Below are 112,607 nucleotides of genomic sequence, written 5' to 3'. Positions count from 1 at the left end.
TCGAGATCGAGTTCGTTCGGTCCGGCGTAGAACACGCCCAGCGGAGCGATCAGGTTCCAGGCCCAGAAGCTGATCGCGAAGGCGACGGTGGCGAGAACGAGATTGCGGGTCTGGGCCGATTTGTCGATTGTCACGGGCGCAGTCATTCAGTCACGGTCCTTCACACCGATGGGAGCCCAGCCGCGGCGGCTCGGCGCGTTGCCCGGGGCCGGGCGCGTGTCTTTGCTGCGGTAGACGATGTACGGGCGGAACAGGTAGTGGATGGGAGCGGTGAAGATGTGGACCAGCCGCGTGAACGGCACCAGCATGAACATGACCATGCCGATCACGACGTGGATGTGGAAGCGCAGCGGGGCCGCCTCCATCGAGGAGATGTCGGGCTGGAAGTAGAAGACCGAGCGGAACCACGGGGAGACGGTCTCGCGGTAGTTCACGCCCTCGCCGTGGGGATCGATCATGCCGACGAGGGTGATGTAGCTGCCAGCGACCAGCGCCGCGACCAGGACCGCGTACATCAGCTTGTCGTTGCGCGTCGTCGCCATGAACACCGGACCGGTGGTGCGCCTGCGGTAGATGAGGATGCCCACGCCGAGCAGGGTCGCGGCGGCGGCGATGATGCCGCCGACCGCCGCCACCCAGTGGTACATCGTCTCGGTGATCCCGACCGCGTCGGTCCACGACTGCGGGATCACCAGACCGATGGCGTGGCCGGCGATCACCGCGAGGATCCCGTAGTGGAACAGCGGCGAACCGAACCGCAGCAGCCGGGACTCGTAGAGCTCCGACGAGCGGGTGGTCCAGCCGAACTTGTCGTACCGGTACCGCCAGATGGTTCCGCCGATCACGCTGATCAGCGCGATGTACGGTAGGACGCCCCACAGAAAGATGTTCATCGGTATGCCTCTTCGCCGGAGTCGGTGAAACCGTTGCTGGTGAAGTCGTCGGTGGTGAACAGGGGAAGCAGTCGCGCGTCGTACGGCTCGAGGCCGACGGTCTCGACGGCGCGCTCGGGACCGGCCATCGCGAGTGCGGATGCACGGTCGGGCGGCGACTGTCCGGGAAGCGTCGCGCAGACGGCGGCCAGAACACCCGCGTACGGGGAGCCCGCGTCGACCAGCGACAGCCGGATCAGTTCGAGGGACGGACGGTTCTCGGTCAGGACCTGAACGCCGCGTTCGGGGTCCGCGAGCGCCGCGAACTCCAGGACCACCGGCAGGTGGTCGGGCAGTTCGCCGTGCAGATCCACCACGAATCCGCTGTCGCGGTAGAGCTGTTTGAAGTCGGTGAGGACAGATCCGCGACGCCGTGTGTCGCCGGCCGACCAGTAGGACAGGTACAGCGTCTGCTTGCGCGACAGGTCGAAGACGTCGGTGTAGTGCTGCGCGAGTTGCGAGGGGTCGGCCGATGCGGCGTGATCGAGGAACCCGCGCAGGGCGTCGGCGGACTCACCCGCGGCCGTCTCGTCGAGCGCCGACCTCATCAGGTCGATGCGGCCGAAGAACTCGGCGTCGGGGTAGCCGAGACTCCACGCGGCGATCTGATGCACCACGCGGGCATCGGTGCGCGCGGCGGCACGTCGGCGGGGCAGCAGCCTCATGATCCGGACCCGTGCTCGGCGGACTGCTGCGGGAACATGCCCTCCGGGACGCCGTTTCCGTCCCAGTTCAACAGGTTGGTCCGACCGCGCAGAGTCGCGTCCCCGGCGGGCATGTCCGTGGTCTGCCGCTGCTTGAGCGCCTGGAAGGTCTCCACCGACACCGGGATCGGCCGGCCGCTGGCCTCGCCGAAGGAACCGGACTCGTACATGCCGGGTCCGCCCTCCTGATCGAGGGAGCAGGCCATCTCGTCGAGCTTGACGGCCTGCTCGTGATGGGCGGTCGGAATCACGTAGCGCTCGTCGTACTTGGCGATCGCCAGAAGCCGGTACATCTCGTAGACCGATTCCTCGGTCATGCCGACCGAGCCCGGGATGAGCGGGTTGGTCTCACGGCCGAGGTTGACGTCGCGCATGTACGCGCGCATGGCGGCCAGTTTCCGGAGCACGTCCTCGACGACGCCGGTGTCGCCCGCGGTGAACAGTTCCGCGAGATACTCCACGGGGATGCGCAGAGAGTCGATGGCGCCGAAGAGATTGCGGTGATCCTCGCCGTCGTGTCCCTGCTCCGACAGCAGGTCGACGATCGGCGACAGCGGCGGGATGTACCAGACCATCGGCATCGTCCGGTACTCCGGATGCAGGGGCAGTGCCACCCGGTACTTCTTCGCGAGCGCGTACACCGGCGACCGGCGCGCGGCGTCCATCCAGTCGTCGGGGATCCCCGCGGCGCGGGCCTGCGCGATCACCTCCGGATCGTCGGGGTCGAGCATCAGATCGAGTTGGGCCTCGTAGAGGTCCTTGTCGTCGGGAACCGACGCCGCCGCGGTCACGGCGTCGGCGTCGTAGAGGAAGATGCCGAGGTACCGGAGCCGTCCGACACAGGTCTCCGAGCACACCGTGGGCTGACCCACCTCGATGCGCGGATAGCACAGCGTGCACTTCTCCGCCTTGCCCGAGCGGTGGTTGAAATAGATCTTCTTGTACGGGCAGCCGGTGATGCACTGGCGCCAGCCGCGGCAGCGGTCCTGGTCCACCAGGACGATGCCGTCCTCCTCGCGTTTATAGATCGCACCGGACGGGCACGACGCCATGCACGCCGGATTGAGGCAGTGCTCGCAGATGCGCGGAAGGTAGAACATGAAGGTCTGCTCGAAGGAGAACTGGATCTTCGCCTCCGACTCCTTGCGGATCTTCTCGACGATCGGGTCCAGATCGCCGTACTCCGCCGACCCGCCCAGGTTGTCGTCCCAGTTGGCCGACCACGTGACCTTGGTGTCCTCACCGGTGATCAGCGACTTCGGCCGTGCGACCGGGAAGTCGTCGCCCAGCGGGGCGTTCACCAGCGTCTCGTAGTCGTAGGTCCACGGCTCGTAGTAGTCGCTCAGCGTGGGCTGGACCGGGCTGTGGAAGATGGTGAAGAGCTTCTGCAGGCGCCCGCCGGTGCGGAGCCGCAGATCGCCCTTCTTATTGAGGTGCCATCCGCCCTTCCACTGCTCCTGGTCCTCGTACCGCCGCGGATATCCCTGGCCGGGACGGGTCTCGACGTTGTTGAACCACACGTACTCGGTGCCCGCACGGTTGGTCCACGCCTGCTTGCACGTGACCGAGCACGTGTGACAGCCGATGCACTTGTCGAGATTCATCACCATCCCGACCTGAGCCATGACTCGCATCAGTAGGTCACCTCCTGGCTGCGCTTGCGGATGGTCGAGACGATGTCGCGTTGATTGCCCGTCGGCCCGAGGTAGTTGAATGCGTACGTCAGCTGCGCATAGCCGCCGATCAGATGTGAGGGCTTCACCAGCAGACGGGTCGCGGAGTTGTGGATGCCGCCGCGGCGGCCCGTGGCCTCCGACTTCGGGACGTCGATGGTCCGCTCCTGGGCGTGGTGGACGTAGCAGACCCCGACCGGCATGCGGTGGCTGACGATGGCGCGTGCGACGTAGACGCCGTTGGCGTTGACGCACTCGATCCAGTCGTTGTCGTGCACATCGATCGACGCCGCGTCCTCCGGCGACAGCCACGCGGTGGGACCGCCGCGCGAGAGCGAGAGCATGAACAGGTTGTCCTGGTACTCGGAGTGGATCGACCACTTGTTGTGCGGCGTGAGGTAGCGGACGGTGATCTGCTTGCTGCCGTCGGGGCCGAGCTTCGGTTCGCCGAACAACCGATGCATGTCGAGGGGCGGCCGGTAGATCGGCAGCGCCTCCCCGATGTCGAGCATCCAGTCGTGGTCGAGGTAGAAGTGCAGACGCCCGGTGAGCGTGTGGAAGGGTTTGTCGCGCTCGATGTTCACGGTGAACGGCGCGTACCGTCGTCCGCCGCTCTCCGAACCCGACCACTCGGGTGAGGTGATGACCGGCACCGGTGCCGACTGCGTGTCGGCGAAGGTGATGCGCTTCTCCTCCGAACCCTCCGCGAGATCGGCGAGGCGCTTGCCGACGCGGCGTTCGAGCTTGGTGAAGCCGTCCACGGCCAGTTCGCCGTTGGTGGTACCGGAGAAGGTCAAGATCGCTTCGGCGAGCTTGGCGTCGGTGTCGATGGCGGGACGCCCGACGCCCGGTCGGTCGAAGTCCGGCCCGCTCGCGCCGTCGCCGGGCCGGGGCGGCATCACTCCGTTGGACGCCGCCAGTTTGGGGATCTGCGAGGCGATGTCGTAGTTGACGTCCTTGACGGTGAAGCCCAGCTTGTCGGCGAGCGGCCCCACGGTGGCCAGCTTGTCGGCGATGGCCGTGTAGTCGCGTTCCACCACCTGGAACGAGGGCATGTTCGCGCCGGGCATCGCCGGTGCGCCGTCGCGCCAGTCCACCACCCGGCCGTGCGGCTGCGCGGTCTCGCCGGGGGTGTCGTGCTGGGCGGCGGTGGCGACAAGGTCGTAGCGGGTGCCCAGGTGGGTCCGCGCCTGCCGGGACAACTCCGCGGCCAGCAGGTGGAACAGGTCGAAGTCGCTCTTGGCCTCCCACGGCGGATCGATCGCCGGACTGAAGGCGTGGACGAACGGGTGCATGTCGGTGGAGCTGAGGTCGTGCTTCTCGTACCAGGTCGCTGCGGGCAGCACGATGTCGCTCAACAGCGTCGTCGACGTCATGCGGAAATCAGCCGACAGCAGCAGGTCGAGCTTGCCCTCGGGCGCCTGCTCGTGCCACTTCACCTCCCGGGGCCTCGGGGCCTCGGGATTCTCGCTGCCGAGCACGTTGTGATGGGTGCCGAGCAGGTGGCGCAGGAAGTACTCGTCGCCCTTGGCCGACGAGCCGAGCAGATTCGACCGCCACAGCACCAGCGTGCGCGGCCAGTTCTCGGGTGCGTCGACGTCGCTGATCGCCGGCGTCAGCCCGCCGTCGACCAGCTTCCCGGCCACGTACGACGCGGGATCGGTCGCGTCGCCCGACTCGACCGCCGAGCGGGCGGCGTCGGCCACGTCGAGCGGGTTGTCGGAGAACTGCGGATAGAAGGGCATCCATCCCAGCCGCGCCGACTGCGCGATGGCGTCGGCGGTGTGCATTCCGTCGAGCGTGCCCGATGACAGCGGTGAGGTCAGGGCCGACGTGGAGTAGCCGTCGTTGCGCCACTGGTCGGTGTGCATGTACCAGTACGAGGTGCCCGGCTGGGTACGCGGGGGACGGGTCCAGTCGAGGGCGTTGGCGAGTGAGATCCAGCCGGTGATCGGACGGCACTTCTCCTGGCCCACGTAGTGGGCCCACCCGCCGCCGTTGCGGCCCATGCAGCCGGTGAGGATGAGCATGGCCAGGATCGCCCGGTAGGTGGCGTCACCGTGGAACCACTGACAGATGCCCGCACCCATGATGATCATCGACCGGCCGCCGGACTCCTCGGCGTTGGTGGCGAACTCCCGGGCGATACGGATTGCGGATTCGGCTGGGACGCTGGTGATCTCGGCCTGCCACGCGGGCGTGTAGGGACTGGAGGCGTCGTCGTAGCCGGTGGGCCACTGGCCCGGGAGGCCATCGCGGCCCACCCCGTACTGGGCCAGCAGCAGATCGTAGACGGTGGTGACCAGACCCCCGCCGAATCGCCGTGCGGGCACTCCGCGGGTGATCACCGAGCCGCTGCCGTCGGGGGCGTCGAAGGAGGGGAACGAGACCTCGACGGCCTCCGCGCCGGTTTCACCGAGCAGGGTGAGCCGTGGGGTGACACCGTCCAGATCGAGGTTCCACCGGCCTTCGCCGGACGGTGAGTACCGGTCGCCCAGGGTGCCGTTCGGGACCATCGGCTCGCCCGTCGCGTCGTCGATCAGGACCGTCTTCCAGACGTCCTCGGTGGGGCCGCTCGCCGGGTCCGGTCGCAACTCCTCGGAGGTCACGAACTTGCCGGGGACCAGCGTGCCGTCGCGCTCGTCGAGATGGATGAGGAAGGGGAGGTCGGTGTACTTGCGGGTGAAGTCGGCGAAGAACGGGGTCGGTCCGCCTTCTCGGCCGACGTAGAACTCCTTGAGGATCACGTGACCCATCGCCATCGCGAGCGCCGCGTCGGTGCCGGCCTGGGCGGGCAGCCACTCGTCGGCGAACTTGGAGTTGTCGGCGTAGTCGGGCGAGACGCTGACCACCTTGGTCCCGCGATAGCGGACCTCGGTCATCCAGTGGGCGTCGGGCGTCCTGGTCACCGGGACGTTGGATCCCCACATCATCAGGTACGACGCGTCCCACCAGTCGCCCGACTCGGGCACATCGGTCTGGTCGCCGAACACCTGCGGGCTGGCCACCGGGAGGTCGGCGTACCAGTCGTAGAACGAGGTCATCACGCCGCCGATTAGCTGTATGAACCGCGTTCCCACGCAGTGGCTCACGATCGACATCGCAGGGATCGGGGAGAAGCCCGCGCAGCGGTCGGGGCCGTAGGTCTTGATGGTGTGGACGTGCGCCGCGGCGGCCATCTCGATCGCCTCGTCCCACGTGACGCGGACCAGTCCGCCCTTGCCGCGAGCCTGCTGGTAGGAGCGCCGGCGCAGCGGGTCGCCGACCACGTCGGCCCACGCGAGCACGGGATCGCCGGTGCGGCGCTTGGCCTCCCGGTACATCTCCAGGAGCACTCCGCGCGCATAGGGGTGGCGGACCCGGGTGGGCGAGTAGGTGTACCAGGAGAACGAGGCGCCGCGCGGGCAGCCGCGCGGCTCGTACTCCGGCCGGTCGGGGCCCACCGACGGGTAGTCGGTCTCCTGTGTCTCCCAGGTGATGATGCCGTCTTTGACGTACACCTTCCACGAACACGAGCCCGTGCAGTTCACCCCGTGGGTGGACCGGACGATCTTGTCGTGACTCCAGCGGTCGCGGTAGAAGATGTCGCCCGCACGACCGCCGTCGCGGAAGACCGCGCGTCTGTCGTCGGTCTCATCCCATTTGGTGAAGAAGCGGCCGACGTCCAACAATGCTTGTGCTGCCGGGCCCTGAACCGAGTCAGACGCTGTCATACGGCTCACTGTAAAACGGGATGTGATGCCGCGCCGGGTGAATTCGGAGGGCGCCGAATTCTCGCGACGCACGGCCGGACGATCCGGGTACGACGGCCATGTGATATGAGGACCAAAGTCTCTAGCCGGACATGCGCGCGCCGCGGGCCAGAGATGAGCTCTCGGCCCGCCGCGGTCGATTTGGGTTCTGCCAGCGCGTTCACTACACTGTTTCAGGTTGCCTGGGTGAAGTGTGCCCCCAGGGCCCACAACTTCATACAGCTTGACGGTGCCGGTGAAAAGCCAATGGCATCTTCAGGCGTTGAACAATGCACAACTATCCACTTCGTGGAAGGCCCACCAGTGCTGATCGGCAGCGATGCCGGTGACACCGCTGTATGGGAACCGCTACGAGAAAGGTTGACGGTCAACCATGACCATGACTGACCCGATCGCAGACTTTCTGACGCGTCTGCGTAACGCCAATTCGGCGTACCACGACGAGGTTTCGCTGCCTTCGTCGAAGATCAAGGTGAACATCGCCGAGATCCTCAAGCGCGAGGGCTACATCACCGACTACCGCGTCGAAGACGCCGAGGTCGGCAAGAAGCTCACCGTGACCCTGAAGTACGGCCCCAGCCGCGAGCGCAGCATCGCCGGCCTCCGCCGCGTTTCGAAGCCGGGTCTGCGTGTGTACGCAAAGTCCACCAACCTGCCCAAGGTTCTGGGCGGCCTCGGCGTGGCCATCATCTCCACGTCGTCCGGTCTGCTCACCGACCGCCAGGCAGCAAACCAGGGCGTGGGCGGCGAAGTCCTCGCTTACGTCTGGTAGGGGAGCGTAGAGAATGTCGCGTATTGGTAAGAATCCCATTGAAATCCCCGCCGGCGTCGATGTCGCGATCGACGGCCAGGACGTCAAGGTCAAGGGCCCGAAGGGCGAACTGAGCCTGACGGTCACCTCGCCGATCGCGGTGGCGAAGGAAGACAACGCCATCGTCGTCACCCGGCCGAACGACGACCGCGAGAACCGTGCCCTGCACGGTCTGAACCGTTCGCTGCTGAACAACCTCGTCGTCGGTGTGACCCAGGGTTACACCACGAAGATGGAGATCTTCGGTGTCGGTTACCGCGTCCAGGCCAAGGGCAAGGACCTCGAGTTCGCCCTCGGCTACAGCCACCCCGTGCCGATCGCGGCTCCGGAGGGCATCACCTTCGCGGTGGAGTCCCCGACCAAGTTCTCGGTCTCGGGAATCGACAAGCAGCTAGTCGGCCAGATCTCGGCGAACATCCGCCGCCTGCGTCGTCCGGACCCCTACAAGGGCAAGGGCATTCGCTACGAGGGTGAGCAGATCCGCCGCAAGGTCGGAAAGACGGGTAAGTAAGCCATGAGTGAAACAGCAACCGTTCGCAAGCCCATCGGCAAGGACGTCTCGACTCGCCGTCGCACCGCGACCAACCGTCGTCACTTCCGCCTGCGCAAGAAGATCAACGGCACCGCCGAGCGTCCGCGCATGGCCGTCAAGCGCAGCAGCCGTCACATCCACGTCCAGGTCATCGACGACCTGACCGGTCGTACCCTGGCCGCCGCCAGCAGCATCGAGGCTGACGTGCGCGCCGCCGGTGGCGACAAGTCGGCTCAGGCCGCCAAGGTCGGCGAGCTCGTCGCAGCCCGCGCCAAGGCTGCAGGCATCGAGGCCGTCGTCTTCGATCGCGGAGGCAAGGCGTACCACGGCCGCATCGCGGCTCTGGCCGACGCCGCCCGCGAGGGAGGACTGCAGTTCTGATGATGACCACCAAGATGATTAACGGAGGCGACCTCTGATGCCCGGACGTCAGCGTGATGGCGGCAACGGACCCGCCGGAAACAACAACAACGACAACCGCGGTGAGCGCCGCGGCCGCGGCGATCGTCGCGACAACCGCAACCGCGAGCGCGAGGAGAAGAACCACCTCGAGCGCGTGGTGACCATCAACCGCGTGTCGAAGGTCGTCAAGGGCGGTCGTCGCTTCAGCTTCACCGCTCTCGTGGTGGTCGGCGACGGCCAGGGCATGGTCGGCGTCGGCTACGGCAAGGCCAAGGAAGTCCCGGCGGCGATCCAGAAGGGCGTCGAAGAGGCTCGCAAGAACTTCTTCCGCGTCCCGCTGATCGCGGGCACCGTGACCCACCCGGTTCAGGGTGAGGCCGCAGCCGGTGTCGTGATGCTCCGCCCGGCCAGCTCGGGTACCGGTGTCATCGCGGGCGGCGCCGTGCGTGCCGTCCTGGAATGTGCCGGTGTCACCGACGTTCTCGCGAAGAGCCTCGGCTCGGACAACGCGATCAACGTCGTCCACGCCACGGTCGCCGCACTCAAGATGCTGCAGCAGCCTGAAGAGGTCGCTGCTCGTCGCGGGCTGACCGTCGAAGAGGTCACCCCCGCCGGCATGCTGCGCGCACGCGCGGCCGCCGCAGCGAACAAGGGAGCATAAGCCATGGCTGAGCTGAAGATCACCCAGATCAAGGGCACCATCGGTACCAAGAAGAACCAGCGTGACAGCCTGCGCACCCTTGGGCTCAAGGGCATCCGCCAGACGGTCACCCGCGAGGACACCCCGATCAACCGCGGCCTCATCAACGTGGTTCGTCACCTCGTGACAGTCGAAGAGGTTTAGTCATGACCATCAAGCTGCACCACCTTCGCCCCGCTCCGGGCGCGAAGACCGAGAAGACCCGCGTGGGTCGCGGTGAGGGCTCCAAGGGTAAGACCGCCGGTCGCGGCACCAAGGGCACCAAGGCGCGCAAGAACGTTCCGGCCCGCTTCGAGGGCGGCCAGATGCCGATTCACATGCGCCTGCCGAAGCTGAAGGGCTTCACCAACCGCAACCGCGTGGAGTACCAGGTCGTCAACGTCGGCGACATCTCGCGGCTGTTCCCGGAGGGCGGCACCATCGGCGTCGCCGATCTGGTCGCCGCGGGCGCCGTCCGCAAGAACCAGCTCGTGAAGGTTCTGGGCGACGGTGAGCTCACCGTGAAGGTCGACATCACCGCCGACAAGTTCACGGGCTCCGCCAAGGAGAAGATCGCCGCTGCCGGCGGCACCGCGACGCAGGCCTGAGCCTTCGCCGCATGCAGAACTGCCGAACCGGTCAGGTGTTGCGACGCACGACTATTGAGTCGTTGCGCCGCTCACCTGACCGGTGGCGGTTCTGGGGCTGTTAAAGTTTCACCGAGGGCGTCCGGCTGAGGACGCCCCGGTCATTTCCGAGTCGACCGCCAATGCACGATGAGGCGCACGTGCCCACCGAGTCTGCGGTGCTATAGGAGGAGTTAGTGCTTTCCCCCCTCGTGGCGACCTTCAGGACGCCCGACCTGAGGAAGAAGATCTTCTATGTCCTCGGCATCCTCATCCTGTACCGTCTCGGCACGACGCTCCCGTCGCCCGGCGTGGACTTCAAAGAGATCGAAAGCTGCGTCGATGCGGCCAGCCGCGGCGACTCGGGCCAGATCTACTCACTGATCAACATGTTCTCCGGCGGCGCACTGCTGCAGCTGTCGGTGTTCGCGATCGGCATCATGCCGTACATCACGGCCAGCATCATCGTTCAGCTGCTCACCGTCGTCATCCCTCGGTTCGAGCAGCTGCGAAAAGAAGGCCAGTCCGGCCAGACCAAGATGACGCAGTACACCCGCTACCTCACGGTGGCGCTGGCACTGCTCCAGTCGACGGGCATCGTCGCGCTGGCGGCCACCGGCAACCTCCTGCCGTCGAACGGGGCCGACTGCAACGCAGACGCAATCCTCAACGACACCAGCGTCTTCGGCCTGTCGATCATCGTCCTGGTGATGACCGCGGGCGCCTGTCTGGTGATGTGGTTCGGCGAGCTCATCACCGAGCGCGGTGTCGGCAACGGCATGTCGCTGCTGATCTTCACCGGCATCGCCGCCCGCATCCCGGCTGAGGGCCGGACCATCCTGCAGCAGCGCGGCGGCCTGGCCTTCGGCCTCGTCTGCGTGGCGATCGTGCTCATCCTGGTGGCCGTGGTGTTCATCGAGCAGGGCACCCGCCGCGTGCCGGTTCAGTACGCCAAGCGCATGGTGGGCCGCAAGATGTACGGCGGTTCGTCGACGTACATGCCGATCAAGGTCAACACCGCGGGCGTCATCCCGGTGATCTTCGCGTCCTCGTTGCTGTACATCCCGCAGTTGATCATTCAGCTGACGAACAGCAACGACGGCGAGGCCGCCGGCTGGAAGCTGTGGCTTCAGGACAACCTGATCAACCCGTCCAGCTGGTTCCACATCGTCACGTACTTCCTGCTGATCATCTTCTTCACGTACTTCTACGTCGCCGTCACGTTCAACCCCGAAGAACGAGCCGACGACATGAAGCGGTACGGCGGCTTCATCCCGGGCATCCGCCCCGGCCAGCCGACCGCTGACTACCTGAGCTACGTGCTCAGCCGGATCACGCTGCCCGGCTCGCTGTACCTGGGCATCATCTCGATCCTCCCGAACCTGTTCATGGACATCGGCGGCGGCAGCGCCTCGAACATCCCGTTCGGCGGTACCGCGCTCCTGATCATCGTGGCCGTCGGCCTCGACACGATCAAGCAAGTGAACAGCCAGTTGATGCAACGCAAGTACGAAGGGTTCCTGAAGTGAGACTCGTCATCCTCGGACCGCCCGGAGCGGGCAAAGGCACACAGGCCGAACTGATGTCGGAGGCCCTCGGCATTCCGCACATCTCGACCGGCGACCTGTTCCGCGCGAACATCTCGCAGGGCACCCCGATCGGCGTGGAGGCCAAGAAGTACCTGGATGCGGGCAATCTGGTCCCGCCGGAGATCACCATCAACATGGTCCGCGAGCGGGTCGCGGAGCCGGACGCGGCCAAGGGCTTCATCCTCGACGGCTTCCCGCGCTCCACCGAGCAGGCGGTCGCGCTCGAGGGCATTCTCGACGATCTGTCGACCAAGCTCGACGGCGTGCTGTCGTTCAAAGTCGATACCGACGTGGTGGTGGAGCGGATGCTCGCCCGCGGTCGCGCCGACGACACCGAAGAGGTCATCCGCAACCGCATGGCCGTGTACGACGCGGAGACCGCGCCGCTGCTCGACCACTACGCCGGTCAGGTCACGGAGATCGACGCCGTGGGCTCGGTCGACGAGGTCCACCAGCGCGTGCTCGCGGCTCTCGGCAAGGCCTGATCCACCGGTGGGTTTCCGCAAGCCGAAGGCCGTTCCGTTTCGGAGCGCGGGCGAGCTGGACGCGATGGAGGCGGCGGGCGCCGTGGTCGGCGCCGCCCTCGTCGCTGTCCGGGCCGCGGCCACCGCGGGGATGAGCACCCTGGATCTGGACGAGATCGCCGAATCGGTGATCCGCGAAGCCGGTGCGGTGCCGTCCTTCAAGGGCTATCACGGCTTTCCCGGCTCCATCTGCAGCTCGGTCAACGAGGTTGTCGTGCATGGCATTCCGTCCAAGGACGTGGTGCTGGAGCAGGGTGATCTGGTATCGATCGACTGCGGCGCCATCCTCGACGGCTGGCACGGCGACTCCGCGTGGACGTTCGGCATCGGCGAACTCTCCGTCGCCGACGCCGAACTGAGCGAGGCGACCCGACTCTCGATGGAGGCGGGGATCGCTGCGATGGTCCCCGGCAACCGCCTCACCGACGTCTCACACGCGATCGAGAACGGGACGTACGCGGCGGCCGCGAAGTTCGGCCGCGAGTTCGGGATCGTCGCGGGATACGGGGGACACGGCATCGGTCGGGAGATGCACATGGACCCGTTCCTGCCCAATGAGGGCAAGCCGAATCGCGGGCCGCGGCTCGTGGTCGGATCGACTCTGGCGATCGAACCGATGCTCACCCTCGGCACGGCGGACACCACGGTGCTCGAGGACGACTGGACCGTCGTCACCGACGACGGCTCGCGGTCGGCCCACTGGGAGCACACGGTCGCCGTCACCGAGGACGGTCCGCGAATCCTCACTCCGCGCCCCGCCTGACGCGTAGTCACCTCTGACAGTGCCGCCGACCGTTCGGGTCGGCGGCACAGTCGTCTGGTCAGTGGTTTCGACACGCTCGGCGCCAGGGCGCCTCGCGGCTCAACCAGCGGGCGGGTGGGCACAGGCTCCGGTCTTTATCGCTGGTTGGGCGAGCGGTCCTGTCGCTGGTTGAGCGAGCGGTCCTATTGCTGGTTGAGCGAGCGCAGCGAGTCGAAACCCCCGTCACACCCGCTGCGACCGGCGTCGGCATCGCAGACCTCCACCGATGCGGTCGACCGCCAGCGCGCCGCACCGACGGCGAGCACGACGAAGGTGAACCACACGTACGCGTCGCCGACGATGCTCTGCCACCAACTCCAGCCGAGTTCGGTGTCGTGACCGCTCGGCAGGAGCCAGTGCGGGCCCACTGCGAAGATCACCGCCGCCAGAACGGTGGCGGCCACGAGCATCCCTCCGAAGCGTCTGGTCCAGATCGCGTAGACCGCGATCAGAAGCGCCGGCGCCACCCAGGTCCAGTGATGCGACCAGCTCACCGGGGACACGAGCAGTACCGCTGCGGCGTTGACCAGCAGCGCGGTGGCCTGCTGCCCGGCCGCCAGGAGGCGGCTCATCCAGACCGCGGCGAGCACGACGGCGACGACCGACAGGACGAGCCACGCGGCGGTCGAGACACTGTCGCTCATGCCGAACCGGAACACTGCGCCCTTGATCGACTGATTACCCGCGTAATAGGCCGCGCCGATGCGTTCGGTCTCGCCGAGAGTGTGAAACCAGTACTTCGCCGAATCGGCGGGCATCACGAGCCAGGCGACGGCGACGGCGCCGACCGTCCCCGCGACCATCGTCGCCGCCCCGCGCCAGTCGCGGCGAAGGAGGAAGTAGAGCAGGAAGCCTGCCGGCGTGAGTTTGATCGACACCGCGATGCCGATGAGGAGCCCGCGGGGCCACTTCGGATTCCGGCAGAGGACGTCGAAGGCGATCAGCGCCATCAGGACGGCGTTGATCTGTCCGTAGCTCAAGGTCTGCCTGACCGGTTCGACGAACTCGGCGATCGCGGTTGCGCCGATCACCAGTGTGGCGCGGTCGATTCGGTCCAGCTTCGGTGCGAGCCGAGCCAGGACCAACCAGAGCGTCAGTGCGACCGCCGTGAGGGTCAGCGCGAACATCACGGCGTCCGCGGCGAACGTCGGCAGCATCGCGAGCGGACTGAAGACGATCGCCGCCAGCGGGGGATAGGTGAACGGCAGGGCGTGCCCGTCCACCAGAGGCGTGGGGCCGTACAACGACTGACCGTCGAGCCACAGCCGTGCGCCCATCCGGTACACGTGCAGATCCAGGTAGCTCTGCCAGCGAATGCCGATGACCGTGCTCAGCGCGAGAAGCGCCACTGCCAGGCCGAGAAGGCGACCGTGCCGGGCGGTGATCGTTCGGCTCAGCGGGTTCGGCACCGCGTCAGCGTATCAGCGCCGCGGGGGAGTGGATCGAGCCGAGGCGGCGGGCGGTGTCGCCGATCTAGACGTCGAGGATCAGCGTCACCGGGCCGTCGTTGACCAGATCGACGTGCATGTGCGCGCCGAAGCGTCCGGTCTCGACGGTCGCGCCGAGCGCGCGCAGGGCGTCGACCACCTCGTCGACCAGTGGTTCGGCGACCGGACCCGGGGCGGCCGCACTCCACGACGGTCGCCGGCCCTTGTCGGTGTTCCCGTACAGCGTGAACTGGCTGATCACCAGGATCGGGGCGTTCAGATCCGCCGCCGAGGCCTCGCGGCGGTCGTCACCTCCGTCGAGGATCCGCAGACGCCAGATCTTGTCGGCGAGCTTGGCCGCGGCGGCCCGGTCGTCGTCGTGGGTGACGCCGACCAGTGCGACCAGACCGAGTGCCCCGCCGGACAGGTCGAGGGCGCCGACGGTCTCACCGTCGACGGTGACGGACGCGGAACTGACGCGCTGGATCACGGCCCGCATGTCAGAGCAACTCGTACACGCCGGACACCGATGCGCCGACCCGCCGTTGGCCCCCGGCGCCTGCCGAGGCTCCCATCGCCGCGACACCGAGGTCGATCCGCAGTCCATGGCAGCGCGCGGACGTCTCACCGAGGCCGCAGACTGCCACGGTGCGGCGCTCACTCACAGATTCTCGACGCTGTCGCGCATCACCATGGCCGTCAGCCATCCGACCACCGAGACGACGATCGCGCCGAAGATCGCCGCCCAGAAGAAGCTGTCCACCACGAGACCGTGGTGGAAGACGTTGTGGGTCAGCCAGCTCGTGATCTCCAGCATCAACGCGTTGATGATGATGTGGATGAGGCCGAGCGTGAGGATGTACAGCGGAATCGAGAGGATCTGGATGATCGGCTTGATGAAACCGTTCACGAGCCCGAAGACCACCGCGACGAAGAAGACGATGCCGACCTTCGCCCACCACGACTCGATGTCGCCGAACTCGAAGTGGACGCCGGGGACGATGACGGTGGCGATCCACAGGGCCACGCCGGTCAGGGCGCTGCGGATGAGGAATGCACGCATGCCTCCAGTGTGGCACGCCGTTTGGAACGAACGCCGCAACTGGCGTAGACTCGATCGTCGGTGCGTCGTGCGGTCACGCATGCCCACGCCCGGTGCCTCACAGCACCGGACCGGGGTGACCGTTCGATAACGCCACCGTAGCGGATAGACGAAGCTGGAGTCGGCGGACACGGTAAGGCCGGTCGCCGGAGAATCGCGGAGGATATGGCGAAGAAAGATGGGGCCATTGAGGTCGAGGGACGCGTAGTCGAGCCCCTGCCCAATGCGATGTTCCGCATTGAGCTGGAGAACGGACACAAGGTCCTCGCCCACATCAGTGGCAAGATGCGGCAGCATTACATCCGCATCCTGCCTGAGGATCGAGTCGTCGTGGAGCTCTCGCCCTACGACCTCGGCCGCGGACGCATCGTCTACCGGTACAAGTAACCCTCGTACGGGCGGTGCCGGAGCGATGCGTCGCTTCGTGGTGCCCGGACACCGTGCTGCCGAGTCCTACGGCGGCACGCCACAGGAGAACAAAGGGAGAAGCTGACGTGAAGGTCAAGCCGAGCGTCAAGCCGATCTGCGAGAAGTGCAAGGTGATCCGCCGTAACGGTCGGGTCATGGTGATCTGCGACAACCTGCGTCACAAGCAGCGTCAGGGCTGATCAGCTTCTTCAGGTCGCTTGAAGACACATAACTGAACATCGTTATCGAAGAACTCCCAGAACCAGCATTCGCAGACGCGCGGATGCCGACCCCCGGTGCAGAGGCCGGGGCCCGGCGCAGAGTCCGGGGCGGGCTGGGAGCAGACCTCTGAATATGTAAGGAATCGCCACATGGCACGTGTTGCAGGTGTGGATCTCCCCCGCGAGAAGCGGCTGGAGATCGCGCTCACCTACATCTACGGGGTGGGTCGCACCACCTCGAAGGAAATCCTCGCCGCCACCGGCCTCTCGGCCGATCTGCGCGCCAAGGACCTGACCGACGCAGACGTCGCGAAGCTCCGCGAGTACATCGAGTCCTCGGTCAAGGTCGAGGGTGACCTGCGCCGCGAGGTGCAGGCCGACATCCGTCGCAAGATCGAGATCGGCTGCTACCAGGGTCTGCGCCACCGTCGCGGCCTGCCGGTCCACGGTCAGCGCACCAAGACCAATGCCCGTACTCGTAAGGGCCCGAAGAAGACCATCGCCGGGAAGAAGAAGTAATGCCCCCCAAGTCACGTAGCGCAGGCCCGAAGAAGGGCACCCGTCGTCGCGACAAGAAGAACGTTCCGCTGGGCCACGCCCACATCAAGTCGACGTTCAACAACACCATCGTCTCGATCACCGACCCCGAGGGCAACGTGATCAGCTGGGCCAGCTCCGGCCACGTCGGCTTCAAGGGCTCGCGTAAGAGCACCCCGTTCGCCGCGCAGCTCGCTGCCGAGAACGCTGCCCGCAAAGCGCAGGAGAACGGTGTCAAGAAGGTCGATGTGTTCGTCAAGGGACCGGGTTCGGGTCGCGAGACCGCCATCCGGTCGCTGCAGGCCGCCGGCCTCGAGGTCGGCACCATTTCCGATGTGACCCCGCAGCCGCACAACGGCTGCCGTCCGCCCAAGCGGCGCCGGGTCTAGCGGGACCCGGAATAGAGACAGAAGGAAGTAGAACATGGCTCGCTATACCGGCCCCGCAACCAAGAAGTCCCGTCGTCTTCGCGTCGATCTGATCGGCGGAGACCAGGCGTACGAGCGTCGCCCGTACCCGCCCGGCCAGCACGGTCGCGCGCGGATCAAGGAGACCGAGTACCTGCTCCAGCTGCAGGAGAAGCAGAAGGCCCGCTTCACCTACGGCGTCATGGAGAAGCAGTTCCGCCGCTACTACGAGGAAGCCAACCGTCGCTCGGGCAAGACCGGCGACGTGCTGCTGCAGATCCTCGAGTCGCGTCTGGACAACGTCGTGTACCGCGCCGGACTGGCCCGGACTCGTCGTCAGGCCCGCCAGATGGTCAGCCACGGCCACTTCACCGTGAACGGTGTTCGCGTGGACGTGCCCAGCTACCGCGTCAGCCAGTACGACATCATCGACGTCCGTCCGAAGTCGCTGCAGACCACGCCGTTCCAGATCGCCAAGGAGACCCTGGGCGATCGTCCGACCCCGGCCTGGCTGCAGGTGGTTCCGTCGACTCTGCGCATCCTCGTGCACTCGCTGCCCGAGCGCGCACAGATCGAGGTTCCGCTCACCGAGCAGCTCATCGTCGAGTACTACTCCAAGTAGTCTCACCCGAGCTTTCGCGAAACCTACTGAGCAGCATCAGCTGCCCGGTCCACCTCGACGCCGTCAAATAGTGGGCGGCCGAAGGAGAATCCCACCACATGCTCATCTCACAGCGACCCACTCTGTCCGAAGAGGTCATCGCCGAGAACCGCTCGAAGTTCACCATCGAACCCCTCGAGCCGGGCTTCGGCTACACCTTGGGCAACTCGCTGCGGCGCACGCTGCTGTCGTCCATCCCGGGCGCGGCGGTCACCAGCATCCGCATCGACGGTGTCCTGCACGAGTTCACCACCGTTCCCGGCGTGAAGGAGGATGTCACCAACATCATCCTGAACCTCAAGGGACTGGTCGTGAGCTCCGAAGAGGACGAGCCGGTCACCATGTACGTCCGTAAGCAGGGCCCGGGCACCGTGACCGGTGCGGACATCGTTCCGCCCGCCGGCGTCACCGTGCACAACCCGGACCTGCACATCGCGACCCTCAACGACAAGGGCAAGCTCGAGATCGAGCTGGTCGTCGAGCGGGGCCGCGGTTACGTGCCGGCCGTGCAGAACAAGGCCACCGGCGCCGAGATCGGCCGCATCCCGGTCGACTCGATCTACTCGCCGGTCCTGAAGGTGACCTACAAGGTCGAGGCCACCCGTGTCGAGCAGCGCACCGACTTCGATCGGCTGGTGCTCGACGTGGAGACCAAGAACTCCATGACCGCGCGTGACGCCCTGGCGTCGGCCGGCAAGACCCTGGTCGAGCTCTTCGGCCTGGCTCGGGAGCTCAACGTCGAGGCCGAGGGCATCGAGATCGGCCCGTCGCCGCAGGAGGCGGATCACATCGCCGCGTTCAGCCTGCCGATCGAGGATCTCGAGCTGACCGTCCGTTCGTACAACTGCCTCAAGCGCGAGGGTGTCCACACCGTCGGCGAGCTGGTTGCGCGCACCGAGTCGGATCTGCTCGACATCCGTAACTTCGGCCAGAAGTCGATCGACGAGGTCAAGGTGAAGCTGCACAGCCTGGGTCTGGCCCTCAAGGACAGCCCGGCGAGCTTCGACCCGTCGCAGGTCGCCGGCTACGACCCGGCCACCGGCACCTGGTCCGATGATGCGTCGTTCGGCGACGACGGTGGCGAGGATTACGCCGAGACCGAGCAGCTGTAGGGCTCGCAAAGAACCACCTGGTTTTTCCAGACCAACGGACTTCCGGTCGCGAGATCGTGAGTCGCTCCTAGGAGAAAGACATGCCCAAGCCCACCAAGGGTGCCCGCCTCGGCGGGTCGGCCAGCCACCAGAAGGCGATCCTGGCGAACCTCGCCACGGCTCTCTTCGAGCACGGCCGAATCACCACCACCGAAGCCAAGGCGAAGCGGCTGCGTCCGTACGCCGAGAAGCTGATCACCCACGCGAAGGCCGGCCAGCTGGCCAACCGTCGCGAGGTCATGAAGGACATCCGCGACAAGGATGTCGTTCACACCCTGTTCGCCGAGATCGGCCCGCACTTCGCGGAGCGCAACGGCGGATACACCCGCATCATCAAGACGCTGCCGCGCAAGGGTGACAACGCCCCGATGGCCGTGATCGAGCTGGTGCAGGAGAAGACGGCGTCGTCGGAGGCCAACCGTGCCACCCGCGCCGCCGCGTCCAAGGCCAAGGCGGCCGAGGAGGCTGCTCCGGCAGAAGCCGCTGACGAGGCTCCGGCCGACGAGGCCGCTGCCGACGAGGCACAGGACCAGTAGCCGCTTCGCTCGCCGGTGACCTGACGGTCGCCGCCGAGCGAGAGGTGACACTCCATGACGACACAGCCCGTCCCCATCATCGATGGGGACGGGCTGTGTCGTCTTCGGCTGCTGATCGGCTACGACGGCACCGACTTCTCCGGCTGGGCCACGCAGCCCGGTCGACGGACGGTCTGCGAGAGTCTCGAGCAGATGCTGAGCACCGTGCTCCGCGCGCCGATTCGGCTGACTGTCGCGGGCCGGACCGACGCCGGTGTCCACGCCGCCGGGCAGGTGGCGCACTGCGACGTCCCCGTCGCGTCGTTGCAGACCAGGTCCATCGACGGGGACCCGTCGCGACTGGTTCGCAGGCTCGCCAAGATGCTCCCGGACGATGTACGGGTGAAGCGGATCGAGACCGTTTCCGCAGACTTCGATGCGCGTTTCTCCGCACTGGCGCGCACGTACGAATACCGGCTCACCGACGCCGCGTGGGGCGCCGAGCCGACCCTCGCCCGCACCACCGCCGATTGGACCCGGCCCCTGGACGTCGAGGCCATGAACGCGGCCTCGGCGGCTTTGGTCGGGCTCAATGACTTCGCGGCCTTCTGCCGCTACCGGCCGGGCTCCACCACCATCCGCGAACTCCAGCGCTTCAGTTGGCGGCGAGACGGCGACGTGCTGGTCGGCACCGTGGTGGCCGACGCCTTCTGCTGGTCGATGGTCCGGTCCCTCGTGGGCGCGGTGGCCTCGGTCGGCGACGGTCGCCGCGGCGTCGACTGGTGTGCCGGGCTGTTGTCTGAGCGCGCACGCTCCGCGCAGGTGCCCGTGGCGCAGGCCCGTGGCCTGTGCCTGATGAGCGTGAGCTACCCGCCGCCCGAGGAGTGGGCGGCGCGCAACGAACGGACGCGGGACGTCCGCGACGCCGGTGATCTCGGGTGTGCGGGTCCGGTCGTGGAGTAGTCCGCCGCGCCCTCGGTCACCCGCCGGTTCTGCGCCGCGGGGGATTGGCGAAGTCGTCGGCGATGGTGGCGGCCAGTTCGACGAACGACCGGCGGGTGGACTTGCTGAGGAGTTCCAGATCGATGTCGGCGCCTTCGGCGAGGTGATCGTCGAATCCGATGGTGTGTACCGCCCGGCAGCGGGTCAGGAAGTGTTGTGCGAGCTGGTCGACGTCGATGGTCGACGAACCCGGTCGGGATGAGCTGAGCACCACCACGCTGTGCGGGATGAGGTGGCCGTAGCCGTGTCCGGCCAGCCAGTCCAGCGTGGAACCGGCGCTGCGTGCTCCGTCGAGTGCGGGAGAGGAGACCAGGACCAGAGCGTCGGCGGTGTCGAGGACGCCGCGCATGGCGTCGGCGCTCATTCCGGTGCCGCAATCGGTGAGGATCACGTTGTAGAAGCGCTGGAGAATGTCGACGACGCCGCGGTACTCCCGTTCGCTGAACGCCTCGGCGGCAGCGGGGTCGCGTTCTGAGGCCAGCACTTCGAGCCGGCTGGGGGCTTGCGAGGTGTGCGCCCGGACATCGGAGTACCGGTGCACCGCGGTGTCGGCGAGCAGGTCGCGGACGGTGCAGGCGGTCTGCTGCGGAATGCGCTGCGCGAGGGTTCCGAGATCCGGATTGGCGTCCACCGCGATCACCCGGTCGCCGCGGAGCGATGCGAACGTGGAACCGAGTCCGATCGTCGTGGTGGTCTTGCCCACGCCGCCCTTCAACGACAGCACCGCGATGCGGTAGTCGCCGCGAATCGGGCGCCGGAGTCGTTCCAGCAGCTGCTGGTACTCGATTTCGGCGGGCGACTCGCCGGGGTTCACCAACCCGGCGGTCACCGCGTGCACGGCGCGCCGCCATCCGCGCACGGGGGCACGCCGTGCCTTGCGCAGGATCGCGACTTGATCCAGGGCTGGACCGGCGGGCGGGAGCGGTGCGGCCGGGACGAACGCGCTGACGGGCGGCGCGAGCGGCGCGGGTGCCGGTGGCACCGGATACGGCATCGGTGCGGGATGGACCGTCGCGTCGATCTCCGGTGCGGCGCGCAGCGGTGCAGCCTCATCGGGCTCTGCGGAGGCGTGCTCTGCGGAGACGGGCGGCGAGAGACCGATGATCGCGGACAGATCGATGTCCGGCCGCGGTTCGTGCGGCTGATGGTCGAGCCAGGGCGGAGTGTCGCTCATCTGGACTTCTGATGGTGTCATGTGTCCCCCTCGGGTCGCTCGCAGCGACGATGCTGCGGTCGGGGTGGAACGTTAGACGTCGCCGACCCAGACACGCCCGCGTTCGAATCGATGGAACCGAAAACGAGTCACGCGCGTCTAAGTCACATGGCAGAAGAGAATCGACATCAGGGTTCCGACACGGAACCGGCGGGGCTGACCACTGTCGCATCGAGATCCGGGGCCATCTCCGTCACGTGCACGGCCGCGGGACTGCCGGTGGGGATGACTATTTCGTCTCGGGCGATGCGGCGGTCTCCGGCGGCACTGGCGCGCGAGATCATGGCGCTGTGCACCCTCGCGAGCACGACCGCGGGAGTGCAGGCCAGGCACCGGTTGCGGGGGCGCGGTGTCGATGAGGAGGCACTCGATCTGCTCGGGCTGCCGTCACGCAAGGAGCTGGTGAACGCCGAGGCGGCAGCGGATGCCTCGAGTGCAGGACGGAATCGGTGAACCCCGAGATGGACGCCGTCGCCGATCGGGCGCAGCGGCAGCTGGGGGCGCTGGAGGACGTGCACCGGAGACTGCAGCAACTGCGCGCGACCGGAGTCGGCGACGACGGTCGCGTGCGCGTGACGGTGAACGGCAACGGAGCCCTCATCGAGTTGGAGATCGCCGCCGGCGCCGGCGGCGGAAAGGGCGCACGACTGTCGGAGGAGATCGTGGGTGCGGCAGTGCGCGCGGCGACGGATGCCTTCGCCGAGCGCAGCGAGATCATGCAGTCGTTCTGCGGCGAGTTCGCCGCACTGACCGGAGTCGACGACTCCGGCGCGGCGGTGGAACCGAACCGGGATCCGGTGCGTCCAATTACATGAGGGCTCGATTCTTCAAGCATCAGGGGGAGACGTGAACGAGACGATGGTGCACCCGGAAGCGGTGCAGACGTTCGGCGCCACATCGGCGGCGCTGGGAACGGCGACGGCCACTGCCGGAGCGTTCGACGCGGCGGCGGTGGGGGCCGCAGTGACGGCGGTATTCGGTCTGATCGGGCAGGAGTTCGCCGCCGCCTACTCGGTGGCACAGGCCAATCACCTCCGCGGAGTCGGGCTTCTCGCCGCCGCGCATGCGGCGACCGCAGCCGCGGTGTCGGCCGGAATCGCCTCGTTCTCCGACGCCGACGGCACCGGTGCCTGCGGGGTCCGAGTGTGAGCCGGCACCGAACCTCCGACGATGCGGGGCCGGCGTCCGGACCGGCTGCCCACACGTGCGGGAGCCCCGAGGTGGCCACCGCGGCGGACTGCGGGGCGGGGGACGTGCTCGCGAGATTCGGGATCGCGCCGGTTCAGGCACCGTTGAACGTGCACCTGCCGGCGAGCCTTCCCGAGTTGCCGGTGCTGCCCGCGATCGATCCGGCGATGTTGCTGAAGCCGATCACCGATCTGCTCGCGACATTCGGTACCGGAAGGCTCGGCGGAATCGGGGACCCCGCAGCCGCCCACAGCGATCTCGCCGGCCTGCTCGACGGCGGCGTGACGCTGCTGCTCAACGCTGCCCGTTCGGTGGATGGCGGATGGGTGGGACAGGCTGCGACATCGGCGGTCACGGCTGCGTCGCGGGCGGCGTCGGAGTCCGGCATGCTGGCGACGCAGGGAGCGGCGATCTCTGCCGATCTGCAGGCCGCGGCAGCGGTGGTGGCCGCCGGTCTGACTCAACTGCAGGGAGTAGTGGTGAAGACGGCAGGGGCGCTCGCCGCCGCACTGCCGACGCTGGCGACCCCGCCCGGGCAGCTCGCGGCGCTCGGGATCGCGGCGGAGGGGCTGGCAGAGGGGCTCTCGGTGGTCGCGGCCACTCGCACTCAGCTGGCCGGTCCCACGGCGCACATGGCGGCGAACGGCAGGCCGATACCGGTCACCGCGGTGCCGGGGCCGGGCGGCGACGGATTCGCGGTGGCGGCGAAACTGCTGGAGTCGGCGCTCCCGATGGTCCAGGCGGGAACGACGCTCGCTACGAAGCTCTTGGCGGGTACGGGGTCGGACGGCGCACCGGAGGTCCCGGCTCCGAACCCGAACCACCGGGATGCGCTCGGAACCCCCGCTGCCGTGCCCGCACCCTGTCCGTCGGCCTGCGACCGCGGACCGACGACGCCCGGGGCAGCGTCGGCCGGATCATCCGGTGCTGGAGCGCCGGCGGTCGGAGGCGCGGGTGCCGGTGGACCGGCGGTCAGACCGGCAGCCTCCGTTCCCGGCGCCGCTCCGAGTGCGATGACCGCCTCGGTCGCCGCGGAACCGGTGTCGCTGGCCGATCGGCCCATGACCACCAACGCCGCGGTGGTCGGGGCAGCACAGGCGACTGTGTCAACGGACTCGGCGGCGGCGCCCGCCGTGCCGCTGGCACCGGTCGTGCCGGCCACGGCACGTCAGTCCGCGGACGGACCGCGGATCGTGCCCGCCGCCGTAGCGCCTGAGCCCGCTAGCAGCGAGGCGGTGGACCGGGACTGGCTCACGGCCATGACCGCGGAGTCGCTTGACTTCGACGTGGCGCTGGAGTTGGGACTGGGCGGCCAGAAGCTCGCCGGATCGGTGTGATCCGGGGATCGAGAAGAACACCAAGGAAAGGACTGCGACATGCAGGCTCTCAAACTCGACGTCGCCGCCGGACAGGCCTCGGCGGCGTCGATCAAAGGAGTGGTGGACGAGATGCAGCGCATCGTCGGCCAGATCCAGAAGTCGGCGGTGAACGGCAAGTCGGGCTGGGACGGCAAGGCGTCCACCGCGTTCGAGACCACGCATACCGATTGGCACGGGGTCGCGACCAAACTGCAGGGCGCGCTGGACGAGATCGAGTCGAAGCTGACCGCCGGCTTCCGCGGTTACGACGACGAAGACGTGACGGTGGCGGGCCAGCTCACCGGCCTGCAGGGACATCTGTCGTTGTAGCGGGGCCGCCGCGGGGGAGCGGTGGCGCGGCTCGCTCGTCGCAGACGCACGAGCTCGACGCGCATATCTTCGACTGACACATCCGATTCAACACACTCACAGGGGGATGACATGAGCAACGGACTCATTCGGTACGACTTCGCAAGTCTCGGAACGCTTTCGGGCGACCTGCGTGGACAGTTTCAGCGGTTGGAAGAGCTGTCGGGTCAGCTCAAGCGCCAGGTGACGGCGCTCGCCGCGCACTGGGACTCGGGAGGCGCCGCGTCGTACCAGCAGGCGCAGGGCAACTGGGATCGGATCTTCGCCGACGCGCGCGCTCGGCTCGACTCGCTCGGCACGGGAGTCGCGAAGGCCGCCACGCATATGCGGGAGACCGACGTCCGGGTGGGCAAGACCTTCGCGGTGTGAGACACGGTCGCCCCGGGCGGCAGCCGCATCGGCTGCCACCCGGGGCGGACACCGAGCGAGGACGGTGCCTGATCGGTCAGTCTCCGGTGTGGCCTCGCAACAGCTCGGCGAAGGGAGTCACCTCGCCGAGGTCGTTCGCCCCCGCCGATCGACGCGGCCGGGTCTCGAGGTCGGTGGGGCCGCCGAATCCGGCGACCGCGGACGCACCGACGAGCCGCTGTGCCAGCTCGCCGGCGGCGCGGTGGACTCGGTCGCCGAGCTCGCTGCTGCCGAAGTCCTCGGTGGCGGCGAAGACCGCGGTCGGCACCGTGTCGGCCCGCAGGTAGCTCATCAGCGGGCGCACGGCGTGATCGAGGACCAGACTGTGCCGCGGAGTGCCCGCCGTTGCTGCCACCAGCACCGGGACGCCGGTCATCGCGTCGGGGTCGAGCAGGTCGAAGAACATCTTGAACAGTCCGCTGTAGGAGGCGGTGAAGACCGGGGTCACGGCGACGATGCCGTCGGCGGCGGCTACCTCGTCACGGGCGGCGCTAACCTCCGCTGTCGCGACACCGGTGGTCACCGTGGTGGCCAGACCGGCGGCGAGCGGCGCCAGCTCCAGAACCCGCACGTCGACGCTCTCGCCCCGGGCGGTCACTCCCGCGGTGACGGCGTCGGCGATCTGGTCGGCCAGGAGCCGCGTGGACGACGGCGTCGAGACGCCGGCGCTGATCACGAGGAGACGTCGCGCCATCTCAGTTCTCTCCCTTCGCCGCCGCGGTCGCGACGGATGCGGCCGGAGCGACCCGGCGGTGCGGTGAGCCCGGGCCGGCGGCCACCAAAGACTCGTGGGTGGGCGGATCGGAGGGCACGTGGGCGGGTCGGCGGCGGTCGAATTCCGCACGCAGGACCGGCACCACCTGAGTGCCCAGGATCTCGATCTGCTCGAGCACCTGCGGCAGGGGAAGTCCGGCGTGGTCGACGAGGAACAGCTGCCGCTGGTAGTCGCCCGCGTAGTCGGCGAATGAGAGGGTCTTGTCGATCACCATCTCCGGCGTGCCGACGGTCAGCGGGGTCATGTCGGTGAAGTCTTCGAGCGACGGACCGTGGCCGTACACGGGCGCGTTGTCGAAGTAGGGACGGAACCGGCGTTTGGCCTCGTTCTCGGTGTCCGCCATGAAGACCTGACCGCCGAGACCGACGATGGCCTGATCGGCGGAACCGTGGCCGTAGTGCTCGAAACGGCGACGGTACAGGTTCACCATCTGCTCGGTGTGCTCCTTGTTCCAGAAGATGTTGTTGTGGAAGAAGCCGTCGCCGTAGAACGCGGCCTGCTCGGCGATCTCCGGGGAGCGGATGGAGCCGTGCCATACGAACGGCGGAGTGTCGTCGAGGGGAGCGGGTGTGGAGGTGTAGCCCTGCAGCGGCGTCCGGAACCGGCCCTCCCAGTCGATGTTCTTCTCCCGCCACAGGCGCCGGAGGAGGTGATAGTTCTCGACGGCGAGGGGGATGCCCTGCCGGATGTCCTTGCCGAACCACGGGTACACCGGACCGGTGTTGCCGCGACCGAGTGTCAGGTCCGCCCGGCCCCCGGACAGGTGCTGAAGCATCGCGAAGTCCTCGGCGATCTTGACCGGGTCGTTCGTGGTGATGAGCGTGGTCGCGGTCGACAGCCGCAGTTTCTCGGTGCGAGCCGCTATCCAGCCGAGCATGGTGGTCGGCGAACTGGGGACGAACGGCGGGTTGTGGTGCTCACCCGTGGCGAACACGTCCAGACCGACCTCCTCGGCCTTCAGGGCGATAGCGGTCATCGCCTGAATCCGCTCGTGTTCGCTGACCGTGGTGCCGGTGGTGGGGTCGGTGGTCACGTCACCGACGCTGAAGATTCCGAACTGCATCGAACGCTTCCTTCCTGGTGGGTCCGCTCGCCGCGGCTTTCACACAGAGTAACCGGACCGTGGTCCGGTTAATTCCCGGCCCTCGTTCCGCGTGCCGCTGGACGGTCGGGTCCGCCGCCACCGATTAGTCTTCCTTTGCGGCCGCCCGGCCGACACCACGTGCACAGACGGAAGGTCCTCCATGTCCGCAGAAGGGTCGACACGCGCGATCGTCGCCGCCCTGGCCGCCAATGCGGGAATCGCCGCGGCCAAGTTCGTCGGCTTCGCGATCACCGGTTCCTCATCGATGCTCGCCGAAGGCGTCCACTCCGTCGCCGACACGTCGAACCAGGGCCTGCTTCTGCTCGGCCAGAAGAGCGCGGCGCGCAAGGCCGACGAACTGCATCCGTTCGGGTACGGCCGCAGCAGGTACTTCTACTCGTTCATCGTCGCGCTCGTGATCTTCACCCTCGGCTCGATGTTCGCGCTCTACGAAGGCGTCGAGAAGATCCGCCACGCGGGCGATCACGGGCTCGACTCACCACTGGTCGCGGTGGTGATCCTCCTGGTCGCGATCTGCCTCGAGGGCTACAGCTTCCACACCGCCCGGAAGGAGTCCAGGCCACTCAAGGGCGGGGCGTCCTGGTGGCAGTTCATCCGCACCTCGCGCAATCCCGAATTGCCGGTGGTCCTGCTCGAGGACAGCGGCGCGCTGATCGGTCTGGTGCTGGCGCTCGCGGGTGTCGGGCTGACGATGATCACCGGTGATGCGATCTGGGACGGCATCGGCACCCTCTCGATCGGCGTACTGCTCGGCCTGATCGCGATCGTCCTGATCGTCGAGATGAAGAGCCTGCTGATCGGCGAGGGCGCGACCGAGGCCGAGTCGGAGACGCTGCGTTCGGTGATCCCGGGGCAGGACGTCGATCGCGTCATCCATATGAAGACGCAGTACCTCGGACCCGAGGAACTCCTGGTGGCGGCGAAGATCGCGATCGCGCCGGGTCTGGGGGCCGTCGAGATCGCTCGGGCGATCGACGGGGCGGAGGCCCGGGTGCGGGCCGCGGTGCCGCAGGCCCGGGTGATTTACCTCGAACCGGACATCGACAGGGGTGAGAACGCTTCGTGACCAACTCCTGACCTGGATGCGGCCTACGGGAACGCGTCGATGCGCTAGCCTCTGAAACCGCAATGAATGTGGAGGGGATCACATCGATGGTGTCAGCTCGGGCGAGGCCACAGGGCTACTCGACGAGGGCGCACACCCTGGCGCAGGCACCACGCCCCGACCGTTCATCCCGCAGCGGAAACCCCGCGAATCAGCAAGGAGAACGTACGTGACCACTTTCTTCGGTCGTGTGAAATCGGTCGAGCAATCGATGGCCGACACCGACGAGCCCGAAACCAAGCTCCGGAAGGACCTGACGGCCTGGGACCTGACAGTCTTCGGCGTCGCCGTGGTCGTCGGCGCCGGCATCTTCACCCTCACCGCGCGGACGGCCGGCAACGTCGCGGGCCCCTCGGTGTCTCTGGCCTTCGTCCTCGCCGCGATCGCCTGCGGTCTGGCAGCTCTCTGCTACGCGGAGTTCGCCTCCACGGTCCCGGTGGCGGGATCGGCCTACACGTTCTCCTATGCGACCTTCGGTGAATTCGTCGCCTGGATCATCGGTTGGGACCTCATCCTGGAATTCGCGCTCGCCGCCTCCGTCGTGGCGAAGGGCTGGTCGTCGTACCTCGGCAACGTGATCGGCGCGGGCAACAACGTCTTCGTCATCGGCGGGCACACCTACGACTGGGGTGCGGCGGTGCTGATCGCGGTGCTCATCACCCTGCTGGTGCTCGGTACCAAGCTGTCGTCCCGGGTCTCGGTGATCATCACCGCGATCAAGGTGGCCGTGGTGCTGCTCGTGATCATCGTGGGCGCCTTCTACATCACCGGCAAGAACTACTCGCCGTACGTGCCGCCGGCCAAGCCGGGCGAGTCGACCGGGACGGGAATCCATCAGACGCTCTTCTCGTGGGCCACCGGTGCCACCGGCAGCCAGTACGGCTGGTACGGACTGCTCGCCGCCGCGTCGCTCGTGTTCTTCGCGTTCATCGGCTTCGACGTCGTCGCGACCACCGCGGAGGAGACCAAGGACCCGCAGAAGTCGCTGCCGCGCGGCATCCTGGGATCGCTGGCCATCGTCACGATCCTTTACGTCGGCGTTTCGCTGGTGCTCACCGGAATGGTTCCGTACACCGACCTCGCGGATAAGAAGCTGCCGAACGGGACGGTGGAATCGTCGACGCTCGCCACGGCCTTCGAGGCGCACGGCATCACCTGGGCGCAGTGGGCGATCAACATCGGTGCGCTGGCGGGTCTGACGACAGTCGTGATGGTGATGCTCCTCGGACAGACCCGAGTCGGTTTCGCCATGGCCCGCGACGGACTGCTCCCGCGCGGACTGGCCAAGACCGGCAGCCGCGGCACGCCGGTGCGCATCACCCTGATCGTCGGCGTGGTCTCCGGCGCGCTCGCCTTCTTCTTCCCGATGGGCACGCTCGAAGAGATGGTCAACATCGGTACCCTGTTCGCGTTCGTCCTGGTGTGCGTCGGTGTCGTGGTGCTGCGTCGCACCCGGCCGGATCTCAAGCGCGGCTTCTCCGTGCCGTTCGTACCGCTGGTGCCGATCCTGGCGGTCATCGCCTGCTTCTGGCTGATGATCAACCTGTCGATCGAGACCTGGCTGCGATTCCTGGTCTGGATGATGATCGGCATCGTCGTATACCTGACCTACGGTGCAAAGCACTCCGTGCTCGGTATGCGTGAGCGCAAAGAACTGCCCTCCTACGACACCGTCACCCCTGATTCGGCCGACCGGCCGGACGGTGGTCCGACCGGCAGTGCGTGAGCGCGATAGCGTAGAAGGACCTAGGGCACTGGTACCGGCCGCCGAATCGGCGGCCGGTACCGTCTTCACGATCAAAGATGTCAATCGAGAGGGACCAGATGACCGCGCCTTCCAGCGCTCTGACCACCGAAACCCGCAACGGCGTCGAGTTCAGGGTCGCCGACCTCTCCGAGGCCGAGTACGGCCGCAAGGAGATCCGCCTCGCCGAGCACGAGATGCCGGGTCTGATGGAGTTGCGCCGCGAATACGCCGACGTCAAGCCCCTCAAGGGCGCTCGCATCTCGGGGTCGCTGCACATGACCGTGCAGACCGCAGTCCTGATCGAGACGCTCGTCGATCTGGGCGCCGAGGTCCGCTGGGCCTCGTGCAACATCTTCTCCACCCAGGACCACGCGGCCGCGGCCGTCGTCGTCGGCCCGTACGGAACCGTCGAGGAGCCCAAGGGCGTGCCGGTCTTCGCCTGGAAGGGCGAGACCCTGGAGGAGTACTGGTGGGCGGCCGAGCAGATGCTGACCTGGCCGGACGTCGACGGCGAGCCGCGGCGCGCCAACATGATCCTCGACGACGGCGGCGACGCGACCATGCTGGTCCTGCGTGGCGCGGAGTTCGAGAAGGCCGGCGTCGTTCCGCCCGCCGACGACAATCACCCCGCCGAGTACAAGGTGTTCCTGGAACTGCTGCGCCGCTCGCTGGCCGCAGACCCGGGCAAGTGGACGGCGATCGCCGAGTCGGTGCAGGGCGTCACCGAGGAGACCACCACCGGTGTGCTCCGTCTGTACCAGTTCGCCGCCGCCGGTGAACTCGACTTCCCGGCGATCAACGTCAACGACTCGGTCACCAAGAGCAAGTTCGACAACAAGTACGGCACCCGCCACTCGCTGATCGACGGCATCAACCGCGGCACCGACGTCCTCATCGGCGGCAAGAAGGTGCTGATCTGCGGCTACGGCGACGTCGGCAAGGGCTGCGCGGAGTCGCTGGCGGGGCAGGGCGCCCGTGTCCAGGTCACCGAGATCGACCCGATCAACGCACTGCAGGCGATGATGGACGGCTACGACGTCGTCACCGTCGATGAGGCGATCGGCAACGCGGACATCGTCGTCACGGCCACCGGCAACCTGGGCATCATCACCTTCGAGCACATGAAGAAGATGAAGAATCAGGCGGTGCTGGGCAACATCGGTCACTTCGACAACGAGATCGACATGGCCGGACTCGAGTCCGCCGAGGGAATGACGCGGATCAACATCAAGCCGCAGGTGGACCAGTGGGTGTTCCCCGACGGCCACAGCATCATCGTGCTGTCCGAAGGGCGACTGCTGAACCTGGGCAACGCCACCGGCCACCCGTCGTTCGTGATGAGCAACAGCTTCGCCAACCAGGTGATCGCTCAGATCGAGCTGTGGACCAAGGGCGACGAGTACGACAACGAGGTGTACCGCCTGCCCAAGCATCTCGACGAGAAGGTCGCGCGCATCCACGTCGAAGCGCTCGGCGGCAGCCTGACCAAGCTCACCAAGGAGCAGGCCGAGTACATCGGCGTCGACGTCGAGGGCCCCTACAAGCCCGAGCACTACCGCTACTGACGCACCGAACCGGCTGGATGCACCGCACCGCCGCCGGTCGGGGAGCCGAGCTCTCCCGACCGGCGGCGGTCGTTCGTTGCGGCCGGCTCCCTGCGGCCGGCTCCGGACTACCCGAGCTGTGCGAGAACGGCGCCGACGGCCGCGTCGCCGTCGGCCCACGACCAGGTCGACATCCACTGTGCTTGCACGAGTTCGCCGTAGACGCGGTAGACGGCGTGTTGCAGGTCGGCGTCGCGCTCGTAGGTGTCCACGGGTCGGTCGGCCTCGGTCTCCGCGCGACCGCTGGCGCGGCCCATCGCGACTTCCGGCGGCACTCCGAGCAGCAACTGGTGGTCGGGAACCGGGAGTTGAAACCGTCGGAACTCCAGGTCGGCGACCCAGTCGACGACCTCGGACGCGGCGCCCGCACCCAGGCGCGCAGCGCTGTAGGCCGCATTCGACGCGGTGTAGCGGTCGCAGATGACGAGGTCGTTCCCGGCGAGGGCGTCGTGCAGTTGACGCCGTGCCGCGGCCCGGTCGAGGGCGAAGAGCAGGGCCATCGCGTAGACGCTGTCCCGGAGATCACCGTGCCGTCCGTGCAGCGCCTCCGAGGCGAGGTCCGCGGTGATCGATTCGCCGTAGCGGGGGAACGCGAGCGTCCGGACCGACGCGCCACGGTCGATCGCAGCGGCTTCGAGGCGTCCGACGATGGTGCGTTTGCCCGCACCGTCGAGACCTTCGACAGCAACCAGAATGCCCACGCGGACAGTCTAGGCAGTCGCCTGCGCCACGTGGATGCGGCGCGCCGCACGCCGTCCGGACCTGCGCGGCAAGGCGTGTCGCACCGCGCTATCCGCGGCAGAAGTGACACCATGGCAGGCATGAAGCCACGCATCCTGGTCGTTGACGATGACGCCGCTCTCGCCGAGATGCTCACGATCGTTCTGAAGAACGAAGGCTTCGAGCCGTTCGTCGTCGGAGACGGGACGCAGGCGCTGACCGCGGTGCGCGAGGTTCGACCCGACCTCGTCCTGCTCGACCTGATGCTGCCGGGAATGAACGGCATCGATGTCTGTCGGGTGCTCCGCGCCGACTCCGGTGTGCCGATCGTGATGCTGACCGCCAAGTCCGACACCGTCGACGTGGTGCTCGGCCTGGAATCCGGTGCCGACGACTACATGGTGAAGCCGTTCAAGCCGAAGGAACTCGTCGCGCGCATCCGAGCCCGGCTGCGGCGCACGGAGGACGATCCGGCCGAACTCCTGGCGATCGGTCCGGTGGAGATCGACGTCCCGGCGCACAAGGTCACCCGCGACGGGGTGCCGATCTCGCTGACTCCGCTGGAGTTCGACCTTCTGGTGGCGCTGGCGCGCAAGCCCCGTCAGGTGTTCACCCGTGACGTCCTCCTCGAACAGGTGTGGGGCTACCGGCATCCCGCCGACACTCGTCTGGTGAACGTCCACGTCCAGCGGCTGCGCGCCAAGGTCGAGATCGATCCGGAGAACCCCGAGATCGTGCTCACCGTGAGAGGGGTCGGTTACAAGGCCGGTCCGCCGTGATCGGTGGCCGCCGGATTCACCGGGGGCCGATCGAACGCCTCATCACAGCGGTCCGGCGCGCCGCGGCGACCGTCGGACGGGTGGCCGGACAGATCTGGCGCCGCTCGGTTCAGACGCGAGTCATCGTCTCGACGCTGGTTCTGTCCTTCGTGGTCTTGCTGATTCTCGGTTTCGTCCTGATCAGTCAGATCACCGGGCGCCTGTTGGATGCCAAGGAGGAAGTCGCCACCGACGAGATCGCGCGGATGCGCGCGGTGGTGGAACGGGTGCTGAGCAGCGGGGAATCGAACACCGCTGTGCAGAATCGGCTGGCCCGAGCGCGATCGTTGCTCACCGACCAGGACACCGAGTCGCCGCAAACGTCGTCGGTCGCCGGCTCGTTCGACTCCGTGCTCGTGGTTCCCGGCGAGCCGAACGAGCAGGAGATCGCGGTGGGGCCGGTGCGCGACGTGCCGACCGCCCTGCGCAAGATGGTGGCCGGGGGCCAGGTCGCCTTCCAGTACACATCCATCGATCAGGCCGGGGACACCGTCCCCGCGCTGGTGATCGGTTCCCCGGTGGAGAGCCCGATCCAGGGGCTGGAGATCTACCTCGTATTCCCCCTGGGCACCGAGGAGAACACGGTGTCGCTGGTGCGCGGAACGCTGCTGACCGGTGCGGTGGTGCTGCTCGGTCTGCTCGCGGCGATCGCTTGGCTGGTGACCCGACAGGTGATCGCACCGCTGCGGTCGGCGACCCGGATCGCCGTGCGTTTCGCCGACGGCCGTCTCTCCGAGCGGATGCCGGTGCACGGCGAGGACGAGTTCGCGCGGCTGGCGGTCTCGTTCAACGACATGGCCGAGAGCCTCTCCCGTCAGATCAACCACCTCGAGGAGTTCGGCGGGCTGCAGCGGCAGTTCACCTCCGACGTCAGCCACGAACTGCGCACGCCGCTCACCACGGTCCGGATGGCCGCCGACCTTCTCTACGACAACCGCGAGGGACTCGACCCGGTGCAGCGCCGTTCGGTGGAACTGCTCGACAAGGAACTGAACCGGTTCGAGACGCTGCTGACCGAGCTCCTGGAGATCTCGCGTCACGACGCGGGGATGGCGGAGCTGGCGGCACAGAAGCTCGACATCGCGGTGCCCATCGACGCGGCCGTCTCCACGGTGGCTCCACTGGCCGCCGAGACGGGCAGCGACCTGATCATCGACATGCCGACGGAGCCGGTGATGGCCGAGATCGATCCGCGCCGGGTGGAGCGGATCCTGCGTAACCTGCTCGCCAACGCCATCGATCACGGCGAGCACAAGCCGGTCACGCTCACCATGCGCTCCGACGGCGACGCGGTGGCGATCACCGTCCGCGACCACGGGATAGGCCTGCGTCCGGGAGAGGAGAAACTCGTCTTCAACAGATTCTGGCGATCGGATCCGTCGCGTGTGCGGCGCTCGGGCGGCACGGGCCTCGGCCTGGCGATCAGCATCGAGGACGCCCGTCTGCACCAGGGCCGACTGGAGGCCTGGGGAGCACCGGGGGAGGGCTCCTGCTTCCGCCTCACGCTGCCACTGGTTCGTGGCCACAAGCTCCTCGGCAGCCCGCTGCCGTTGAAGCCGATCGGGGAGACGCCCCGATGAGGCGGGTCGCGGTGCTGGTCGCGCTGCTGCTGTCCGCGACGATGGTTCTCACCGGATGCGTCGACATTCCGGACTCCTCGTCTCCGCAGCCCATCCAGGCGTTCGACCGCAAACGGCCGACCAACATCGTGCCCTCGCCCCGACGGGGCGACGACCCGGAGACCGTCGCGCGCAACTTCGTGAAGGCGATGTCCGACCCCACCGCCGGGCATCGGGCGGCGCGCAAGTTCCTGACCGCGGGCGCCAGCCAACGATGGGACGACCAGGGAGACATGACCGTGGTCCGCGACGTCGGCGTCACCGTCGACGAGCGCACCGACGACGCGGTCCGACTCCGGGTCACCGGCGAGAAGACGGGAGTGCTGTCGCCCGGCGGTACGCTCCGGCCCGTCACGGGCGACTGGGTGATGGCGCTGTCGCTTGAGCAGAGCGGCGGGACGTGGCGGATCAGCGGCGACCCGCCCGTGGGATCGGTCACCGACTCGTCGCAGTTCCTCACGGCGTATCGGCAGGCCGACCTGTTCTTCCCCGATCGCACGCTGAGCCGGCTGGTGGCCGACCCGCGCTGGCTGTTCGGTCCCGAACTCGATGCGAGCGTCCTGGTCAACCGGCTGCTGGCGGGTCCGGCGCCCGACCTCGCCGGTGCGGTGAGCCAGGGGGCGGCGCGCGGCAGCGCCGCCGCCGGGCCGGTCACCACCAAGGGCGACGTCGTGACGGTTCCGCTCGGCAACGTCGCCGACGGCGACCAGAAGGCGCGAACCACTCTCGCGGCGCAGATCGTCTGGACCCTCGATTACGCCGGGTTCTCGGGCACGTACCGGATCACCGCAGACGGCGCTCCGCTGGTTCCCGGCCGCGACGAGGGCTGGCACACCGCCGATGTCAGCACCTTCGAACCCGAGCCGGAGAAGCGCGCCGTCGACCCGGTGCACCTGGTGCGCGACGGGGGCCTGGCCAGGCTCACCGGGAACCGGGCGGTACCCGTCGACGGCGCACTCGGCGCCGCCCACGACCTCCAGTCGGCGGCCATCTCCGCGGATATGAGCCGAAGTGCCGCCGTCGCCGACCGCGGCGGCCGCCGGGTGCTGCTGGTGGGGCCGTACGGCGGCGATGCCGTGGAGGTGGCCGCGGGCGCCTCGGTGACGACGCCGTCCTTCGGGCCGGATCCCGCCACCGGATACGCGGTGGTCGACGGCCGTCCGATCCATTGGATGTCGGACGGCGACGGCACGCGGATCGAGTCCATCGACACCGCGGAGGTCCGCGCGGTGGCGCCGGGGCCGATCACCGGTCTGCAGGTCTCACCGGACGGCGTGCGCGTGGCCCTGGTGGTCGGCGGCCGGCTCCTGCTCGCCGTGCTGTCCGTGAACGATGTCGGCGTGCCGGCACTGACCGGCGTCTACCTGCTCGCGCCGGAGGTGGCGGGCACCGGCATCGGTATCGCCTGGTCGTCGTCGAAGACGATGTACTTCGCGGTGAACGGCGGCGACAGCCCGGTGTGGAAGGCGTCGATCGTCGGCACGCAGCCGGTCGCGATGGTCAGCGGCAACCTCAAGCCGCCGCTGGTGGACGTCGCGGCATCGTCGACCACGGTGTACGTCTCGGACAATCGCGGTATCCAGCAGATCGGCACCGGCCAGATCCGGCCGGATCAGTACTGGACCGCGCTGGGCCCCGATGCCCGACCGGGAACGAGGCCGGTGATCCCCGGCGGCTGACCGGCGGTCGCTGTGGAACAACCGGGTGACAGTCCGGCATCGCAGGAGGACGATGCTCGGGCATGGCGGGTGATCGGGCACGCTCCCGAGCCGTGTTGGCGGCCTTGGCGGACCTCGCGGTGCCGCGGGAGTGCGGAGGGTGCGGGCGCCCGGGAACGCCGTGGTGCGACGCTTGCCGGGCTCGACTCGACGATGTGCCGCGGCAGCTGTCTCCGCGTGTGGATCCGGGTGTGCCTGTATGGGCGATGGCCCGGTACGGCGGACCGATGGCGTCAGCCGTCGTGAACCTCAAGGAGCATCGCCGACGCGATCTCGCGCCCGTTCTGGGCCGCGTTCTGGCCGACGGGATCCTCTCGCTCGCACAGTGGGGTGACTTGCCCGCCTCCGATCGACTCGCACTCGTCCCCGCACCCACGCGGGCGTGGGCGGCCCGGAGCAGGGGAGGCGACACCGTGACCGCGCTCGCCCGCGAGGCCGCGGACGTCCTCGGCGGCCGCGTCCGAGTGGTGCCGGCGCTGGTGACCGCGGCCTGGACGCGAGACTCGGCGGGGCTGGGGGCCGGGGCGCGCGGCGCGAACCTCGCGGGAGCGGTGCGATTGCGCCGCCCACTGCCGTCTGCGCTGGTCGGCGCCGGTGCCGGGCCCGCCGTACCGGTGGTGGTGGTCGACGACGTCCTCACCACCGGCGCGACCGTCGCGCAAGCGGTGAGACGCCTTCGGCGTTCCGGTGCCGCTGTGACCGGAGCGGTGGTTCTGGCGGGTGCATGATCGGCAAAACGTGGCCGGAACCGGAGTTTGCGGATACCTTCGGAAGTGGCAGTGATGAACATCGAGTGCCGGGAGGTGAGGAAGCCTTTTCCACCGCGCCGATGTGTTCACGAGCGCGGTAGATCCTCCGCTTCAGCTCAGCGGGTCACTGCCCATCGCGCCAAACCGCTACCTGAATGTGGTTGCGCGACTAGCGAATTGGTACCCCGATCCGGTCTCGATTCCGGACGGGAGCAACCTGAGGAGGATGTCGATATGACGGTCGTTCACCGCAAGGGACAGCGCGAGTCGAAAGCCGCACCCGCTGAACGCGTCGACCTCAAAGCCGCTTTCGAGCTGCCGTCCACCGTCGACACGTCGGACGCGGGCGAGTTGAAGGCGGAGCTCGTCATGAGTGGCCGGAACGTGGAGATACCGGATCACTTCCGGGTCTACATGAGCAGCAAGCTCTCCCGGCTCGAGCACTTCGACCCCACGATCTTCCGCTTCGAAGTGGTCCTGTACCACGAACCGAATCCACGGCAGTCCAAGAGCGCCGAGATCGTCGAGATCACCGGCCGTGGCCGCGGTCCGGTGATCCGCGCACAGGCCGCCGGCGAGAACTTCTACGCCGCCAGTGAGCTGGCCTTCGACAAGCTGCACAAGCGGCTGCGCCGCGCCAAGAGCCGGAAGCGGATCCGCAAGGACGGGATGCACCGTCCCACCTCGCTCGCCGAGGCGGCGGCCGACGCGCCGCACCTGCTTCCCGAGACGCCTGCGCCGTCCCCGGATCCGTTCGAGGACAGTGTCGAGGACCACTCGCCCGGTCAGGTGGTGCGCGTGAAGGATCACCCGTCGTCGCCGATGTCGGTGGACGAGGCGCTCTACGAGATGGAACTCGTCGGTCACGACTTCTACCTGTTCCATGACTGCGAGACCGACAAGCCGTCGGTGGTCTATCGCCGTCACGCATTCGACTACGGACTCATCAGGCTCGCCTGAGGTCTCGTCGCAGCAGCGGTGGCCGTCGCCCTGACCGGGCGGCGGCCACCGTCGCGTTCACCACGCGTCGCCGAGCGCGTCAACAATCGTTGACGTCATGTGCGATGCAGTGCCGGTCGGACATGCCTGCATACGGCGTCGTCGACGACGGACCCGTACCATGGACCGAGGTCTGTCCGCCACGTCGACGGTTCGGCGGGGCGCGACGGTGAATCGAAACGTGAACCCAGAGGATTGCCGGTGCTCAACAAGCTGCTCAGACTGGGCGAAGGCCGCATGGTCAAGCGCCTGGACGCTATCGCGACGAGCGTCGAGGCGCTCTCCGACGAGATGGAAGCGCTCTCAGACGACGAACTGCGGGGCAAGACCGTCGAGTTCCGCGAGCGGCTCGAGGGCGATGAGACACTCGACGATCTGCTGCTCGAGGCCTTCGCGGTGGCTCGTGAGGCCGCGTGGCGCGTCCTCGACCAGAAGCACTTCCACGTGCAGATCATGGGTGGCGCGGCGCTGCACTTCGGCAACATCGCGGAGATGAAGACCGGTGAGGGCAAGACGCTCACCTGTGTTCTCCCGGCGTACCTGAACGCGCTGAACGGCAAGGGCGTGCACGTCGTCACCGTGAACGACTACCTCGCCAAGCGCGACGCGGAGTGGATGGGCCGCGTGCATCGCTTCCTCGGTCTCGAGACCGCGGTGATCCTGACCGGCATGTCGCCCGATCAGCGTCGTGAGGCGTACGCGGCCGACATCACCTACGGCACCAACAACGAGTTCGGCTTCGACTACCTGCGCGACAACATGGCGCATTCACTCGAAGACCTGGTGCAGCGGGAACACGCTTACGCCATCGTCGACGAGGTCGACTCGATTCTCATCGACGAGGCCCGCACCCCGCTGATCATCTCGGGCCCGGCCGACTCGTCGAGCAAGTGGTATGCCGAGTTCGCGCGCATCGCGCCGCTGCTGGAGAAGGACGTCCACTACGAGGTCGACATCAAGAAGAAGACCGTCGGCGTCCACGAGGCCGGCGTCTCCTTCGTCGAGGACCGGCTCGGCATCGACAACCTCTACGAGCCGGAGAACTCACAGCTCGTCGGCTACTTGAACAACGCGATCAAGGTCAAGGAGCTCTTCCACAAGGACAAGGACTACATCGTCCGCAAGGGCGAGGTGATGATCGTCGACGAGTTCACCGGGCGTGTGCTCGACGGCCGGCGCTTCAACGAGGGCCTGCACCAGGCGATCGAGGCCAAGGAAGGCGTCGAGATCAAGGCCGAGAACCAGACTCTCGCCACGATCACCCTCCAGAACTACTTCCGCCTGTACAAGAAGCTCGCAGGCATGACCGGTACGGCCGAGACCGAGGCCGCCGAGTTCCAGCAGATCTACAAGCTGGGCGTGGTGCCGATCCCGACCAACCGTCCGCTGATCCGCAAGGACCAGACCGACCTGATCTACAAGACCGAAGAGGCCAAGTTCTACGCGGTGGTCGACGACATCGCCGAGCGCAACGCCAAGGGCCAGCCGGTCCTGATCGGTACCACGAGCGTCGAGCGCTCGGAGTACCTGTCGCGGCTGCTGACCGAGCGGGAGATCAAGCACACCGTCCTCAACGCGAAGTACCACGAGCAGGAGGCACAGATCGTCGCCGAGGCCGGTCGGCTCGGGGCGGTCACGGTGGCCACCAACATGGCCGGCCGAGGCACCGACGTCGTATTGGGCGGCAACCCGGACGTCATCGCCGACACCCGGCTGCGCAAGGCGGGACTCGACCCCGTCAACACTCCCGAGGAGTACGAGGCGGCGTGGGACGAGGCGATCGAGATCGCCCGCACCGAGGCCGCCAAGGAGGCCGACGACGTCCGTGAGGTGGGCGGACTCTACGTCCTCGGCACCGAGCGTCACGAATCGCGCCGCATCGACAATCAGCTGCGTGGCCGGTCCGGCCGCCAGGGCGACCCCGGAGAGTCCCGGTTCTACCTCTCCCTGGGCGACGAACTGATGCGGCGGTTCAACGGCGCCGCGCTCGAGACCATCATGGCCCGCCTCAACCTGCCCGACGACGTCCCGATCGACGCCAAGATGGTCACCCGCGCCATCCGCAGTGCGCAGACGCAGGTGGAGGAGCAGAACTTCGAGATCCGCAAGAACGTCCTCAAGTACGACGAGGTGATGAACGAGCAGCGCAAGGTCATCTACGGCGAGCGCCGCGAGATCCTCGAGGGCGAGGATCATCGGGATCAGGTGCGCGAGATGGTGCGCGACGTGGTCGGTGCCTACGTCGACGGTGCCACGGAGGTCGGATACGCCGAGGACTGGGACCTCGAGACGCTGTGGGAGGCGTTGTCGAAGCTGTACCCGATCGCGCTCGATCCCAAGCGGGTCGTCGGCGAGAACGAGTACGGCGAACGCGACGACATCTCCCGCGAGCAACTGCGCGAGGTGCTGGTCGACGACGCGCTCGCCGCCTACGACCGCCGCGAGAAGGAACTGGCGGAGATCGCCGGCGACGGCGCGATGCGTCAACTGGAACGGTCGATCCTGCTCACGGTCATGGACCGCAAGTGGCGCGATCATCTCTACGAGATGGATTACCTCCGCGAGGGGATCCACCTGCGGTCGGTCGCTCAGCGCGACCCGGTGGTGGAGTACCAGCGCGAGGGCTACGACATGTTCCAGGGCATGTTGGAGGGCATGAAGGAAGAGGCCGTCACCTACATCTTCAACGCACAGGTGGAGACGCAGGCCCCGGCTCCGGCGCTGGGCACGTCGGTCAGCGACATGCTGGCCGGAGCGGCCTTCGGCGGCGACGAGGCCGCCGACGGCGCCGAACCGGCGATGACCTACAGCGGGCCGTCGGAGACCGGCGACGCGGAGGTGCTCTCCGAGGTCGAGGAGCACGCCTCGGGAACTCCGTCGGAGGTGCTCGGCAGCCGTCGCGAACGGCGCGCCGCCGCCCGTTCGGGCGCCAAGCCGTCGAACAAGCCTCCGAAGTCGCGCAAGAAGCGCTGACGGTCACACTCCCGCGCCGGACGGCGAGACCAGGATCTTCACGGCGGTCTCGTTGCGGTGCAGCAGGGTGTCGTAGCCTTCGGTGACCAGATCGGCGAGGTCGATCTTGCCCGTGATGAACGGGGCGAGATCGATCTCGCCGCTCTCCACCAGCGCGATCGTCTCGGGATGAGAGTTCACGTAGGCGATGGTGCCGCGCAGGTCGATCTCCTTCAGCACCAGCTTCTGCATGTCCAGTCCGGCGGGGCTGCCCCAGATCGACACCACCACGACGACCCCGGTCGGCTTCACGGCATCGAGCAGGGTGTCGAACGCGGGCTGAACCGATGTGCATTCGAAACCGACGTCCGCGCCGCGTCCGGAGGTGAGCTCCGATACCCGAGCGACCACGTCCTGCGCCGCGGGATCCAGCACGTGATCGGCGACTCCGGTGTCCGCGGCCTTGGCTCGGCGCAGCGGGCTCGGCTCGCTGATGATCACCGAGATGCCTCGCGCCCGGCAGATGGCCGCGGTGAGCAGTCCGATCGGTCCGGCGCCGGTGATGAGCGCGATCGCACCCGACTGCGCGCCGCTGCGCTGTACGGCGTGGAAACCGACCGCCAGCGGCTCGATCAGCGCGGCCTGGTCGAGCGGTACCGATGCGTCGATCCGATGCACCCACCTCCGTTTCACCGCGATCTTCTCTGCGAGTCCGCCACCGCAGCCGCCCAGTCCGATGAAGTTCATGTCTCGCGACAGGTGGTAGTCGTGGCTGTGCGGACCGGTATCGACGTCGTCGGCGAGGATGTAGGGCTCCACGACCACGTGATCGCCGACCGCCAGATCGGTCACGCCGTCGCCCACCTCCGAGACGACGCCCGACATCTCGTGTCCGATCGTGACCGGAGCGCTCTCGCCGCTGATCGGCTGCGGATGTCCGGCCGGCGGGATGAAGATCGGGCCGTCGGCGTACTCGTGCAGGTCGGTGCCGCAGATGCCGCACCAGGCGATGTCGATGCCGACCATGCCGGGCCCGACCTCCGGCGGGTCGATCTCTTCGATGCGGACGTCTCCGCGGTCGTAGTAGCGTGCGGCTCTCATCGGTGCTCCTTCTGAGCGTCGGAACGGGAAGTGTGGACTGTGATGTGAGTCACCTGCCCGGAAACGAGCGTGCGCCCACCGCCGGCGGGGCGCAACGGTTGCAGGGGGTTGCAGCGGACGGGGGTCGGCCGTGCTCTCGGCGCGTCGCGGAACCGAACCCGCCCCGGGTGCGTCCGATAGATATGACGGTGAACACACTCGGGGGTAATGGGATCGTCGACCGGCCGGCGCCGCCGGTTCGGAACGGCGCTGAGCGGACGGATGCGGACCGTGCCGGTGCAGCGCGGTCGGCGACGGTGTACGCGTTGCAGCAGATGCTGGAGGTGCTCGACGGTCGCCGACCGGTGGACCATCTGCTGCGCACGGTCTCGGCCGAGGTGCAATCGCAGGTGGGCTCACTGCTCCAGCATCGGGCCGGGCCGTCGGGGAGTGCTGAGACGGCGCGGCTGCTGCGAGTCCACCTGCAGATCGGTGGACTGCGCCAGGCCGCCTACTTCGGCACCTTCGTGCGGGGACGCCGAGTGCGTGCGGTGGCCGGCCGCATCGAGATCCGGTCGGTGCCGTTGCCGTCGCGGGGCGGACCGCGCCGGATCGCGGAACGCTGGGTGATCGTCGAGTTCGCGATCGTCTGAGGCCGTGGTGTGAGGCCGCGCCGGCGATGATTCCGCGGACGCCCGCGATCGGCATAAACTCGACGCATCATGGTGAATCGGCTGTCGCCGGACGAGGCGATGTTCTACTTCCTGGACGGGGCGGGGACGACCGCCCACCTCGGAGCGCTGTTGATCCTCGACCCGAGCAAGCTTCGGAAGGACGACGCGACCGGGATCGACTACCACTCGCTCGTCTCGCTGGTGGAGAACCGACTGCAGGCGGCACCCCGGTACCGCCAGGTGATCACCGAGGTGACGCTCGGGCTGGCGCGTCCGGTGTGGGTGGACGACCGTGAGTTCGACATCAACTACCACATCAGATTGTCCGCGCTGCCGCAGCCGGGTGACTCCGAACAACTGCAGGAGTTGGTCTCGCGGCTCATGTCGCGCCCACTCGACCGGACCCGGCCGCTGTGGGAGATGTACCTGATCGAGGGACTCAGCCGCGGCCGGTCGGTGATCCTGACCAAGACGCACCGCTGTCTGCTGGGCGGCACCGGCAACCCGGAATTGAGCGAGGTGATCTGCGACGACGTCGCGGACGCCGCCCCGATGGCGGAGGATCTGTGGATGCCGCGGCGGCCGCCCGGAGCGGCCTCGTTGACCGTCGGAGCGCTGGCCGAGGCGATGGCCCGGCCCGGTGAGATGGTCGACACCCTGCTGCGCGGCAACGGCCCGGTCGCCGATCTCTGGTCGGTGGCCGACAAATCGGTCCGTCTGGTCGGCGACGCCGTCTCTCAGATGGTCAACTCCGCCCCCGACAGCCCGCTGAACGCGGTCACCACGTCGTCGCGGCTGTTCGCCTTCTCGTCGGTGTCCCGCCGCGATCTCGAGGCGGTGGCGAACCGTTTCGAGTGCTCGTTCAACGACGTGGTGCTGGCCATCATCACCGGCGTGCTGCGCCGGTGGTCGCTGTCGATCAAGGACACCGTCGGCCACGGCGAGACGATGCGGGCCACCATGCCGCTCGCGGCTCGCGATCCGGACACCGTCGAAGGAGAGCCGAGCGGCTCGTGGATCGTGGTCGGCGGGACGGAGTTCGTCACCGACCTGCCGGTGGGGGAGGACGCACCCGCCGTCCGGCTGATGCAGGTGGCCGGTCTCGCGAATCGCTACTCCCAGTCCACACGGCGGATGTCGCAGGGGCTGCGCCCCCTGCTTCCGGAGTTCGGGCTGGTGCCCTTCGCCGACCGGTCCACGCGGGCGTTCGCGGGCCTGTTCCAGCGGTCGTACAACGTGCCGATCTCGATGAGCGCCAAGCGGATCGGCCGCAAGTTCGTCGGCGGGATCCCCATCACCGGAATCTTCACCATTCCGACGCTCGCCGCGCAGAGAGCTCTGGGCATCAGTGTCAACGAGTACGCGAACCAGGTGCAGTTCGCCTTCATCGCCGACCGGGCCGTGGTGGTCGACCTCCCCGCCATGGCCGAATACGTCACCGAGTCGCTGGACGAACTGCTTGCGAGCGGGCAGTCGTACGACGGTTCCCCGGACCCCGGCAACCGGTGACGACAGGGCCCGCCGACCCTCCCGACCCCGATCGAAAGGCATCTCATGCGCGTCTATCTGCCGGCCACCCTGGCGATGATCGAACGGCTGGTGGCCGAACCCGGCCGGGCCTTCGAACCGGTCGGAGGCACCGGTTTCGCGCTGACACCGGCGCTGCGCGAGGCGTATGTGGCCGGTGACGACGAGGAACTGTCGGAGGTGGCGCTCCGGGAGGCCGCCCGGGCGTCGCTGCGACTGCTGGCCGTCGACGACTCGGAGCTTCCGGTGCGCCGGGTGGTGGTGGTCGCGGACGCCGAGGCGACGCCGCGTCCGGATCTCGACGACGCGGTGGTCAGGGTCGCCGGAACGATCCCGCACGGCGACATCGTCGCCGTCCACGTCGACGGTTCAGACGCCGAGAACGCAGTGCGGGCGGCGGTCGAGGTGATCGACCGCGCCGACCTCGGCGATGAGGACGGCGAGCTGGCGGTCGGAGACGTGGAGGACCACGACCTCGGCTGGTACGCCACGCAGGAACTGCCGTTCCTCCTGGAACTTCTCTGAAGTCCCCGAAGACTTCTCCAGAGAACTTTTCAGTACCGGACGAGAACTGTCCGGAATGCTTGTGAGTCTGAATGGGCGAGGAACACCGACCCCAGGAGGACACCATGTACGCACCGGCCCGAGACGACGAACTCACCGGCCTCATCAACTACGCCGATCAACAGCTCGGAGCGCTGCGGGCCGCGGCGTTCGGACTCACGGAGGCTCAGGCCCGACAGACGCCGTGTCGCAGCGTGCTCTCGATCGGCGGACTCATCAAACACATCGAACGCGGTCTACGCGGGGCCGCAGCGCAGTTGAACGGCACCGCCGGCGAACTGGTGCTCGACGAGGCGGCGTTGGCCGAGTACATGGGGAGCTTCGCGCTCACCGACGACGAGACTGCGGCCGGGATCATCGAGCGGTTCGACGCCGCGCGCGCCGAGTTCCTCGAAGCGATGCGGAGCAGCGATCCCGACGGGGAGGCGATGGCGCCGCCCGCGCCGTGGGCGGGTGTCTACGAGTCGCGGCCGATGAAGAATCGGTACTACATGTGCCACCAGGTGGAGGAGTACGCCCGGCATGCCGGGCACGCCGACATCATCCGCGAGCAGATCGACGGAATGTCGGTGGCCGCGCTGGAGATGACGCTGGCCGGTGCGCCGGCCAATCAGTTCTTCACGCCGTACACACCGGCCCCGGGGACGCTGCTGGCCTGATCCGCGACGCGACTGACGTGCGCTCCATTCGCCCTCGGCGCCCCGAAACGCTAACCTACGGAATCGTAAGTTAGGTGTTCCGGGGCGGCCCGGAACCGGGCGGAGGAGGCGCGCGATGGCGTGGCGTGAACGATTCGAGGCACCGGCGGCCGACGTGGCGGCCAGGCACAAGCGTGCCCGGCTGCTTCGAGCGGCCTTCGCTCGCGTGACCACCCCGCTGTTGCCGGACGACTACCTGCACCTGGCCAATCCGCTGTGGTCGGCGAGGGAATTGCGCGGCAAGGTGGTCTCGGTGACCGAGGAGACCGCGGACAGCGCGACCATCGTCATCCGGCCGGGCTGGGGCTTCTCGTTCGACTACCACCCGGGCCAGTACATCGGCATCGGCGTCCTGGTCGACGGACGCTGGACGTGGCGTTCCTACTCACTGACCTCCGAGCCGGAGTCGTCGCGCGCGCAGCGGACGGTATCGATCACGGTGAAGGCGATGCCGGAGGGATTCCTCTCGTCGCATCTGGTGAAGGGGCTGGCACCCGGCACCGTGGTGCGCCTGGCGGCGCCCGCCGGTGAATTCGTCCTGCCCGACCCGCTGCCGGAGAAGATCCTGTTCGCGACCGCGGGCAGCGGTCTGACGCCCATCATCTCGATGCTGCGCACGATGCGCCGACGCGCTCAGCGCGCCGACGTCCGGCTGATCCACTCGGTTCCCACGGAGGACGATCTGCTCTTCGGCGACGAACTCCGGCGGATGGCCGACGAGGGCCTGATCGACCTGCACCTGCAGTTCACCCGCACCGACGGCAAGGTGACGCCGGCGCAGCTGCGAGCGCTGTGTCCGGATTGGGCCGAGCGCGCCACCTGGGCCTGTGGTCCGGGCGGGTTCCTGGACATGCTCAGCGAACAGTTCGACGAAGCGGGTATTCAGGAGAATCTGCACATCGAGCGGTTCGCGCTGGAACGCGGTGCTCACGGTGCCGAGGGCGGCGTCGTCACGTTCGGCACGCCGGATCGGCAGATCGAGGTCGACGGTGCCACGACGCTTCTCGAGGCCGGCGAACAGGCGGGCGTGCTGATGCCCTTCGGCTGCCGCATGGGGATCTGCCAGAGCTGCGTCGTGATGCTCGACAAGGGGTGCGTGCGTGATCTGCGGACGGGCGTGGAGCACGTGGAGGGTGAGCGCATCCAGACCTGCGTGAGCGCCGCGGCGGGAGACTGCACGCTCGACGTGTGAATCGGTGCCTATGACGTGGACCACGTCGTCGCGGGGTGGACAGCCTACGGAACCGTAACCTACGCTTACGTAAGTTACGAAGTCGTAGGCAACGAGGAGTGGCATGGCGATCTCCGACATCCCCGAATACGCCCATCTGACCGACGCGGACGTCGAAGAACTGGGTGCGAAGCTCGACCAGATCCGCGCGGACATCGAAGCCGATCGCGGTGAACGCGACGCGCGGTACATCCGCAACACGATCGCATTCCAGCGGACGCTCGAGGCCGCCGGTCGCGCGCTGACCTTCGGTGCGCGCAATCGGGCTCTGTGGTGGGCCGGGGCGTCGGCTCTCGGAGTCGCGAAGATTGTCGAGAACATGGAGCTCGGGCACAACGTGATGCACGGGCAGTGGGATTGGATGAACGATCCCGAGGTGCATTCCACTTCGTGGGAATGGGACAACACCGGACCCAGTGCTCACTGGAAGCACACGCACAACTTCATCCATCACAAGTACACCAACGTGCTCGGCATGGACGACGATGTGGGCTACGGCCTGCTCCGCGTGACGCGCGACCAGCGCTGGCGGCCGTTCAACCTCGGCAACATCGCCTACAACACGGTCCTGGCGCTCGCTTTCCAGTACGGTGTCGCCGCGCAACATCTCGAGTTGGGACGCAAGCGCCGGACGCAGGAGGAGAAGGACCAGTTCCGGAAGGACCTGCGCGACGTGGGCGTCAAGATCGGGCGCCAGGCGGGTAAGGACTACGTGGTGTACCCGGCGCTCGTCGGGGCCGTCACCCGCTCGCGCTCCGGGGCCCGCAAGGCCTTCACCGCGAATGTGATGGCCAACGTGATCCGCAATGTGTGGTCGAACGCGGTCATCTTCTGCGGGCACTTCCCGGACGGTGCGGAGAAGTTCACCAAGCAGGACGTCGACAGCGAGACTCGCGGTGAGTGGTACCTGCGCCAGATGCTCGGAAGCGCCAACTTCCGGTCGGGCCCGGTCCTGGCCTTCATGAGCGGGAACCTCTCGTACCAGATCGAGCACCACATCTTCCCCGATCTGCCCAGCAATCGGCTCGCGGAGATCGCGGTGCGGGTGCAGGCGCTGTGCGCGGAGTACGACCTGCCGTACACGACGGGTTCGTTCCCCGTGCAGTACGCGAAGTCGTGGCGCACCATCGCCAAGCTGTCGTTGCCGAACAAGTACCTCTCGGGCACGGTGGACGACGCTCCGGAGACCGCCTCGGAGAGGCGGTTCAAGGAGTCCGAACAGGTGCGTCTGGTGTCGACGGTCGATCCCGCGACCGGACGTCGCCGGGGCCTCAAGACTGCGATCGTGAGCCTGAATGAGCGCCGGAGGAGCCGCCGCGCACCCGCGCGGGCATAATGTGATCGATGGCGATTTCAGATATCAATGAGTACGCGCACCTGACGGACGCCGATGTCGAGGCACTGGGTGCGGAACTCGATATGCTGCGCCGCGAGATCGAGTCGAGTCTGGGCGAGCAGGACCGCCGCTACCTGCGGCGGACCATCTACGCCCAGCGCGGACTCGAGGTCCTGGGCCGGCTCGCACTGCTCGGCAGCCACCGCCGGTCGCTGTGGCTGCTCGGCACCGGCGCACTGTCGGTCGCCAAGATCATCGAGAACATGGAACTCGGCCACAATGTGATGCACGGCCAGTGGGACTGGATGAACGATCCCGAGGTGCACTCCACGACGTGGGAGTGGGACATGGTCTGCGCCTCACCTCACTGGAAGCACTCCCACAACTACATCCATCACAAGTACACCAACGTGATCGGCATGGATCACGATGTGGGTTACAAGATCCTCCGGGTGACGCGCGACGAGCCGTGGGAACCCCGCCGCGCGTTCCAGCCGCTGTTCAATCTCATGCTCGCCGCCACCTTCGAGTGGGGCATCGGCCTGCACGACCTCGACCTCAAAGAGGTCATCGCCGGCCGCAAACCGATGGAGCAGGCGCGTCCGGAGATCGAATTGTTCGCGCGCAAGATCGTCCGGCAGATCGGCAAGGACTACGTCCTGTTCCCGGCGCTGTCGGGCCCCAACTTCACGCGCACGCTGACAGCGAATCTGACGGCCAACCTCATCCGGAATCTCTGGGCCTACGTGGTCATCTTCTGCGGGCACTTCCCCGACGGTGCGGAGAAGTTCACCGTCGAGACACTCGAGGACGAGACGTCCGGCCAGTGGTACCTGCGCCAGATGCTGGGGACGGCCAACTTCGAGGCCGGGCCCGCGCTGGCCTTCCTCAGCGGCAACCTCTGCTACCAGATCGAGCATCATCTGTACCCCGATCTGCCGAGCAACCGGATGGCCGAGATCTCGGTGCGGGTGCGCGAATTGTGCGAGAAGTACGACCTGCCGTACAACACCGGTTCGCTCACCATGCAGTACCTCCGTACGCTGCGGACCATCAACAAACTCGCGCTGCCGGACCGCTTCCTCATCGCGACCAGCGACGACGCGCCCGAGACCGCCTCTGAGCGCCGGTTCGACGGACTGCCGAAGCTCGGCGGCGGGCTCAAGACCGCGCTGGCGCAAGTGCGCGCCAGGCGACGGAGCCGCCGGCGCACCGAACGGCGCCGCTGATGCCGCACGGCTGGCCGCCGTCCGCGGTCAGCCCTCCGGCTGCTGAACCGGTGTCTCGTCCGCAGCGGTGGACGTCGCGGACCTGAGCAGTTCCCGCACGGCCATCGCCCGCCGATGGGAGCTGCCGGTGAGTGCGTCGAGCGCACATTCGGGATCGGCCGGCGGGCCGAGGTGGGTGCAGCCGCGCGGGCAGTCGTCGATCGCGTCGCGCAGATCGTCGAAGGCGTCGACGATCTGATCCGGCGTCACGTGCGCGAGGCCGAACGAGCGGATGCCCGGGGTGTCGACCACCCAGCCGCGCGGCGGCGCCCCGGGGGATTCTCCGGGCAGCGGCAGTGCCACCGATTGTGTCGACGTGTGGCGGCCCTTGCCGACGCCGGACACTTCGCCGGTGGCCCGGTCCGCATCGGGGACGAGCCGGTTGACGAGAGTCGACTTGCCGACGCCGGAGTGTCCGATGAGGGCGGTGAGGTGACCGTCGAGGGTGTCCCACAGGGGACCGAGGTCGTCGTCGCGACCCGCCGTCACCACCGGCAGTTCGAGGTCGGCGAAGTGTGCGGCGAACTCCTCTGGCTCGGCGAGATCTGACTTGGTCAGACACAGGATCGGCGACAGTCCGCCGGCGTACGCCGCGGCCAGGGCGCGTTCGACGAAACCGGTCCGGGGCGGCGGGTCGGCCAGCGCGGTGACGATCAGCAATCGGTCGGCGTTGGCGACCACGATCCGCTCGTACGGATCGTTGTCGTCCGCGGTGCGGCGGAGCACCGTGCTGCGGTCGTCGACCCGGACGATGCGGGCGAGCGTGTCGGGGCGGCCGGAGAGGTCGCCGACGACACCCACGCGGTCGCCGACCACGATCGGCGTCCGGCCGAGTTCGCGGGCGCGCATGGTGACGAGCGGGCGGGAGGGATCGCCGTCCAGAACGCAACCCCAGCGGCCGCGATCCACCGAGACCACCATGGCCGTCTCGGCGTCGTCGTGCGCCGGACGGTTCTTGGTGCGCGGCCGACTGCCCTTGCCGGGCCGGATCCGTACGTCGGACTCGTCGTAGGTGCGGCCGCGAACCGTTCCCGCCCGGGTGCTCACGATGCGGTCCCCGCCATCGCCTCCCACATCTTCACGAAATCGGGCAGGGTCTTCGCGGTGGTCTCGACGTTCTCGACGGTGAGACCGTCGACGCGGAGGCCGATGAGGGCGCCCGCCGTGGCCATGCGGTGGTCGGCGTAACTGTGCCAGAGTGCGGGTTCCAGGTCGGCTGCCTCGCGCCCGGTGATGACGAGGCCGTCGTCAGTCTCCCGGCACTGCCCGCCGATGCGGTTGATCTCGGTGCTCAACGCGGAGAGCCGATCGGTCTCGTGGCCTCGGAGGTGGGCGATGCCGCGCAGTACGGAGGTGCCGTCGGCGAGCGCGCACAGGGCGGCGACCGTCGGAGTCAACTCGCCCACCTCGTGCAGATCCACCTCGATCGCCCTCGGGCGGCCGTTGCCGCGGACCGTGAGGAGGCCGTCGGGCGCGTGGACGACCGAAGCGCCCATCCGTTCCAGAATGCCGACGATCGCGGACCCCGGCTGGGTGGTGGTGGCGGGCCAGCGCGGCACGCTGACCCGCCCGCCGGTGGCCGGTGCGGCCGCGAGGAAGGCGGCAGCGTTCGACAGGTCCGGCTCCACTGTCCAGTCGACGGCTGTGACGGCCGTCGGCGCCACCCGCCAGCGGGTGGCCGTCGCATCGAACTCCACTCGGACGCCGGCCTTTTCGAGCATTTCCACGGTCATGTCGATGTGCGGCATGGACGGCACCGGTGCCCCGGAGTGGGTGATCGAGATGCCGGATTCGAAACGGGCGGCCGACAGCAGAAGACCGGAGACGAACTGGGACGAGGCCGATGCGTCGATGGTGACCGGTCCGCCCGGCACCCCGCCCCGGCCGTGAACGGTGAACGGCAGCCCGTCGCCGTCGATCTCGGCGCCGAGCGCACGGAGCGCGTCGAGGACGGTGCCGAGCGGTCGGCTGCGCGCCTGTTCGTCGCCGTCGAAGGTCACGTCGCCGGTCGCGAGCGCCGCCACCGCGGGCAGGAAACGCATCACGGTCCCGGCCAGGCCGCAGTCGATGGAGCCGGCATGCAGGGGACGCGGAGTGATGTCGACGGTGGTCGGGTCGTCCGGGTGGCAGTCGACGCCGACCCCGATGGCGGCGAGTCCATCGAGCATGAGGTCGGTGTCGCGGGATCGGAGGGTGCCGGTGATGCGGGACGGGCCGGTGGCGAGCGCGGCCAGGATGAGCGCGCGATTGGTGATGGACTTGGAGCCGGGGAGGTCGACCACGGAGTCGACGGGGCGGTCAAGGAAGGGCGCGACCCAATTGCTCATGGGTTTCAGTCTCTCACGTCGTCAACCGCGCACGTCCCGGCGCAGCGGATGGTCCGCGGGGATCTCGACCACGATCAGGCGGCGCCCATCGGGATCGGCCACGGTCATCTCGATCAGGCCCCACGGTTTGGTCTCCGGTTCGGCGACGATCGGGACCTGTTCGGCGGCGAGGGCCTCCCGGGTGGCGGCGATGTCGCGGACTTGCAGCCACAGCACGTCACCGGTCTCGCCGGCGGCGGTGGCGGCCATGTGCGCGGGAATCTCGATCAGACCCGTGCCCGCGTGGAAGACGGTGCCGCCCGGGTACTCGCGGGCCACCGCCAGTCGCAGTCGGTCGCGGTAGAAGGCGGTCAGCGCCTCGGGGTCGGGTGAGATCAGCAGGGTCCGGCTCGAAAGGATCTCCATGGCTCCACCGTAGTCGTGGGGCCTACCCTGGTCGCATGCCCAAGGCCCAGTTCAGCGCCGGAATCCTGCTCTACCGCCGTCGGCCGGCGGGATTCGAGGTGCTGCTGGTGCATCCGGGCGGCCCGTTCTTCGCACGCAGGGACGACGGTGCGTGGTCGATCCCGAAGGGGCTGATCGACGAGGGCGAGGAGCCGCTCGCGGCCGCCCGCCGCGAGTTCGCCGAAGAGACCGGTCGGCCTGCGCCCGACGGCCCGGCAATCGACCTCGGCGAGGTCCGACTGCGCAGCGGCAAACGCGTCGTCGGCTTCGCACTCGAGGGCGATCTCGACGCCGGCGCCATCGTGAGCAACACCTTCGAGACGGTGTGGCCGCCCAAGTCGGGCCGGGTGCAGGAGTTCCCCGAGATCGACCGTGGGGAGTGGTTCGGGGCTGACGCGGCGCGGATCAAGCTCAACGCCGCCCAGGCGGTGTTCGTGGAGCGGTTGGCCGAGGCGCTGAGCGTATGACGTCCGCGGCGCCGGTGACGTCGATCCCTCCGTCGGTGAGACCCGGCAGCCACGGGAGCCGAATCGGTGCGCGGATCTGGCGTCCGGTCCGCAGGTCGTACTCGCCGTAGGCGGGTTCGTCTCGCCCGGATACCACGAGCACCTTGGCTCCGCTCACGAACATCCTGGTCGTCGAGTGGGCGCCGGGGAGTTGCCAGACCTTGTCCGGCGCCGCGGGTTCTCCGGACACCGGTGACCGGTACACCCCGTTGTCCGAGCCGATGAGGTACACATCGTGGTCGAGACGGGTGAAGGCCTGAACATGGCCGCGCAACGGATGATCCGGCCCGGCCAATTCGCGAGACACCGTTCGCCCGGTTTCGGGATCGATGGACATCAGTAGCGGGCCGGTGTCGTCGTCGATCGGTTTCAGCAGCGTGATGAGGTCGCGACCGTTCGGGGCGCAGACCGCCGGCAGTCGGGTGAAGACATCCGCAGGCAGGTCGACCGCGACGCTCGCGCCAGGTTCGCCGAGGCGCCGGAGCTGGACGCGTGACGAGGGGCGTCCGGTCTCGGTGGTGGCCGCGTACCAGCCGTGTTCACAGTGCGCGACCATGGCGAGCCGGCCCGGGATCTCGGATCCGAACGGCTTGCGGTGGGGATCGACGAGCACGTACCGGGTGGTGTCGAAGGTGTTCCACATGACGGCGTGCCCGGTGTCGGGGTCGGTTGCGGAGCCGACGATGCGTCGGCGGCCTCCGGGGCCGGTCACGGTCTTCTCCCCGGGCCGCAGCACCACGGCACCGCTTCCGGCGATGCCGAAGATCCCGTCGCCGAGCCGCGCCACGGTCGAGTCGTACTCGCTGCCGCCGGTGATCCGGCCGACCTCGTCGCCTTTCGCGTCGAACGCGACGATCACGTTCGCGGCCGAGGTCGGGTTCGGCAGAACCACCTGACCGACGGAGATCGCCGCGATCGCGGTCGGCGGGAGTTCGCCCATGTCGGGCGGTGCCGCGGTGCACGAGGCTACGCCCGAGACCGTCGCGATCGCGACCGAGGCGAACAGGGACCGTCGTCGAAGGCGCATGCGACATTCTTAGCCTGTCGGGCAGAACGCCGCGATCAGATCCGGTTCATCAGGTCGCCCAGTCGGTCGATCGCCAGGGCGAGATCCTCTTCGGACGCCGCGTAGCTGAGCCGGACGAAGCGCTCCGCTCCGGCGTCGCCGAAGTCCTTGCCGGGGGTCAGCGCCACGTGGGCCTGCGCGAGGGCGGTCTCGCAGAACTCGCTGGACGTGAGCCCGGTGCCCGACACGTCGAGGTAGACGTAGAAGGCGCCGTCGGGCCGGACCGGCACATCGAGACCGATGCGCTCCAGCCCGTCGAGAACCAGTCGGCGACGTGCCCGGAACTGAGCGCGACGGTCCTCGGCCACTGCGAGGGTCTCGGGCTCGAAGCACGTGAGCGCGGCGACTTGAGACGGTGTCGGCGGGCAGATGTAGTAGTTCTGGGCGAGCCGCTCGGCGACGGGGATCATCGCCTCCGGCACGATGGCCCATCCGAGCCGCCAGCCCGTCATACCGAAGTACTTCGAGAAGCTGTTGATCACGATGGCGCCCGGGTCGTCGGCCGCGACACTGCGGGGCGGCCCGTCCGGCCCGTCATCGGCCAGGCCGAGGTAGATCTCGTCGACGATGCGCCACCCTCCGCGTTCGGAGACCGTTCCGCACAACTCGACCAGCTCGGTGTGCGGCAGTGACGTACCCGTGGGATTCGACGGAGTCGCCGCCATCACCCCGCGCGTCTCGGGGCGCCATCGGTCTGCCACCGTTTGCGCGTCGAGCTGGAAACGCGTCGCCGGCGAGGTCTCCAGCAACCGCACTCGGCCGCCGAAGCTCTCGGCGAAACGCCGGTTGCACGGGTACGAGGGGTCGGCCACCAGCACCTCGTCACCGGGATCGATCAGGGCCGCGCAGGACAGGAGCAGCGCCGCCGAGGCACCGGTGGTGACCACGACGCGTTCCGGCGCCACTCGTGCACCGAAGTGCTCGGTGGTGAATCCGGCGATCGCCCGCCGCAGGTCGTCGAGGCCGAGAGCACCGGTGTAGGGGAGGGGCCGCCCGTCGCTGATGCGCCGGACCTCGCGCAGAAACGCCGGAGGCGCTCCGAAATCGGGTTCACCGAGATTGAGCTTCACGACGTGATGCCCCTGTGCCTCGAGCGCCGCGGCGTGCTTGCCGAATTCCATCGCGTAGAACGGGCTGACGGCTTCGGCGCGGCGGGAGAACTTCATACCGTCGATGCTATGCGGCGCGGTCGGCACACCAGAATCCCCGCGCACCGGTCGGCGTCGTGCGCGCGCCGGTGCGCGGGGAGTCCGGATCGATCCTCGGGCTATCGGGGTGCGGGGCTCACTCGGGAATCCAGTTGAACTCGTCCGGGTTCGGGCCGCGGCGACGGTCGGCGTTGAGCGAATCGATGCGGGACATCTGCTCGTCGGTCAGTTCGAAGTCGAAGATGTCCCGGTTCTCGACGATCCGTGACGGGGTGGTCGACTTCGGAAAGACGATGTTGCCGAGCTGGACATGCCACCGCAGCACCACCTGCGCGACCGTCCGGCCCGTCTGCGCCGCGATCGCCTTCAACTCCGGGTCGTCGAGAACGTCGCCCTGGGCGATGGGCGACCACGCTTCGGTCTCGATGCCCTTGGACGCGTTGTACTCGCGCAGTTCGGTCTGAGAGAGGTACGGGTGGACCTCGATCTGATTCACCGCGGGCACCACCTCGGTCTCGGCGAGCAGTCGCTCGAGGTGTCCGATCTGGAAGTTCGAGACGCCGATCGCACGCGTCTGTCCGTCCTCGTAGAAGCGCTCCATGGCACGCCAGGTATCGGTGAAGTCGCCGACCGCGGGCATCGGCCAGTGGACCAGATACAGATCCATCGGGCCGATGCCCAGTGCGTCGATGCTGCGCGCGGTGGCGTCGCGAGCCGCCTCCGGATCATGCGCGTTGTTGTTGAGCTTGCTGGTCACGAAGATCTCGGCGCGGTCGAGCCCGGACTCTCGGACGGCCTCGCCCACCTCGCGCTCGTTGCCGTACATCTGGGCGGTGTCGATGTGGCGATAACCGGCTTCCAAGGCCGTCAGGACGGCCTCCTTGGTGTCGGCGGGTGCGATCTGGAAGACGCCGAACCCGAGTTGCGGAATGCGGACGTCGTTGTTGAGGGTGATCTCCGGAATCGTGTTCTCTGCCATTCAACGACCAACGCCCGCGGGCCCTCTCGGTATTCCACCGGTCCGGGAGGACCCTGAACTTTCCCTGGTATCGGCGGTCGAGGGGTGACATATCGGCCGGGAGCGACCACCGTGGAGTCATGAGTACAAACCTGGAACCCCGGAAGTCCAACAGCACGTCGGTCTGGAAGATCGTGCTGATCGTCATCGCCGTGCTGATCGCCCTGTCGATCATCGGCCCGCTGCTGAAGGCCGCGTTCTGGGTGGTCCTCATCGGGCTGGCGATCGTCGGCGCGGGAGCGCTCTTCTTCGGCGGCCGCAAGTCCTGACGCCGCCCCGTACGAACGCCCGCTATTTCGGTTCGAAGACGTACTTCCCGCGAGGGTGCGCACCGAGCAGTTCGTCGAAGGCCTCGGCCGCATCGTCGAACCCGAAGGTGCGGGCGATATCGACAGTGATCCGTCCGGAAGCGGCGTCCTCGAGGAGCGGCTCGACTGCCGCACGGCGATGGTGGCGACTCTGCTCGCTGCTTCCGTCGACGACGACGATGCCGTCGTCGACTCTGCCCCACGCGGCAACGCTCACGATCCGGTGCGGCGCGACGAGGTCGAGGGAGACGTCGATCGCCTCGTCGGTGCCGACGGTGTCGATCACCCCGGTGACGCGCTTGCCGTCCCGAGCCTCGGTGATGGCCTCGGCCAGTCCCTCTCCGTACGCCACCGGGACCGCGCCCGACTCGCGCAGATGATCGTGGTTGCGGTCGGAGGCCGTGGCGATGACCGTGGCTCCGGCGGCCACCGCCTCGCTCACGACGATCGACCCGACCGCACCGGCGCCACCGTGAACCAACAGGACGTCGTCTCCGGTGACACCGAGGGTGGCGAGCGTGTCGACCGCGGTGACGCCGGCCAAGAGCAACGACGACGCCTCGGCGAAGCCTAGATCGGCCGGCTTGCGGTGGACGCGATCGGCGTCGGCGAGGACGTACTCGGCGAGTGCGGCCGCCGCCGGGTAGACGACCACCTCGTCGCCGGCTCGGTATCCGGACTCCGCGCCCGCGGCATGGACGACGCCCGCGACCTCGGCGCCGAGCGACAGCGGGAGCTTCTCGGGTTTGGTGCCCATGACGCCGCGCACGAGCTTCACGTCGTACGGGTTGAGACCGGCGGCGCGCACGGCGACGACCACGTCGGTGGGGCCGGGGGAGGGGACGTCGACGTCGGTCACCGCGAGGACGTCGGCCGGGTCGCCGTAACCGGTGGCAATGATCTTCTTGGCCATGTCTGCTCCAACTCTCTTGTGTGTCAATCGGATTCGGCCCTGATCGTGCGGCCGGCCCGCCCTTCGCGCGCCTGGTGGGCGAAGGGCTCGTGCATGCGGGCCCTCGAATCCATCATGCCAACCGTGCCCCGGCCCGCAAACGATGCTCGCGGCGATCGCGGAACCTGTTCATCGTCGGCCTCGCGAGTTAACGTGTACTGCACGTCACACTAAAGAGGTTCGTGGATCGGAGACGGTGATGAGTCAGCGACGGGTCGACCACGAGGTGGTGATCGTCGGAGCGGGCTTCGGCGGCATGGGCGCGGGAATCGAGTTCAAACGGCTCGGCGTCGACGACATCGCGATCCTCGAACGGGAGGACGACCTCGGCGGCACCTGGCACGTGAACCACTATCCGGGACTGGCCGTCGACATCGCATCGGTCACCTACTCGTACTCCTTCGAACCCAACCCCTACTGGTCGCGGCTGTTCGCGCCCGGAGCCGAACTCAAGAGGTACGCCGAACACGTCGCCGACAAGTACGACCTCCGGCGCCATATGGAGTTCGGGGCGGTCGTCGAGCGCGCCGACTGGGACGAGGCGAAGGAGTGCTGGGCCGTGCGCACCGCCGACGGTACAGTCCGCACGGCCCGGTACCTGGTGACCGCGACCGGGTTCCTCTCGCAGCCGCACACCCCCGACTTCCCGGGGATCGACACCTTCGCGGGCGACATCATTCACACCACGGCGTGGCCCGACGGATACGACTTCGGCGGCAAGCGCGCCGCGGTGATCGGGACCGGTGCCACCGCGGTGCAGTTGATTCCCGAGATCGCCCGCACGGCGCGCGAACTCACTGTCTTCCAACGGACGCCCATCTGGGTGGTGCCGAAGATCGACTTTCCGATCCCGCGTCCCGTGCAGCATCTCTTCGCCCGGATCCCGTTGGCGCAGAAGGCGGCCCGCGCGGTCAACACCTCGCTGCTCGAGGCGTTGATGGTATTCGGGGTGCTGCACTACCGGCAGGCCAAGCCGGGCAATCGGCTCGCGGCGCTGCTCGCGAAGACCCACATGCGGCTGCAGGTGCGCGACGAGGCGATCAGGAGAGCGTTGACGCCGCATTACGACTTCGGTTGCAAGCGGCCGACGTTCTCCAACACGTACTTCCGCGTGTTCAACCAGCCGACCGTCCATCTCGAGACGGCCACGATCGATTCCGTCGTGCCCGGCGGAATCGTCCTGGCCGACGGACGGCGGGTCGACGTCGACACCCTGGTCCTGGCGACTGGGTTCAACCTGTGGGATGTGAACTTTCCCGCGTTCACGATCGTCGGCCGTGACGGCCGCGATCTCGGGAAGTGGTGGCGCGAGGGCAGGTTTCAGGCGTACGAGGGGATCAGTGTTCCGAAGTTCCCGAACTTCCTGACGCTGAACAGCCCGTACTCGTACAGCGGATTGTCGTACTTCACCACCATCGAAGGCCAGATGAAGCACATCGCGAGGCTGTTCGGGGAGATGCGCCGCCGCGGTGCGACTCGCTTCGAGGTCACGGAGCGGGCCAATGCCGAGTTCCTCGACCGCGCGACCCGAAACCTCGCATCGTCGGTGTTCTACGCCGGTGATTGCTCCACGTCGCGCAGCTACTACTTCAACCAGCACGGTGAGGCGACGCTCCTGCGGCCCAACGCGACCCTGACGACGCTGTACGAGCAGGCCAACTTCCCGGTCAGTGATTACGTGTACTCGTGATCTCGCGGCACCGGTGGGGGAGGGGTATCGCCTACGTCCGTCAGACCTGACCCGGCGATCATAGGGCGTCCAGAACGCTCGATGACCAAGTGGCGGCGATCGAGCAGGCCATGACCCGGGCTGAGGCCTCCGAGACACAGCCGGTGGTCGTCGTGGCGCACAGCGGAGCCAATTCTCCGATGAGCCTTGTGCTCGATCGCCATCCCGGACTCATCGGCCGGGTGGTGTGGGTCGACAGTGGGCCGGTCGCCTCCGGCAGCGTCTTCGCACCGGATGCGTCCGACGACTCGGACGAGCTCCCCCCTGCCGCCCTTCGACGTGCTCGGGCAGCAGGCCAATCTCGAGGGCCTGAGCCCCGACGCTCTCGACCGTTTTCGAGTCAGGGCAGTGCCGGAGCCCCGGTCCGGTGCTGCGCGGGCGCGTGGAACTCACCGACGACGCGCGTCTGGCGGTCCCGGCCACTCTGGTGTGCTGCTCGATTCCGGCAGCGCGGATCATGGAGTCGGCCGAAGCGGGTCACCCGATGTTCGCCGAGGTGTTGAACCTCGAGAACGTCGACTTCGTCGACCTGCCGACCGGACACTGGCCGATGTGGAGTCGTCCCGGCTACCTCGCGCGCATCCTCGCCGCGGCGGCTGCCCGACTACCGCTCAGCGCCCGTACCGCTCGCGGTACTCGTCGTGAATCGAATCGGCGCGCTGGATCCTGACCTTGTCGAGCAGCGCCGGGTCGAGGCCGTTGTTGACCAGCAGATGTCGGCGGTAGACGCGGCTGAGCGCCACCTGGAAGTACAGGAACGGGATCAGTAGCAGAACCACCATTCCCAGCTTCACCCACAGCATCCCCGGAATGAACATGAAGGCGACGAACAGGGGGATCACCGGCAGCAGCCCGCGGATCACGTAGCGACGGATATGTCCCGGACCGGTGAGGTCCTCGACGATCCAGTCCCGCATCGATCGGGGCAGCGGTCGGCCCAGCAGATAGCCGATCTTCTGCAGGAATCCGGGACGTTCAGGGCTCATGGCCACCGACTATCCCACGGTTCCGACGGGTTCGAGAAGTTCGGGACCGTCGTTTGCGACACGGTTCACCAGGCTCGACACCTCGCGGATCTCGATCGCCTCGGCCAACTCGGCGGCCGGCGGCGCCAACAGATCGGGATCCGCGCGGTGATCGGGATCGAGCCAGGCGTCCCAGAACTCCACCGGCATGATCAGCGGCATTCGGTCATGGACTTCGCGCAACGGCCCCACCGAGTCGGTGGTGATGATCGTCGTACTCGAGATCCACTGCGAATCGTCGCCGGCGGCGCGGGCCTGCGCCGGCCGCCACGCCGCCCACAGACCGCCCATGAACAGGCGGGTGCCGTCGGCGGGCGTCATGTAGAACGGGACCTTGGTCGGTTTGCCGTTCGCTCCCGGCGGACCGGGCTTCCACTCGTACCAGCCGTCCATCGGCACCAGGCACCGCTTGCCTCCCAGCGACCCGCGGAAGGCCGGTTTGTCGGCGAGGGTCTCGGCGCGTGCGTTGAACAGCAGCGGCCCCTTGCCCAGTTCCTTCGTCCACGACGGCACCAGGCCCCACCGCATCGCCCGCACGCGCCGCGCGGGGATGTCGTCGGGCCGACCGTGCTCGTGGCGTTGCACCACCGTCATCACCGTCGTGGTCGGCGCGACGTTGTACGACTCCCGTACCGTGTCCGCAGGCACCTCGTTCACCGCGTCGATCTCGGCGGCGAGTCTGGCCGGGTCGGTGGTCACTGCATAGCGTCCGCACATCCTTCAATGCTGGCACGCCGGAACAAACTGCGCGGACGGGTTGTTGACCGAGTCGATGAGCGAACGACCCGACTCGGGTGGACGGACTGAAGGAGGTGGCGCAGGCGTGGCTGCAGCAACCCTGGACCGTGGTGCGACCGTGCGTGGACGGCCGGAGGGCGCCCGCGCGGCGCGTGGATCGCTAGACTTGGTGGAGCACATTTCCGGCGAAGGGAAGTTCGTGTCATCTGACAGTCCAGCACCGGCCGAGACGCCCGAGCAGCTCACCGAGCGGTTCGAGCGGGACGCGTTGCCCCTCCTCGACCAGATGTACGGTGCCGCGCTGCGCATGACGCGCAACCCGGCCGACGCCGAAGACCTGGTGCAGGAGACCTACATCAAGGCGTTCTCGGCGTTCGCGTCGTTCCGCGAGGGCACCAATCTCAAGGCCTGGTTGTACCGGATCCTGACGAACACCTACATCAACTCCTACCGCAAGAAGCAGCGCCAGCCGGCGCAGTATCCGACCGACGAGATCACCGACTGGCAGCTCGCGGCCAACGCGGAGCACACGTCCACGGGTCTGCGTTCGGCGGAGATCGAGGCGCTCGACGCGTTGCCGGACGACGAGATCAAAGAGGCGTTGAGCAAGCTGCCGGAGGACTTCCGGATGGCCGTGTATTACGCCGACGTCGAAGGGCTCCCGTACAAGGAGATCGCCGAGATCATGGACACCCCGATCGGCACCGTCATGTCGCGTCTGCACCGCGGCCGCCGCCAGTTGCGCGATCTGCTGGCCGACGTCGCTCGGGAGCGTGGTTTCGGACGGACCAGCGAGGTGGCGAAATGAGTGGCGCCGGCGAGAGTGAATTCGAGAACCTGGACTGCTCCGCGGTCCTGGCAGACATCTGGCTTCTCCTCGACAACGAGTGCGACGCCGGTGCGCGCCAGCGACTGGAGGGCCACGTGAACGCGTGCCCGTCCTGCCTCGAGCACTACGGGGTGCAGCAGCAGCTGAAGGAGCTGATCAGCCGCAAGTGCGGCGGGGACCACGCCCCGGACGGTCTGCGCGAACGGCTCCGCGTCGAGATCCGCCGATCGGTGAGCATCCGGCAGACGACGTACCGCGTCGAGTCCGACTGACACCGCGCCAGAACAGACGAAGCGGCCCGGATCCCCTCGGGGAGCCGGGCCGCTTCGTCGTCGCTGAGTGCGACGACTCAGGCGTTGGGACGCTTGCCGTGGTTGGCTGCGTTCTTCTTACGACTGCGCTTCTTACGTCCGCGCTTACCCATGACGGACCTCCTTAGATCGTGCGGGCCGGTATGCGACGACGATTATTTCACGTCGCCGGGCGCGGACGTTAATCACGACGACAAGCGAACGCGCCGAACGGCCGCTCGGTTACCATGTCATCCATGGCGGAAGACGTGGTCAATGAAATCGTTGCGACTGTCCTCGAGGTCTCGGCGCAAGCCGGTCAGCGGGTCGACGTGGGCGACACCCTCGTGCTGCTCGAGTCGATGAAGATGGAGATCCCGGTGCTGGCCGAGGACGCCGGCGTGCTCTCCGAGGTCAAGGTCAACGTCGGCGACGTGATCCAGGCCGGCGACATCATCGCCACCTACGAGAAGGACTGACCACCGTTACGGGCCGCCGCACCGACTCGCTCTGAACCGCGCCCATGGCGACACTCACTGATCTCCTCGCCGAGCACACGACGCTTTCCGCGGCGGCCGCCGAGCACCTCCAGCGGCTGGTGGCCGAATGGCAGTTGCTGGCCGACCTCTCCTTCGCCGACTACCTCCTCGCGGTCCCCGATGAGGACGGTCGTGCGGGCGGAGAGCCCCCGAGCCTGGTCTATGTGGCTCAGGTGCGGCCGAACACGGCGTCGACGGTGTTCCCCCGGGACGAGGTGGGGCATCGGGTGGACCGGCCGGCGAGTGCCCAGGGCGCCAACCCGCTGATGGCCGCGGCGCTGCGGTCGGGGGTCATCGAGCGCGAGGGCATCGCCACCCGTTTCGGGAACGTGCTCATCGAACGCACCGCCATCCCCGTCGGTTTCGACGGCGAGGTGATCGCGGTGCTCGGCCGCGCCGGCGACGCCTCCGATCCGCGTCCGCCGTCACCACTCGAATCCGCGTACCGCGACGCCGCCGAGGCGCTCTGCCGGATGGTCGTCGAGGGTGCCTTTCCGCTCGACGAGGCCAATACGCTCGGACTGTCGACGCCACGGGCGGGTGACGGGTTCATCCGCATCGAGGTCGATGGCTCGGTCACGTACGCCAGCCCCAATGCACTGTCGGCCGTGCACCGGATGGGCTGGACCACCGACCTCGGCGGCTCGCGCATCGCTGAGGTTCTCGCCGCCCTGCTGACGGATCCCTTCGAGTCTGCCGATGCCGAGGCGATGATCGCCGCGGCCGCCGGAACCCCCGACGGCGCCTGCCTGCCCTCACCGGATATCGCGCTGCGGATGGAACTCGACGCGCGGCGCGCAACCGTGCTGCTGCGGGCGGTGCCGCTCCGATCGGCGGGGCAGTCGCGGGGAGCGGTCCTGCTGATCCGCGACGTGACCGAAGTGCGCAGGCGCGATCTCGCGCTCATCAGCAAGGACGCGACGATCCGCGAGATCCATCATCGCGTCAAGAACAACCTGCAGAGCGTGTCGGCGCTGCTGCGCCTGCAGGCGCGCCGTTCGGGCAACCCGGAGACCACCGCGGCCCTCGGAGAAGCGGTACGGCGCGTCTCATCGATCGCGCTGGTGCACGAGATGCTCTCCGGCAGCGTCGACGAAGAGGTGGACCTCGACACCGTGGTCGACCGACTGGGGTCGTCGCTGGTGGACGTGTGGCTGCCCGACGGCGGTACGCGCGTGACGGTGCGGCGGGAGAACCGACTCGGAGTCCTGCCCGCCGATCTGGCCATGCCTTTGGTCATGGTGCTCACCGAGGTGATCCAGAATTCGATCGAGCACGGCTTCGCTCCGGGTCAGGACGGTGCGGAGATCGTGGTCGGCGCGATCCGCGACGTGCGCGACCTGCAGGTGACGGTCACCGATAACGGGTGCGGTCTGCCGGAGGGGTTCGATCTGGCGGCTTCGGACCGGCTGGGACTGCAGATCGTCCGGACTCTGGTGTCCAACGACCTCGGCGGGCAGATCGAGATCGCACCGGTGCCGGAGACCGGCGGCACCCGGGTGCGGCTCGACATTCCCCTGCACTGAGGAGCCCCCACTGAGGACCGACCTCCACTGAGAACATGGACGCATGCAACGAAGCACGAAGGGAGCCCCCGGTCTCGGACCGGGGGCTCCCTTCGTGAACTGGGTCGCGTCAGACGGCGCTGCGGGCGCGGGTACGCGCGTTGCGGCGCTTGAGCGCGCGACGCTCGTCCTCGCTCATGCCGCCCCAGACGCCGGCGTCCTGACCGGTCTCAAGGGCCCATGCCAGGCACTCAGCGGTCACCGGGCAGCGCTGGCAGACCAGCTTCGCGTCAGCAACCTGGGCGATCGCCGGGCCCGACGTGCCGACCGGAAAGAACAGCTCCGGATCCTCGTCACGACAAATAGCCTTGTGGCGCCAGTCCATTACGTACTCCTTCTAAACCTGCGGCGTTGTCGCGCACGCATGCGTGATCGTCAAAATTCGACTTGGGCTGCAATACCGAATTCACCTGGCTTGGGGCGCAGGACGTCGCTTGGCAGGGGGTGGGTGATTGCGTCAACAACTGTTGTACTACTGTGCATCGCCGCTTGGCTATAGCTGCGCGGCGAATGCCGGATAGATCACAACAGGTTGGCAAGCGGCCCAACACGTGCTTACCGGCCAGTAGCGCAGGGGTTAACCGGCCTTCTGCGCCGCCACCACATCCAGTACTGCGCGACGGTAGCCGAACTCCATCTTGTCGTAAACGCCCAGGTAGTCGCCGTCCATCTGGACGTCGGCCGGCTCGGGTGAAGTGAATCGGACCCATTCCACATCGTCGTCGCGATACAGATGGTGAGCCCTGGGTTCGGTGCCGGCCAGGAGGCGAGCGCCGAGCACCACATTCCGTGCCACGGAGACCGACGTGGCGGCGAAGATGCCGAGTCCGTGGTCGAAGTCGGTGTGCGGATTCGTCCGGATCTCCCGAGTGCCGAAGTAGGTCCACGGGCCGGTATTGCTGACGAAGCCGAACCGCACGCCGTCGATCGCGGGGCGTCCGGGGACTTCGACGGTGAACGTCGGGGGAGTGATGGAGGGTTTCACGAACGAACTGACCGTGGTCCGGAAGTAGCGACCCGCGGTCGCCTTCTTGCCCTTGTGTCGCAGTTCCTCCATCCGGCGGACGACGATCGCGTCCATGCCCATACCGGCGTTGAAGAGGAACCAGCGGTTGAGTGTGTGGCCGAGGCTGATCGAGCGGCGTTCGCCGCGGTCGAGTATCGCCATGAGTTGCGCGGTCGCGGTCAAGGGGTCACGGTCGATCCCGAGGGCCCGCGCGAAGACGTTGGCGCTTCCTCCGGGAACGACGCCCAGAGCCGGCAGGCTCGAAGGAGGGCGGGACAAGGAGTCCGGGGAGCCGAGGATGCCGTTGGCCGCCTCGTTCACCGAGCCGTCGCCGCCGTGCACCACCACCGCGTCGTAGCCTTCGGCGGCCGCGCGCGCCCCGAGTTCTCCGGCGTGGCCGCGATGTGTGGTGTGTTCCACATCGACGTGATATCGGGAATCGAGAGTGTTGGCCAGCGCGTCACGTCCCTCAGCAGTCGTGAAGGTGGCGAACGGATTGGTGATGAGCATGACGCGCACGAGGCATCACACTATCGGGCACGAGCCCGATTCACGAGTCGGGGGTGCTCGGCCATACCCTGGAGTAGTGAGCAGTTCTGATCCCATCCGCCGAGTTCCCGGCGTCCCGAGCACCCTCCGCTGGGCGGGCTACGTGACGGCGGTCCAGGGTGCACTGGGTCTCATCGTCGCGGTGGTCCTTGTGATTCGCGAGATGGCAGGGCACCACGAGGCCGCGATCAGCGGGTACGGCACCGCCGCGTGGTTCGCGGCGATCGGCGGCGGCGTCTTCGCGGGAGGCCTCGCCCTGACTCGCGGACGGCGCTGGGGTCGCGGGGTCTCGTTGATGGCGCAGATTCTGCTGTTACCGGTGGCCTACACCCTCATCACCGGCAGCGGACTTCCCCTCATCGGGGTGCCGGTCGCGATCGTCGCGCTGGCGGTCCTCGTGCTGCTCTTCGCGCCGGCGTCGCTCACCTGGCTGAATGCGGACGATCTGCCGCCGGACGCGTGAGCCGGACGTGTGACCCGGACGCCTGATCCCGGTGGTATGAGGGACGCCACCGTATGGTGGTGGCCATGACGCGCACCCTTGCCATCGCGAATCAGAAAGGTGGAGTGGCGAAGACCACCACCACCGCGTCGATCGGCGCCGCCCTGGCCGACGAGGACGTCTCGGTTCTCGTCGTCGATCTCGATCCCCAGGGCTGCCTCACTTTCTCGCTGGGGCACGACCCGGATCAGCTGACCAAGTCGGTGCACGACGTGCTGATCGGCGCCGAGGACATCGCCGACGTTCTGCTCGATACCGACGACAATGTGACCTTGTTGCCCGCCACCATCGACCTCGCCGGTGCCGAAGCGCTGCTGTTGATGCGGCCGGGCCGCGAATACGCGCTGAAACGGGCCTTGGCGGAGGTGGCGCAGGATTACGACGTGGTGCTCATCGACTGCCCGCCGTCGCTGGGGGTTCTGACGCTCAACGGACTCACCGCTGCCGACGAGGTGGTGGTCCCGCTGCAATGTGAGACGCTCGCGCACCGCGGCGTCGGACAGTTGCTGCGTACCGTCACTGAAGTTCAGCAGATCACCAATCCGGACCTCAAGATGCTCGGTGCGGTCGCGACCCTGTTCGATGCCCGGACCACCCACAGTCGCGACGTGCTGTCGGACGTCTCGGACCGCTATGCGCTGCCTGTGCTGGACCCGCCGATCCCGCGGACCGTCCGCTTCGCCGAGGCCTCGGCCTCCGGTGCGTCAGTGATGCGCGGGCGGAAGAACAAGGGCGCCACCGCGTACCGCGACCTCGCCGACAACCTTTGGCAGTCGTGGAATGGTGCCGACGTCCGGACGTATGAGTTGGAGATCTAGCGAGGCGCGCTGTCGGACGATCGGACCGGGAGTTCTGTCAGACCCCCTTGGTAGTGTTCGGCTAGGTCAAGAAAACATGGTGTGACCAGCTGAAACACTCGGGGGAGGTGGCGGCGATGACCGATCCGATCACCGATTCGATCGCCACTGTCGTCGCCACCGGTGCGCTGCCGGACCAGCCTGCAGAGTTGTTGGCATTGATCGATGCAGCGGCGGTCAAACTCGCCGAGACCTCCCTGTCGCCGGAGACCGAACCGGAACTGCTGGCCCACACACAGACCGCCGAACGGATCCGGCGACGCTGGGACGGCATCTCCGCCGCGCTGCTGGTGGAGGTCTCCGACCGCAACGCGCACCGCACCGCCGGCTACCTGAATCCGCACCAATACCTCTCACAAGGGCTGCGGCTCGGAACCCGGGAGGCGAGTCGACGGCTCCGGATGGCCGAGGCGATCGGCGAATTCTCCAACTTCCAAGGGCAGACTCTGCCTCCCCGGAAGCCGGCGACCGCCGCGTCGGTGGCGGGCGGGACCGTCGGCGCCGAACACGCGTTAGTGATCTCCGCGGTGCTGGCGAAAGTACCGGGCTGCATCTCGCCGGAGGTCAAAGCGCGTGCCGAGGCGGAGTTGGCCGAGGCGGCGGCTGGGTTGAATCCGGATGATCTGGGCAAGGTCGGTGACCGACTGCTCGCCCACCTGGACCCGGACGGGCAGGAGAGCGATCACGTCGACCGGCAACGCCAACGCGGAATCACCATCCTCCCGCAAGACCGACAACTCATGAGCAAGGTCCGCGGCGCGATGACTCCGGAGTTGCGGGCCAAGTTCGAGGTGATCTTGACCGCCTGGGCCGCGCCCGGGATGAACAACCCCACCGACCCGGATTCGCCCACCGGCACCATCGACGCCGACGGCATCGACGCCGAGGCTTTGGCGGCGGCGCGGGGGCGGGATCTACGTAGTGCCGCCCAACGCACGCATGATGCGTTGCTGGCGTTGTGTGATTACGTTCTCGCCCACGACGGACTCGGAGCACCGAACCGGATACCGACCGAACTCGTCATCACCGTCACCGACCAAGAACTCGCCGCCCACGCCGGCATCGCCCTGACCGCCACCGGCACCCGCATCCCGATCGGCGAACTCGTGCGGCTGGCTGCCGACGCCGTCCCGCACTTGGCCGTCTTCCGCAACCACACCAGCGAAGTCCTCTACCAGGGCCGTGGTGCTCGGTTCGCGAGTAAGGCGCAGCGGTTGGCGTTGTTCGCCCGCGACCGCGGCTGCACCGCCCCCGGCTGCGATCGCCCCTTCGCGCAAACTCAAGCCCATCACGCACCGGACTGGATCACCCCGGCCGGACGCACCGACATCGACGCCCTCGGCGCCGCGTGCGGACGCCACAACCGCGCCGTCGGCACCAACCGCGGACAATGGGAGACCACCATCCTCCCCGACGGACCCCACACCGGACGGATGGCCTGGCGACCAGCCACCACCGACCACCCCTGGCGCCTGAACCCCATCCACCACGCCGGACAACCGAAGAATCTGCACCCGCCGGACTCAAATGGGAGACGGTCGTCGCGCCCCGCAACTCTCAGTGCAGAGGACAGCGGCCCTGTCACCCTCAGCGCAATGCGACGACCTGCGTGCCCCGCTGCTCGAGGATCGTATCGCCGAGCACGCGCAGCGCCACCGGTCCGACCACCTGACCGCGATCCACCGGAATGCTGAACTCCTCGTGGCCGTCGAACACGCGGCGCACGCTGATGGCCCCGGGCATCGGCACCAGCAGTTGCCCCGCCATCACCGCCCCGGGGCCGACGGCATCTGTCACCTGGAACATCGGGTTTCCATTCGAGGCGTCCAGTACCACGGTGGCCTTGCCGGTCCAGAACGAGACGACACCCTGATCGATGATCGGATCGCTCCGCTCGGGAACCTGGGCGTCACCGGCCACCGGGTGTTCGCTTCGGCTCTCGGCTTGCGGTGTGAACAGGCGCAGACGCGGTCCCTGCGGGGCGCCGACGGAACCGGACGGGTCGGCGCCGCCGTCGTAGACCACGATCGTGGAATCGGTCGCCGCCACCACTCGGGGAGCGGGACCCGCAGCCGATGTGGTGATCAGGGTCGAACCCCACTGGCGGATCTTCTCGTCGCTGGTCAGATTCGAACTGAGCACCGTCAGCCGGTAGCCGGGATCGTCATCGCATCGCTCCACGATCGCCACCCGATCCGCACCGGAGACCGCAGAGTACAGCCGGCAATGGGTGCGGTCGGGCGCCACGTCGGGGTTCACCGGTGCCGTGACACGCCCGTACTCGATGCCGCGCACCAGATTCGAACCCCACGTCTCGAGGCGCGTCGGGCCGTACAGGAGGGCGTAGCCGGTATCGATGGAGAGGTGGACGGTGTCGTCGGCGTCACTGGTGCGGGCGGCGTGACGAGCACCGTCGGAACCTCGCAACGATGTGACCTCGCTGCAACCCCGGCTGTTCCGGTACACCGCGAGCACGTCGTTGTCGCCGCCGGTCCATCCCGCGGCCGCCGCGCACAGCGGCAGATTCCGCCGGTAGCTCCAGAGGTCGGTTCCGTCGCTCAGCCGATGCGCGACCACCGTGCCGCCGGACGCGGTCACCAGGGAGTCGCGGGTGATCTGCGGGACAGTGGTGACGTCCGACTGCGCGGACCAACGGACCGAGACCTCGCGCGGAACGTTCTCAGCCGGCAGCTGGACCGGAGCGGGTGTCGTCGCGGTCACCGACTCGGTATGGCGGGCGGGGCTGGTCCACCAGACGGCGACACCCGCCGCGACCACGATCGCCGCGATCAACGCGGTCACGATGAGGTCGGTGCGGGTGCGCCGTTCGGGTTTGATCCGTCCCATTCTCGCGAGGGTATGCGAAAAGCGTCCGGGCGGAGCTACTCGGCCGCTGCCGCGGGCGCCGCGTCGCGCGAAGCGCCGTCACTGCCCTCACCGGATTTCGCACCACCGCTGCGACGACGACGGCGGCGGCGCGGCCGCTTGGCCTCACCATCGGCCTCCGGCTGCTCGGTCGAGGCGGTGGGACTCTTCTCCGCCTGCTCGGCGTCGTCCGCCGATGATGCGGTCGTGGCGCCCTCGGCGCCGGCGGGCTTGCCGCCCCTGGTGCGGCGCCGCTCACGCTTGGGACGATCGGCGCGCGGCGCGCGCGGCTCCCGCCGTTCGTCGGACGAACGCTCCGGGGCGCCGATACGGCCGTTGGCGTCCGCGGGGATGCCCAGATCCTCGCGCAGATGCTCGGAGGTGGAGTAGGTCTCCGCCGGGTCGGGCATGCCGAGGCCGAGCGCCTTGTCGATCAGCTCCCAGCGATGCAGCTCGTCCCAGTCCACAAGGGTGATCGCGATGCCGGTGCGCCCGGCGCGCCCGGTGCGTCCGATGCGATGCACGTAGGTCTTGTCGTCGTCCGGGCACTGGTAGTTGATGACGTGGGTGACGTCATCGACGTCGATGCCGCGCGCCGCGACATCGGTGGCCACCAATACGTCGATCTTGCCGTCACGGAACTTGTTCAGCGCCTTCTCACGGGCCACCTGGCCGAGGTCGCCGTGCACCGCGCCCACCGAGAAGCCACGCTCGGCGAGGTCGTCGGCCACCTTCTGCGCGGTGCGCTTGGTGCGGGTGAAGATCATCGTCGCGCCACGGCCCTCCGCCTGCAGCACGCGGGCCACCAGTTCGGCCTTGTCCATTGCGTGGGCGCGGTAGACGTACTGGGTGGTCCGCTCATGCACCGCGGAGTCGTTCGCGTGCTCGGCGCGGATATGTGTCGGGCGGTTCAGGAAGGTCCGCGCCAGGGTGACGATCGGACCCGGCATGGTGGCCGAGAACAGCATCGTCTGCCGGTCGGTGGGCAGGGCTCCCATGATCCGCTCGATGTCCGGAAGGAAGCCGAGGTCGAGCATCTCGTCGGCCTCGTCGAGCACGAGCACTCCGACCTTGCCGAGGACGAGGTGTCCCTGCTGCGCGAGGTCGAGGAGGCGTCCCGGCGTGCCCACGACGACGTCGACGCCGGCCTGGAGTTCGGCGATCTGCTGCTCGTAGGGGCGGCCGCCGTAGATCGACGTGATCTTCATCGGGCGAACGGTGCCGTTCGAGAGCGTGACGTCGACGCCCTTGGCGGCGGTCTCGAGGTCTTCGGTGACCTGGACGCAGAGTTCGCGGGTCGGCACGATGACGAGGGCGCGCGGAGTGTTGTCGAGTGCGCGCAGGCCGGTCGCCTCGGCGTTGGCGAGCCGGTGCATCAGCGGGATGCCGAATCCGTAGGTCTTGCCCATGCCGGTGCGCGCCTGACCGATCAGATCGGAGCCGGCCAGCGCCAGCGGCAGGGTGAGTTCCTGGATCGCGAAGGTACGGGTCTTGCCGTCGGCCTCGAGGGCGGCGACGATCGCGGGGTCGACGCCGAGTTCGGCGAAGGTCGGGGCGGTGTGCTCCTCGTCGACGATCGTCGTCTGGACGTCGTCGGTGGCTTCGCCCACCGTGGGATCAATGGTCATATGCAGTTCAAGCCTCTCGCGGGTGTTCGCGCACGCACACAAGAGAGGCCACGGGGTCCTGATCGTTAGTCCGGACCCTCGGCGGCCGGGCCCGGAGGCCCTTCGCAGGTGCGCGCTCAATGTCCGACGGGCCGCTCGAAGTGGCCGCGCGGTGCCCATGAACGTGCATTCGGCGAGCGGAACGGCGACTCGTCTGTCTCCGAGTGTACCGCCTTGCATACTCTGACTTGCATGTCGAACAACGCAGCGGCCATTCGCAAGCTCTACGAAGTCCTTCTCGCGGGCGAGTTCGCCGCGTGCTATCGCCTGATCGAAGAGTCCGCGATGGCGCCGACGACTGCCGACCGCATCGCGATCGCGCGACTGATCGCGGCCGAGATGGGCCACTTCGAGGTGTTGGCCGAGCAGATCCGCTCCGACGGCGGCGCACCCGAGGAAGCAGTGGCCGCGCACGCCCGGGTGTTCGACGAGTATCACCGCGTGACGACACCGACGTCGTGGCTCGAGGTGCTGGTCAAGATGCACGTCGGTGACGGTCTGGCCGCCGACTTCTACGCCGAGATGGCCGATGTGATGCCCGAAGAGGTGCGTCCGACGATGAAATCGGTGATGGCCGAGACCGGTTCGTCGCAGTTCGCCGTCGACCAGGTGCGGGCGGCGGTCGCCGCCGATCCGGCCGTGGCGTCGCCGCTGGCGCTGTGGGGCCGTCGATTGCTGGGTGAGGCGATCACGCACATGCAGTGGGTTCTCGCCGAGGAGGAAGACGTGATGGCGCTGCTCTTCGAAGGTGATGCGACGCTTGCCAACGCCGCCGCATTCTTCGACAACATGGCGGCTCGCCACGGGCAGCGCATGGCCGAGCTGTCGCTGGCGTGACGAGTAGGATTCCGAAGTTATGAGCGTTGAAGTCAAGATCGGTATCGAGAACAGCCCGCGCGAGTTGGCATTCACCTGCCCGGACAAGGCCGATGACGTGTACGCGGCCGCCGACCGCGCGCTGAGCGGAACCGATGCCGTGCTGTCGCTGACCGACGACAAGGGATCGCGCGTGCTGGTCCCGGCAGTCAAGATCGCCTACGTGGAGGTCGGCAGCGCCGAGAACCGACGGGTCGGCTTCGGGGCGGCCTGAGCGCGATGAGCGGAGTCGACTCCGACCGACTCAGGGCGTTGCTCGACGATGCGGTGACCGGTCCGGACTCCGACCGGGTGCCGGGCGTCGTAGCCTCGGTGACCGACGCGACGGAGACGGTCTTCACCGGCGCGGCGGGGAGCACGAGCGTCGCCGATGACCGCCCGATGACGGCCGACACGGTCGTCGCCCTGTACTCGGCTAGCAAGCCGCTGACCGGCACGGCCGTGCTGCAGTGCGTCGAGGAGGGGCTGATCGACCTCGACGCGCCGGCTGCGCAGTACGTGCCGGAGATCGCCGAGATCGGCGTGCTGGACGGTTTCGAGCCCGACGGGAGTCCGCGGATCCGTCCGGCAGCGACGCCGGTCACCACTCGGATGCTGCTGCTCCACACGGCCGGATTCGCCTATCCGTTCTTCGACGAGAACTACCGCTCCCTGGTGCGGCAGGGCCATTACCCGGATGTGGTGACGGCGACGCGTGCGTCACTGATGACGCCGCTGCTGTTCGACCCGGGTACGCGCTGGAACTACGGATCGAACATGGACTGGGCCGGGCTCGTGGTCGAAGCAGTACGCGGCGCACGGCTGGGGGAGGTTCTCGCTGAGCGGGTCTTCGCCCCGCTGGGCATGGACGATTCGGGATTCCTGCTCACCGATGCCATGCAGGAGCGCCGCGCCGCCGTGCATCTGCGCAGGCCGGACGGTTCGCTCAAAGCCACCGGCATCGTCATGCCGCAGAACCCCGAGGTCCAGATGGGTGGGCAGGGCCTGTACTCCACAGTTCCGGACTACATCCGATTCCTCCGCATGTGGCTGCGCGGCGGGGCGGGCGACGGTGGGCGCGTGCTCCGCAGCGACACCGTCGAGTGGGCGGCTCGCAACGGTCTCGCCGAGAGGCAGCGGGTCACGGCGTTGCGGGGCGTCGACCCGGTGATCACGCACGACGCCGAGTTCTTCCCGGGTCTGCCGAAGTCGTGGGCCTACACGTTCATGGTGAACGACGACGCTGCACCGACGGGCCGGAGTGCGGGTTCACTCGCCTGGGCTGGCCTGGCCAACCTGTACTTCTGGATCGATCGGTCCGCGGACATCGCCGGGATGTGGGCCTGTCAGGTACTGCCGTTCGCAGACCCCGCCGCCCTGCGCCACGCTCTCGACTTCGAGAGCGCCGTCTACCGGTCCATGTAGACGGACCGGTTCTCGGAAGTTCTCAGTCGTCGCCCGGAGTCTGGCGGGGAATGCCGGCCAGACCGCCCCAGAGCAGCGCCGCGGTGATCTCCACCGCGCTGGCCTTGTCGATGGGGCGGCTCGCGTCCACCCAGTACCGAGCGTTCACGACACTCGCACCGACCAGTCCCGCGGCGAGCATCCGGGACCGGTACGGATCCATCCCCGAATCCTGCATGACGAGACCGTGGACGGCGTCGACGCAGGCCTCGGTGGCGCCTTCCACACGCCGGATCACGGCCGGGTCCATGGCGTCGGAGGCGAATATGAGGCGGTATCCGGAGTTGTCGTCGTCGATGAAGTCGAAGAACGCCTCGACAGCCGCGAGGACACGACGGCGGTTGTCGACGGTGGTCAGCAGCGCCCGGTTCACGTCGGCGACGAGCTTCTCCGCGTGCGAATCGACCACGGCGATGTAGAGGTCGAGCTTCGACGGGAAGTGCTGGTACAGGACCGGTTTGCTCACACCGGCGTGAATCGCGATCTCATCCATTCCGGCGGAGTGATAGCCGCGCTCGACGAAGATCTCACTGGCGGCGTCGAGAAGCTGGCGGCGGCGTGCACTTCGCGGAAGGCGCGTGCTCGAGCGCCCGGCTGCGGCCGGAGCCGACGTCTGGGAACTGGGAGACGACATTCCCAAAGGATACTCGGAGCGCTTCAGATCACACTCATCCGGATCGCGGCCGAGGGTGGATGCGAGGTGAGAGGGGGCATCTATGAGAAAGTTGTGGCGTGACCGGTACACCAGACAACGGGGCGCAGCGTCCCCGCCGCCCGCGGCCCGACCAGCCGCTGCGTGCCCGCTGGGATCCGATCTCCGACAGCGGACGGTCGCGCTCCGAGCGGGTGGAGCGGCGCAAGCGCAGCACCCTGGGGCGGTTCGTCAACACATACGGCTGGCGCGCCTACGCCATTCCGGTGCTGGCCGTACTCACCGTGGTGCTGCTTGTGATGACCGTCCGCAATGACGGCGACACCGCGGTCGACAAGACCGCCGCTACCGGTGACGACGTACGCAACACCCACGTGCAGGACGAGACGACGCCGATCGGCGCCCCGACCGGGCAGATCCAGGAGGCGGCGCTGCCCGCCGGCGCCCTGCCCGGAGGCGGTCCGTTCACGCGCAAGGGAGACGAGGTCTACCGCGTGGTGCGCGGCACCGGGGACAAGCTGGGAACGGCCAAGCAGGTCTACACGTACACGGTCGAGGCGGAGAAGGGACTGTCGCCGCAGGACTACGGCGGCGACCAGGCCTTCGCGAAACTCGTCGACACGACGCTGGCGAACAAGAAGAGCTGGATCGGTGACGGCCGCGTCTCCTTCCGCCGCATCGACACCGGCGAGCCGGATCTACGGATCTCGCTCACGTCGACCGACACCGCCCGCGAACTGTGTGGATATCAGATCAAGCTGGAGACCTCGTGCTTCTATCCGCCCGACAAGCGCGTGGTGATCAACGAGGCGCGGTGGGTGCGCGGCGCGCAGGCCTTCCAAGGCGACGATCTGACGTACCGCCAGTACCTCATCAACCACGAGACCGGTCACGGCATCGGATATGAGAAGCACCAGCCGTGCAAGGAGAACGGTGCGCTCGCGCCGATCATGATGCAGCAGACCTTCGGTACCGCGAATGCGCAGATCATGGCGCTCGACCCGGACATGGAGGCCGACCGTACGCTGGTCTGCAAACCGAACGCCTGGCCCTTCCCCGCGAACTGACCACCGCCCGCTGACGGGATGGCTGGGACGTATTCGGGATCGGAGACGGAGGTCTGAAGAATGTCGTCCTTGCCGCCACTGGTGGAACCGGCAGCCGAACTGAGCCGGGACGAGGTCGCGCGCTACAGCAGGCACCTCATCATCCCGGACGTCGGCGTCACCGGGCAGAAGCGGCTGAAGAACGCCAAGGTGCTGGTGATGGGCGCGGGCGGGCTGGGGTCTCCGACTCTGCTCTACCTCGCGGCGGCCGGAGTCGGCACCATCGGCATCGTCGACTTCGACGTGGTCGACACGTCCAATCTGCAGCGCCAGATCATTCACGGGCTGGGAGACGTCGGCCGACTCAAGACCGAGAGCGCGCGCGACTCGATCGCCGAACTGAACCCGTTCGTCGACGTCCGGCTGCACAACCGGCGGCTGGAGGCGAAGGACGCGGTCGACCTGTTCTCGGAGTACGACCTGATCCTCGACGGCACCGACAACTTCGCGACGCGATATCTGGTGAACGACGCCGCGCTGCTGGCCGGGAAGCCCTACGTGTGGGGATCGATCTACCGGTTCCAGGGGCAGGTGTCGGTGTTCTGGGAGAACGCTCCCGACGGTCGCGGCGTCAACTATCGCGACCTCTATCCGCAGGCGCCGCCCCCGGGCTCGGTGCCGTCCTGCGCCGAAGGCGGCGTCCTCGGAGTGCTGTGCGCGTCGATCGGCTCGATCATGGCGACCGAGGCGGTGAAACTGATCTGCGGCATCGGTGAACCGCTGCTCGGCAGGCTGATGGTGTACGACGCGCTCGAGATGACCTACCGGACCGTGCGCCTCCGCAAGGATCCGCAGGGACGGCCGGTGACCGCACTGATCGACTACGACGAGTTCTGCGGCGTGGTGACCGACGAGGCCGCTGCGGCTTCCGCCGGGTCCACCCTCACCCCGGCGCAGGTCGACGCGGCGCTGCGTTCGGAGGCGCCGCCCGCGCTGATCGACGTCCGCGAGCCGGTGGAGTTCGAGATCAATCGCATCGCGGGCGCACAGCTGATCCCGAAGGGAGAGATCCTGTCGGGACGTGCACTGGGAGACCTGCCGCACGATCGGCCGATCGTGCTGTATTGCAAGACCGGAATCCGATCGGCGGAGGCGCTCGCCGCACTCAAGAGATCCGGGTTCGACGACGCCGCACACCTGCAGGGCGGCATCGTGGCGTGGGCCGCGCAGATCGATCCGACCATGCCGGTCTACTGAGCGCGGCTGTCACAATCGGCGACATGACCAGGCGACCGAGAGCACTGCTGCCCGCCGCGTTCAACACGGCGGCGGTGGCTGCGGCCGGGGTGGCGACGGGCCTGATGGCTGCCGTCCCGCTGTGGTTCCTCATCCCGGTGCTCGTGCCCGGCCTCGACCCGCTGTGGACGTACATCGGGGCGTGCGTGCTGGTCGTGGCCGGGTCGGCGGCGGCGATCGCAGTTCGGCTGACCGGTGCCGCGCGCATGCTGGCACTGGTCTTTCCGCTCGGCTTCGCTCTGGCGTGTGCGGTGCCGCCGGTGGTGAGCGAACTGGCGCAGAGCCTCTGACTGGACCGGTGTCGCTGCCCGGGAACGTCAGGCGTCCTGGGTAATCTGACGGACGTGACCATGATTGTCGAGCCGCCCGAACAGGTGTTGACCACGTTCGGCCTCACCGCGCATCCGCCCATCGCGATGGACGGCACCGGATGGCGCGTCGGCGAGGTGGTCCTGACGCTGGTTCCCGATCACGCGCGCGCCGCATGGTCGGCCACTGCGCGAGAGAACCTGTATGTCGAGGGAATGCGGATCGCGCGGCCCATCCGCGCCACCGACGGCCGTTACGTGGTGTCCGGCTGGCGGGCCGACACCTATGTCGCGGGCAGTCCCGAACCCCGGTACGACGAGGTCGTGGCGCTCGCTGACCGGCTGCACGCGGCGACGGCCAAACTCGAACGACCCCGCTTCATGCTGCAGCCGCCCGCGCCGCCGTTCAACGACGTCGACGTCTTCGTCGCGGCAGACAGGGCCGCCTGGGAGGACGTTCCGCTGCGGACGGCACGCGCCGCGGGAATGCCGGAGCCGACGAGCGAGGACGGGGAGCGCAGTCTCGCCGAACTGAAGATCCTCGGGAGTCTCCGCCGACCCGTCGACCTGCCGTCTCAAGTGGTGCACGGCGACCTTTTCGGCACGGTGTTGTTCGCGGGTGCCGCAGCTCCGGCGATCACGGACATCGTTCCGTACTGGCGTCCCGCGTCGTGGGCCGCGGCCGTGGTGGTCGTCGACGCGCTCGCATGGGGCGGTGCCGGCGAGGACCTGGTGGAGCGGTGGTCGAATCACCCGGAGTGGCCGCAGATGCTGCTGCGCGCGGTCATGTTCCGGCTCGCCGTCCACGGCATGCATCCGCGGTCGACCGCCGGTGCGCTGCCCGGACTTCTCAGGGTCGTCGACCTCGTCCGGATGATGGTTTAGTCCGGAACTCCCGTCGGTCCCGGACCGTCGGGGCGCATCCGGTGCGACTTCAGATCGATGCGGTCGTCGACGATTCGGACGCCTTCTTCGCGCAGTCGAGTCAATTGCCGCGCACGCAGGCCGGGCGATGGACGGCCGGAGGCCGGAACCACCCGATGCCACGGCAGGTCTGCCGAGTCGGTCCGCATGATCCACCCGACGATGCGCGGGCTGGACAGTCCCGCGGCGGCGGCGAGGTCGCCGTAGGTGCTCACCGCTCCCGGTGGGATGGCGGCGACCAGGGCCCGTACCGCCTCCACCTGATCCTCGGTGACCGCGGCCACGGCTACAGCAGGTCGCGCACCAGCGCGGCGCAGAAGTCGGGGACGAGGAACGGGATCATGTGCTCGGTGTCGACGCGGTGCACCGTCACCGTGTCCGCGCGCTCGGCGGCGCAGGCGGCGAGGAACTCCTGCCGGACGAAGGGCGGCTGCACCCGCTCGGCGACCACGACGTGCGTCGGGATGCCGGCGGGCGGGAGACGGAAGGCGCCGCTCATCTCGCTCCACGCGGTCGCGGCGGCCGGGGCCGACACTCGCCAGGCCACGCGTCCGCCGGCCGCCGGAACCAGGTGTTCGGCGATCTCGGCGTCGAGCACGTCGGCGGGCACCGCACTCCAGCCCTCCATCCGCTTGGCGGCTCTGGCGTCGTCGGCGTCCTGGTAGCCCCAGTTCGCCATCGACGTCTCGGCGATGAACCGGGCCCGTTCGGGGTCGAGACCTTGGGCCGGATCGAGCAGGACGAGGCCGCGAAACGCATCCGGCCGGCGCTCGGCGAGGGCCAGGGTCACCGCGCATCCGAAGGAGTGGGCCACCGCGACGACTGCCTGCCCGACGGGGACATGAGCGTCGAGGGCCGCGCCGAGCGCATCGGCGTGTTCGATGATGCTCCACGGCGGCTCCCAAGGGCTGCGGCCGTGACCGAGCAGGTCGGGCGCCACCACCCGTGTGCCGGGCAGGTGGTCGGCGGCCATCTGCTCCCAGCGGCGCCCGTGCCCGGTGAGGCCGTGAACCGCCAGTACCGCAGGCGCGCCGGGATCGTCGGTACCGAACAGGTGCGTGTGCAGCGTGCGCGTCGGCGAGGCGGGTCCGGGCATGCCTCGACTCTAATGGGGACTTCCGCCACCGGGACTGTCGGAGGCGCGTGCTTCCATAGGTTCATGACCCGTCCCAGCACCCGACTCGTCGCCGCGCCCGCCCCGGCGGACGGCGTGCGGTCGTGGCCGGCGTCGGCGTCGGCGGTGATCGGGGGACGGCACCGCGCCGATCCCTCGCGGCCCTGGCGGCCCTGGCGCGTGCACGGCGGTCCGGGAACGGGCAAGACGTCGCTGATCGTCGACGCGGCGGTGGCGCGGCTGCTCGACCCGGAGGTACACCCGGAGTCGGTGCTGGTGCTGGCGGCGAATCGTCGGGCCGCCGGTGAGCTGCGGTCGGAGATCACCCGGCGTGTGCTCTCGGCAGGCGGGAGTCTGGGCGGGGCCCTGCGGGAGCCGCTGGTGCGGACGGTTCACTCGTACGCCTTCGCGGTGCTGCGGCTGCAGGCGTCGGCGCACGGCAATCCACCGCCGCGGCTGATCACCGGATCGGAGCAGGACGTCATCCTGCGCGAACTGCTCGCCGGCGATGTGGAGGACGGTGCCGAGTACTGGCCGGAATGGCTGCGACCGGCGCTGACGACCGACGGTTTCGCGCAGGCCCTGCGCGACCTGATGATGCGGGCCGCCGAACGCGGGTTGGGACCGGACGATCTCGCCGAGCTCGGACGCCGGCACAACCGGCCGGAGTGGGTGGCCGCGGGACATGCCTTCCGCCAGTACGAGGAGGGAATGCTGCTGCGCGGGGCGGTCGGGCTCGATGCACCCGAGGCGAGTGTGACCGCGGTCGACGCCGCCGAGCTGATCGGTTCCGCGCTGTCGGCGTTCGCCACCGACCCCGAGGTCCTCGCCGGACAGCGGCAGCGCATCCGTCATGTCCTGGTCGACGACGCCCAACACCTCGACCCCCAGGCTGCGTTCCTGGTGCGCTTGATCGGGACCGGCGCCGACTCGACGGTGGTCACGTCGGACACCGATCAGTCCGTGTTCGGGTTCCGCGGCGCGGATCCGGCGTTCGCGGACGGGCTCACCGAGGACGATCCGGAACGAGACGTGGAGTTGACGACCGACTACCGGGGTTCGCCCGCGGTGAACGCGGTCGGCCGCGCGCTCGCGCTGCGGCTTCCGGGGAGCCGGCCCCACGGCTATCCCGAACCGGCCGACCGAGGCGATGACGCGGCCCGCCGTGGACACGCCGACGTCCGGGTCTTCTCGTCCGCAGCGAAGGAAGCGACGGCGGTGGCGGACATGATGCGGCGCGCCCACCTCTTCGACGGGGTGCCGTGGTCGGAGATGGCGGTCGTGGTGCGGTCGGTGCCCAGAGCGCTGCCCGCGCTGCGGCGGGCGTTCTCCTCGGCGGGGGTGCCGATGGCCACGCCCGCCACCGACGTCCCGATCCATCGGCAACGTGCGGTCGTGGCGTTCATGTTGATTCTCCGGGTGGCTGGGGGCGGGCCGCCGCTGGACGCCGACGAGGTGGTGTCGTTGCTCACCGGACCGGTCGGATCCGCCGATCCGTCCGGTCTGCGTCGGCTCCGCAGGGGAATCCGGCGCATCGACGAAGCGCGCGGTCGAGATGCCGATTCGCTGAGCTCGCTCGCCGCGGCCCTGGGCGATGCCGACCTGATGGACGTCTATCTGGCCGGTCTCACGGACTTCGAGGCGATCGCTCTCAAGCAGGTGTGCAAGGCGGTGGACGCCGCGCGAGCGGCGGAGGCGGCAGGCGTCGGCGTGGAGGAGACTCTGTGGCGCGCCTGGCGGGCCAGCGGACTCGAGCGGAGGTGGACCGCGCAATCGCTGCGGGGCGGACGCGGCGGCGACCAAGCCGACCGGGACTTGGACGCGATGCTCGCCATGTTCGAGGCGGCGGGGACCTTCGCCGACAACCTTCCGGCTGCCGGGGTATTGGGCTTCGTCGATTACCTCGGCCAACTCCAGATCCCGCGCGAGTCGCGGATCGCGGTGTCGGGCACGGAGGCGGTCGCGGTGGTGTCGGCACACGCCGCGACCGGCCGCGAATGGGAGGTGGTCGCGGTGCCGGGTGTGCTCGACGGTCTGTGGCCGTCGCTGCGCAGCCGGGGCAGCGTGCTGGGGACACCCGCGTTGATCGACCTGTTGAGCGGAGTGGGCGCCGACGCCGTCGACACCATCGCGCGCGGTTCGGTGATGCTCGCAGACGAGCGGCGACTGCTGCTCGTGGCATGCAGCCGGGCACGGTCGCGGTTGCTGGTCACGGCGGTCGAGGACGGCAGCGGCGACGCATCGCCGTCGCGGTTCGTCCCGGAACTGGCCGACGCGGTCGGCGGCTACGGCGCCGACGCAGACGGCGGCGAAGACGCCGACGAGGAAGTGCCGATCGATCCCGGTGTCAGGCGCGTGCTGTCGCTGCCGTCGCTCGTCGCCGAACTGCGGGCGGTGGTGGTGTCCGGCGCGGACGCCGACGGCGGACCCGACGAGCGGACGCGAGTGGCGGCGGCGCTGCTCGCCGATCTGGCTCAGGCCGGGGTGCCGGGCGCGGCTCCGGCCGACTGGTTCGGTCTGATGGGACCGAGCACGCAGAAGCCTCTGTGGACGGCGGACGACGGTCCTCGCACGCTCTCGCCGTCCAACGTGGAGGCCTTGACCAAGTGCTCGCTTCGATGGGTGCTGGAGCGGCACGGCGGGCGTGACGGCGACGCCGAACAAGCGGTCACCGGAACTCTGGTGCACACGCTGGTGCAGGCGGTGGCCGGCGACATGGATCGCGCAGAGGTCACCGAGGCGCTGCACGAGGTCTGGGGGAGGGTCTCGTCTCCTGCCCAGTGGTACAGCGCGCGCGAGTTGGAGCGGGCCGAAGGCATGCTCACCAACTTCCGCGACTGGCTGCGGCTGTCCCGGGCCGAGCTCACCGAGGCCGGTGTCGAGGTGGAGGTGGACGCCACGCTGCCCGCGGGCGTCGACGAGGCGGGGAACGCGTTGCTGCCGGTGCGGTTGGTGGGCCGCATCGACCGGCTGGAGACGGACGGCTCGGGTCGGCCGGTGGTGGTCGACGTCAAGACCGGTAAGACGCCGATCCGCGCCGCCGATGCCGAGATCCACCCGCAGCTGGCGTCCTACCAGTTGGCGTTGAAGCTGGGAGGGGTCCGGGCGAGCGCAGCGACGGGGAATGACCGGGCGAGCGCAGCGACGGGGGTTGCCGCTGACCCCGGTGGCGGTCGGCTCGTGTACGTCGCGAATGCGAACAAGACCACCGGTGCGGCCGAGCGTGTGCAGCCGCCGCTGACGCCGGAGCAGGTGGAGGAGTGGATCACGGTGGTTCGGGAGGCCGCGCGTGCCAGCGTGGGACCGGTCTTCGCAGCGACGCCGAACAGCGGGTGCGGACACTGTTCGCTGTCGCAGTCGTGCCCCGCGCAGCTGCGGGGGAAGGCGGTCATCGATGACTGATTCGTTGGTCCGGGAAGAGAGGTCGAGGCGGGCGCCGAGGATCGGGGCGCGGTCGCTGGCATCCGCCTTGGGACTGCCGCCGCCGACCCCGGAACAGGTGGAGGTGATCGAGGCTCCGCTGGAGCCGATGCTCGTGGTGGCCGGCGCGGGCGCGGGAAAGACCGAGACCATGGCTTCCCGCGTGGTGTGGCTGGTGGCGAACCGGCTCGTGGGACCGGAGGAGGTGCTCGGCCTCACGTTCACCCGCAAGGCGGCGAGCGAGCTCGCCGCCCGAATCCGACGCCGGCTGTCGATGCTCGCGGGGAGCCCGGCTCTGCTCGAATGGGATCCGGGCGGCGAGTTGGCGAGCCGGTTGCGCAGCGCGGACGCGGAGGTGAGCACGTATCACGCTTATGCGGGCCGTCTCATCGCCGATTACGGGCTGCTGTTGCCCGTGGAACCCACGGCCACTCTCCTCAGCGAGACCGAACTGTGGCAGTTGGCGTTCTCGGTGGTCGCGTCGTGGCCGGGTGAGCTGAAGACCACGAAGGTTCCCGCGTCGGTAACGGAGGCGGTCTTGCGCCTCTATTCGGAGATGGCAGAGCATCTGGTCGGCGTCGACGATCTGCGGGCGGCGGGTACCGACCTGTATCGCTTGGTCGACACCCTCCCGAAGGGGCCGGGGCAGCGCGCCGAACCCAACAAGAAGCTCCGCGACATCCAGGCGGTCATCGACGAACGCCGGGAGTTGATTCCGCTGGTGTCGGCGCTCCGCGAGGCGATGGCGGCGCAGGGTGCGCTTGATTTCGGCAGTCAGATGTCGCTGGCCGCCCGACTGGTGTCGGAGCATCCCGAGGTCGTCGACGCCGAGCGCGCCGGTATCAAGGCGGTTCTGCTGGACGAGTACCAGGACACCGGCCACTCACAGCGGATTCTGCTGTCGGCGTTGTTCGGCGGGCATTCGGTCGGCGGCAGGCGGGCGATCGCGGTCACGGCCGTCGGCGATCCGATCCAGTCGATATACGGCTGGCGTGGTGCCTCGGCAGCCAACCTCCCGCGCTTCGCCCGCGACTTCCCGCGCCCGGACAGCAGGGACGCTCATCGCCGGGAGCTGCTGACCAGTTGGCGGAACTGCCGCGGTGCCCTCTACTTGGCGAATCGGACCTCGGAGGAGTTACGACGCCGGGGCGTGCCGGTGAGCGTCCTGCGAGCCCGTCCCGACGCGCCCGCGGGCACGGTTCGCCTGGCACTCACCGAGACCGTCGTCGAGGAGCGATCATGGATCGCCGACCGCATCGAGGACTACTACACGTCCGCTCAGCGGGACGGGGTCGCGCCGCCGACCACCGCGATCCTCGTGCGACGCAACGAGGATTCGGCGCCGCTCGCCGCGGAACTGGAACGGCGGGGCATCCCGGCCGAAGTGGTCGGCATCGGCGGACTGCTGCACGTTCCGGAGATCACCGACATCGTTGCGACGCTGCGACTGATGGCCGATCCGATGGCCGGCACCGCCGCGATGCGACTGCTCACCGGTGCACGATGGCAGCTGGGGGCGGCGGATCTCGCCGCGCTGTGGCGCCGCGCGCGCGAGCTCGCCGCGGGCGTCGGTGCGCCGACCACCGGTGCCGTCACCAGCCGGGAGGCGCTCGACGAGGCCCTGGACGCGGCGTTGCCGGGCGAGGCCGTCGACTCGGCGGGACTGTGCGATGCGCTCGCCGACCCGGGCGACGCCTCCCGCTACAGTGCGGCCGGATACGAACGGATCACGACCTTCGGCAGGCAGCTCGACGGATTGCGACGACGGATCGGCCAACCGCTGCCCGAGCTGGTGGCCGACGTCGAACAGACGATCGGCGTGGCGGTGGAGGCGCAGATCCGTGCGCGCCGGATGCGCGGCGAGGTCACCGGGCGCGAACACCTCGACGCCTTCGCCGAGTACGTGACCCACTACGCCGAGCGTCCGGGGGCGACTCTCCCCGGGTTGCTCGCCTTCCTCGACGCCGCCGAGACCGTCGAGAAGGGACTCGAAGCCGGGCAGGTGGAAGTGGCGCAGCAGCGGGTCCAGATCCTGACCGTGCATGCGGCGAAGGGCCTCGAATGGGATGTGGTGGCGCTGCCGCACGTGGCCGAGCGGATCTTCCCGAGTGGAAAGGCGGAGACCACCTGGCTCGGCTCGGCGCGGGAACTGCCCGCGGAGTTGCGCGGAGATCTCGCACGCGACGGTGACGAGGGCTTCCCGCCGCTCGACCTCACCGACGTCGGCGACCGCAAGGAACTCGAGGCGGCGATCGACGCGCATAAGGAGGCGATCGGCCGACGGCGGCTCGAAGAGGACCGTCGCCTGCTGTACGTCGCGCTCACCCGCGCCAAGCACACACTGCTCGTCTCCGCGCATCACTGGTCGGAATCGGGAGACAAGCCGCGCGGTGGTTCGGAGTTCTACATCGAGCTGGCCGAACTCGTCGCCGACGCCGCGGCCGGCCGTGCCTCCGACGAGGTGGAACCCTCGGGCTTGCACATCGACGTCGACGCGCCGCCGCCCGCACCGGATGCCGCCAACCCTCTCACCGAGCAACAGATCAGCGTCGCCTGGCCGGTGGACCTCCTCGGCGACCGGCGTGCTCCGATGATCGCGGCCGCCGAACTGGTCGACGCCGCCCGCGCCGAGCGGGCATTGTTCGCCGTCGCCGATACCGAGCCGGCGGATGTGGACGCGCGCGAGTGGCAGCGCGAAGTGGCCGTCCTGCTCGAGGAGCACGCGCGGGCGGGGGAGACGACGGTGGACGTGGAACTGCCGGGACACCTCTCGGTGAGTCAATTGGTGGAACTCGACTCCGACCAGGAGGCATTCGCGGCCCGTCTCCGGCGGCCCGTCCCGTATCGCCCCAACCCCATGGCACGACGCGGTACGGCGTTTCACGCCTGGGTCGAGCGCAGGTTCGGCGCCACGCGGCTGCTCGACGTCGACGAGCTTCCGGGAGCCGCCGACGCGACAGCCGGACCCGCCGAGGACGATCTGGATCTGTTGCGCAGCCGGTTCCTCGCCTCCGAGTGGGCCGACCGCACGCCGCTGGAGGTGGAGGTCGGCTTCGAGACGGTCATCGGATCGACGGTGGTCCGCGGGCGGATGGACGCGGTCTTCGCAGACGGCGACGGCGCGTTGATCGTCGACTGGAAGACCGGCGCCGTACCCGAGCCGGCGCGGCGCAAGCCGCTGTTCGTTCAGTTGGCCGCCTATCGTGTCGCGTGGTCTCAGCTGTCGGGAATCCCCCTAGAGAAGGTGCGGGCGGCCTTCGTCTACGTGCGGCACGACTTCACTCTGGAACCGGCCGATCTCCCCGGCCCCGATGAACTCGCGCGGATCCTCGCCGACCCGGGCGCATCGTGACCGCTGCCATCGTGACCGCTGACCGTCGGCGGTCCGGTCCATGCAGTAGCCTCCCATGCGTGATGTCACAGTCGGCGCGGGCGAGGTGGAGTTCCCGTGCGTGAGCGGTTACGGCGGCGGCGCGGCGGCGGACTGGTGGACGAGCCGGACTACGCGCTCGTCGGCGTCGTCCGGATCCCGGAGCATGAGAAGAGCCCGGCGCGGGCGATCGGCAGGCGCGTGGCGTGGGCTTTGACCGCGCTGCTCGTCTGCTCGGTGGTGGTCTATCTGGATCGCGACGGATACCACGACGCCCGCGACGTCCCGATGAGCTATATCGACGCGCTGTACTATTCGGCGGTCACCCTGTCGACCACCGGTTACGGCGACGTCACTCCGATCACCGAGTCGGCACGATTGGTCAACATCGTCTTCATCACCCCGCTGCGCGTGCTGTTCCTGATCGTGCTGATCGGTACGACCCTCGAAGTCCTGACCGAGCGTTCGCGGCAGGCGATCAAGATTCAGAGCTGGAGGAATCGGGTGCGCAACCACACCATCGTCATCGGCTACGGCACCAAGGGGCGCACAGCGATCGACGCGGTGATCGCCGACGGCGTCAAGCCCGCCGAGATCGTCGTGGTCGACAAGGACCCGAACGCGCTCGAATCGGCGAGTGCTCACGGTCTGGTCACCGTCCGCGGCGACGCCACCAAGTCCGACGTGCTGCGGCTCGCCGGCGTCCAGCACGCCTCCGCGATCGTGGTGGCCGCCAACCGAGACGACACCGCGGTGCTGGCGACGCTGACCGCACGCGAGATCAATCCGCGCGCCAAGATCGTTGCGTCGATCAACGAGGCCGAGAACACCCACCTGATGCGGCAGTCGGGCGCCGACTCCGTCGTGGTCTCGTCGGAGACCGCCGGTCGTCTCCTCGGCATCGCCACCATCACCCCGTCCGTGGTGGAGGTGGTGGAGGATCTGCTCAGCCCAGAAGAGGGTTATGCGATCGCCGAACGTGAGGTGGAACCGTCGGAGACCGGCGGTTCACCGGCGCACACCAAGGATCTGGTCCTCGGTGTGGTGCGCGACGGCAAGCTGTACCGGGTCGGAGACGAACGCGTCGAGGAGATCGAGGTCGGCGACCGACTGCTGTACGTCCGCCAGGGCGGATCGGTCTGATGGCCTCGTTCGAGCTCGTCGAACCGCCGCTGCTGTCGCGGGCGGAGATCGACCGCGCCGACCAGGTGCGCAAAGACCCGGAGCGTCTCGCTGCGGGATGGGCGCAGGCGCGCGTCCTGCCGGTGGACCACCGCGGCCGCTATCCGGTCACCGACCGCGGCGCGCTGCGATGGGCGCGGGCCGCGGAGTACGGTGCTGAACCGGTCGCGGGAGCGGTCTTCCTGGGGGTGGCGGACTGCGATCTGTGGGCCGTTCGGGTGGATGAGGTTCACGAGCCGGTGGCCGATCCGCGAACAGGCGCCCATCTGCTCTCCGCCGACGAGGCGGGACTGCTGGCGACAGCGCTGGGGGTGCTGAACTGGCACCGCACCGCGCAGTTCTCGCCGGTCGACGGCCGCCCGCTCGATCTCGTGCAGGGCGGTTGGCTGCGCCGCGACGGCGGTTCGGGTGCCGAGGAGTATCCGCGCACGGACCCGGCGGTGATCATGCTCGTGCACGACGGAGCCGACCGTGTCCTTCTCGGCCGGCAGGCCGTGTGGCCCGACCGTTGGTTCTCCACGCTGGCGGGTTTCGTCGAGCCGGGAGAGTCGCTGGAGCAGTGCGTTCGGCGCGAGGTGTTCGAGGAGGCGGGGATCCGGGTCCACTCGCCGCAATACCTGGGCTCGCAGCCGTGGCCGTTCCCGAGGTCGCTGATGCTGGGTTTCGAGGCGCTCGGCGACCCCGCCGAACCGCTGACCTTCCGCGACGGCGAGTTGGGCGACGCGAAGTGGTTCCACCGGGACGAGGTGCTCGAGGCGCTGGCGCGCGAAGACGACTGGGGCGCCGACAACCCCGGCTCGCGGCTGATGCTGCCGGGATCGGTATCGATCGCACGGAGCCTCATCACCGGTTGGGCTCGGGCACCGAGGCGCTGATACCCCGCGCCTCCGACGACTCCCGGAATGTGCTGAGATTGCGGCATGAGTGATGCGGCAGCGAACCCGGAACTGACTCTGTACACCACCTCCTGGTGTCCGTTCTGCAACCGGCTGAAGGCCGGTCTGGAACGCAACGGCGTGGAGTGGACCGAGATCGACATCGAGGCCGACCCGGACGCCGCCGAGTTCGTCGGCAGCGTCAACGGCGGCAACCACGTCGTTCCGACCGCTCTCTACGCCGACGGGTCTACGGCGACCAACCCGTCCGTCGGCGAGGTGATGAGCAGGCTCGGCAGGCTGTAGGACGGCCCAGCGCGGGGGCTCGGGCCGCCGGCTGGGCTCCCACGACACTGAGGAACCGGCTCTGAACTGCGGAGACGAGCAGTGTCGCAGGGGCATGAGAACGTAGTAGGCATGACAGTGATCGGGCATCCAGCGGCGGAAGGCGGAGTCACCTCAGGCCTTGATCCAGAACAGCTCGAAGCGGTTCTCGCGCCCCGAGGACCCGTCTGCGTGCTCGCCGGCGCGGGTACCGGCAAGACGCGCACCATCACCCGGCGGATAGCGCATCTGGTCGACTCCGGGCAGGTGAACCCCGAGCAGGTGCTGGCCGTCACGTTCACCGCGCGAGCGGCCGCGGAGATGAGGGAACGGCTGGAGTCGCTCGGCGTCGCCGGACCCGGCAACCGGATCGCCGCCCAGACCTTCCACGCCGCCGCCATGCGCCAGCTCCGCTACTTCTGGCCGATGGCGATGGGCGACATGCGCTGGGAACTGCTGGAGCACAAGTTCCGGATGGTCGGTAGAGTCTCGCGCGAATTGGGCCTCGACGTCGCCGACCGCGATCTGCTGCGGGATCTGGCGTCGGAGATCGAATGGGCGAAGTCGTCGGGTCTGGGTCCGGGGCAGTATGCGGAGGCGGCGCGACGCACCCACCGCGACCTTCCGGCCGACCCTGCGACGGTCGCGCAGGTGTTCTCCGCGTATGAGGCGGCCAAAGTCGCGCCGAACGGCGACCGACTGCTCGATTTCGAGGATCTGCTCACCTTCACCACCACGATCCTGCGGTCGGACCCGTCGATCGCCGAAGAGTTCCGGTCCCGCTACCGCAGCTTCGTGGTGGACGAATACCAGGACGTCACTCCCATCCAGCAAGACCTGCTCGACGCATGGCTCGGCGGACGCGACGACCTCACCGTCGTCGGCGACGCGAATCAGACCATCTACAGTTTCACCGGCGCGACGCCGACGTACCTGCTCGACTTCACCCGCCGGTACCCGGAGGCCACGCTGGTGCGACTGCAGCGCGACTACCGCTCCACTCCGGAGGTGGTGAGTCTGGCGAACGCGGTCATCGGCAAGGCCCGCGGCCGCATCGCGGGCACGCGGCTCAAACTCGTGGGCCAACGGCCGTCGGGACCGGAACCGGTCTTCGCCGGATTCGACGACGAGATCGCCGAAGTGGTCGGAGTGGTGGCGAAGATCCGGTCGTTGATCCGCACCGGTGTCCCGGCCTCGGAGATCGCGGTGCTCTACCGGGTCAACGCTCAGTCCGAGGCCTACGAGGAGGCGCTGTCGGAGGCGGGGATCGACTACCAGGTCCGCGGCGCGCAGAGCTTCTTCGAGCGGCCCGAGATCGTGGCGGGGATGCGGCGCCTGACGTCTCTGGCGGCGGGGGCCGCACCCCCGCCGATGGCGCCGGTGGACGCCGTGCGGCATGCGCTGCACTCCGTCGGGCTCACCGAGTCCGAGCCGAAGGGCGCCAACGCGCGTGCGCGATGGCAACAGCTGCTGCGTCTGATGGAGATCGTGGAGTCGATCGCCGGGGAGTCACCAGAACTGGACTTCGCCGGACTGGTGGCAAGGCTCGAAGAGCGGTCGCGGATGCGACACGCGCCGGTCGGTGCGGGCGTCACGCTGTCGTCGATGCACGCGGCCAAGGGCCTCGAATGGGATGCGGTGTTCCTGACCGGACTGCATGAGGGATCGATGCCGCTCGGGCGTGCGTCCAAGACCACCGAAGAAGTCGAAGAGGAGCGCAGGCTCTTCTATGTGGGTGTCACGCGGGCACGTGAACACCTGCACCTGTCGTGGAGTCTTTCGAGAGGGGAGGGGCGGGGCGCCAAGCGTCGTCGTTCCCGATTCCTCGAGGCACTGGTGCCGAATCCGGCCGCCGACCTCGATCCGCTGCCCGAGCGCCGCGACCCCGATCCCGACGTCCTCGCCGCGCTGACCGCCTGGCGCAAGGACTTCGCCGAGTCCGAGGGCATCTCGGCGGTCAACGTGATGAGCGTGTCGATGATCCGCTCGATCGCCACTGCGGTGCCGACTTCGATCGACGAGCTGGCGAAGGTGCGCGGCTTCGGAGCGGAGCGGGCAGACGTGATCGGGGCGCGGATCCTTGACGTGATCGATGCCGCCCTCCCCGGGCGCCGACGCGGCGAAACCGCAGGTAGAAAATAAGTTGTGCGCCGTTGGCGGCGCGCATACAGTACAGAAGTACATCACGCGGTGCGGAGATCCTCTGTGCCGTCCGGAGCCGCACGAGAGAAGGGAATCGACCAGTGAACTGGCAGACAGTACATCTCGCTGCAGCGGCAGCGCCCATGGCGCGAGCGCGCCGGCGATTCCCAGTGGCCCCCGTGGACGGCGATCCGACGTCCTACCGAATGTCTCACTCCTAGAGACCAGCGGAACCTTCGAGGCCACGGCGAATCGCGATAGCGAACCCCGTGGCCTTTCTCATCGCACCACCACGAGTAGGCCCGGGTTCATCAGACCAGCATCTGCGAACGAAAGCCGACCTACTTTGTCTACCTTGACCATTCCCCGAATAGAACTGCCCTGCCAGTCCACCGACTACGACGCCGACCTGTGGTTCGCCGACCGACCGGACCTCCTGGAGGAGGCGAAGAGCCTGTGCCGACAATGCCCACTGCGGACCCAATGCCTCGAGAGCGCGATGGAGCGCGAAGAGCCGTGGGGAGTCTGGGGTGGGGAGATCTTCGAGCGCGGTGTCGTCATCGCGCGGAAGCGGCCCCGTGGCCGTCCGCGGAAGAACGCGGCCGTCGCATGATCGTCGCGTCGCCGCTCAGCTCGCGAGGCCGGGCACCCATTCGTTCAGAATCGCGCGATACGGTGCCTCCGCGTCGAGTTGAGCGGCGATCCCGACACATCCGATGAGGACACGGAAGACCATCACGTACTCGCGTGGAACATTCAGATTCCGCGACGTCTTGTAGACGTCGCCGTTGATGTCGGTGGCCATCCCCGCCGCGCGCTGCAGCCACTTGCGCGTGAAATGGAAGGTGTCGCTGTACAGCGGATCCACGTACGGCTGCAGGTAGTTGGCGAGGTCCTCCGGGCTCACGCGGTCGGCGTGCGAAGCCTGAATGAAGTTGGCGGCCACCATCTCCTCGCGCAGTTCGTCGTACCGCCTGTCACGCGCGAGGGCCAGAATCGGGCCCGTGTTCGCAGGCAGCCCGTCCGGGTAGTGCCCGACGGCACCGAAATCGAGGATCCCGAAACGCCCGTCGTCGAGAACGTAGAAGTTTCCGGGGTGCGGATCACCGTGCAGCATTCCCACACGCGCAGGCGAGCTGATCTCAAAGGTCGTCATCTTGGTGGCGGCGTCGTTGCGCTGCTCCTGCGTGCCCTCGACGATCAGCTTCGACAGCCGGGTGCCGTCGATCCACTCCGAGACCACGACCTTCGGCGCACTCGCCACCACCTTCGGAACCAGGAAATCCGGATCGCCGTCGAAGGCGCGGGCGAACGCCCGCTGGTTGTCGGCTTCGGTGATGTAGTCGAGTTCGTCCTCGGTCCGGTCGATGAGCTCGTCCACCATCGCCTTGACGTCAGTGCCGGGCGAGAGCTTCTGAATCAGTCCCGACATGCGGCTCAGGGTCTTCAGATCGGCCTTCAGGGCATGGTCGGCGCCCGGATACTGGACCTTCACCGCGACCTCGCGGCCATCGGACCACACGGCCTTGTGAACCTGGCCGATGCTGGCGGAGGCGGCGGGCTCGTCGCTGAACTCGCGGAATCGTTCGGGCCAGCGGGTGCCGAGCTGCTGATCGAGCACCTTGTGCACGGATTTGGCGGGAAGCGGCGGCGCTTCCGCCTGCAGCTTGGTCAGCGCTTCCCGGAAGGGCTCACCGAATTCGTCGGGGATCGCGGCCTCCATGATCGAGAGCGCCTGTCCCACCTTCATGGCCCCGCCCTTGAGTTCCCCCAGGACCGCGAACAATTGCTCGGCGGTCTTGTTCATCAACTCGGCGTTGACTTCTTCTCGGCTCTTGCCCGCGATCCGCTTGCCGAACCCGGCGGCAGCGCGCCCGGCCATGCCCAGGGGGAGTGCGGCCAGTTTCGCGTTGCGACGACCCTGGCCGCGTGTGATCTCGCTCAATGGTGTCCTTTCGCCGCGTGATCGAGGATAGTGGAAACCGTTTCGCCCGGTGCACCGCCGCATCGCACGAAGCATTCGCAGCGCGGATGCACCGGTGCCGGGGCGAGCGTCATCCCGCACGGCAGCGGCCGGAACTCGAGCCGCTTTCCGGCCACCGCCGGCGGCGCCGGATCCGCGGCTCGCAGTGCCGCGCCGATCTCGCCGATCTGCGCGTGCGCCATCGCCACCGTCGCCAGACGGGTCGCGGTCCCGCCGGCGCCGGCGACCCCCTGCAGGGTGGCGGCGAGCACCGGCCATCCGGGATCGACGTCGGTGCGGTGCAGCTCGAGGCACCGCAGGCAGCTGGTGGCTCCCGGCAGCACCAGCGGCCCGACGACCCCCACGTCGTCGTGGATGTGCACCGCGAGGTGGGGGATCCGCGCAGACATCAGCGGCTCGTACACGGCCGGGTCGGGAACCGGCTGGTCGGCGAGAACCACCAGCTGCGGCCGGGGCCCGGGACCGCCGAGCGGACCGCGCGGATCGCAGACCTCGGTCCGGTGTCCGTCGAGCGGCAACCCGGACAGCAGCAGCCTGGCGATTTCGCCGTGACCGACGATGCCGATGGCGAGGCGTGCGGATGCAACAGTTTCGGACTCCACCGCCTTGCCCGCGGCGACCAGCCGGTCGAGCATCTCCCAGAACCTCGACGCCGAGAGACCAGACGACCGCAGATCACGGCGCAGATGGCGGTAGCGCTGCGGCGTCCGGAGGCGTTGCAGAAGCGCCGCGACCGCAGCCGTCGACACTCCGCGACCGAGTTCCACCGTGAGCGCGGTCAGCGGGTCGGAGCCGATGTGCAGCCGGCCGTCGGGGCGGATGAGGACCGGTGTGCCGGACGTGAGAACCGGGAGCGCGTCGCGTGCGGGCATGACGACCACGCTGGCAGCGCAGCCGGTTCTCGGCGAACCCGAATTCCACAGGTTCGACGAGCTCTGGAATCAGCGCTGGTCGGAACCCTCGCCGTCGCCGCCGGAAGCTCGGCCGTCGTCGCCTGGCTCGGCGTCACCGTCGCCGCTCTCGGCAGTGAACTGGCGCTCCAACTCGGCGATGGCGTCGTCGATACCGGAGACGTCGCCTCCGACGATTCGGTCGATGAAACCCGCCGGATTGTCGAGGTCGTCGGCGTCGGGAAGCAGGTCCGGATGGCCCCACACACCGTCGCGCGTCGCGATGTCCGACGCCTCGGTGAGCGCCCGCCACAGGGCGGCCGCCTCACGCAGTTTGCGCGGACGCAGATCCAGACCGATCAACGTCGCGAAGGTCTGCTCGGCGGGACCGCCGGACGCGCGGCGCCTGCGCATCGTCTCACTGAGCGCGGCCGTGCTCGGAATCCGGTCTCCGAGCGCATTCGACACCACCAGCTCCACCCAGCCCTCGACGAGTGCGAGCAGCGTCTCCAGACGGCTGAGCGCCGCCTGCTGCGCCGGGGTCGTCTCCGGTTCGAATGAGGCGGCCGAACCCATCAACTCCTCGAGCTTGCCCGGATTGGAGAACAACTCCTGCGGGTCGATCTCCGTCGCCAGATTCTGCAGTCCGCCGAGGTCGATGCGGATGCCGCGGGCGTACTCCTCCACGGTCGCCAGCAATCGCTGCTTGAGCCACGGAACGTGCGCGAACAATCGCACGTGCGCGGCTTCCCGCGCCGCGAGGAAGACGACGATCTCCTGCGCGGGCAGATCGAGTCCCTCGGCGAATCGCGCGATCGCCTCGGGAAGCAGCACCCCGAGACCGTCCGGCGCCAAGGGCAGGCCGATGTCGGTGGAGGTCAATACGCCCCCGGCAAACTGCCCCAGTCCCTGACCCAGCTGGGTCCCGTACATCGTGCCGCTGAGCTGGCCGATCATCGCCATCATCGGGCCGGCGAAAGCCTTCGCCTCCTCGGGCAGACCGGCGTCCATCGTCTTCGACATCTGCTCGGCGATCGGATCGCACAGCGTCCGCCACGTCGGCAGCGTGTTCTCCAGCCAGTCCACGGGCGTCCACGCCGCCGTCGAACGGATCCCCGCGGGCATCGCGGTCTGCTCATCGAGCCAGACCTCCGCCAGCCGGACCGCGTCCGCCACCGCCTGGTGCTCCTTCTCGAGCATCGGAGTGAACGAGCCGATCTGCCTGCGCGCCAGGTTCGCGGCCACGTCGTAGTTGACGGGACCGGAGCCGCCGCCGGCCATGCCCGCGCCCATGCCGCTGAACATGTTCCCGAGTTGACTGAACAACTGACCCAGCTGCGAGGGATCGACCGCGCCGCCTTCGCCCAGCGGGAATCCGAAGGGGTTCGACGGGTCGCCGCCCGGCGTGCCGCCGCCGCTCTGGCCACCGTTGTTCTTGTCCGGGTCGTTCTTGTCCCGGTCGTTCGACGACGAGAACCCGAAGGGCAGATCATTCATACCTTCAACGGTACCGGGCCGAAGCTCGGCACATCTCCCGTCGCTGCGCTCGCCCGGTCACCTGCGGGCTCCGGGAATCGGGCTGCATTACCCTGGGCCGGGTGACCATCAAGCCCGCCCATCGCCGTATCGCCACGATCACCGTCGGCGTGGTAGTCCTCCTGGCGTTCGTCATCGCAGGCATGACGCTTCGGGTGCCGTATGTGGCGCTCGGGCCCGGCCCGACGGTCAACACGCTCGGCGACGTGGAGGGCAAGCCCGTCGTCGAAGTGACCGGAGCGGTGGACCCGGACCCGAAGGGCAATCTCAACCTCACCACGGTCTCGCTCCGCGACGGACTCTCGCTGTTCCAGGCGCTCGGAATGTGGGCCTCGGGTACGTACGAACTGCAGCCGCGTGAGCTGTACTACCCGCCCGACCAAACGGTGGAACAGGTGCAGCAGCAGAACACCGAGCAGATGAGCGGCTCGGAGACCAACGCGACGATGGCCTCGCTGAACTACCTGCACAAGCCGGTCGCGATCGGCGTCGGCGCCGTCGCGAGCAAGGGGCCGGCCGACGGCAAGCTCGCTCCGCGCGACCGCATCCTCACCCTCGACGGCGTCGCGATCGACGGGCCCAAGGCACTCGCCGACGTCCTCGCCCGGCACAAGCCCGGCGACGAGGTGGAACTGACGGTCCAGCGCGGACCGCAGCGACTGACCCAACAAGTCAAGCTCGGGGCCCGCCCGGACGATCCCGCCAAGGCCTTCCTCGGGGTGACGCCGCAGATGATGGCAGCGGACCCGAATATCAACATCGTGTTCAACGTCGGAGACATCGGCGGACCGTCGGCGGGTCTGATGCTGACCCTCTCGGTGATCGACCACCTGACGCCCGGCGACCTGTCACACGGTCAGTTCGTCGCGGGCACCGGCACCATCGACCCGAACGGCAAGGTCGGCACCATCGGCGGCATCCCGCACAAGATCAAGGCGGCCCGAGACGCCGGAGCGACGGTGTTCCTGGTTCCGGCCGGCAACTGCGATGCCGCGAAGTCCGATGCGCCCGACGGCATCGAACTGGTCAAGGTCGACACGCTGACCGACGCGGTGAACGCGCTCGACACCCTCGGCACCGACGAGGCCCGCCCGCACTGCTGAATCGGCACTGCTGAATCGGTCAGCCGTGCAGAGTCTCGGCGAGAGCGTCGAGCAGATTCGGTGCGATGTCCGGGTGAGTCTGCAGATCCCCCGACTGCTGCTCGCCCTCTCGGAGCGCGAGCAGCGCCACCCGCTGCCCGGTGCGGAGCACCCCCGCCGCGAGCCGTGCCGTCTTCCGCTCGGGATGGCTGTGAGCGGCTCGCCGCGCCGCCTCGTCGGCGGCGTCGGGATCGGCCAGCAGCGGTTCCAGCGCCGCGTCGAGATCGGCCTCGGCGTCGGGCGGCAGCAGGGTGATCTCGGTGACGACCGCCGAGCCCACCACTTGCTCCGGCCACGCGACGGTGGTCAGCAGCTCTTCGAGGTCGGCGGTGCTGGTCTCCTGCACCACCGGGCTCAGAGCGGAGTCGTCGCCGGGATCGACGAGGCCCGGCGCCTGGGACGCGAGCACCGCGGTCGGTACCAGGGCGAACAGTGTCGGCGCCGAGCCCCAGGGCAAGTCGGAGGCGTAGGCGAGGCACTGGGCGAGGGCATTGCCGAGATCGGCTTGGGAGAAGCCGGCGCCTGCGGAATCATCGGAAGACGTCACGCGCCCATTGTGCAGCCTGGACGGTTGCGGCGGAGAACGGAGCCGACTCGGGCGAATCGGTAAGCTGGTCGGCATTGCTGTCGCACGCGCGCGAGCAGAGACGAATCAGGGAGCTTATACAAGTGGTGAGCATGACCGGATCGGGCGGACGGCCGACGTTGTCCCGGAGGGCGAAGATCCTGATCGGGATCGGTGTCGGACTGCTGATCCTGCTGTTGGTGGGTCCGCGAGTGGTCTCACTGATCACCGACTGGCTCTGGTACTCCGACCTCGGGTACTCCGAGGTGATGTCCACCATGCTCACGACGCGTCTGGTGACCTTCCTGGTGGTCGCGGTCGTGGTCTCGGCGATCGTCTTCGGCGGCATCTTCGCGGCCTACCGTGCACGTCCGGACTTCGTGATGCTGGCGAGCCCCACCGACCCGCTGGCGCGCTACCGGACGGCGGTGGGCATGCGGCCCAAGCTGTCGGTTCTGGTGCCGTCGGTGTTCATCGGCATCGTGGCGGGTCTCATCGCCCAGGGCTCCTGGGCCACGGTTCAGATGTTCATCAATCGCGAACCCTTCGGGATCAAGGATCCTCAGTTCGGCCTCGACATCGGGTTCTACTCGTTCTCGCTGCCGTTCTTCCGGATGATGCTCGACATCATCTTCATCTCGCTCGTCATCGCGTTCATCGGGAACCTGATCACGCACTACGTCTTCGGCGGACTGCGGCTCGGCGGCGGCGGACGTCGCGGATCGTTGACGCGGGCGGCACGCATCCAGTTGGCCGTGATCGCCGGACTGTTCATGATCGCGAAGGCCATCGGTTACTGGTTCGACCGATACGACCTGCTCAGCAGTGACCGGCGCGGCGACATCTTCACCGGCGCCACCTACACCGACATCAACTACGTGCTGCCGTCGAAGCTGATCCTGATGGCGATCGCGATCGTCTGCGCCATCGCATTCTTCGCCGCGATCGCCCTGCGCGACCTGCGCATCCCGGCGCTGGCCGCGGTGCTGATGCTGCTCTCGGCGCTGGTGATCGGCGTCGCGTGGCCGGCGGCGATGGAACAGTTCGCCGTCAAGCCCAGCGCCGACACGAAGGAAGCCGAGTACATCGAACGCAACATCGCGGCGACCACCGAGGCCTACCGGATCCGCAACGGCAAGGACGTCGTCTACGACAACGACTGGGCGCGCAGTCCGGCGAATCCGGCCACCGTCAACTCCGACGCGGCGACGCTCTCGAACATCCGCATCCTCGACCCGGCGGTGATGTCGACCGCGTTCTCGCAGCGGCAGGCGCTCAAGAACGTCTACGGCTTCCCCTCGCAGTTGGCGGTGGACCGCTACCCGGTCACCCAGGACGGCGAGACCCAGCAGCGCGACTTCATCGTCGCCGCGCGCGAACTCGATCCGTCGCGCCTGAGCGGCAACCAGAACAACTGGCTCAACAAGCACACCGTGTTCACTCACGGCAACGGGTTCATCGCCGCGCAGGCCAACAAGGTCGACGAGGCACCCAACGGCGACACCAATTCCGACTCCGGCGGACTCCCGGTGTTCCTGGTCTCCGACGTCAACACGGTGAATACACCCGAGTACAAGGCGACCGCACCGATCAAAGTTCGTGAGCCGCGCATCTACTTCGGCGAGATGATCGCGAAGGTGAACCCCGACTACGCCATCGTGGGTACGGGCGGCTCGGACGAGGGCCGCGAGTACGACGGGGACAACGAGAACTACCGCTACCGCGCCGATTCCGGCGTTCCCCTCAGCAACTGGGGTACGCGTCTGCTGTACGCGCTCAAGTACGGCGAGCGCAACTTCATCCTGTCCAGCGCGGTCGGCGACCAGTCGCGGATCCTGTACGACCGCGATCCGCGCGACCGGGTCAAGAAGGTGGCGCCGTGGCTGACCACCGACTCCAAGACCTACCCTGCGGTCATGGCCGACGGCTCGATCAAGTGGATCGTCGACGGCTACACGACCCTCGACAACTATCCCTACGCGCAGCGCATGGCCTTGCAGGCGGCGACGGCCGACTCCCGTCAGTCCGACGCCGGGCCGACCGGGCGCGCTCAGCCCGACCGCGAGGTCTCGTATGTGCGCAACTCGGTGAAGGCAACCGTCGACGCCTACACCGGCAAGGTCGAGCTGTACCAGTCCGATGACACCGATCCGGTGCTCAAGACATGGATGAAGGCGTTCCCCGGCACGGTCAAGCCCAAGTCGGAACTCGACAAGCGGCCCGACCTGCGCGCCCACCTGCGTTACCCGGAGGACATCTTCAAGCTGCAGCGCGAGCTGCTCACGAAGTACCACGTCAACGACGGCACCACGTTCTTCAAGTCGAGCAACTTCTGGACCGTTCCCGCGGACCCGACCGTCGACAAGAGCACCGCTCCGCAGCCGCCGTACTACTTCACCGCGTCGGCGCCGGGCAACGAGGCGCTCTCGCAGTTCCAGCTGACATCGGTGATGACCGCGCTCGCGCGGCCGAACCTCGCGGCGTACATGACGGCGGCATCCGACCCGGACGGATACGGCAAGATCACGGTCAAGACGTTGCCGACCACGACCCAGTCGGTGGGTCCGCAGCAGGCGACCGAGGCGATGAAGAACAGCCCGTCGAGCACCCGTGACCGTCAGCTCGTGGAGAACTCCAGCCTGGTGACCTACGGAAACCTGCTCGCACTGCCTGTCGGCGACAACGGAATCCTCTACGTGCAGCCGATGTACAACCAGGCCAAGACCGGGGACTCGGCGATCCCGAAGCTCTACCGCGTGCTCACGTACTACAACGCGGCGGCGGGCAAGGAGAAGGCGAACGCCGGCTATGCGCCGACCGTGGCCGAGGCACTCCGCCAGGTCGGCATCGATCCGAGTGCGGCGACGGAGCCGGAGATCGAGGGAGGGTCGAGCACGCCTGCGCCGCAGAAGCCCGCGCCGAACACCCAGCAGCCGTCGAGTAGCGGCGACGACGCCGCGCGCGACGCGGTGGTGAAGGAGCTCGGCGAGGCACTCGAGGAGATGCGCAAGGCGCAGTCGAGCGGCGACTTCAAGGCCTACGGCGACGCCCTCGACCGGCTCAACAAGGCCGTCAATCAGTACGAGGCCCTCGGCAACTGAGCCGCGCATATTCGCAAGAATGCCGGCCGATCGGGAATCCGATCGGCCGGCATTCTGCTCGGCAGGGCCCCGCGCCCAGGATCAGGGACGCACTTTGGCCAGATAGCGGGCGATCTCGTCGGGTGTGTTGTCGGGCATCACCGGCGAGTGATGCAGCCGCCTGACGAGGAAGGTGAAGATCATCGCGGAGAAGATCAGGCAGCCGAGTGCGAGCACTCCGTAGGTGATGTTGGTGGGCTTGTTGTCGGGGAGGTCGGCCAAGGTGATGACCCACAGTGCTGAGAAGGCGCCGCCGACCATCAACAGGACGAAGGCCACCAGGCCCATCCAGTGGTTGCCGTGGCCGCTCCTTCTGATCGAGTGATTCGCCATGACTGATCCTCCTAGCTCGTCTGATGATGAATGCCCTGGTAGAGCACCCTCTATCTACCCTCACCATAGCTCAGGAGGTGACAAATATCACATGAAGAATCTGGCTAGCTCGTTTGTCACATACGGTGTCCAGGAGTCGTCGTTGCAGGTGCAACCGACTTACGCTCGGCAGGTCGGATCGTCGGGATTCCGTCAGTCGTGTAGGAAGGTCGCGAATGCCACCCCTGAGCCGTCTGGTGAAACTGCAGCTGGTCGTCGTGATTCTGCTGGGTGTCGGTGCGTCGATCTTCGCGGGCATCCGGTTCGCGCGAATGGACCAGGCGCTCGGACTCAGCGGCTATCGCGTGGTGGTGCACATGCCCGACAGCGGTGGCATCTTCCCCGAAGCCGAGGTGACATATCGCGGGGTCCCCGCCGGTCGCGTCAGCGATATGCGCATCGTCCCCGGTGGCGTCGATGTGGAACTGACCCTCGATTCCGGCCGGTCGTCGATTCCGGCGTCGTCGGTGGCGGTGGTCGCCAACCGGTCCGCGATCGGGGAGCAGTTCCTCGACCTCCAGCCGCCGTCGGGCGCCGGTCCGTATCTGCGCGACGGCTCGGAGATCTCTGAGGTCGAACTGCCTCCGGCGGTGCAGGACGTCGTCTCGTCGGCCATCGACCTCACCAAGACGATTCCGGTCGATTCGCTCCAATCCGTCGTTCGCGAACTCGGCAGGGCGTTCAACGGCAAGGGGGAGGATCTGTCGCGACTGGTCGATTCGCTGGACACCCTGTCGAAGGACGGACTCAAGAGTCTCGACGACACGATCGGCCTCATCAAGAACTCGAACGTCGTGCTCAAGACTCAGGACGAGCAGTCCGACGAGATCCTCGAATGGTCGCGCGGACTCGACAAGGTGTCGGCGCAGCTGGTCTCGTCCGATCCGGCTGTGCGGCGCATTCTGACCGACGGGCCCCGTGCGGCCTCTGCGCTGTCGGAGTTCCTCGACGAGAACGGGGCCGACACCACCAAGCTGATCGGGCAGCTCGGCGGCACGGTCCACGAGATCGCGCCGGCGTCCTACGTCACCGGCATGACCTTCGCGATGCTGTCGAGCCTGTCGGCCAGCAGTCACGCCACCTCGTCGCCCGACGGATCGATCCGTTTCGGCATCGTCCTGGAGACCGGCAATCCGCCGAGCTGTACTCGCGGCTACGAGTCGACGCAGGCGATGATCGCGCGGATCAAGCGTGAGAAGCCCGACTTCGACACCAACTACGACGACTTCCCGTTCAACACCGAGGTCGGGTGCACCGTGCCCGCCGGAAATCCGACCTCCGTGCGTGGCGCCGCGCGGGCACCGCTGGCGAATCCGAACATCGCGCAGCCGTGGGACGGCAACGCCAAGAAGGACCCCGACAAGCTCAATCTCAACCCGCTCGCCACCCAGCTGGCGGCGCTGATGGGCGTGCATCCGCGCTGAGCCGAGCCCTGCCGGTGGCGTGGATCACCTTGGGATTTCATCGATTTGCCTTCGCTGACGCGGCGTGTGTAACGTAGTCGATGCAACGCGGGGTGGAGCAGCTCGGTAGCTCGCTGGGCTCATAACCCAGAGGTCGTAGGTTCAAATCCTGCCCCCGCTACTAGAAGGAAGACCCGCACCGTCACGGTGCGGGTCTTCTTGCATCCCGGGTGCGGCCAGGGTAGTCGGGCTTCAACCCTTCAGCCCCCTTCAACCCGCGACTCGACTCCGCCGCGGGGGCGGGTGGTCGAGGCGGTCTCGGGGATCGGGTACAGTGGACGAGTACGAGTTCGACGGCCAGGATTCAGCATCATCGTCCTGGAAGTCGAATCTTACCGACGCGGGGTGGAGCAGCTCGGTAGCTCGCTGGGCTCATAACCCAGAGGTCGTAGGTTCAAATCCTGCCCCCGCTACCGAACCGAGGAGACCCGCGCCGTGAAGGCGCGGGTCTCCTCGCATTTCACGCGGCATTAGGCTGGACGCATGCACAGTCTCGGTTCCACCCTTCCTCGCCGCGGTCTCAACGCGCGACAACTGGAGACGGTGGGAAGGCTTCTCGACGCGGGCCTGTCGCTGCTCGAGGAGTCGGCCTACGAGGATCTGACGCTTCGGCTCATCGCCGCCGGAGCGAATGTCTCGCCGGCGACCGCGTACACCTACTTCTCGTCGAAGGACCACCTGTTCGCGTCCCTGTTCTGGCGGCAGGTGGCGCAGGCCCCGGAGCCGGAGCTGTCGGGCGAGGCCGCCGACCGCCTGCACCAGACCGTCCGGTACATCGCCGACGTGGTCGGAGCGTCGCCCACGGTCGCCGAGGCGGCCACCAAGAGTCTGCTCGCCGTCGATCCGGACGTGGCGCGGATCCGCGTCGAGATCGGCACCCACTGGTACGGACTGTTCACGCGCGCCCTGGGCGAGGATGTGGACCCGGCGGTCTTGCGAACACTCATGTTCACCTTCTCCGGTGCTCTGCTGGAGGCGGGGATGGGCGTCATCACCTATGACGACCTGTTCGACCAATTGGATTCGGCGGTGACGGTGATCGCCCGCGGCAACGTCTGACCGCGGCCGCGACGTGCATGCGGTTCAGTCGGGTTGCCGCTGCCCCCGCCACCACCACACCACGACCGACGTCACGACGGCGATGATGAGCGCGATGTCGACGTCCGGGCGGGCGAGTGCCTCGGCGGCGGTCTGGAGCCGGTCGGCGACGCCGGACCCGGCCTCGGGATCGGCCAGCCCGACGAAGCCGTCGGTGATCCAGTACGCGCAGCCCGCCGCGATGAGCAGCAGGCCGGTGAACACCGAAGTGCTGTGCCACGACCGGCCCAGGAAGGTGAACTCGCGACCGCGCAGCAGCGCGCGGCCGCGTTCGCCGAACCGGTGCCACACGAGAGCGATCGCGAACATCGGCGCGACGATGCCGGCTCCGTAGACCGCCAACAGGACGCCGGCACCCGCGATCGCCCCCTGAGCCGCGGCCAGCGTGAGGACGGCGCCGAGGATCGGGCCGGTGCAGAACCCGGCGGCGCCGGAGGCCGCACCGAGAAGCAGGCTGCGGACCAGGCCCGTCCGGCGTTGCGCGGCACCCCGCAATCCCTCGATTCCGGGCACCCGGCCGGCGATGTCGAACCCCCGGCCGAACATCGCCAGCAGGCCGAACGCCACGAGCACCGCGGAGGTGAGGGCGACCACCGCCGAACGATGCTCGGCGAACAACCGACCCAGCGCACCGACGCCGATCCCGACGGGTACCAACGTCGCGACGAGGCCGAGGTAGAAGACCAGCGAATGGATCACCAGCCGCGGCCCGGAACCGGCGGTCGATGCGAAGAAGGCGGGCAGGAGCAGAGCACTGCACGGGCTCAGCAGACTGAGCGCGCCGCCGACGAAGGCGGCTGCGAGTCCCACATTCATGGCTGCACGGTCACCTCAGCGTCCGGCGGCGTCGAGTTCGCTCCGCAGCTTGTCGGTGAAGACCTTCGTCGGCTGCGCCCCGAGGATCGGCTGGCCGCCGAGGATGAAGGCGGGCGTGGAATAAGTGCCCGCGGTGAAGCCGTCACTCGCCTTGTTCCGTACCGCCGACAAGACGGTGCGCGACTCGTAGTCAGTGCGGAAGCGGCCGGTGTCGAGCCTCAACTCGCCGGCGAGGGCGAGCAGTGCGTCGTCGGAGAGCGCGCTCTTCGGGCGCGGCCGGCCGTCGGCGAACAGAGCGGCATGGAACTCGCGCAGATGCCCCTGGAGCGCCGCGGAGTAGGCGGCGCGGGCGGCGCGTTCGGACTCATCGCCGAAGATGTTCATGTCCCGGAGTTCGATGCGCAGATCGCCGGCGTCGGCATAGGGCAGGAGTGCCGGGAGCGTGTCGTGCGACCACTTCGCGCAGTACGGGCACTGGTAGTCGGTGAAGACCACGAGACCGACGGGTGCGTCGACCGGACCGAAGGTCATCGGATCGGTCGGATCCCGGTCCTCCCATTCCGAGCGGACCGGCGTCGATGCGGCACTGCCTGCCCGGTCGGCGGAGCCGTCGACCCCGTGCGAGGAACGGATCACCACGAAGACGATCGCGGCGATGCCCGCCAGCACCGCGACGATCGGCACCAGCCGCGACCGGCGGAGCGATGTGCGGTCAGGGGCCATGCGTGCACCATAGCAACGACGCGGAGGCTCGGCGCCGGGAGACGGGGCGCGGCCGGGCCCGGGCGATCTGCGAGACTTGTGCGATGAATCTGACTCTCACCGCTCAGGTGGCGCTGATCGCCGCGGGTGTCATCTTTCTGTGGGCGCTGTTGCTCGGCGTGTGGAAGTACGCCGCCATCATGCGGAGCGAGACCGGACAGGCACACGTATACGTCGACATCGCTCACCGCGCCGCACTCATGTACTCCTTCGCCACCGCCTTGCTGGCTGCGTTCGCGCAGTTCAGCGCGTGGTCGACGGCGGTCAACATGGTCGCGTTGATCGTCGTCCTCGTCTTCTTCGTCGGTGCGATCGCGTCCTACTGCCTGCACGGACTGCGACGCGACACCACCAACCAGTTCCACCCGGCGTCGCCGTCGCTGACCGCGTCGATGGTCGCGCTGATCATCGGCGAGGTGGGCGGCAGCGCGGTGATTCTCGCGGGCTTCATCGTCGAGCAGGCCGGCACCTGGGGCTGAGTGTCCCGAGTGGCGTTCCGGTGCGATCGACGGCGCGTCAGGTCAGATCGAACGTCTGGTTCTGGTGTCCGACGGTGGTCCGCCAGCCGAGGTCGTGGTCGATCCGATGCCGCATCGACTCCGTGGCGTTGGGTTCGCCGTGAACCAGGAACGTCCGGCGCGGCGCCTCGTCGAAGCCACGCATCCATCGGATGAGCTCGTCGGAGTCGGCGTGCGCCGAGAGCATGTGCAGGTTCTCCACCCGAGCGTGCACCGGCAGCCACTCGCCGTACAGCTTGAGGAAGCGTGCCCCGTCGGCCAGCGACCGCCCGCGGGTGCCGACCGCCTGATAGCCGACCAGGACCACCGTGTTCTGTGAGCCGCCGACGAATGCGGCCAGATGGTGCAGGACGCGGCCTCCGGTCGCCATCCCGCTCGCGGAGAGAATGACCTTCGGGCCGTGGTCGGCGGAGATCTGTTTGGAACGTTCGGGGTCGCGGACGTACTCGGCGATCGCGAACATCTCGTCGACGTGTGCCGCGTCGAGCCGATGCGCCGCCGGATGCGAGCGCATCAGTTCGCCTGCGTTGATCGCCATCGGGCTGTCGACGTAGACCGGCACCCGGGGCAGCAGCCCGTCCCGCTGCAGAGTCCAGAGGTGATAGAGGATCGTCTGCGTCCGACCGACCGCGAACGCGGGGATCACGACGGTGCCGCCGCGCTCGACTGTCTCGGTGATGATGCGCAGTAGTTCGGCGGCCGGGTCCGCGTGATCTCGCACGCGATCGCCGTAGGTGGACTCGCACACCAGGTAGTCGGCCCGGGGCACCGGCTCGGGATCGAACATCAGGGGATCGTCGTACCGGCCGAGATCGCCGCTGAACGCGACGGTGACGCCGCCCCACTCCACCTCGACGGTGGCGGCGCCGAGGATGTGGCCGGCGCCCCGGAACAGCGCTCGGACCTCGCGGGTGGGGGAGAACGACTTGTCCGCGGCGCGGGTGTGGAACTGGGCCATGGTCTGTTCGACGTCGGTGACGTCGTAGAGCGGCCGTGCCGGGGAGTGCCGCGTGGCCCGGTGCTTGTTGGCCAGCATCGCGTCGCGTTCCTGCAGATGGGCGGAGTCGCGGAGGATGATGTCGGCCACGTCGCGCGTGGCGGGGGTCGAATAGATCGGACCGCGGAAGCCGTCGCGGATCAGACGCGGCAGGTATCCGGTGTGGTCGAGATGAGCGTGGGTGACGATCACCGCATCGAGTGCCTGCGGATCCACCGGCAGCGAGCGCCAGTTGGTCTCGCGCAGGTTCTTGATGCCCTGGAAGAGCCCGCAGTCGACGAGGATCATCCTCCCGTCGCGCTCGAGGAGATGCTTGGAACCGGTGACGGTTCCCGCCGCTCCGAGGCTGGTGAACGAGAGCGTCGACATCCGGTGGCCTCCTCTGATCGCCTTCACCCGAGCCTAGGCCGTGCCGGCCGCGTGGGTCCGGCGACACCGCGAGGCCGGTCGCTGCGACAGCGACCGGCCTCGTCGGAGAGCGCGGTTCCCGGTTGAGGGGTGCGGGCGTACTTAGAGGTACGCGCCGCAGACCGGCCAGGCGCCGGGGCCCTGGGTGGCGAGCACGTTCTCCGCGACGCGGATCTGCTCCTCGCGGGACGCGTTGTTCGCGCTGCCGGTGCCGCCGTTGGCCTCCCAGGTGGACTGCGAGAACTGCAGACCGCCGTAGTAGCCGTTGCCGGTGTTGATCGACCAGTCGCCGCCGCTCTCGCACTGAGCGACCGCGTCCCAGTTGTGGCCGGTGTCGGCCGAGGCGACGCCGGCGGCCAGGGTCAGCGGGGCGATGGTCAGGGCGCCGGCGATCGCGGCGCGGGTTGCGAGCTTGGTAAGGCTCATCAGGCATTCCTCCTTGGGCGCAGCCCTCGAAAACGGGCTGCGTTCGTGGACGGAAGAGACGCTACGTCGTGAAAAACGTGAGGTCACACCGCGAAACTGTGGTCGGAGACACAATCCGCTTGCTCTTGCAAGCGTGTAATTCTCAGCAAGATCCCAGGTGGGAGCGAGGATTCCGCTGTTATCTTTCCGTGATCAATCCGAGACCAAGTGTGACCGAGTCCACGCTGCAGAAGTGACTCCGGTCACCGGATTGCTACCGTTGTCCAATGGCCACCTACGCAGAAGTCTTCGCCCGCAGCATCGACGATCCCGACGGATTCTGGCTCGACGCGGCGGCGGGCATCGACTGGATCAGTCCGCCGACCAAGGCTCTCGACGATTCCCAGCCGCCGATCTACCGATGGTTCCCCGATGCCACGCTCAATACCTCGGCGAACGCGCTCGACCGTCACGTCTCGGCGGGCCGCGGCGATCGTGACGCGCTCGTCTGGGACTCCGCAATGGTGGGCGAGAAGCGGACGTACACCTATGCCGAACTGCTCGCCGAGGTGTCCCGCTTCGCGGGAGTGCTCGCCGCGCAGGGCGTGGTCAAGGGGGATCGCGTCATCGTCTACATGCCGATGATCCCGGAGGCCGCGATCGCGATGCTCGCCTGCGCGCGGATCGGAGCCGTGCACTCGGTGGTGTTCGGCGGGTTCGCCGCACCGGAGTTGGCCACGCGCATCGACGACGCCGAGCCGGTCGCGATCGTCACCGCGTCGGGTGGACTGGAGCCGGGCCGGACCGTCGAGTATCTGCCGATGGTGCGGGATGCGCTGGCGATCGCGGTGTCGGCGCCGGAGACGGTGATCGTGAAGGACCGACCGCAGGTGGCCGGATCGGCGGGGGACTACGGGTGGCTCGACTGGGACCAGCAGATGGCGACCGCGCGCCCGGCCGACGCCGTCGAGGTGGCCGCGACCGACCCGCTCTACATCCTGTACACCTCGGGAACCACGGGGAAGCCCAAGGGCGTGGTGCGCGACAACGGCGGTCACGCGGTGGCGCTGCACTGGTCGATGCGCAACGTGTACGGGGTGTCGCCCGACGACGTGTGGTGGACGGCCTCCGACGTCGGCTGGGTGGTGGGCCACTCGTACATCGTCTACGGTCCGTTGCTGCTCGGAGCGACGACGGTGATGTACGAGGGCAAGCCGGTCGGGACACCCGACGCGGGGGCGTTCTGGCGCGTCATCTCCGAACACGGAGCGTCGGCGCTGTTCACCGCTCCGACGGCGATCCGCGCGATCCGCAAGGCCGATCCCGAGGCCGCTGAACTGGCCCAGTACGACATGTCGCGGTTCAAGACCCTCTTCGCGGCGGGCGAGCGACTCGATCCCGACACGTTCGAATGGGCCTCGGAGAAGCTCGGCGTCCCGGTGGTGGACCACTGGTGGCAGACCGAGACCGGCTGGGCGATAGTGGCCAATCTGCGTGGACTCGAACCCATGCCGCTCAAGCCCGGGACTGCCACGGTCCCGGTCCCCGGGTACGACGTGCAGGTCGTCGACGCCGATGGCCGCCGTCTCGGACCCAACGCCGAGGGCAACATCGTCGTGAAGCTGCCGATGCCGCCCGGCACGCTCGCGGGGCTGTGGGGCGACGAGGAGCGGTTCCGTTCCTCATACCTCAAGGCGTTCCCCGGCTACTACCTGACCGGCGACTCCGGCTACATCGATGAGAACGGGTACGTCTACGTGCTGGGACGATCGGATGACGTCATCAATGTCGCCGGGCACCGGCTCTCCACCGGGAGCATCGAAGCGGTGGTCGCCGCGCATCCGGCCGTCGCGGAGTGCGCGGTGGTCGGCATTCACGACGACCTCAAGGGACAGCGGCCGAGCGGATACGTGGTGCTCAAGGCCGGTGCCGACATCGACGAGGACCGTCTCCGCGCCGAACTGGTGCAGATGGTCCGCGACGAGATCGGCGCCGTCGCCACCTTCCGCGACGTCACGGTCGTCCAGGCTCTGCCGAAGACCCGGTCGGGCAAGATCCTGCGTAAGACCATGCGGCAGATCGTGGACGGTGAGGAGTACGCGGTGCCCTCGACCATCGAGGACCTCTCAGTGCTCGAGGCCCTGGTGGATCAACTCGGGCACTGATCACGCCGGATGCGGTGCCGGGCAGTTCGGTGTCGGCGCCGCACCCGCGAAACGGTCCTGCGTCCAGGCGATGAGCGACCCGACGGCGGGCGAGTCGTCGTCGATGAGCGTCATGTGCCCGAGCCCCGGGTAGGTGCGGTATTCGAGATCGCTGCCCGCGGCGCATTGGTCGGCGACGTACTCGTTCTGCGACGCCGGCGCGATCACCTCGTCCGACAGTCCCTGGGCGATGAGCGTGGGCCGCGGCAGCCGCGCGCTCGGCGTGTTCTCGGCGAGTCGTGCGCCCAGCGGACCGGACGTCGGGGTGCGCGTGTAGAAGTCGTGGCCGAGAATGAGCGCCTCGGCGAGCGAGACGGGCATCGTGGGCGACCACAGACAGCGCGCCGCCATTCCGCGCATCGGGAGGCGGGCCTGCGTCTTGATGTAGTCGGCGTAGCGGACGTCCGGGTAGGTGCGGGTGTACGCGTCCATCACATACGACGCCAGCAACGCGCCGCCCGCCATCGTCTCCAGCCCGGAGGCGAGAGCCCGCAGATTCGATGCCGGTGCGAGCGCCGCGGTGGCGATCACGCCGGCGTCGGGTGCGTACGACGGAGCCAGCAGTTCGGTCCACAGTGCAGCGTGTCCGCCCTGGGAATGGCCCCACACCACCGTCGACCGAGTCAATGACGCCCCGGGCAGCGCGCGGGCGGCCCGGATCGAGTCCAGTACCGAGCGCGCCTCACCCCGGCCGATCACATACGGCGACGGTCCCGGAGTACCCATCCCGATGTAGTCGGCGGCCACCAGCGCCCAGCCCCGCCCGACCACTTCGTTCAGGCCCGGCAGGTGTGCCAGCGGTGTCGAGGTCATCGACGGGGCGCAGTTCTCGGCGACGCCGGACGTCCCGTGGGCCCACGCGATCAGCGAGTGCGGACCGGGACCGTCCGGAACGACGACGAGACCGCTCGCCAGTGCGGGCCGGTCGCCGCGCGGGGTGGAGTAGAGGATGCGCCACGCGTGAGCGCCCGGCGGGATGCCCGCGGCGGTCGGCTCCGACTTCAACAGGGTCCCCGGCCGCACGCCGGCGGGAAGCTCGGCTCGATAGAACGGGCCGGGTTCCTCAGCGGTGCCGCGGACGACGAATGTCGCGATCACCAGCGGCACGGCGACGATCGTCGCGACCGCTGCCGCGGCCGTCCGCAGCGCGATTCTCGCGGTCCGCTCCCGGCCGGATTCGGCCGCGGCGGTCCGGCCACGGATGCCGGCGAACAGCTCGGCCGCACCGCGCCACACCAGCGCCAGCCCGACGGCCTCGACGACGATGAAGATGCTCACACCCGGCCACGACACCGCGAGCACAGCGGTGGCGATACCGGCTGCGCCGAACAGCACGTCGGCGAACCACGCGGGGCCGCGGCGCGCGGCGCGCACCCATCGGCCCACGCCCCACACCGCGAGCGCGATCGCCGCGGCCACCGCGATACCGAAGATCGACAGACTCCGCCAGATCAGCAGCACGGCACCGACCAGCGGCAGCAGGACTGCGACGGCGAGCCGGAGCGGTTCCCGGCGAGTCTGGGGTTCGATGAGGTCGACGAGTCCGGCCACGACCAAGCCGATCGCCAGTGCGGCGGCGGTCCACGGCACGCTCGCGAACGGGCGGAGCACCAGCAGGACGCCGACGGCGATGGATGCCAGAGCGAGGAGCAGGCGCCCGGCTCTGGCGGCAGTGGTCATCTCATCAGCGTAGGAGGCACTGTGCGGCGCGGAGAGGTTTCGACGCGAGCCCGCTCAGCCCAGAACACCGGGTCGGAGCAGCGTGCGCATCACCCGGAGGGTGTCCTCGGTGGTCAGGTCGGCTGATCGCACCTGCTCGACGATCACGGCGTTCACCGCGCCGATGAAGCCGGTCCACAGCAGCGGGTCGGGCCTCGCGGTGAGCAATCCGCGCTCGGCGCCCGCCGCGCTGATCGCGTCGAGCGAGGCACCCCACCGGGTCCGGCGCTCGGCGCGGTGTTCCTCGAACTCCGCGCTCACACCCACTGCCTCGACGAAGCAGATTCGGGTGAGCCGAGGGTCCGCGCCGAAGAATTCGACGAATGCCCGGATCCCCGCGTCGAACACCGCCTCGATCTCCGCGGCGGTCTCGAGTGACCGTTCGACGGATTCGATGACGGCCGTGCTCGCCGCGTCCTCGGTCTCGTCGTAGACCGTGCGGAGCAGATGCTCGCGGTCGCCGAACTCCTCGTAGAACTGTCGGGATGACAGAGCGGCGTGCCGACAGACCGCTGACACGGACGTCGCCGCGTAGCCGTCGGTGCCGAACAGCGCGATCGCCGAATCACAGAAGCGTCGACGCCGATCGCGGCGACGGTCGTGCATCGACTGGCCGCGATAGAGCCTGGGTTCGGTCACCGGTCCAGGCTAGCGGTCGAGCCCGGACCGGATGCCGCTAGCGCTCCGCGCCCAGAGGTTTGCCGAACAGTGCCGCCAGCCCGGCGCCCACCGCTGCCGAGAACGTCGGCCACCATCGCGGCCGCGACGTCATGGTGAGGTCGTCACTGGTCCGGCAACCCTGTGCGGCCGGCTTGCCGTCGAGCCGATCCTTCAGCCACAACAGTGCCAGCGGCGCACCGGAGACCTCGGCGATGAGATGTTCCGACAGGTGGTCGCGGGTGTAGGTCACCCGAGCACCCGGGCGGCGGCAGTACTGACCGACGAGCCGATCCACCTGGCCCACCGGGATGATCTCGTCGAGCGCGGAGTTCCACATGTACATGGGCATGTCGGGCAGGCTCTTGCCCATCCGGGTGTCGTCGAAGACCCGACGCACGGCGGGTGCCCGCAGCGCGCCGCCCGGTGCGCGGATGAACCCGATGTTGTTCAGGAACGGGAAGGTCGCCGCCTGATACTGCACGCAGAGGGGACCCTTGAGTGCCAGCACCGCCCGGCCGAGCGGATCGAGGTGAGAGTTCATGAAGGTGCGGAAGTAGTCGTACTCGCGGGTGAGTCCGACCACCGCGCCGAGCACGAGGCCGCTGGTCACGTTGTTCTGCGCGGCTTTGAGGACCACCTCGAGATCCGCGGGGACTCCCCCTTCTGCGGCGCCCACGATGTTCAGTTCGGGGGCGTACGTCTTCTTGAGTTCAGCGGTGTGCCCGGTGACGATGGCGCCGCCGGAATAGCCGTACAGGCCGATGGGTGAGGCATCGGTGATCGACGACGGCGCGAATCGCTTGGCGGCACGGAGACTGTCGAGGGTGATGCGGGCACCGAGTGGACCGGCGCCGTAAGCGTGGTTGGGGCCTTCGTGGTCGGGAAGCACCACCGCGTACCCCTGGTTCAGAAAGCCCTGGGCGATGAGCAGTTCGGCGGGAGCGACCACCTGACCCAGAAGGGGACCGGCGTTGAGGTGCTGGACGGCGTACGACGTCGCGCAGTAGCCGGCGGTCGAATCCTCGGCGATCTGCATGGAGACGACCTTGCGCGGGCCGGTCGTGGTGCCGCGCGGCTTGAGGATCGTGGTGACCGCGGGGATCGCCCGACCGCGGGTGTCGGTGGACCGGAAGGTGAGCTGCCACGCGTCCACGTTGATGGGAGCGACTCCGAAGTTCGCGGGGGTGATCCGCCGGGCACGCAAGATCTCACCCGGAGCGGCGGCGGCGACTTCCCGGGCCGGAGGTCGGTAGAAGGCGGGGTCGAGCTCTTGTGGCAGTGGAACGAGCGGCGCCTGCGTCACGGCCGGGTCGGCGTGGGCGGGCGCGACCGGTGTCCCCGCCGCTGTCGCGACGACGGCCACGGCGCTCAGCGCAGCGGCGAGGAATGTGCGTGTTCTCAATTCGACCCCCGTGTGAAACGTTCTTATTTCAAAAGTTTCGCTGAGAGTACACGGGGGTTGCCCAGATCACAATGGATCGTCGGGAAGTGGGAGGTCACCGGGGCGGGTGAGGGGTCGGTGGGCGGTCTCGATGCGCGTCGTCGCTTCGTTCCTCCGCTTACTCGAGGTCCTGCAGGGTGGTGCTTACTCATAGCTCCTATGTCAAGCTGCGGTGTTCAGGGCCGGGTTGATGCGGTTTTGGTAGTCGGTTTCGAGGGCTCGGAAGACGGCTCGGACGATCTGTCGTTTGAGGCAACGCAGGGCCTGCTTCTTCGACATTCCTTCGGCGAGTTTCCTCTCGTA

General features: G+C 68.2%; 112 protein-coding genes, 2 tRNA genes and 1 pseudogene (1 of these 115 running past the window's edge). 72 read left to right on the top strand and 43 right to left on the bottom strand.

The features are described from left to right. The 5 genes in view from GSI01S_RS06120 to GSI01S_RS06100 are tightly spaced (each overlapping or abutting the next) and all read right to left on the bottom strand, a layout consistent with a single transcriptional unit that may run on beyond the window. A protein-coding gene (locus GSI01S_RS06120; RefSeq protein ID WP_006895599.1) for an MFS transporter crosses the window boundary here: on the bottom strand, positions 1-146 show its beginning. The gene continues 1,090 nt to the left of window position 1, outside the view; the window shows 146 of its 1,236 coding nt (coding positions 1-146); it begins with the start codon at positions 144-146; its stop codon lies beyond the left edge, outside the window. Further along, complete coding sequence (gene narI / locus GSI01S_RS06115; protein ID WP_006895598.1) at positions 147-893, bottom strand: respiratory nitrate reductase subunit gamma; 747 nt, start codon at positions 891-893, stop codon at positions 147-149. Next, positions 890-1,597 carry a nitrate reductase molybdenum cofactor assembly chaperone gene (gene narJ / locus GSI01S_RS06110; RefSeq protein ID WP_006895597.1) on the bottom strand — a complete coding sequence of 236 codons (708 nt, stop codon included), beginning with the start codon at positions 1,595-1,597 and terminating at the stop codon, positions 890-892. The genes narI and narJ overlap by 4 nt, the downstream gene beginning before the upstream one ends. After that, positions 1,594-3,270 (bottom strand): nitrate reductase subunit beta, encoded by a 1,677-nt coding sequence (gene narH / locus GSI01S_RS06105; protein ID WP_006895596.1) that lies wholly within the window; start codon positions 3,268-3,270, stop codon positions 1,594-1,596. The genes narJ and narH overlap by 4 nt, the downstream gene beginning before the upstream one ends. After that, positions 3,270-7,022, bottom strand: coding sequence for a nitrate reductase subunit alpha (locus GSI01S_RS06100; RefSeq protein WP_006895595.1), 3,753 nt, complete (start codon positions 7,020-7,022; stop codon positions 3,270-3,272). Before GSI01S_RS06100 ends, narH begins: the two co-directional genes overlap by 1 nt. A 412-nt stretch (positions 7,023-7,434) precedes the next feature. Here GSI01S_RS06100 and rpsH point away from each other — a divergent pair, with 412 nt between their 5' ends. The 9 genes from rpsH (at position 7,435) to map (ending at position 12,987) form a co-directional block, all read left to right on the top strand. Next, positions 7,435-7,833 carry a 30S ribosomal protein S8 gene (rpsH, locus tag GSI01S_RS06095; RefSeq protein WP_006895594.1) on the top strand — a complete coding sequence of 133 codons (399 nt, stop codon included), beginning with the start codon at positions 7,435-7,437 and terminating at the stop codon, positions 7,831-7,833. A 13-nt stretch (positions 7,834-7,846) separates the two neighbouring features. Beyond that, entirely contained in the window at positions 7,847-8,383 is a 537-nt protein-coding gene (gene rplF, locus GSI01S_RS06090; RefSeq protein WP_006895593.1) for a 50S ribosomal protein L6, read from the top strand. A 3-nt stretch (positions 8,384-8,386) separates the two neighbouring features. Beyond that, complete coding sequence (gene rplR, locus GSI01S_RS06085; RefSeq protein ID WP_006895592.1) at positions 8,387-8,785, top strand: 50S ribosomal protein L18; 399 nt, start codon at positions 8,387-8,389, stop codon at positions 8,783-8,785. Positions 8,786-8,822: 37 nt separating this feature from the next. Beyond that, entirely contained in the window at positions 8,823-9,467 is a 645-nt protein-coding gene (gene rpsE / locus GSI01S_RS06080) for a 30S ribosomal protein S5 (protein WP_006895591.1), read from the top strand. Between the two features lie 3 nt (positions 9,468-9,470). Continuing rightward, entirely contained in the window at positions 9,471-9,650 is a 180-nt protein-coding gene (rpmD, locus tag GSI01S_RS06075) for a 50S ribosomal protein L30 (RefSeq protein WP_006895590.1), read from the top strand. Between the two features lie 2 nt (positions 9,651-9,652). Next, positions 9,653-10,093: a 50S ribosomal protein L15 gene (gene rplO, locus GSI01S_RS06070; RefSeq protein ID WP_006895589.1), complete on the top strand. Its 441-nt coding sequence runs from the start codon at positions 9,653-9,655 to the stop codon at positions 10,091-10,093. A gap of 215 nt (positions 10,094-10,308) precedes the next feature. Next, positions 10,309-11,640 carry a preprotein translocase subunit SecY gene (gene secY, locus GSI01S_RS06065; RefSeq protein ID WP_006895588.1) on the top strand — a complete coding sequence of 444 codons (1,332 nt, stop codon included), beginning with the start codon at positions 10,309-10,311 and terminating at the stop codon, positions 11,638-11,640. Beyond that, on the top strand, positions 11,637-12,185 hold the full coding sequence (locus GSI01S_RS06060; RefSeq protein WP_006895587.1) for an adenylate kinase: 549 nt from the start codon (positions 11,637-11,639) through the stop codon (positions 12,183-12,185). The genes secY and GSI01S_RS06060 overlap by 4 nt, the downstream gene beginning before the upstream one ends. A 7-nt stretch (positions 12,186-12,192) precedes the next feature. Next, positions 12,193-12,987, top strand: coding sequence for a type I methionyl aminopeptidase (map, locus tag GSI01S_RS06055; protein WP_006895586.1), 795 nt, complete (start codon positions 12,193-12,195; stop codon positions 12,985-12,987). A gap of 182 nt (positions 12,988-13,169) precedes the next feature. On the opposite strand, the gene GSI01S_RS06050 is transcribed toward map, so the two are convergent. The 4 genes from GSI01S_RS06050 to GSI01S_RS06040 all read right to left on the bottom strand — a co-directional run bounded on the left by GSI01S_RS06050 (position 13,170) and on the right by GSI01S_RS06040 (position 15,516). Continuing rightward, complete coding sequence (locus GSI01S_RS06050) at positions 13,170-14,435, bottom strand: glycosyltransferase 87 family protein (protein ID WP_006895585.1); 1,266 nt, start codon at positions 14,433-14,435, stop codon at positions 13,170-13,172. Between the two features lie 64 nt (positions 14,436-14,499). Then, positions 14,500-14,952, bottom strand: a complete 453-nt coding sequence (gene dtd, locus GSI01S_RS06045) for a D-aminoacyl-tRNA deacylase (RefSeq protein WP_006895584.1) — start codon at positions 14,950-14,952, stop codon at positions 14,500-14,502. A 1-nt stretch (position 14,953) separates the two neighbouring features. Then, positions 14,954-15,118, bottom strand: coding sequence for a hypothetical protein (locus tag GSI01S_RS20060; protein WP_156150438.1), 165 nt, complete (start codon positions 15,116-15,118; stop codon positions 14,954-14,956). Then, complete coding sequence (locus GSI01S_RS06040) at positions 15,115-15,516, bottom strand: phage holin family protein (RefSeq protein ID WP_006895583.1); 402 nt, start codon at positions 15,514-15,516, stop codon at positions 15,115-15,117. The genes GSI01S_RS20060 and GSI01S_RS06040 overlap by 4 nt, the downstream gene beginning before the upstream one ends. 204 nt (positions 15,517-15,720) lie before the next feature. Between GSI01S_RS06040 and infA the strand changes: the two genes are divergently transcribed. The 8 genes and pseudogenes from infA (at position 15,721) to truA (ending at position 20,418) form a co-directional block, all read left to right on the top strand. Beyond that, entirely contained in the window at positions 15,721-15,942 is a 222-nt protein-coding gene (infA, locus tag GSI01S_RS06035; RefSeq protein ID WP_005187701.1) for a translation initiation factor IF-1, read from the top strand. A gap of 107 nt (positions 15,943-16,049) precedes the next feature. Further along, on the top strand, positions 16,050-16,163 hold the full coding sequence (gene rpmJ, locus GSI01S_RS06030) for a 50S ribosomal protein L36 (RefSeq protein WP_009679193.1): 114 nt from the start codon (positions 16,050-16,052) through the stop codon (positions 16,161-16,163). A 171-nt stretch (positions 16,164-16,334) separates the two neighbouring features. Then, on the top strand, positions 16,335-16,703 hold the full coding sequence (gene rpsM, locus GSI01S_RS06025) for a 30S ribosomal protein S13 (protein ID WP_006895582.1): 369 nt from the start codon (positions 16,335-16,337) through the stop codon (positions 16,701-16,703). After that, positions 16,703-17,110 carry a 30S ribosomal protein S11 gene (rpsK, locus tag GSI01S_RS06020; RefSeq protein ID WP_006895581.1) on the top strand — a complete coding sequence of 136 codons (408 nt, stop codon included), beginning with the start codon at positions 16,703-16,705 and terminating at the stop codon, positions 17,108-17,110. The genes rpsM and rpsK overlap by 1 nt, the downstream gene beginning before the upstream one ends. Before the next feature lie 34 nt (positions 17,111-17,144). Next, a complete protein-coding gene (gene rpsD, locus GSI01S_RS06015) occupies positions 17,145-17,750 on the top strand; it encodes a 30S ribosomal protein S4 (RefSeq protein ID WP_006895580.1) in 606 nt (201 codons plus the stop codon). 98 nt (positions 17,751-17,848) lie between these two features. Then, complete coding sequence (locus GSI01S_RS06010) at positions 17,849-18,901, top strand: DNA-directed RNA polymerase subunit alpha (protein WP_006895579.1); 1,053 nt, start codon at positions 17,849-17,851, stop codon at positions 18,899-18,901. An 80-nt stretch (positions 18,902-18,981) separates the two neighbouring features. Then, positions 18,982-19,470, top strand: a pseudogene (gene rplQ / locus GSI01S_RS06005) (50S ribosomal protein L17); the annotation flags it as partial. A gap of 60 nt (positions 19,471-19,530) precedes the next feature. Continuing rightward, positions 19,531-20,418 (top strand): tRNA pseudouridine(38-40) synthase TruA, encoded by an 888-nt coding sequence (gene truA / locus GSI01S_RS06000; protein ID WP_006895577.1) that lies wholly within the window; start codon positions 19,531-19,533, stop codon positions 20,416-20,418. Between the two features lie 16 nt (positions 20,419-20,434). Here truA and GSI01S_RS05995 read toward each other — a convergent pair whose 3' ends face one another. Further along, the gene (locus GSI01S_RS05995) at positions 20,435-21,652 is read right to left on the bottom strand and encodes a MinD/ParA family ATP-binding protein (RefSeq protein WP_231650025.1); all 1,218 of its coding nucleotides are present in this window, start codon (positions 21,650-21,652) and stop codon (positions 20,435-20,437) included. A 243-nt stretch (positions 21,653-21,895) separates the two neighbouring features. On the opposite strand from GSI01S_RS05995, the gene GSI01S_RS05990 reads away from it, so the two are divergent. From GSI01S_RS05990 to GSI01S_RS05965, 6 genes are all read left to right on the top strand, one after another. Beyond that, positions 21,896-22,123, top strand: a complete 228-nt coding sequence (locus GSI01S_RS05990; RefSeq protein WP_231650027.1) for a hypothetical protein — start codon at positions 21,896-21,898, stop codon at positions 22,121-22,123. After that, positions 22,120-22,485, top strand: coding sequence for a YbaB/EbfC family nucleoid-associated protein (locus GSI01S_RS05985; protein ID WP_006895574.1), 366 nt, complete (start codon positions 22,120-22,122; stop codon positions 22,483-22,485). The genes GSI01S_RS05990 and GSI01S_RS05985 overlap by 4 nt, the downstream gene beginning before the upstream one ends. 31 nt (positions 22,486-22,516) lie before the next feature. Next, a complete protein-coding gene (locus tag GSI01S_RS05980) occupies positions 22,517-22,819 on the top strand; it encodes a hypothetical protein (RefSeq protein ID WP_006895573.1) in 303 nt (100 codons plus the stop codon). Then, entirely contained in the window at positions 22,816-24,195 is a 1,380-nt protein-coding gene (locus tag GSI01S_RS05975) for a hypothetical protein (protein ID WP_081598076.1), read from the top strand. The genes GSI01S_RS05980 and GSI01S_RS05975 overlap by 4 nt, the downstream gene beginning before the upstream one ends. A gap of 39 nt (positions 24,196-24,234) precedes the next feature. Further along, positions 24,235-24,546, top strand: coding sequence for a WXG100 family type VII secretion target (locus GSI01S_RS05970; protein WP_006895571.1), 312 nt, complete (start codon positions 24,235-24,237; stop codon positions 24,544-24,546). 111 nt (positions 24,547-24,657) lie between these two features. Further along, complete coding sequence (locus GSI01S_RS05965) at positions 24,658-24,954, top strand: WXG100 family type VII secretion target (RefSeq protein ID WP_006895570.1); 297 nt, start codon at positions 24,658-24,660, stop codon at positions 24,952-24,954. A gap of 76 nt (positions 24,955-25,030) precedes the next feature. Here GSI01S_RS05965 and GSI01S_RS05960 read toward each other — a convergent pair whose 3' ends face one another. Then, on the bottom strand, positions 25,031-25,687 hold the full coding sequence (locus GSI01S_RS05960; RefSeq protein WP_006895569.1) for a CE1759 family FMN reductase: 657 nt from the start codon (positions 25,685-25,687) through the stop codon (positions 25,031-25,033). Position 25,688: 1 nt separating this feature from the next. Next, complete coding sequence (locus tag GSI01S_RS05955; protein ID WP_006895568.1) at positions 25,689-26,831, bottom strand: LLM class flavin-dependent oxidoreductase; 1,143 nt, start codon at positions 26,829-26,831, stop codon at positions 25,689-25,691. A gap of 181 nt (positions 26,832-27,012) precedes the next feature. Between GSI01S_RS05955 and GSI01S_RS05950 the strand changes: the two genes are divergently transcribed. The 3 genes from GSI01S_RS05950 to ahcY all read left to right on the top strand — a co-directional run bounded on the left by GSI01S_RS05950 (position 27,013) and on the right by ahcY (position 31,290). Continuing rightward, entirely contained in the window at positions 27,013-27,939 is a 927-nt protein-coding gene (locus tag GSI01S_RS05950) for a cation diffusion facilitator family transporter (RefSeq protein WP_006895567.1), read from the top strand. 250 nt (positions 27,940-28,189) lie between these two features. Then, complete coding sequence (locus tag GSI01S_RS05945; RefSeq protein ID WP_260868598.1) at positions 28,190-29,704, top strand: APC family permease; 1,515 nt, start codon at positions 28,190-28,192, stop codon at positions 29,702-29,704. 98 nt (positions 29,705-29,802) lie between these two features. Beyond that, complete coding sequence (ahcY, locus tag GSI01S_RS05940; protein WP_006895565.1) at positions 29,803-31,290, top strand: adenosylhomocysteinase; 1,488 nt, start codon at positions 29,803-29,805, stop codon at positions 31,288-31,290. Positions 31,291-31,397: 107 nt separating this feature from the next. Here the strand turns inward: ahcY and GSI01S_RS05935 are convergent, their stop codons facing one another. Then, the gene (locus GSI01S_RS05935) at positions 31,398-32,030 is read right to left on the bottom strand and encodes a dTMP kinase (protein WP_006895564.1); all 633 of its coding nucleotides are present in this window, start codon (positions 32,028-32,030) and stop codon (positions 31,398-31,400) included. A gap of 111 nt (positions 32,031-32,141) precedes the next feature. Between GSI01S_RS05935 and mtrA the strand changes: the two genes are divergently transcribed. The 6 genes from mtrA to secA all read left to right on the top strand — a co-directional run bounded on the left by mtrA (position 32,142) and on the right by secA (position 40,925). After that, positions 32,142-32,828 carry an MtrAB system response regulator MtrA gene (gene mtrA / locus GSI01S_RS05930; protein WP_006895563.1) on the top strand — a complete coding sequence of 229 codons (687 nt, stop codon included), beginning with the start codon at positions 32,142-32,144 and terminating at the stop codon, positions 32,826-32,828. Beyond that, positions 32,825-34,447: an MtrAB system histidine kinase MtrB gene (gene mtrB, locus GSI01S_RS05925; RefSeq protein ID WP_006895562.1), complete on the top strand. Its 1,623-nt coding sequence runs from the start codon at positions 32,825-32,827 to the stop codon at positions 34,445-34,447. Before mtrA ends, mtrB begins: the two co-directional genes overlap by 4 nt. After that, entirely contained in the window at positions 34,444-36,165 is a 1,722-nt protein-coding gene (locus GSI01S_RS05920) for an LpqB family beta-propeller domain-containing protein (protein WP_006895561.1), read from the top strand. The genes mtrB and GSI01S_RS05920 overlap by 4 nt, the downstream gene beginning before the upstream one ends. A 62-nt stretch (positions 36,166-36,227) precedes the next feature. Continuing rightward, complete coding sequence (locus GSI01S_RS05915) at positions 36,228-36,932, top strand: ComF family protein (protein WP_006895560.1); 705 nt, start codon at positions 36,228-36,230, stop codon at positions 36,930-36,932. Between the two features lie 255 nt (positions 36,933-37,187). After that, on the top strand, positions 37,188-37,913 hold the full coding sequence (gene hpf / locus GSI01S_RS05910) for a ribosome hibernation-promoting factor, HPF/YfiA family (protein ID WP_006895559.1): 726 nt from the start codon (positions 37,188-37,190) through the stop codon (positions 37,911-37,913). 240 nt (positions 37,914-38,153) lie between these two features. Beyond that, positions 38,154-40,925, top strand: coding sequence for a preprotein translocase subunit SecA (gene secA / locus GSI01S_RS05905; RefSeq protein ID WP_006895558.1), 2,772 nt, complete (start codon positions 38,154-38,156; stop codon positions 40,923-40,925). A gap of 3 nt (positions 40,926-40,928) precedes the next feature. Here secA and GSI01S_RS05900 read toward each other — a convergent pair whose 3' ends face one another. After that, entirely contained in the window at positions 40,929-42,005 is a 1,077-nt protein-coding gene (locus GSI01S_RS05900) for a 2,3-butanediol dehydrogenase (protein WP_006895557.1), read from the bottom strand. Positions 42,006-42,187: 182 nt separating this feature from the next. Between GSI01S_RS05900 and GSI01S_RS05895 the strand changes: the two genes are divergently transcribed. The 7 genes from GSI01S_RS05895 to GSI01S_RS05865 all read left to right on the top strand — a co-directional run bounded on the left by GSI01S_RS05895 (position 42,188) and on the right by GSI01S_RS05865 (position 49,243). Beyond that, positions 42,188-42,637 carry an Rv3235 family protein gene (locus GSI01S_RS05895; protein ID WP_081598075.1) on the top strand — a complete coding sequence of 150 codons (450 nt, stop codon included), beginning with the start codon at positions 42,188-42,190 and terminating at the stop codon, positions 42,635-42,637. Positions 42,638-42,706: 69 nt separating this feature from the next. Then, positions 42,707-44,167 carry a wax ester/triacylglycerol synthase family O-acyltransferase gene (locus tag GSI01S_RS05890; RefSeq protein WP_006895555.1) on the top strand — a complete coding sequence of 487 codons (1,461 nt, stop codon included), beginning with the start codon at positions 42,707-42,709 and terminating at the stop codon, positions 44,165-44,167. Positions 44,168-44,212: 45 nt separating this feature from the next. Then, positions 44,213-44,710, top strand: coding sequence for a DUF6912 family protein (locus GSI01S_RS05885; protein WP_006895554.1), 498 nt, complete (start codon positions 44,213-44,215; stop codon positions 44,708-44,710). 104 nt (positions 44,711-44,814) lie between these two features. Then, positions 44,815-45,408, top strand: a complete 594-nt coding sequence (locus GSI01S_RS05880; RefSeq protein WP_039867081.1) for a mycothiol transferase — start codon at positions 44,815-44,817, stop codon at positions 45,406-45,408. A gap of 115 nt (positions 45,409-45,523) precedes the next feature. After that, positions 45,524-46,639: a ferredoxin reductase gene (locus GSI01S_RS05875; protein WP_006895552.1), complete on the top strand. Its 1,116-nt coding sequence runs from the start codon at positions 45,524-45,526 to the stop codon at positions 46,637-46,639. 103 nt (positions 46,640-46,742) lie between these two features. Beyond that, positions 46,743-48,014: a fatty acid desaturase family protein gene (locus GSI01S_RS05870; protein ID WP_006895551.1), complete on the top strand. Its 1,272-nt coding sequence runs from the start codon at positions 46,743-46,745 to the stop codon at positions 48,012-48,014. 8 nt (positions 48,015-48,022) lie between these two features. After that, positions 48,023-49,243, top strand: coding sequence for a fatty acid desaturase family protein (locus GSI01S_RS05865; protein ID WP_006895550.1), 1,221 nt, complete (start codon positions 48,023-48,025; stop codon positions 49,241-49,243). A 27-nt stretch (positions 49,244-49,270) separates the two neighbouring features. Here GSI01S_RS05865 and rsgA read toward each other — a convergent pair whose 3' ends face one another. Genes rsgA through GSI01S_RS05850 form a run of 3 tightly spaced genes read right to left on the bottom strand, consistent with a single transcriptional unit; the run spans position 49,271 to position 52,014 of the window. Further along, entirely contained in the window at positions 49,271-50,329 is a 1,059-nt protein-coding gene (rsgA, locus tag GSI01S_RS05860) for a ribosome small subunit-dependent GTPase A (RefSeq protein WP_006895549.1), read from the bottom strand. After that, positions 50,326-51,609 (bottom strand): 3-phosphoshikimate 1-carboxyvinyltransferase, encoded by a 1,284-nt coding sequence (gene aroA, locus GSI01S_RS05855; RefSeq protein ID WP_006895548.1) that lies wholly within the window; start codon positions 51,607-51,609, stop codon positions 50,326-50,328. Before aroA ends, rsgA begins: the two co-directional genes overlap by 4 nt. Positions 51,610-51,630: 21 nt before the next feature. Next, positions 51,631-52,014 (bottom strand): VOC family protein, encoded by a 384-nt coding sequence (locus tag GSI01S_RS05850; RefSeq protein WP_006895547.1) that lies wholly within the window; start codon positions 52,012-52,014, stop codon positions 51,631-51,633. A gap of 35 nt (positions 52,015-52,049) precedes the next feature. Between GSI01S_RS05850 and GSI01S_RS05845 the strand changes: the two genes are divergently transcribed. Further along, positions 52,050-52,520 carry an NUDIX hydrolase gene (locus tag GSI01S_RS05845; protein ID WP_006895546.1) on the top strand — a complete coding sequence of 157 codons (471 nt, stop codon included), beginning with the start codon at positions 52,050-52,052 and terminating at the stop codon, positions 52,518-52,520. Here GSI01S_RS05845 and GSI01S_RS05840 read toward each other — a convergent pair. The 3 genes from GSI01S_RS05840 to GSI01S_RS05830 form a co-directional block, all read right to left on the bottom strand. Next, positions 52,465-53,586: a hypothetical protein gene (locus GSI01S_RS05840; protein WP_006895545.1), complete on the bottom strand. Its 1,122-nt coding sequence runs from the start codon at positions 53,584-53,586 to the stop codon at positions 52,465-52,467. The genes GSI01S_RS05845 and GSI01S_RS05840 overlap by 56 nt on opposite strands. A 35-nt stretch (positions 53,587-53,621) precedes the next feature. Beyond that, the gene (locus GSI01S_RS05835; RefSeq protein WP_006895544.1) at positions 53,622-54,791 is read right to left on the bottom strand and encodes an aminotransferase class I/II-fold pyridoxal phosphate-dependent enzyme; all 1,170 of its coding nucleotides are present in this window, start codon (positions 54,789-54,791) and stop codon (positions 53,622-53,624) included. 118 nt (positions 54,792-54,909) lie between these two features. Further along, a complete protein-coding gene (locus GSI01S_RS05830) occupies positions 54,910-55,752 on the bottom strand; it encodes an aldo/keto reductase (RefSeq protein WP_006895543.1) in 843 nt (280 codons plus the stop codon). A 119-nt stretch (positions 55,753-55,871) separates the two neighbouring features. On the opposite strand from GSI01S_RS05830, the gene GSI01S_RS05825 reads away from it, so the two are divergent. Further along, the gene (locus tag GSI01S_RS05825) at positions 55,872-56,060 is read left to right on the top strand and encodes a hypothetical protein (protein WP_039867048.1); all 189 of its coding nucleotides are present in this window, start codon (positions 55,872-55,874) and stop codon (positions 56,058-56,060) included. Between the two features lie 22 nt (positions 56,061-56,082). Here the strand turns inward: GSI01S_RS05825 and GSI01S_RS05820 are convergent, their stop codons facing one another. Further along, positions 56,083-57,012, bottom strand: coding sequence for a quinone oxidoreductase family protein (locus GSI01S_RS05820; RefSeq protein ID WP_006895542.1), 930 nt, complete (start codon positions 57,010-57,012; stop codon positions 56,083-56,085). A gap of 238 nt (positions 57,013-57,250) precedes the next feature. Between GSI01S_RS05820 and GSI01S_RS05815 the strand changes: the two genes are divergently transcribed. Further along, complete coding sequence (locus GSI01S_RS05815; protein WP_006895541.1) at positions 57,251-58,741, top strand: flavin-containing monooxygenase; 1,491 nt, start codon at positions 57,251-57,253, stop codon at positions 58,739-58,741. Positions 58,742-59,147: 406 nt separating this feature from the next. Further along, complete coding sequence (locus GSI01S_RS20470) at positions 59,148-59,450, top strand: hypothetical protein (protein WP_006895540.1); 303 nt, start codon at positions 59,148-59,150, stop codon at positions 59,448-59,450. Here the strand turns inward: GSI01S_RS20470 and GSI01S_RS05805 are convergent. Both GSI01S_RS05805 and GSI01S_RS05800 read right to left on the bottom strand, forming a co-directional pair. Further along, positions 59,392-59,766 (bottom strand): DUF5313 family protein, encoded by a 375-nt coding sequence (locus GSI01S_RS05805; protein ID WP_006895539.1) that lies wholly within the window; start codon positions 59,764-59,766, stop codon positions 59,392-59,394. The genes GSI01S_RS20470 and GSI01S_RS05805 overlap by 59 nt on opposite strands. Before the next feature lie 9 nt (positions 59,767-59,775). Next, entirely contained in the window at positions 59,776-60,522 is a 747-nt protein-coding gene (locus tag GSI01S_RS05800; RefSeq protein ID WP_006895538.1) for an SOS response-associated peptidase, read from the bottom strand. A 55-nt stretch (positions 60,523-60,577) separates the two neighbouring features. Between GSI01S_RS05800 and GSI01S_RS05795 the strand changes: the two genes are divergently transcribed. Together GSI01S_RS05795 and rsrA are read left to right on the top strand one after the other, a co-directional pair. Then, positions 60,578-61,351: a sigma-70 family RNA polymerase sigma factor gene (locus GSI01S_RS05795; RefSeq protein ID WP_411815630.1), complete on the top strand. Its 774-nt coding sequence runs from the start codon at positions 60,578-60,580 to the stop codon at positions 61,349-61,351. Next, positions 61,348-61,644: a mycothiol system anti-sigma-R factor gene (gene rsrA / locus GSI01S_RS05790; protein ID WP_006895536.1), complete on the top strand. Its 297-nt coding sequence runs from the start codon at positions 61,348-61,350 to the stop codon at positions 61,642-61,644. Before GSI01S_RS05795 ends, rsrA begins: the two co-directional genes overlap by 4 nt. A 77-nt stretch (positions 61,645-61,721) precedes the next feature. Here rsrA and GSI01S_RS20760 read toward each other — a convergent pair whose 3' ends face one another. Then, positions 61,722-61,796, bottom strand: a complete 75-nt coding sequence (locus GSI01S_RS20760; RefSeq protein WP_371865352.1) for a 50S ribosomal protein bL37 — start codon at positions 61,794-61,796, stop codon at positions 61,722-61,724. Positions 61,797-61,919: 123 nt separating this feature from the next. Here GSI01S_RS20760 and GSI01S_RS05785 point away from each other — a divergent pair, with 123 nt between their 5' ends. Continuing rightward, the gene (locus GSI01S_RS05785) at positions 61,920-62,141 is read left to right on the top strand and encodes a biotin/lipoyl-binding carrier protein (RefSeq protein ID WP_006895535.1); all 222 of its coding nucleotides are present in this window, start codon (positions 61,920-61,922) and stop codon (positions 62,139-62,141) included. A 44-nt stretch (positions 62,142-62,185) separates the two neighbouring features. Continuing rightward, positions 62,186-63,727, top strand: a complete 1,542-nt coding sequence (locus GSI01S_RS05780; RefSeq protein WP_006895534.1) for a sensor histidine kinase — start codon at positions 62,186-62,188, stop codon at positions 63,725-63,727. Positions 63,728-63,836: 109 nt separating this feature from the next. On the opposite strand, the gene GSI01S_RS05775 is transcribed toward GSI01S_RS05780, so the two are convergent. Together GSI01S_RS05775 and GSI01S_RS05770 are read right to left on the bottom strand one after the other, a co-directional pair. Further along, positions 63,837-64,091 carry a WhiB family transcriptional regulator gene (locus tag GSI01S_RS05775; RefSeq protein WP_006895533.1) on the bottom strand — a complete coding sequence of 85 codons (255 nt, stop codon included), beginning with the start codon at positions 64,089-64,091 and terminating at the stop codon, positions 63,837-63,839. 252 nt (positions 64,092-64,343) lie between these two features. Next, a complete protein-coding gene (locus tag GSI01S_RS05770; RefSeq protein ID WP_006895532.1) occupies positions 64,344-65,291 on the bottom strand; it encodes a diacylglycerol/lipid kinase family protein in 948 nt (315 codons plus the stop codon). Between the two features lie 67 nt (positions 65,292-65,358). On the opposite strand from GSI01S_RS05770, the gene GSI01S_RS05765 reads away from it, so the two are divergent. From GSI01S_RS05765 to GSI01S_RS19750, 3 genes are all read left to right on the top strand, one after another. Then, a complete protein-coding gene (locus tag GSI01S_RS05765; protein ID WP_039867043.1) occupies positions 65,359-65,784 on the top strand; it encodes a hypothetical protein in 426 nt (141 codons plus the stop codon). A gap of 65 nt (positions 65,785-65,849) precedes the next feature. After that, entirely contained in the window at positions 65,850-66,641 is a 792-nt protein-coding gene (locus tag GSI01S_RS05760) for a ParA family protein (protein WP_039867080.1), read from the top strand. Positions 66,642-66,757: 116 nt separating this feature from the next. Then, a complete protein-coding gene (locus tag GSI01S_RS19750; protein WP_006895524.1) occupies positions 66,758-68,374 on the top strand; it encodes an HNH endonuclease signature motif containing protein in 1,617 nt (538 codons plus the stop codon). Here GSI01S_RS19750 and GSI01S_RS05740 read toward each other — a convergent pair. Together GSI01S_RS05740 and GSI01S_RS05735 are read right to left on the bottom strand one after the other, a co-directional pair. Continuing rightward, positions 68,268-69,527, bottom strand: a complete 1,260-nt coding sequence (locus GSI01S_RS05740) for an Rv3212 family protein (RefSeq protein WP_006895523.1) — start codon at positions 69,525-69,527, stop codon at positions 68,268-68,270. The genes GSI01S_RS19750 and GSI01S_RS05740 overlap by 107 nt on opposite strands. A gap of 35 nt (positions 69,528-69,562) precedes the next feature. Continuing rightward, positions 69,563-71,173 (bottom strand): DEAD/DEAH box helicase, encoded by a 1,611-nt coding sequence (locus tag GSI01S_RS05735; protein ID WP_006895522.1) that lies wholly within the window; start codon positions 71,171-71,173, stop codon positions 69,563-69,565. A 231-nt stretch (positions 71,174-71,404) separates the two neighbouring features. On the opposite strand from GSI01S_RS05735, the gene GSI01S_RS05730 reads away from it, so the two are divergent. Genes GSI01S_RS05730 through acmB form a run of 3 tightly spaced genes read left to right on the top strand, consistent with a single transcriptional unit; the run spans position 71,405 to position 73,492 of the window. After that, positions 71,405-72,049: a ferritin-like fold-containing protein gene (locus GSI01S_RS05730; protein WP_006895521.1), complete on the top strand. Its 645-nt coding sequence runs from the start codon at positions 71,405-71,407 to the stop codon at positions 72,047-72,049. Positions 72,050-72,068: 19 nt separating this feature from the next. Next, on the top strand, positions 72,069-72,302 hold the full coding sequence (locus GSI01S_RS05725; RefSeq protein ID WP_006895520.1) for a DUF3107 domain-containing protein: 234 nt from the start codon (positions 72,069-72,071) through the stop codon (positions 72,300-72,302). 5 nt (positions 72,303-72,307) lie between these two features. Continuing rightward, a complete protein-coding gene (acmB, locus tag GSI01S_RS05720) occupies positions 72,308-73,492 on the top strand; it encodes a methyl acetate hydrolase AcmB (protein ID WP_006895519.1) in 1,185 nt (394 codons plus the stop codon). A gap of 22 nt (positions 73,493-73,514) precedes the next feature. Here the strand turns inward: acmB and fasR are convergent, their stop codons facing one another. Continuing rightward, on the bottom strand, positions 73,515-74,165 hold the full coding sequence (fasR, locus tag GSI01S_RS05715) for an HTH-type transcriptional activator FasR (RefSeq protein ID WP_006895518.1): 651 nt from the start codon (positions 74,163-74,165) through the stop codon (positions 73,515-73,517). 98 nt (positions 74,166-74,263) lie between these two features. Between fasR and GSI01S_RS05710 the strand changes: the two genes are divergently transcribed. Genes GSI01S_RS05710 through GSI01S_RS05695 form a run of 4 tightly spaced genes read left to right on the top strand, consistent with a single transcriptional unit; the run spans position 74,264 to position 77,718 of the window. Further along, complete coding sequence (locus tag GSI01S_RS05710) at positions 74,264-75,250, top strand: DUF3152 domain-containing protein (RefSeq protein WP_006895517.1); 987 nt, start codon at positions 74,264-74,266, stop codon at positions 75,248-75,250. Positions 75,251-75,310: 60 nt separating this feature from the next. Further along, a complete protein-coding gene (gene moeZ / locus GSI01S_RS05705) occupies positions 75,311-76,486 on the top strand; it encodes an adenylyltransferase/sulfurtransferase MoeZ (protein ID WP_006895516.1) in 1,176 nt (391 codons plus the stop codon). 23 nt (positions 76,487-76,509) lie between these two features. Continuing rightward, positions 76,510-76,815, top strand: a complete 306-nt coding sequence (locus GSI01S_RS05700; protein WP_006895515.1) for a hypothetical protein — start codon at positions 76,510-76,512, stop codon at positions 76,813-76,815. Positions 76,816-76,875: 60 nt separating this feature from the next. Then, positions 76,876-77,718, top strand: a complete 843-nt coding sequence (locus tag GSI01S_RS05695; RefSeq protein ID WP_006895514.1) for a TIGR02569 family protein — start codon at positions 76,876-76,878, stop codon at positions 77,716-77,718. On the opposite strand, the gene GSI01S_RS05690 is transcribed toward GSI01S_RS05695, so the two are convergent. Together GSI01S_RS05690 and GSI01S_RS05685 are read right to left on the bottom strand one after the other, a co-directional pair. After that, complete coding sequence (locus GSI01S_RS05690) at positions 77,715-78,041, bottom strand: MGMT family protein (RefSeq protein WP_006895513.1); 327 nt, start codon at positions 78,039-78,041, stop codon at positions 77,715-77,717. The genes GSI01S_RS05695 and GSI01S_RS05690 overlap by 4 nt on opposite strands. 2 nt (positions 78,042-78,043) lie before the next feature. Then, on the bottom strand, positions 78,044-78,853 hold the full coding sequence (locus tag GSI01S_RS05685) for an alpha/beta hydrolase (protein ID WP_006895512.1): 810 nt from the start codon (positions 78,851-78,853) through the stop codon (positions 78,044-78,046). A gap of 63 nt (positions 78,854-78,916) precedes the next feature. Here GSI01S_RS05685 and GSI01S_RS05680 point away from each other — a divergent pair, with 63 nt between their 5' ends. The 7 genes from GSI01S_RS05680 to GSI01S_RS05650 all read left to right on the top strand — a co-directional run bounded on the left by GSI01S_RS05680 (position 78,917) and on the right by GSI01S_RS05650 (position 90,797). Continuing rightward, positions 78,917-82,273 carry an ATP-dependent helicase gene (locus tag GSI01S_RS05680; protein ID WP_006895511.1) on the top strand — a complete coding sequence of 1,119 codons (3,357 nt, stop codon included), beginning with the start codon at positions 78,917-78,919 and terminating at the stop codon, positions 82,271-82,273. Further along, a complete protein-coding gene (locus GSI01S_RS05675; RefSeq protein WP_006895510.1) occupies positions 82,266-85,643 on the top strand; it encodes an ATP-dependent helicase in 3,378 nt (1,125 codons plus the stop codon). Before GSI01S_RS05680 ends, GSI01S_RS05675 begins: the two co-directional genes overlap by 8 nt. A gap of 96 nt (positions 85,644-85,739) precedes the next feature. Next, a complete protein-coding gene (locus tag GSI01S_RS05670; protein WP_006895509.1) occupies positions 85,740-86,804 on the top strand; it encodes a potassium channel family protein in 1,065 nt (354 codons plus the stop codon). After that, the gene (gene nudC / locus GSI01S_RS05665; protein WP_006895508.1) at positions 86,804-87,718 is read left to right on the top strand and encodes an NAD(+) diphosphatase; all 915 of its coding nucleotides are present in this window, start codon (positions 86,804-86,806) and stop codon (positions 87,716-87,718) included. Before GSI01S_RS05670 ends, nudC begins: the two co-directional genes overlap by 1 nt. Before the next feature lie 45 nt (positions 87,719-87,763). Then, positions 87,764-88,024, top strand: coding sequence for a mycoredoxin (locus tag GSI01S_RS05660; protein ID WP_006895507.1), 261 nt, complete (start codon positions 87,764-87,766; stop codon positions 88,022-88,024). Positions 88,025-88,135: 111 nt separating this feature from the next. Beyond that, a complete protein-coding gene (locus GSI01S_RS05655) occupies positions 88,136-90,184 on the top strand; it encodes an ATP-dependent helicase (protein WP_006895506.1) in 2,049 nt (682 codons plus the stop codon). A gap of 346 nt (positions 90,185-90,530) precedes the next feature. Continuing rightward, entirely contained in the window at positions 90,531-90,797 is a 267-nt protein-coding gene (locus GSI01S_RS05650) for a WhiB family transcriptional regulator (protein ID WP_006895505.1), read from the top strand. A gap of 15 nt (positions 90,798-90,812) precedes the next feature. Here GSI01S_RS05650 and GSI01S_RS05645 read toward each other — a convergent pair whose 3' ends face one another. From GSI01S_RS05645 to GSI01S_RS05635, 3 genes are all read right to left on the bottom strand, one after another. Continuing rightward, on the bottom strand, positions 90,813-92,129 hold the full coding sequence (locus GSI01S_RS05645; RefSeq protein WP_006895504.1) for an ABC1 kinase family protein: 1,317 nt from the start codon (positions 92,127-92,129) through the stop codon (positions 90,813-90,815). Then, entirely contained in the window at positions 92,126-93,040 is a 915-nt protein-coding gene (locus GSI01S_RS05640; RefSeq protein WP_006895503.1) for a hypothetical protein, read from the bottom strand. The genes GSI01S_RS05645 and GSI01S_RS05640 overlap by 4 nt, the downstream gene beginning before the upstream one ends. A 69-nt stretch (positions 93,041-93,109) precedes the next feature. Beyond that, entirely contained in the window at positions 93,110-94,555 is a 1,446-nt protein-coding gene (locus GSI01S_RS05635; protein ID WP_006895502.1) for a zinc-dependent metalloprotease, read from the bottom strand. A gap of 101 nt (positions 94,556-94,656) precedes the next feature. Between GSI01S_RS05635 and GSI01S_RS05630 the strand changes: the two genes are divergently transcribed. Continuing rightward, complete coding sequence (locus tag GSI01S_RS05630) at positions 94,657-95,697, top strand: YlbL family protein (protein ID WP_006895501.1); 1,041 nt, start codon at positions 94,657-94,659, stop codon at positions 95,695-95,697. A gap of 19 nt (positions 95,698-95,716) precedes the next feature. Here GSI01S_RS05630 and GSI01S_RS05625 read toward each other — a convergent pair whose 3' ends face one another. Further along, positions 95,717-96,283 carry a PPA1309 family protein gene (locus GSI01S_RS05625; RefSeq protein ID WP_006895500.1) on the bottom strand — a complete coding sequence of 189 codons (567 nt, stop codon included), beginning with the start codon at positions 96,281-96,283 and terminating at the stop codon, positions 95,717-95,719. Between the two features lie 131 nt (positions 96,284-96,414). Here GSI01S_RS05625 and GSI01S_RS05620 point away from each other — a divergent pair, with 131 nt between their 5' ends. Next, on the top strand, positions 96,415-99,402 hold the full coding sequence (locus GSI01S_RS05620) for a UPF0182 family protein (RefSeq protein ID WP_085950741.1): 2,988 nt from the start codon (positions 96,415-96,417) through the stop codon (positions 99,400-99,402). An 81-nt stretch (positions 99,403-99,483) separates the two neighbouring features. Here the strand turns inward: GSI01S_RS05620 and GSI01S_RS05615 are convergent, their stop codons facing one another. After that, entirely contained in the window at positions 99,484-99,774 is a 291-nt protein-coding gene (locus GSI01S_RS05615; RefSeq protein ID WP_006895498.1) for a hypothetical protein, read from the bottom strand. A gap of 215 nt (positions 99,775-99,989) precedes the next feature. Here GSI01S_RS05615 and GSI01S_RS05610 point away from each other — a divergent pair, with 215 nt between their 5' ends. The 4 genes from GSI01S_RS05610 (at position 99,990) to GSI01S_RS05595 (ending at position 102,335) form a co-directional block, all read left to right on the top strand. Beyond that, positions 99,990-101,237 (top strand): MCE family protein, encoded by a 1,248-nt coding sequence (locus GSI01S_RS05610; RefSeq protein WP_006895497.1) that lies wholly within the window; start codon positions 99,990-99,992, stop codon positions 101,235-101,237. A gap of 86 nt (positions 101,238-101,323) precedes the next feature. Further along, positions 101,324-101,397, top strand: a tRNA-Met gene (locus GSI01S_RS05605). Positions 101,398-101,615: 218 nt separating this feature from the next. Further along, a tRNA-Met gene (locus tag GSI01S_RS05600) sits at positions 101,616-101,689 on the top strand. A gap of 70 nt (positions 101,690-101,759) precedes the next feature. After that, positions 101,760-102,335, top strand: a complete 576-nt coding sequence (locus tag GSI01S_RS05595; protein WP_006895496.1) for a TetR/AcrR family transcriptional regulator — start codon at positions 101,760-101,762, stop codon at positions 102,333-102,335. A 24-nt stretch (positions 102,336-102,359) separates the two neighbouring features. Here the strand turns inward: GSI01S_RS05595 and GSI01S_RS05590 are convergent, their stop codons facing one another. Beyond that, positions 102,360-103,190 carry a cytochrome c biogenesis CcdA family protein gene (locus tag GSI01S_RS05590; RefSeq protein WP_006895495.1) on the bottom strand — a complete coding sequence of 277 codons (831 nt, stop codon included), beginning with the start codon at positions 103,188-103,190 and terminating at the stop codon, positions 102,360-102,362. Between the two features lie 15 nt (positions 103,191-103,205). Beyond that, positions 103,206-103,913, bottom strand: a complete 708-nt coding sequence (locus tag GSI01S_RS05585) for a DsbA family protein (protein ID WP_006895493.1) — start codon at positions 103,911-103,913, stop codon at positions 103,206-103,208. Between the two features lie 83 nt (positions 103,914-103,996). Between GSI01S_RS05585 and GSI01S_RS05580 the strand changes: the two genes are divergently transcribed. Continuing rightward, a complete protein-coding gene (locus GSI01S_RS05580; RefSeq protein ID WP_006895491.1) occupies positions 103,997-104,431 on the top strand; it encodes a hypothetical protein in 435 nt (144 codons plus the stop codon). A 37-nt stretch (positions 104,432-104,468) separates the two neighbouring features. Here the strand turns inward: GSI01S_RS05580 and GSI01S_RS05575 are convergent, their stop codons facing one another. Both GSI01S_RS05575 and GSI01S_RS05570 read right to left on the bottom strand, forming a co-directional pair. Then, a complete protein-coding gene (locus tag GSI01S_RS05575) occupies positions 104,469-105,836 on the bottom strand; it encodes an MBL fold metallo-hydrolase RNA specificity domain-containing protein (protein WP_006895489.1) in 1,368 nt (455 codons plus the stop codon). A gap of 141 nt (positions 105,837-105,977) precedes the next feature. Continuing rightward, the gene (locus tag GSI01S_RS05570; RefSeq protein ID WP_006895487.1) at positions 105,978-106,301 is read right to left on the bottom strand and encodes a transglycosylase family protein; all 324 of its coding nucleotides are present in this window, start codon (positions 106,299-106,301) and stop codon (positions 105,978-105,980) included. A 266-nt stretch (positions 106,302-106,567) separates the two neighbouring features. Between GSI01S_RS05570 and GSI01S_RS05565 the strand changes: the two genes are divergently transcribed. After that, positions 106,568-108,445 carry a propionyl-CoA synthetase gene (locus tag GSI01S_RS05565; protein WP_006895485.1) on the top strand — a complete coding sequence of 626 codons (1,878 nt, stop codon included), beginning with the start codon at positions 106,568-106,570 and terminating at the stop codon, positions 108,443-108,445. Here the strand turns inward: GSI01S_RS05565 and GSI01S_RS05560 are convergent, their stop codons facing one another. The 3 genes from GSI01S_RS05560 to GSI01S_RS05550 are packed head-to-tail and all read right to left on the bottom strand — an operon-like array spanning position 108,446 to position 112,265. Then, positions 108,446-110,164 (bottom strand): lipase family protein, encoded by a 1,719-nt coding sequence (locus GSI01S_RS05560; RefSeq protein WP_006895484.1) that lies wholly within the window; start codon positions 110,162-110,164, stop codon positions 108,446-108,448. A 54-nt stretch (positions 110,165-110,218) separates the two neighbouring features. Beyond that, a complete protein-coding gene (locus GSI01S_RS05555; protein WP_006895483.1) occupies positions 110,219-110,842 on the bottom strand; it encodes a TetR/AcrR family transcriptional regulator in 624 nt (207 codons plus the stop codon). Between the two features lie 37 nt (positions 110,843-110,879). Then, positions 110,880-112,265, bottom strand: a complete 1,386-nt coding sequence (locus GSI01S_RS05550) for a lipase family protein (RefSeq protein WP_006895481.1) — start codon at positions 112,263-112,265, stop codon at positions 110,880-110,882. Positions 112,266-112,607: the final 342 nt, after the last annotated feature.

It is taken from the genome of Gordonia sihwensis NBRC 108236 (genome assembly GCF_000333035.1).
Lineage (GTDB): Bacteria > Actinomycetota > Actinomycetes > Mycobacteriales > Mycobacteriaceae > Gordonia > Gordonia sihwensis.
Note: the sequence above shows the minus strand (reverse complement) of the source record. Positions and strands in the feature narration are given on the sequence as shown.

Coding starts and splice junctions, on each gene's coding strand:
- narI (WP_006895598.1), bottom strand. CDS start 893: ATGAACATCTTTCTGTGGGGCGTCCTACCGTACATCGCGCTGATCAGC.
- narJ (WP_006895597.1), bottom strand. CDS start 1,597: ATGAGGCTGCTGCCCCGCCGACGTGCCGCCGCGCGCACCGATGCCCGC.
- narH (WP_006895596.1), bottom strand. CDS start 3,270: ATGCGAGTCATGGCTCAGGTCGGGATGGTGATGAATCTCGACAAGTGC.
- GSI01S_RS06100 (WP_006895595.1), bottom strand. CDS start 7,022: ATGACAGCGTCTGACTCGGTTCAGGGCCCGGCAGCACAAGCATTGTTG.
- rpsH (WP_006895594.1), top strand. CDS start 7,435: ATGACCATGACTGACCCGATCGCAGACTTTCTGACGCGTCTGCGTAAC.
- rplF (WP_006895593.1), top strand. CDS start 7,847: ATGTCGCGTATTGGTAAGAATCCCATTGAAATCCCCGCCGGCGTCGAT.
- rplR (WP_006895592.1), top strand. CDS start 8,387: ATGAGTGAAACAGCAACCGTTCGCAAGCCCATCGGCAAGGACGTCTCG.
- rpsE (WP_006895591.1), top strand. CDS start 8,823: ATGCCCGGACGTCAGCGTGATGGCGGCAACGGACCCGCCGGAAACAAC.
- rpmD (WP_006895590.1), top strand. CDS start 9,471: ATGGCTGAGCTGAAGATCACCCAGATCAAGGGCACCATCGGTACCAAG.
- rplO (WP_006895589.1), top strand. CDS start 9,653: ATGACCATCAAGCTGCACCACCTTCGCCCCGCTCCGGGCGCGAAGACC.
- dtd (WP_006895584.1), bottom strand. CDS start 14,952: ATGCGGGCCGTGATCCAGCGCGTCAGTTCCGCGTCCGTCACCGTCGAC.
- GSI01S_RS06040 (WP_006895583.1), bottom strand. CDS start 15,516: ATGCGTGCATTCCTCATCCGCAGCGCCCTGACCGGCGTGGCCCTGTGG.
- infA (WP_005187701.1), top strand. CDS start 15,721: ATGGCGAAGAAAGATGGGGCCATTGAGGTCGAGGGACGCGTAGTCGAG.
- rpsM (WP_006895582.1), top strand. CDS start 16,335: ATGGCACGTGTTGCAGGTGTGGATCTCCCCCGCGAGAAGCGGCTGGAG.
- rpsK (WP_006895581.1), top strand. CDS start 16,703: ATGCCCCCCAAGTCACGTAGCGCAGGCCCGAAGAAGGGCACCCGTCGT.
- rpsD (WP_006895580.1), top strand. CDS start 17,145: ATGGCTCGCTATACCGGCCCCGCAACCAAGAAGTCCCGTCGTCTTCGC.
- GSI01S_RS06010 (WP_006895579.1), top strand. CDS start 17,849: ATGCTCATCTCACAGCGACCCACTCTGTCCGAAGAGGTCATCGCCGAG.
- truA (WP_006895577.1), top strand. CDS start 19,531: ATGACGACACAGCCCGTCCCCATCATCGATGGGGACGGGCTGTGTCGT.
- GSI01S_RS05995 (WP_231650025.1), bottom strand. CDS start 21,652: ATGACACCATCAGAAGTCCAGATGAGCGACACTCCGCCCTGGCTCGAC.
- GSI01S_RS05990 (WP_231650027.1), top strand. CDS start 21,896: ATGACTATTTCGTCTCGGGCGATGCGGCGGTCTCCGGCGGCACTGGCG.
- GSI01S_RS05970 (WP_006895571.1), top strand. CDS start 24,235: ATGCAGGCTCTCAAACTCGACGTCGCCGCCGGACAGGCCTCGGCGGCG.
- GSI01S_RS05965 (WP_006895570.1), top strand. CDS start 24,658: ATGAGCAACGGACTCATTCGGTACGACTTCGCAAGTCTCGGAACGCTT.
- GSI01S_RS05960 (WP_006895569.1), bottom strand. CDS start 25,687: ATGGCGCGACGTCTCCTCGTGATCAGCGCCGGCGTCTCGACGCCGTCG.
- GSI01S_RS05955 (WP_006895568.1), bottom strand. CDS start 26,831: ATGCAGTTCGGAATCTTCAGCGTCGGTGACGTGACCACCGACCCCACC.
- GSI01S_RS05950 (WP_006895567.1), top strand. CDS start 27,013: ATGTCCGCAGAAGGGTCGACACGCGCGATCGTCGCCGCCCTGGCCGCC.
- GSI01S_RS05945 (WP_260868598.1), top strand. CDS start 28,190: ATGGCCGACACCGACGAGCCCGAAACCAAGCTCCGGAAGGACCTGACG.
- ahcY (WP_006895565.1), top strand. CDS start 29,803: ATGACCGCGCCTTCCAGCGCTCTGACCACCGAAACCCGCAACGGCGTC.
- mtrA (WP_006895563.1), top strand. CDS start 32,142: ATGGCAGGCATGAAGCCACGCATCCTGGTCGTTGACGATGACGCCGCT.
- GSI01S_RS05920 (WP_006895561.1), top strand. CDS start 34,444: ATGAGGCGGGTCGCGGTGCTGGTCGCGCTGCTGCTGTCCGCGACGATG.
- GSI01S_RS05915 (WP_006895560.1), top strand. CDS start 36,228: ATGGCGGGTGATCGGGCACGCTCCCGAGCCGTGTTGGCGGCCTTGGCG.
- hpf (WP_006895559.1), top strand. CDS start 37,188: ATGACGGTCGTTCACCGCAAGGGACAGCGCGAGTCGAAAGCCGCACCC.
- GSI01S_RS05900 (WP_006895557.1), bottom strand. CDS start 42,005: ATGAGAGCCGCACGCTACTACGACCGCGGAGACGTCCGCATCGAAGAG.
- GSI01S_RS05895 (WP_081598075.1), top strand. CDS start 42,188: ATGACGGTGAACACACTCGGGGGTAATGGGATCGTCGACCGGCCGGCG.
- GSI01S_RS05890 (WP_006895555.1), top strand. CDS start 42,707: ATGGTGAATCGGCTGTCGCCGGACGAGGCGATGTTCTACTTCCTGGAC.
- GSI01S_RS05885 (WP_006895554.1), top strand. CDS start 44,213: ATGCGCGTCTATCTGCCGGCCACCCTGGCGATGATCGAACGGCTGGTG.
- GSI01S_RS05880 (WP_039867081.1), top strand. CDS start 44,815: ATGTACGCACCGGCCCGAGACGACGAACTCACCGGCCTCATCAACTAC.
- GSI01S_RS05875 (WP_006895552.1), top strand. CDS start 45,524: ATGGCGTGGCGTGAACGATTCGAGGCACCGGCGGCCGACGTGGCGGCC.
- GSI01S_RS05870 (WP_006895551.1), top strand. CDS start 46,743: ATGGCGATCTCCGACATCCCCGAATACGCCCATCTGACCGACGCGGAC.
- GSI01S_RS05865 (WP_006895550.1), top strand. CDS start 48,023: ATGGCGATTTCAGATATCAATGAGTACGCGCACCTGACGGACGCCGAT.
- aroA (WP_006895548.1), bottom strand. CDS start 51,609: ATGAGCAATTGGGTCGCGCCCTTCCTTGACCGCCCCGTCGACTCCGTG.
- GSI01S_RS05850 (WP_006895547.1), bottom strand. CDS start 52,014: ATGGAGATCCTTTCGAGCCGGACCCTGCTGATCTCACCCGACCCCGAG.
- GSI01S_RS05845 (WP_006895546.1), top strand. CDS start 52,050: ATGCCCAAGGCCCAGTTCAGCGCCGGAATCCTGCTCTACCGCCGTCGG.
- GSI01S_RS05840 (WP_006895545.1), bottom strand. CDS start 53,586: ATGCGCCTTCGACGACGGTCCCTGTTCGCCTCGGTCGCGATCGCGACG.
- GSI01S_RS05835 (WP_006895544.1), bottom strand. CDS start 54,791: ATGAAGTTCTCCCGCCGCGCCGAAGCCGTCAGCCCGTTCTACGCGATG.
- GSI01S_RS05830 (WP_006895543.1), bottom strand. CDS start 55,752: ATGGCAGAGAACACGATTCCGGAGATCACCCTCAACAACGACGTCCGC.
- GSI01S_RS05825 (WP_039867048.1), top strand. CDS start 55,872: ATGAGTACAAACCTGGAACCCCGGAAGTCCAACAGCACGTCGGTCTGG.
- GSI01S_RS05820 (WP_006895542.1), bottom strand. CDS start 57,012: ATGGCCAAGAAGATCATTGCCACCGGTTACGGCGACCCGGCCGACGTC.
- GSI01S_RS05815 (WP_006895541.1), top strand. CDS start 57,251: ATGAGTCAGCGACGGGTCGACCACGAGGTGGTGATCGTCGGAGCGGGC.
- GSI01S_RS05805 (WP_006895539.1), bottom strand. CDS start 59,766: ATGAGCCCTGAACGTCCCGGATTCCTGCAGAAGATCGGCTATCTGCTG.
- GSI01S_RS05800 (WP_006895538.1), bottom strand. CDS start 60,522: ATGTGCGGACGCTATGCAGTGACCACCGACCCGGCCAGACTCGCCGCC.
- GSI01S_RS05795 (WP_411815630.1), top strand. CDS start 60,578: ATGAGCGAACGACCCGACTCGGGTGGACGGACTGAAGGAGGTGGCGCA.
- rsrA (WP_006895536.1), top strand. CDS start 61,348: ATGAGTGGCGCCGGCGAGAGTGAATTCGAGAACCTGGACTGCTCCGCG.
- GSI01S_RS05785 (WP_006895535.1), top strand. CDS start 61,920: ATGGCGGAAGACGTGGTCAATGAAATCGTTGCGACTGTCCTCGAGGTC.
- GSI01S_RS05780 (WP_006895534.1), top strand. CDS start 62,186: ATGGCGACACTCACTGATCTCCTCGCCGAGCACACGACGCTTTCCGCG.
- GSI01S_RS05775 (WP_006895533.1), bottom strand. CDS start 64,091: ATGGACTGGCGCCACAAGGCTATTTGTCGTGACGAGGATCCGGAGCTG.
- GSI01S_RS05760 (WP_039867080.1), top strand. CDS start 65,850: ATGACGCGCACCCTTGCCATCGCGAATCAGAAAGGTGGAGTGGCGAAG.
- GSI01S_RS19750 (WP_006895524.1), top strand. CDS start 66,758: ATGACCGATCCGATCACCGATTCGATCGCCACTGTCGTCGCCACCGGT.
- GSI01S_RS05740 (WP_006895523.1), bottom strand. CDS start 69,527: ATGGGACGGATCAAACCCGAACGGCGCACCCGCACCGACCTCATCGTG.
- GSI01S_RS05735 (WP_006895522.1), bottom strand. CDS start 71,173: ATGACCATTGATCCCACGGTGGGCGAAGCCACCGACGACGTCCAGACG.
- GSI01S_RS05730 (WP_006895521.1), top strand. CDS start 71,405: ATGTCGAACAACGCAGCGGCCATTCGCAAGCTCTACGAAGTCCTTCTC.
- GSI01S_RS05725 (WP_006895520.1), top strand. CDS start 72,069: ATGAGCGTTGAAGTCAAGATCGGTATCGAGAACAGCCCGCGCGAGTTG.
- acmB (WP_006895519.1), top strand. CDS start 72,308: ATGAGCGGAGTCGACTCCGACCGACTCAGGGCGTTGCTCGACGATGCG.
- fasR (WP_006895518.1), bottom strand. CDS start 74,165: ATGTCGTCTCCCAGTTCCCAGACGTCGGCTCCGGCCGCAGCCGGGCGC.
- moeZ (WP_006895516.1), top strand. CDS start 75,311: ATGTCGTCCTTGCCGCCACTGGTGGAACCGGCAGCCGAACTGAGCCGG.
- GSI01S_RS05700 (WP_006895515.1), top strand. CDS start 76,510: ATGACCAGGCGACCGAGAGCACTGCTGCCCGCCGCGTTCAACACGGCG.
- GSI01S_RS05695 (WP_006895514.1), top strand. CDS start 76,876: ATGATTGTCGAGCCGCCCGAACAGGTGTTGACCACGTTCGGCCTCACC.
- GSI01S_RS05685 (WP_006895512.1), bottom strand. CDS start 78,853: ATGCCCGGACCCGCCTCGCCGACGCGCACGCTGCACACGCACCTGTTC.
- GSI01S_RS05680 (WP_006895511.1), top strand. CDS start 78,917: ATGACCCGTCCCAGCACCCGACTCGTCGCCGCGCCCGCCCCGGCGGAC.
- GSI01S_RS05675 (WP_006895510.1), top strand. CDS start 82,266: ATGACTGATTCGTTGGTCCGGGAAGAGAGGTCGAGGCGGGCGCCGAGG.
- nudC (WP_006895508.1), top strand. CDS start 86,804: ATGGCCTCGTTCGAGCTCGTCGAACCGCCGCTGCTGTCGCGGGCGGAG.
- GSI01S_RS05660 (WP_006895507.1), top strand. CDS start 87,764: ATGAGTGATGCGGCAGCGAACCCGGAACTGACTCTGTACACCACCTCC.
- GSI01S_RS05655 (WP_006895506.1), top strand. CDS start 88,136: ATGACAGTGATCGGGCATCCAGCGGCGGAAGGCGGAGTCACCTCAGGC.
- GSI01S_RS05640 (WP_006895503.1), bottom strand. CDS start 93,040: ATGCCCGCACGCGACGCGCTCCCGGTTCTCACGTCCGGCACACCGGTC.
- GSI01S_RS05635 (WP_006895502.1), bottom strand. CDS start 94,555: ATGAATGATCTGCCCTTCGGGTTCTCGTCGTCGAACGACCGGGACAAG.
- GSI01S_RS05620 (WP_085950741.1), top strand. CDS start 96,415: ATGACCGGATCGGGCGGACGGCCGACGTTGTCCCGGAGGGCGAAGATC.
- GSI01S_RS05615 (WP_006895498.1), bottom strand. CDS start 99,774: ATGGCGAATCACTCGATCAGAAGGAGCGGCCACGGCAACCACTGGATG.
- GSI01S_RS05610 (WP_006895497.1), top strand. CDS start 99,990: ATGCCACCCCTGAGCCGTCTGGTGAAACTGCAGCTGGTCGTCGTGATT.
- GSI01S_RS05595 (WP_006895496.1), top strand. CDS start 101,760: ATGCACAGTCTCGGTTCCACCCTTCCTCGCCGCGGTCTCAACGCGCGA.
- GSI01S_RS05590 (WP_006895495.1), bottom strand. CDS start 103,190: ATGAATGTGGGACTCGCAGCCGCCTTCGTCGGCGGCGCGCTCAGTCTG.
- GSI01S_RS05585 (WP_006895493.1), bottom strand. CDS start 103,913: ATGGCCCCTGACCGCACATCGCTCCGCCGGTCGCGGCTGGTGCCGATC.
- GSI01S_RS05580 (WP_006895491.1), top strand. CDS start 103,997: ATGAATCTGACTCTCACCGCTCAGGTGGCGCTGATCGCCGCGGGTGTC.
- GSI01S_RS05575 (WP_006895489.1), bottom strand. CDS start 105,836: ATGTCGACGCTCTCGTTCACCAGCCTCGGAGCGGCGGGAACCGTCACC.
- GSI01S_RS05570 (WP_006895487.1), bottom strand. CDS start 106,301: ATGAGCCTTACCAAGCTCGCAACCCGCGCCGCGATCGCCGGCGCCCTG.
- GSI01S_RS05565 (WP_006895485.1), top strand. CDS start 106,568: ATGGCCACCTACGCAGAAGTCTTCGCCCGCAGCATCGACGATCCCGAC.
- GSI01S_RS05560 (WP_006895484.1), bottom strand. CDS start 110,164: ATGACCACTGCCGCCAGAGCCGGGCGCCTGCTCCTCGCTCTGGCATCC.